Source organism: Chryseobacterium aquifrigidense (assembly GCF_006716485.1).
In the GTDB taxonomy this organism is placed as follows: domain Bacteria; phylum Bacteroidota; class Bacteroidia; order Flavobacteriales; family Weeksellaceae; genus Chryseobacterium; species Chryseobacterium vietnamense.
The window spans coordinates 57,672-173,014 of sequence record NZ_VFPD01000002.1; the positions used below are offsets into that span (position 1 = coordinate 57,672).

Annotated in this window: 102 protein-coding genes and 5 tRNA genes (2 of these 107 cut by a window edge); 29 read left to right on the forward strand and 78 right to left on the reverse strand. The window is 35.9% G+C overall.

All coding sequences use genetic code 11. The features are described 5' to 3' along the window. From FB551_RS15345 to FB551_RS15355, 3 genes are all read left to right on the forward strand, one after another. Window positions 1-354, forward strand: the final stretch of a protein-coding gene (locus FB551_RS15345; protein WP_142018147.1) for a TIGR03364 family FAD-dependent oxidoreductase. It extends 801 nt beyond the left edge of the window; only the last 354 of its 1,155 coding nucleotides appear in the window; its start codon lies beyond the left edge, outside the window; its stop codon occupies window positions 352-354. Between the two features lie 7 nt (window positions 355-361). Next, complete coding sequence (locus tag FB551_RS15350; protein WP_142018148.1) at window positions 362-1,030, forward strand: HAD-IA family hydrolase; 669 nt, start codon at window positions 362-364, stop codon at window positions 1,028-1,030. 398 nt (window positions 1,031-1,428) lie between these two features. Continuing rightward, the gene (locus tag FB551_RS15355) at window positions 1,429-3,282 is read left to right on the forward strand and encodes an alkaline phosphatase family protein (RefSeq protein WP_142018149.1); all 1,854 of its coding nucleotides are present in this window, start codon (window positions 1,429-1,431) and stop codon (window positions 3,280-3,282) included. 74 nt (window positions 3,283-3,356) lie between these two features. Here FB551_RS15355 and FB551_RS15360 read toward each other — a convergent pair whose 3' ends face one another. The 8 genes from FB551_RS15360 to FB551_RS15395 form a co-directional block, all read right to left on the reverse strand. After that, complete coding sequence (locus tag FB551_RS15360; RefSeq protein WP_142018150.1) at window positions 3,357-3,842, reverse strand: GNAT family N-acetyltransferase; 486 nt, start codon at window positions 3,840-3,842, stop codon at window positions 3,357-3,359. Window positions 3,843-3,856: 14 nt separating this feature from the next. Further along, a complete protein-coding gene (locus tag FB551_RS15365; RefSeq protein WP_142018151.1) occupies window positions 3,857-5,272 on the reverse strand; it encodes an aminotransferase-like domain-containing protein in 1,416 nt (471 codons plus the stop codon). A 41-nt stretch (window positions 5,273-5,313) separates the two neighbouring features. Beyond that, entirely contained in the window at window positions 5,314-5,682 is a 369-nt protein-coding gene (locus tag FB551_RS15370; RefSeq protein WP_142018152.1) for a hypothetical protein, read from the reverse strand. 239 nt (window positions 5,683-5,921) lie between these two features. Next, entirely contained in the window at window positions 5,922-10,724 is a 4,803-nt protein-coding gene (locus tag FB551_RS15375) for a DNA repair ATPase (RefSeq protein ID WP_142018153.1), read from the reverse strand. Window positions 10,725-10,879: 155 nt separating this feature from the next. Then, window positions 10,880-12,901 carry a flotillin family protein gene (locus tag FB551_RS15380; RefSeq protein WP_142018154.1) on the reverse strand — a complete coding sequence of 674 codons (2,022 nt, stop codon included), beginning with the start codon at window positions 12,899-12,901 and terminating at the stop codon, window positions 10,880-10,882. 127 nt (window positions 12,902-13,028) lie between these two features. Beyond that, window positions 13,029-13,685: a hypothetical protein gene (locus FB551_RS15385; RefSeq protein ID WP_142018155.1), complete on the reverse strand. Its 657-nt coding sequence runs from the start codon at window positions 13,683-13,685 to the stop codon at window positions 13,029-13,031. A gap of 3 nt (window positions 13,686-13,688) precedes the next feature. Next, complete coding sequence (locus FB551_RS15390; protein WP_142018156.1) at window positions 13,689-14,390, reverse strand: PspA/IM30 family protein; 702 nt, start codon at window positions 14,388-14,390, stop codon at window positions 13,689-13,691. A gap of 19 nt (window positions 14,391-14,409) precedes the next feature. Beyond that, the gene (locus FB551_RS15395; RefSeq protein ID WP_002981943.1) at window positions 14,410-14,805 is read right to left on the reverse strand and encodes a type III secretion system chaperone family protein; all 396 of its coding nucleotides are present in this window, start codon (window positions 14,803-14,805) and stop codon (window positions 14,410-14,412) included. Between the two features lie 122 nt (window positions 14,806-14,927). On the opposite strand from FB551_RS15395, the gene FB551_RS15400 reads away from it, so the two are divergent. Beyond that, the gene (locus tag FB551_RS15400; protein WP_052186711.1) at window positions 14,928-15,563 is read left to right on the forward strand and encodes a helix-turn-helix domain-containing protein; all 636 of its coding nucleotides are present in this window, start codon (window positions 14,928-14,930) and stop codon (window positions 15,561-15,563) included. 136 nt (window positions 15,564-15,699) lie between these two features. Then, on the forward strand, window positions 15,700-16,446 hold the full coding sequence (locus FB551_RS15405) for a ThiF family adenylyltransferase (protein WP_047426344.1): 747 nt from the start codon (window positions 15,700-15,702) through the stop codon (window positions 16,444-16,446). Window positions 16,447-16,450: 4 nt separating this feature from the next. Here the strand turns inward: FB551_RS15405 and FB551_RS15410 are convergent, their stop codons facing one another. From FB551_RS15410 to FB551_RS15450, 9 genes are all read right to left on the reverse strand, one after another. Continuing rightward, window positions 16,451-17,545 (reverse strand): DUF7005 family protein, encoded by a 1,095-nt coding sequence (locus FB551_RS15410; RefSeq protein WP_142018157.1) that lies wholly within the window; start codon window positions 17,543-17,545, stop codon window positions 16,451-16,453. A gap of 16 nt (window positions 17,546-17,561) precedes the next feature. Continuing rightward, entirely contained in the window at window positions 17,562-20,474 is a 2,913-nt protein-coding gene (locus tag FB551_RS15415; protein WP_142018158.1) for an NHLP bacteriocin export ABC transporter permease/ATPase subunit, read from the reverse strand. 11 nt (window positions 20,475-20,485) lie between these two features. Beyond that, entirely contained in the window at window positions 20,486-22,678 is a 2,193-nt protein-coding gene (locus FB551_RS15420; protein ID WP_082001886.1) for an NHLP family bacteriocin export ABC transporter peptidase/permease/ATPase subunit, read from the reverse strand. Window positions 22,679-22,694: 16 nt separating this feature from the next. Beyond that, a complete protein-coding gene (locus FB551_RS15425) occupies window positions 22,695-23,957 on the reverse strand; it encodes an NHLP bacteriocin system secretion protein (RefSeq protein WP_142018159.1) in 1,263 nt (420 codons plus the stop codon). An 11-nt stretch (window positions 23,958-23,968) separates the two neighbouring features. Next, window positions 23,969-25,543 carry a TolC family protein gene (locus FB551_RS15430; RefSeq protein ID WP_142018160.1) on the reverse strand — a complete coding sequence of 525 codons (1,575 nt, stop codon included), beginning with the start codon at window positions 25,541-25,543 and terminating at the stop codon, window positions 23,969-23,971. Between the two features lie 24 nt (window positions 25,544-25,567). Continuing rightward, on the reverse strand, window positions 25,568-26,089 hold the full coding sequence (locus FB551_RS15435; RefSeq protein ID WP_047426351.1) for a cyclic nucleotide-binding domain-containing protein: 522 nt from the start codon (window positions 26,087-26,089) through the stop codon (window positions 25,568-25,570). A gap of 68 nt (window positions 26,090-26,157) precedes the next feature. After that, entirely contained in the window at window positions 26,158-26,490 is a 333-nt protein-coding gene (locus FB551_RS15440; protein WP_142018161.1) for a hypothetical protein, read from the reverse strand. Between the two features lie 18 nt (window positions 26,491-26,508). Continuing rightward, window positions 26,509-27,156 carry a helix-turn-helix transcriptional regulator gene (locus FB551_RS15445; protein ID WP_047426355.1) on the reverse strand — a complete coding sequence of 216 codons (648 nt, stop codon included), beginning with the start codon at window positions 27,154-27,156 and terminating at the stop codon, window positions 26,509-26,511. A gap of 42 nt (window positions 27,157-27,198) precedes the next feature. Further along, complete coding sequence (locus FB551_RS15450) at window positions 27,199-27,801, reverse strand: hypothetical protein (RefSeq protein WP_047426357.1); 603 nt, start codon at window positions 27,799-27,801, stop codon at window positions 27,199-27,201. A gap of 251 nt (window positions 27,802-28,052) precedes the next feature. Here FB551_RS15450 and FB551_RS15455 point away from each other — a divergent pair, with 251 nt between their 5' ends. Next, a complete protein-coding gene (locus FB551_RS15455) occupies window positions 28,053-28,811 on the forward strand; it encodes a response regulator transcription factor (protein WP_047426359.1) in 759 nt (252 codons plus the stop codon). A 233-nt stretch (window positions 28,812-29,044) separates the two neighbouring features. Here the strand turns inward: FB551_RS15455 and FB551_RS15460 are convergent, their stop codons facing one another. The 13 genes from FB551_RS15460 to FB551_RS15520 form a co-directional block, all read right to left on the reverse strand. Beyond that, entirely contained in the window at window positions 29,045-29,842 is a 798-nt protein-coding gene (locus FB551_RS15460) for a DUF5694 domain-containing protein (protein ID WP_185150218.1), read from the reverse strand. Between the two features lie 29 nt (window positions 29,843-29,871). After that, complete coding sequence (gene lanM, locus FB551_RS15465; protein WP_142018162.1) at window positions 29,872-31,359, reverse strand: type 2 lanthipeptide synthetase LanM; 1,488 nt, start codon at window positions 31,357-31,359, stop codon at window positions 29,872-29,874. 180 nt (window positions 31,360-31,539) lie between these two features. Then, on the reverse strand, window positions 31,540-31,914 hold the full coding sequence (locus FB551_RS15470; RefSeq protein ID WP_047426363.1) for a hypothetical protein: 375 nt from the start codon (window positions 31,912-31,914) through the stop codon (window positions 31,540-31,542). A gap of 61 nt (window positions 31,915-31,975) precedes the next feature. Next, entirely contained in the window at window positions 31,976-32,347 is a 372-nt protein-coding gene (locus FB551_RS15475) for a hypothetical protein (protein ID WP_047426365.1), read from the reverse strand. Window positions 32,348-32,481: 134 nt separating this feature from the next. Continuing rightward, window positions 32,482-33,348 carry a hypothetical protein gene (locus FB551_RS15480; RefSeq protein ID WP_142018163.1) on the reverse strand — a complete coding sequence of 289 codons (867 nt, stop codon included), beginning with the start codon at window positions 33,346-33,348 and terminating at the stop codon, window positions 32,482-32,484. A gap of 215 nt (window positions 33,349-33,563) precedes the next feature. Further along, window positions 33,564-33,893: an NHLP leader peptide family RiPP precursor gene (locus FB551_RS15485; protein WP_047426369.1), complete on the reverse strand. Its 330-nt coding sequence runs from the start codon at window positions 33,891-33,893 to the stop codon at window positions 33,564-33,566. Window positions 33,894-34,480: 587 nt separating this feature from the next. Continuing rightward, window positions 34,481-36,439, reverse strand: coding sequence for an adenylate/guanylate cyclase domain-containing protein (locus FB551_RS15490; RefSeq protein WP_142018164.1), 1,959 nt, complete (start codon window positions 36,437-36,439; stop codon window positions 34,481-34,483). A gap of 147 nt (window positions 36,440-36,586) precedes the next feature. Then, window positions 36,587-36,922 (reverse strand): hypothetical protein, encoded by a 336-nt coding sequence (locus FB551_RS15495; protein WP_052186717.1) that lies wholly within the window; start codon window positions 36,920-36,922, stop codon window positions 36,587-36,589. Between the two features lie 192 nt (window positions 36,923-37,114). After that, window positions 37,115-37,198, reverse strand: a tRNA-Leu gene (locus FB551_RS15500). A gap of 75 nt (window positions 37,199-37,273) precedes the next feature. Further along, window positions 37,274-37,355 (reverse strand) — tRNA-Leu (locus FB551_RS15505). Window positions 37,356-37,475: 120 nt separating this feature from the next. Then, window positions 37,476-37,559, reverse strand: a tRNA-Leu gene (locus FB551_RS15510). A gap of 6 nt (window positions 37,560-37,565) precedes the next feature. Next, window positions 37,566-37,641, reverse strand: a tRNA-Gly gene (locus FB551_RS15515). A gap of 4 nt (window positions 37,642-37,645) precedes the next feature. Further along, a tRNA-Leu gene (locus FB551_RS15520) sits at window positions 37,646-37,727 on the reverse strand. Window positions 37,728-37,905: 178 nt separating this feature from the next. On the opposite strand from FB551_RS15520, the gene FB551_RS15525 reads away from it, so the two are divergent. From FB551_RS15525 to FB551_RS15540, 4 genes are read left to right on the forward strand one after another with little or no spacing between them, the layout of a single operon-like run. Continuing rightward, a complete protein-coding gene (locus tag FB551_RS15525) occupies window positions 37,906-38,283 on the forward strand; it encodes a DUF3127 domain-containing protein (RefSeq protein WP_041461994.1) in 378 nt (125 codons plus the stop codon). A gap of 60 nt (window positions 38,284-38,343) precedes the next feature. After that, window positions 38,344-38,997 (forward strand): leucyl/phenylalanyl-tRNA--protein transferase, encoded by a 654-nt coding sequence (gene aat, locus FB551_RS15530; RefSeq protein WP_142018165.1) that lies wholly within the window; start codon window positions 38,344-38,346, stop codon window positions 38,995-38,997. Then, complete coding sequence (locus FB551_RS15535; RefSeq protein ID WP_142018166.1) at window positions 38,984-39,862, forward strand: DMT family transporter; 879 nt, start codon at window positions 38,984-38,986, stop codon at window positions 39,860-39,862. The genes aat and FB551_RS15535 overlap by 14 nt, the downstream gene beginning before the upstream one ends. A gap of 47 nt (window positions 39,863-39,909) precedes the next feature. Continuing rightward, a complete protein-coding gene (locus FB551_RS15540; protein ID WP_142018167.1) occupies window positions 39,910-40,776 on the forward strand; it encodes a hypothetical protein in 867 nt (288 codons plus the stop codon). A 43-nt stretch (window positions 40,777-40,819) separates the two neighbouring features. Here the strand turns inward: FB551_RS15540 and FB551_RS15545 are convergent, their stop codons facing one another. From FB551_RS15545 to FB551_RS15580, 8 genes are all read right to left on the reverse strand, one after another. Then, window positions 40,820-42,202 (reverse strand): tetratricopeptide repeat protein, encoded by a 1,383-nt coding sequence (locus FB551_RS15545; protein WP_047426381.1) that lies wholly within the window; start codon window positions 42,200-42,202, stop codon window positions 40,820-40,822. Window positions 42,203-42,409: 207 nt separating this feature from the next. Beyond that, the gene (locus FB551_RS15550; protein ID WP_142018168.1) at window positions 42,410-43,378 is read right to left on the reverse strand and encodes a quinone oxidoreductase family protein; all 969 of its coding nucleotides are present in this window, start codon (window positions 43,376-43,378) and stop codon (window positions 42,410-42,412) included. Between the two features lie 505 nt (window positions 43,379-43,883). Continuing rightward, window positions 43,884-44,462: a Crp/Fnr family transcriptional regulator gene (locus FB551_RS15555; RefSeq protein ID WP_047426385.1), complete on the reverse strand. Its 579-nt coding sequence runs from the start codon at window positions 44,460-44,462 to the stop codon at window positions 43,884-43,886. Window positions 44,463-44,507: 45 nt separating this feature from the next. After that, complete coding sequence (gene glmM, locus FB551_RS15560) at window positions 44,508-45,890, reverse strand: phosphoglucosamine mutase (protein ID WP_142018169.1); 1,383 nt, start codon at window positions 45,888-45,890, stop codon at window positions 44,508-44,510. 68 nt (window positions 45,891-45,958) lie between these two features. Then, window positions 45,959-46,975 carry a DUF4421 family protein gene (locus tag FB551_RS15565; RefSeq protein ID WP_142018170.1) on the reverse strand — a complete coding sequence of 339 codons (1,017 nt, stop codon included), beginning with the start codon at window positions 46,973-46,975 and terminating at the stop codon, window positions 45,959-45,961. A gap of 218 nt (window positions 46,976-47,193) precedes the next feature. Beyond that, complete coding sequence (feoB, locus tag FB551_RS15570) at window positions 47,194-49,227, reverse strand: ferrous iron transport protein B (RefSeq protein WP_047426391.1); 2,034 nt, start codon at window positions 49,225-49,227, stop codon at window positions 47,194-47,196. After that, the gene (locus FB551_RS15575; protein WP_047426393.1) at window positions 49,227-49,481 is read right to left on the reverse strand and encodes a FeoA family protein; all 255 of its coding nucleotides are present in this window, start codon (window positions 49,479-49,481) and stop codon (window positions 49,227-49,229) included. The genes feoB and FB551_RS15575 overlap by 1 nt, the downstream gene beginning before the upstream one ends. Before the next feature lie 133 nt (window positions 49,482-49,614). After that, window positions 49,615-50,514 carry a GLPGLI family protein gene (locus FB551_RS15580; protein ID WP_142018171.1) on the reverse strand — a complete coding sequence of 300 codons (900 nt, stop codon included), beginning with the start codon at window positions 50,512-50,514 and terminating at the stop codon, window positions 49,615-49,617. A gap of 181 nt (window positions 50,515-50,695) precedes the next feature. On the opposite strand from FB551_RS15580, the gene FB551_RS15585 reads away from it, so the two are divergent. Beyond that, window positions 50,696-51,193 (forward strand): DinB family protein, encoded by a 498-nt coding sequence (locus tag FB551_RS15585; protein ID WP_047426398.1) that lies wholly within the window; start codon window positions 50,696-50,698, stop codon window positions 51,191-51,193. Window positions 51,194-51,243: 50 nt separating this feature from the next. Here the strand turns inward: FB551_RS15585 and FB551_RS15590 are convergent, their stop codons facing one another. Beyond that, entirely contained in the window at window positions 51,244-53,955 is a 2,712-nt protein-coding gene (locus FB551_RS15590) for a TonB-dependent receptor (RefSeq protein WP_142018172.1), read from the reverse strand. A gap of 449 nt (window positions 53,956-54,404) precedes the next feature. On the opposite strand from FB551_RS15590, the gene FB551_RS15595 reads away from it, so the two are divergent. Further along, entirely contained in the window at window positions 54,405-55,286 is an 882-nt protein-coding gene (locus FB551_RS15595; protein ID WP_142018173.1) for a cupin-like domain-containing protein, read from the forward strand. A 57-nt stretch (window positions 55,287-55,343) separates the two neighbouring features. On the opposite strand, the gene FB551_RS15600 is transcribed toward FB551_RS15595, so the two are convergent. From FB551_RS15600 to FB551_RS15670, 15 genes are all read right to left on the reverse strand, one after another. After that, window positions 55,344-57,068, reverse strand: coding sequence for a M14 family metallopeptidase (locus FB551_RS15600; protein WP_142018174.1), 1,725 nt, complete (start codon window positions 57,066-57,068; stop codon window positions 55,344-55,346). Between the two features lie 142 nt (window positions 57,069-57,210). Next, complete coding sequence (locus FB551_RS15605; RefSeq protein ID WP_142018175.1) at window positions 57,211-57,939, reverse strand: metallophosphoesterase family protein; 729 nt, start codon at window positions 57,937-57,939, stop codon at window positions 57,211-57,213. Beyond that, window positions 57,940-58,482, reverse strand: a complete 543-nt coding sequence (locus tag FB551_RS15610) for an RNA 2'-phosphotransferase (RefSeq protein ID WP_142018176.1) — start codon at window positions 58,480-58,482, stop codon at window positions 57,940-57,942. Next, window positions 58,479-59,561: a hypothetical protein gene (locus FB551_RS15615; RefSeq protein WP_142018177.1), complete on the reverse strand. Its 1,083-nt coding sequence runs from the start codon at window positions 59,559-59,561 to the stop codon at window positions 58,479-58,481. Before FB551_RS15615 ends, FB551_RS15610 begins: the two co-directional genes overlap by 4 nt. Beyond that, window positions 59,558-60,526 carry an ADP-ribosylglycohydrolase family protein gene (locus FB551_RS15620; protein WP_142018178.1) on the reverse strand — a complete coding sequence of 323 codons (969 nt, stop codon included), beginning with the start codon at window positions 60,524-60,526 and terminating at the stop codon, window positions 59,558-59,560. The genes FB551_RS15615 and FB551_RS15620 overlap by 4 nt, the downstream gene beginning before the upstream one ends. Then, entirely contained in the window at window positions 60,526-61,212 is a 687-nt protein-coding gene (locus tag FB551_RS15625) for an SIR2 family NAD-dependent protein deacylase (protein ID WP_142018179.1), read from the reverse strand. The genes FB551_RS15620 and FB551_RS15625 overlap by 1 nt, the downstream gene beginning before the upstream one ends. Then, window positions 61,209-61,793 (reverse strand): hypothetical protein, encoded by a 585-nt coding sequence (locus FB551_RS15630; protein WP_142018180.1) that lies wholly within the window; start codon window positions 61,791-61,793, stop codon window positions 61,209-61,211. Before FB551_RS15630 ends, FB551_RS15625 begins: the two co-directional genes overlap by 4 nt. Then, window positions 61,790-62,299: an O-acetyl-ADP-ribose deacetylase gene (locus tag FB551_RS15635; RefSeq protein ID WP_142018181.1), complete on the reverse strand. Its 510-nt coding sequence runs from the start codon at window positions 62,297-62,299 to the stop codon at window positions 61,790-61,792. Before FB551_RS15635 ends, FB551_RS15630 begins: the two co-directional genes overlap by 4 nt. Beyond that, on the reverse strand, window positions 62,296-62,928 hold the full coding sequence (locus FB551_RS15640) for a DUF4291 domain-containing protein (protein ID WP_142018182.1): 633 nt from the start codon (window positions 62,926-62,928) through the stop codon (window positions 62,296-62,298). Before FB551_RS15640 ends, FB551_RS15635 begins: the two co-directional genes overlap by 4 nt. Before the next feature lie 65 nt (window positions 62,929-62,993). After that, the gene (locus FB551_RS15645; protein WP_142018183.1) at window positions 62,994-63,590 is read right to left on the reverse strand and encodes a DUF4291 domain-containing protein; all 597 of its coding nucleotides are present in this window, start codon (window positions 63,588-63,590) and stop codon (window positions 62,994-62,996) included. Between the two features lie 145 nt (window positions 63,591-63,735). Next, entirely contained in the window at window positions 63,736-64,806 is a 1,071-nt protein-coding gene (locus FB551_RS15650) for an adenylosuccinate synthetase (protein WP_142018184.1), read from the reverse strand. Between the two features lie 69 nt (window positions 64,807-64,875). Beyond that, window positions 64,876-65,730, reverse strand: coding sequence for a hypothetical protein (locus FB551_RS15655; protein ID WP_142018185.1), 855 nt, complete (start codon window positions 65,728-65,730; stop codon window positions 64,876-64,878). A gap of 2 nt (window positions 65,731-65,732) precedes the next feature. Further along, the gene (locus FB551_RS15660; RefSeq protein WP_142018186.1) at window positions 65,733-66,068 is read right to left on the reverse strand and encodes a hypothetical protein; all 336 of its coding nucleotides are present in this window, start codon (window positions 66,066-66,068) and stop codon (window positions 65,733-65,735) included. A gap of 159 nt (window positions 66,069-66,227) precedes the next feature. Continuing rightward, the gene (locus FB551_RS15665; RefSeq protein WP_142018187.1) at window positions 66,228-66,770 is read right to left on the reverse strand and encodes an NADAR family protein; all 543 of its coding nucleotides are present in this window, start codon (window positions 66,768-66,770) and stop codon (window positions 66,228-66,230) included. 402 nt (window positions 66,771-67,172) lie between these two features. After that, entirely contained in the window at window positions 67,173-67,868 is a 696-nt protein-coding gene (locus tag FB551_RS15670) for an NUDIX hydrolase (RefSeq protein WP_142018188.1), read from the reverse strand. Window positions 67,869-67,990: 122 nt separating this feature from the next. Between FB551_RS15670 and FB551_RS15675 the strand changes: the two genes are divergently transcribed. Beyond that, window positions 67,991-68,635 carry a DUF1579 domain-containing protein gene (locus tag FB551_RS15675; protein WP_142018189.1) on the forward strand — a complete coding sequence of 215 codons (645 nt, stop codon included), beginning with the start codon at window positions 67,991-67,993 and terminating at the stop codon, window positions 68,633-68,635. Between the two features lie 41 nt (window positions 68,636-68,676). On the opposite strand, the gene dinD is transcribed toward FB551_RS15675, so the two are convergent. From dinD to FB551_RS15705, 6 genes are all read right to left on the reverse strand, one after another. Next, the gene (gene dinD / locus FB551_RS15680; protein WP_142018190.1) at window positions 68,677-69,519 is read right to left on the reverse strand and encodes a DNA damage-inducible protein D; all 843 of its coding nucleotides are present in this window, start codon (window positions 69,517-69,519) and stop codon (window positions 68,677-68,679) included. A 76-nt stretch (window positions 69,520-69,595) separates the two neighbouring features. Continuing rightward, complete coding sequence (lepA, locus tag FB551_RS15685; RefSeq protein WP_142018191.1) at window positions 69,596-71,392, reverse strand: translation elongation factor 4; 1,797 nt, start codon at window positions 71,390-71,392, stop codon at window positions 69,596-69,598. Window positions 71,393-71,515: 123 nt separating this feature from the next. Further along, window positions 71,516-72,535: a hypothetical protein gene (locus FB551_RS15690; protein WP_142018192.1), complete on the reverse strand. Its 1,020-nt coding sequence runs from the start codon at window positions 72,533-72,535 to the stop codon at window positions 71,516-71,518. A 101-nt stretch (window positions 72,536-72,636) separates the two neighbouring features. Continuing rightward, window positions 72,637-73,149, reverse strand: a complete 513-nt coding sequence (locus FB551_RS15695) for a hypothetical protein (protein ID WP_047426437.1) — start codon at window positions 73,147-73,149, stop codon at window positions 72,637-72,639. 6 nt (window positions 73,150-73,155) lie between these two features. Further along, the gene (locus FB551_RS15700) at window positions 73,156-73,698 is read right to left on the reverse strand and encodes a hypothetical protein (protein ID WP_047426438.1); all 543 of its coding nucleotides are present in this window, start codon (window positions 73,696-73,698) and stop codon (window positions 73,156-73,158) included. Window positions 73,699-73,715: 17 nt separating this feature from the next. Then, window positions 73,716-74,267: an RNA polymerase sigma factor gene (locus tag FB551_RS15705; protein WP_034694015.1), complete on the reverse strand. Its 552-nt coding sequence runs from the start codon at window positions 74,265-74,267 to the stop codon at window positions 73,716-73,718. Between the two features lie 181 nt (window positions 74,268-74,448). On the opposite strand from FB551_RS15705, the gene FB551_RS15710 reads away from it, so the two are divergent. From FB551_RS15710 to porW, 4 genes are all read left to right on the forward strand, one after another. Beyond that, on the forward strand, window positions 74,449-75,198 hold the full coding sequence (locus FB551_RS15710) for a Rossmann-like and DUF2520 domain-containing protein (protein WP_142018193.1): 750 nt from the start codon (window positions 74,449-74,451) through the stop codon (window positions 75,196-75,198). Next, on the forward strand, window positions 75,188-75,706 hold the full coding sequence (locus FB551_RS15715) for a KdsC family phosphatase (RefSeq protein ID WP_047380044.1): 519 nt from the start codon (window positions 75,188-75,190) through the stop codon (window positions 75,704-75,706). Before FB551_RS15710 ends, FB551_RS15715 begins: the two co-directional genes overlap by 11 nt. A gap of 7 nt (window positions 75,707-75,713) precedes the next feature. Beyond that, window positions 75,714-76,277 (forward strand): Maf family protein, encoded by a 564-nt coding sequence (locus FB551_RS15720; protein ID WP_142018194.1) that lies wholly within the window; start codon window positions 75,714-75,716, stop codon window positions 76,275-76,277. Between the two features lie 148 nt (window positions 76,278-76,425). After that, a complete protein-coding gene (gene porW / locus FB551_RS15725) occupies window positions 76,426-78,981 on the forward strand; it encodes a type IX secretion system periplasmic lipoprotein PorW/SprE (protein WP_142018195.1) in 2,556 nt (851 codons plus the stop codon). Window positions 78,982-78,997: 16 nt separating this feature from the next. On the opposite strand, the gene tsaB is transcribed toward porW, so the two are convergent. From tsaB to FB551_RS15740, 3 genes are all read right to left on the reverse strand, one after another. After that, window positions 78,998-79,678: a tRNA (adenosine(37)-N6)-threonylcarbamoyltransferase complex dimerization subunit type 1 TsaB gene (gene tsaB, locus FB551_RS15730; RefSeq protein WP_142018196.1), complete on the reverse strand. Its 681-nt coding sequence runs from the start codon at window positions 79,676-79,678 to the stop codon at window positions 78,998-79,000. A gap of 67 nt (window positions 79,679-79,745) precedes the next feature. Beyond that, complete coding sequence (locus FB551_RS15735) at window positions 79,746-80,495, reverse strand: SDR family NAD(P)-dependent oxidoreductase (RefSeq protein WP_047426449.1); 750 nt, start codon at window positions 80,493-80,495, stop codon at window positions 79,746-79,748. Window positions 80,496-80,577: 82 nt separating this feature from the next. Continuing rightward, window positions 80,578-80,949 (reverse strand): YraN family protein, encoded by a 372-nt coding sequence (locus FB551_RS15740; RefSeq protein WP_142018197.1) that lies wholly within the window; start codon window positions 80,947-80,949, stop codon window positions 80,578-80,580. A 38-nt stretch (window positions 80,950-80,987) separates the two neighbouring features. Here FB551_RS15740 and FB551_RS15745 point away from each other — a divergent pair, with 38 nt between their 5' ends. Then, window positions 80,988-82,103 carry an outer membrane protein assembly factor BamB family protein gene (locus tag FB551_RS15745; RefSeq protein ID WP_142018198.1) on the forward strand — a complete coding sequence of 372 codons (1,116 nt, stop codon included), beginning with the start codon at window positions 80,988-80,990 and terminating at the stop codon, window positions 82,101-82,103. On the opposite strand, the gene FB551_RS15750 is transcribed toward FB551_RS15745, so the two are convergent. The 5 genes from FB551_RS15750 to rpiB all read right to left on the reverse strand — a co-directional run bounded on the left by FB551_RS15750 (window position 82,100) and on the right by rpiB (window position 87,401). Continuing rightward, window positions 82,100-83,029 (reverse strand): S66 peptidase family protein, encoded by a 930-nt coding sequence (locus FB551_RS15750; protein WP_142018199.1) that lies wholly within the window; start codon window positions 83,027-83,029, stop codon window positions 82,100-82,102. The genes FB551_RS15745 and FB551_RS15750 overlap by 4 nt on opposite strands. Then, window positions 83,026-83,712, reverse strand: a complete 687-nt coding sequence (locus tag FB551_RS15755; protein ID WP_047426457.1) for a LysE family translocator — start codon at window positions 83,710-83,712, stop codon at window positions 83,026-83,028. Before FB551_RS15755 ends, FB551_RS15750 begins: the two co-directional genes overlap by 4 nt. A 249-nt stretch (window positions 83,713-83,961) precedes the next feature. Next, window positions 83,962-84,474, reverse strand: a complete 513-nt coding sequence (locus FB551_RS15760; protein ID WP_142018200.1) for a hypothetical protein — start codon at window positions 84,472-84,474, stop codon at window positions 83,962-83,964. Next, entirely contained in the window at window positions 84,474-86,627 is a 2,154-nt protein-coding gene (gene rnr, locus FB551_RS15765) for a ribonuclease R (RefSeq protein WP_047426460.1), read from the reverse strand. Before rnr ends, FB551_RS15760 begins: the two co-directional genes overlap by 1 nt. A 339-nt stretch (window positions 86,628-86,966) precedes the next feature. Then, window positions 86,967-87,401 carry a ribose 5-phosphate isomerase B gene (gene rpiB / locus FB551_RS15770; protein WP_047426463.1) on the reverse strand — a complete coding sequence of 145 codons (435 nt, stop codon included), beginning with the start codon at window positions 87,399-87,401 and terminating at the stop codon, window positions 86,967-86,969. A gap of 643 nt (window positions 87,402-88,044) precedes the next feature. On the opposite strand from rpiB, the gene FB551_RS15775 reads away from it, so the two are divergent. Further along, window positions 88,045-89,235, forward strand: a complete 1,191-nt coding sequence (locus tag FB551_RS15775) for a phosphoglycerate kinase (RefSeq protein ID WP_047426464.1) — start codon at window positions 88,045-88,047, stop codon at window positions 89,233-89,235. A gap of 1,514 nt (window positions 89,236-90,749) precedes the next feature. On the opposite strand, the gene FB551_RS15780 is transcribed toward FB551_RS15775, so the two are convergent. The 6 genes from FB551_RS15780 to FB551_RS15805 all read right to left on the reverse strand — a co-directional run bounded on the left by FB551_RS15780 (window position 90,750) and on the right by FB551_RS15805 (window position 99,512). Further along, complete coding sequence (locus FB551_RS15780) at window positions 90,750-91,571, reverse strand: class I SAM-dependent methyltransferase (RefSeq protein WP_142018201.1); 822 nt, start codon at window positions 91,569-91,571, stop codon at window positions 90,750-90,752. 114 nt (window positions 91,572-91,685) lie between these two features. After that, entirely contained in the window at window positions 91,686-93,548 is a 1,863-nt protein-coding gene (gene mnmG / locus FB551_RS15785) for a tRNA uridine-5-carboxymethylaminomethyl(34) synthesis enzyme MnmG (protein WP_142018202.1), read from the reverse strand. Window positions 93,549-93,694: 146 nt separating this feature from the next. Next, window positions 93,695-94,114 (reverse strand): rRNA maturation RNase YbeY, encoded by a 420-nt coding sequence (gene ybeY, locus FB551_RS15790; RefSeq protein WP_142018203.1) that lies wholly within the window; start codon window positions 94,112-94,114, stop codon window positions 93,695-93,697. 5 nt (window positions 94,115-94,119) lie between these two features. After that, complete coding sequence (locus tag FB551_RS15795; RefSeq protein ID WP_142018204.1) at window positions 94,120-96,279, reverse strand: patatin-like phospholipase family protein; 2,160 nt, start codon at window positions 96,277-96,279, stop codon at window positions 94,120-94,122. 2 nt (window positions 96,280-96,281) lie between these two features. Then, a complete protein-coding gene (locus FB551_RS15800; protein WP_142018205.1) occupies window positions 96,282-98,729 on the reverse strand; it encodes a bifunctional UDP-N-acetylmuramoyl-tripeptide:D-alanyl-D-alanine ligase/alanine racemase in 2,448 nt (815 codons plus the stop codon). Between the two features lie 195 nt (window positions 98,730-98,924). Beyond that, window positions 98,925-99,512, reverse strand: a complete 588-nt coding sequence (locus FB551_RS15805; RefSeq protein WP_034694049.1) for a thymidine kinase — start codon at window positions 99,510-99,512, stop codon at window positions 98,925-98,927. A 61-nt stretch (window positions 99,513-99,573) separates the two neighbouring features. Here FB551_RS15805 and FB551_RS15810 point away from each other — a divergent pair, with 61 nt between their 5' ends. The 4 genes from FB551_RS15810 (at window position 99,574) to fabG (ending at window position 104,168) form a co-directional block, all read left to right on the forward strand. Next, a complete protein-coding gene (locus tag FB551_RS15810) occupies window positions 99,574-101,055 on the forward strand; it encodes a hypothetical protein (protein WP_142018206.1) in 1,482 nt (493 codons plus the stop codon). 2 nt (window positions 101,056-101,057) lie between these two features. Further along, window positions 101,058-101,732, forward strand: coding sequence for a 16S rRNA (cytidine(1402)-2'-O)-methyltransferase (gene rsmI, locus FB551_RS15815; protein ID WP_047426478.1), 675 nt, complete (start codon window positions 101,058-101,060; stop codon window positions 101,730-101,732). Between the two features lie 6 nt (window positions 101,733-101,738). After that, the gene (locus FB551_RS15820; protein WP_142018207.1) at window positions 101,739-103,250 is read left to right on the forward strand and encodes a WG repeat-containing protein; all 1,512 of its coding nucleotides are present in this window, start codon (window positions 101,739-101,741) and stop codon (window positions 103,248-103,250) included. 174 nt (window positions 103,251-103,424) lie between these two features. Continuing rightward, a complete protein-coding gene (gene fabG / locus FB551_RS15825; protein WP_047426483.1) occupies window positions 103,425-104,168 on the forward strand; it encodes a 3-oxoacyl-[acyl-carrier-protein] reductase in 744 nt (247 codons plus the stop codon). A gap of 48 nt (window positions 104,169-104,216) precedes the next feature. Here fabG and FB551_RS15830 read toward each other — a convergent pair whose 3' ends face one another. The 3 genes from FB551_RS15830 to FB551_RS15840 form a co-directional block, all read right to left on the reverse strand. Further along, window positions 104,217-105,254: a GMP reductase gene (locus tag FB551_RS15830; RefSeq protein ID WP_142018208.1), complete on the reverse strand. Its 1,038-nt coding sequence runs from the start codon at window positions 105,252-105,254 to the stop codon at window positions 104,217-104,219. 177 nt (window positions 105,255-105,431) lie between these two features. Next, on the reverse strand, window positions 105,432-106,220 hold the full coding sequence (gene surE, locus FB551_RS15835; protein ID WP_142018209.1) for a 5'/3'-nucleotidase SurE: 789 nt from the start codon (window positions 106,218-106,220) through the stop codon (window positions 105,432-105,434). Between the two features lie 286 nt (window positions 106,221-106,506). Further along, window positions 106,507-106,677 carry a lmo0937 family membrane protein gene (locus tag FB551_RS15840; RefSeq protein WP_047426491.1) on the reverse strand — a complete coding sequence of 57 codons (171 nt, stop codon included), beginning with the start codon at window positions 106,675-106,677 and terminating at the stop codon, window positions 106,507-106,509. Between the two features lie 343 nt (window positions 106,678-107,020). On the opposite strand from FB551_RS15840, the gene FB551_RS15845 reads away from it, so the two are divergent. Next, window positions 107,021-109,150, forward strand: a complete 2,130-nt coding sequence (locus FB551_RS15845; RefSeq protein ID WP_047426494.1) for a carboxy terminal-processing peptidase — start codon at window positions 107,021-107,023, stop codon at window positions 109,148-109,150. Window positions 109,151-109,203: 53 nt separating this feature from the next. Here the strand turns inward: FB551_RS15845 and FB551_RS15850 are convergent, their stop codons facing one another. After that, window positions 109,204-109,707: a superoxide dismutase family protein gene (locus FB551_RS15850; RefSeq protein WP_142018210.1), complete on the reverse strand. Its 504-nt coding sequence runs from the start codon at window positions 109,705-109,707 to the stop codon at window positions 109,204-109,206. Window positions 109,708-109,950: 243 nt separating this feature from the next. Here FB551_RS15850 and FB551_RS15855 point away from each other — a divergent pair, with 243 nt between their 5' ends. The 5 genes from FB551_RS15855 to FB551_RS15875 form a co-directional block, all read left to right on the forward strand. Next, entirely contained in the window at window positions 109,951-110,595 is a 645-nt protein-coding gene (locus FB551_RS15855; RefSeq protein ID WP_142018211.1) for a 4'-phosphopantetheinyl transferase family protein, read from the forward strand. A gap of 90 nt (window positions 110,596-110,685) precedes the next feature. Further along, a complete protein-coding gene (locus FB551_RS15860) occupies window positions 110,686-111,588 on the forward strand; it encodes an AraC family transcriptional regulator (RefSeq protein ID WP_047426501.1) in 903 nt (300 codons plus the stop codon). Window positions 111,589-111,681: 93 nt separating this feature from the next. Further along, window positions 111,682-113,928 (forward strand): TonB-dependent receptor, encoded by a 2,247-nt coding sequence (locus FB551_RS15865; protein WP_142018212.1) that lies wholly within the window; start codon window positions 111,682-111,684, stop codon window positions 113,926-113,928. Between the two features lie 49 nt (window positions 113,929-113,977). After that, complete coding sequence (locus tag FB551_RS15870) at window positions 113,978-114,637, forward strand: hypothetical protein (protein ID WP_142018213.1); 660 nt, start codon at window positions 113,978-113,980, stop codon at window positions 114,635-114,637. A gap of 138 nt (window positions 114,638-114,775) precedes the next feature. Continuing rightward, on the forward strand, window positions 114,776-115,343 hold the 5' portion of the coding sequence (locus FB551_RS15875) for a 2TM domain-containing protein (protein WP_047426508.1). It continues 746 nt past the right edge of the window; the window shows 568 of its 1,314 coding nt (coding positions 1-568); its start codon is at window positions 114,776-114,778; the stop codon falls past the right edge of the window.

A 115,343-nucleotide genomic window follows, 5' to 3' on the forward strand; every position in this document is an offset into this window, starting at 1 on the left:
AATTCTTTTGAAAAGAAATACGGAGTTCATATTTTATTCAAACAAGCACTTGACGGTTCTGTCATCATCGGAGATTCTCATGAATATGCAGACGCTAAAAATGCGGATGATCTTGGATATGATCTTAATATGGAGATTGATGAATTCATGATCCATGAGGCTAAAAAAATCATTGATCTTCCCACATATGAAATCCAGAGAAGATGGTTTGGAATTTATTCCCAATGCAAAACCAAAGATATTTTCGAGCACAGCCCATCTGCGAATATTCATATTGTAACGGGTATCGGAGGAAAAGGAATGACGGGAAGCGGTGGCTTCTCCAAATTTAATATTGAAAAAATTTACGCATAAAATTTAAATGAAAAATATAGAATTATTAGTTCTGGATATGGCCGGAACAACGATTGATGAGGACAATGTAGTATACAAAACACTTACCAGCGCTGTGAATGATTACGGCTATGTTGTAAGCCTTGAAAAAGTATTATCCAGCTGTGCCGGAATGGAAAAACTGGAAGCTATTACAAGTCTTTTAAAAGAAATGAACGGAAATGAAGATGATGCTGCCGCTATTTTTGAAAATTTCTCAGATCAGCTTAAAGAATCTTATAAAAACCTTAACGTAAAACCCATCAACGGAACGGAAGATTTCCTGCTCAGCATGAAGTCTCAAAATAAAAAGATCGTTTTAAATACCGGATATACTTCTGAAATCGCTCATCAGCTTTTGAATAAACTCAACTGGAAGGAAAGTATTCATTTTGATGCTTTGATTACTGCGGACGATGTTTCGCAAAGCCGTCCAAGCCCTGAAATGATTCATCTTGCCATGAAGAAATTCAATATCACTGAAGCTCACAAAGTTTTAAAGGCAGGAGATTCTGTCATTGATGTTGAAGAGGGTAAAAATGCAGGCTGTGGATTAACAATAGCCGTTCTTTCAGGAGCTCAAAACAGAAAAGAACTTGAGAAGGCCTCTCCGGATTATATTCTGAATACGATTTCTGAGGCTGAGGGTATTCTTTAAATACCTCTTTTCAAAATACTTTTAGTACTTCTTGGCACAAATGTTTTCATGATAATTCATTGGAAATGTTTGTGTTTTTACCACCCCGTCAAATTTCCAATTTGACACCCCTCCGGAGGAGGGGAATGTAGTACGGATTATTAGGTATTTGTTATAACCGACATTTCCAGCAATCTTTTTTGATCTTCCATTCAAAAAGCCTGAAACTTAAAATAAACAGAATCACTTTCTTTTGTGACTTTTGTGGTCATTTTCTAAGTTTTCCCTACGAACTTTTTAATTATCAATTAATTAACTTTCAGTTTATAAATATTTACAAATAGTAAACTAATTTTACAATAGTTAAAAATAAATTACTATTTGTAAACTTTTATACTTTTAAAAAACTCTTTTTCCCTATGAAAACAAAACTATTCTCAATGGCTGTTGTAATGAGCTGCTTTCTTGGAGCTCAGACAAAAAAAGTACTTTTTATCGGAATTGACGGTTGTCGTGCAGACGTCATGATGTCTACGCCTACTCCAAACATTCAAAACCTTATCAGTCAGTCAATCTATTCTGTTGACGGTCTTTGTGCTGCCACTACCTGGAGCGGAAACGGCTGGAGTACTATGCTTACCGGAGTATGGCACACCAAACACAATGTTCAGGACAATAATTTCACCAGTCCGAACTATGTCAATTATCCTGATTTTATTACGAGAGCAGAGAATTACAACTCTAATTTAAGAACAATTTCTTTGGCTCACTGGTCACCCATCAACGATAAAATTATCCAAAACGCTGATGTGAAAACCAATCTTTCTACAGATCTTGCCGTAAAAAATGCAGCCGTTACAGCTTTGCAAAATGATAATCCGGATATTCTCTTTGTAGATTTTGACGATGTAGACCACGCAGGACATTCTTACGGATTCTCATCAGGTATTCCTCAATATGTCTCTTCTATTAAAACTACAGACACTTATGTAGGAGAGATTGTTGCCGCTATGAAAAGCAGACCTTCTTATAACAATGAAGATTGGTTGGTCGTTTTGACTACAGATCATGGAGCGGTAGACAGTTCTCATGGCGGCGGAAACCTTTCTGAAAGAAATATTTTTACGGTGTATTCCAATCCGGGATTTACTCCACAGCAGATCAGTAAAACGGTACTGGAATCCAATAAAACATTTAATCAGTTGAATTTTCCGGCAGGAACGTATGCAAAACCGACAAACCAGACTCCTTTTAATTTTGGAGCAAATCAGGATTTTACGATTGAATTTTGGGTAAAGCCCAATGCATCTTATTCCAGTGATCCGGTAATGATCAGCAATAAAAACTGGGCTAACGGGAAAAATAAAGGATTCGTTTTCTCAGGATATTCCGGGCAGACTTTCAAGATGAATATTGGTGACGGAACGAACAGAATTGATCTTGTTGGCGGAAAAGTAGAAACCAATAAATGGAAACATATTGCTGCGAGCTTTGACAGAGATGGCCTTGTAACTTTATATGAAGATGGTGTTCCGGTAACTTTTGCTAAAATGAATACCATTGGAAATATTGATTCCGGGCTTCCTTTAACTTTAAATCAGGATGGTACGAATGCTTATGGAATTAATCTCGCGGCTTCTTATAAAGATATAAGAATATGGAAGTCTGCTCTTCCAAATGATGTGATTGTGAATTGGGCTAATCAGGATATTACCTCTTCACATCCTTATTATTCTCAACTAATAGCCAATTGGAAATGTAACGGAACTTCAGGAAATACATTGACGGATTCAGGTCCAAATACTAATAATATGACTGTAACTGGTTCGCCAACGTATAATGCCAATACAGTGAACAATTTTAAGGTATATGATTACACCTCAACGACAAGAGAAACAGATCATTTCCCAACGGTATTGAACTGGCTTTGTATTCCGGTGCAGTCTTCGTGGGGAATTGACGGAGTGAACAGAATTCCGGTATGTTCCAAAGAAATATTATCAGCAAAAGAAACGAAAGTAATCGCTGAAGATTTTAAAATGTATCCCAATCCTGTTTCAACATTCATTGGAATCCAGTATCAATCTGAAGATAAGGAAATTAAAGCAGCAATCATTGACAGTAAAGGAGTGCATATTTCAACCTCAAATTTTCAGTCATCAAGAGGTTTTTATGATGAAAAAATTAATATCGGGAATCTTCCGGCTGGAGTATATTTCCTTACAATTACCGGAAGCAGAAATTCACTGACAAGGACTTTTATCAAGAAATAAAACAGTAAAACAATTAGATTTACATTTGATATTAGAACAAGGATATTCCTATCCGAGTTCTAATATTTTTTTGTTTATGTATTGAAAATCAACTCCATTCTGACATCTGCACGGTCGTACTCAGCATGACCGACAGGGGTATGGATAAAGCCTAATTTTTCATAAAGTTTTATGGCGGGAACCAGAATAGAGTTGGTGACTAAAAAGACTTTTTCTGCATTGAGTTCTCTTGCTTTTTCTACTAAAGTTTTTCCCAGCAGATAGCCTAATTTTTTCCCTTGCGCCTTAGGGCTTACCGCCATCTTTGAAAGCTCAAAAGTAAGAGGATGATCTTCCGTTTTTACTAATGCACAAGTTCCTACCGCTTCTCCATCCAGCAAAGCAAAGACAATGTGTCCTTCTTTATTTAAAATCTCCTCTTCCGGATGATCCAGCAGCTTATAATCACCTGCTTCCATTACAAAAAACGTTTTGATCCATTCTTCATTCAAAGCTTTGAAAGCTTCTTTATACTGAGGTTCATAGGATATAATTTTTACTTCATTTTTACTATCATTCATCGCTATATGGTTTATTAAATTCTGTTTTTGATCATTTTTCCAAGTTTCTCCAGGTCACTTTCCACTCTGTCTGTCCACTCCAATGCGTAATTCAGACGCATACAGTTCTGGTACTGATTATATTGTGAAAACATCCTTCCCGGAGCGAAATTAACTTTCTGACTGACCGCTTCATCATACAGGTCTTCTGTACAAATCCTCTTATCCAGTTCCAGCCAGAGCATAAATCCTCCTTTGGGTTCTGAGATTTTTGTGTTATCCGGAAAATACTCAATCACCGATTTTTGGATCTGAAGGTAGTTGGCGTACAATTTCTTTCTGAACATTCTCAAATGATGATCATATCTTCCGTGGGCAAGGAAATCTGCAATCACATCAGAAAACAAAGAAGGTCCGCTCACCGTCTGGACCAGTTTCTGACGGATAATTTTTTCTTTGAACTTTCCGGGAGCGACCCATCCAATCCTAAAACCGGGCGCCAGTGTTTTTGAAACTGAACCTACCCACATCACAATTCCAGCTTCATCATAAAATTTACATGGTTTCGGTCTTCCGGCTCCGAAATAGATGTTTCCATAGACATCGTCCTCCACCAAAGGAACATTATATTCCGTAAGCATCCTTACCAGCTCTTTCTTGTTTTCATCGGGCATCTGAAATCCCAGCGGATTATTATAATTCACCACAAAACAACATGCAGAAAGCTTCGGCAGCACCTTTTTTAACTCATCCAGATCTACTCCGGTAATCGGATGGGTAGGAATTTCCACAGCTTTCAGTCCTAATAACTGAATAGCCTGAAGAATTCCGAAGTATACAGGGCTTTCCACCGCTACTGAATCTCCCGGTTGCGTCACGGCCATTAAGCAATTGTAAACGGCATTCATCGCTCCGGAAGTAATCACAAGATCATCTTCTGTGATTTTCCCTTCCATGACCATTGACCATTTGGCAATTTCCCGGCGAAGGACTTCGCTTCCCTGTACAGGTTCATAGTTTGTTCCACTGTCGCTTTTCCTTTTGATCACATCAATCATACATTTCTTCATCTTGGCTACCGGAAGAAGACTTTTGCCCGGAATTCCCAATCCAAACTGTGTTATATCTGTTCCTGCAATCACTCCAAATACCTTATCAATAAGATCCTGTGGAGTGTTCTTCCCTTCTGAAACCTTCATTTGAGCCACGGAGGGCAGCGCAAGCTTTCGCTGGGAAGTCTGGCTTACATAATATCCATATTTGGGACGTGATTCTACCAGAGAACGGCTTTCCAGTTCCATATAGGCTTGTTTCACGGTATTCAGGCTTACATTGTATAATTTCTGGGCACTTCTCAGTGAAGGCAGCCTGTCTCCAAACTGCAGGGTTTCGCTTTTAATCTGCTCTGTGACAGAATTGGCTATTTTAAGGTACAGAACATCTTTAGACATAGAATCCGGGTTTTACGTAAATGTACAATTTTATCCTGTTTTTATTGAGGATTCAACCAGCTGATCATACTGTTGATACTACTTTTTAACTGTTCCGGATCCTTGAAATTGGGCGTATTATTATTTTTGCAATATCTTTCAGCCTGGGAAGAAAAGTTTCTTTTTTCTGCTTCTGTCAGTCTGCTTTTATCATAGATTTTAAACGATATATTTTCCTTTTCATCGATGATGAGACTGGCAAAAGCAATGACTTCCCTACCATTTTTAGCCAAAAGAAAAGGAAGTCCGAAATTCTGATCTGCTTTCTCCACATGCTGTGTTTCCAGAAAGATGTTTTTCAGCACCAACATGTCTGATACATAAGCCTCAGCATATTGAACCTGCTTCTGATGTTGAGTGATTGTTTCCATATTTTCTTCTTTAGCTAAACAAAATTATGGAGTATTTAATTTTGGATACAGATACAGAACTATAGAATATTATGGGTACAGATTTTTATCTAACCATTCGTCCTTCCCGCAGATTAAACAGATTATGCAGATTTTATCCTGAATAGTTTCTCATTCACACCATGAATAATAACATAGGAATAAAAAAACAGACTGCTCCTTCTGAAACAGCCTGTTTGCAACTATTTAAAGTTTCATGGTTATTGTTCTGCTTTTTTCAGAGCTTCTCTGATTCCTTCTAATCCGTCTCCAAATTGGGCAAGCAGTGCTACAATCTGGGACATTTTATCATTTTCACCCAATCCTTTCAGGGTTTTATTTTTGACAAAGGTTTTTTTGATTTCATTCCAGCGTTCAGTTTCTTCTTCTGAAAGAATTTCTATCAGCTCTTTCAGTTTCAGCATATTGGCTTCAGCTCCTGTTGTCAGCGTCTGAGATTCATTCTGATAGTGATTCAGGACAAGCTGGGTAACTTCATTATCTTTCAGAATAGGCTGTATCTGTGTGATCAGTTTATTCATATTACGGTAAGACCCCTGCAGTTTGAATGGGGGTTCATTTCTGTAATCGTCTGACATGGCTGCTGAGGCAATATATTCTTTGTTTACCTTCAGCACCATATTTCGCACCCTGATCGTATTTTTCAGTACTGCTCTGAAATCCGATATTTCACTGGAGCTGAAATTTCCTTTCAGGTTATCGGAAGGATTATCTGTTATCACACAATCATAGAGTTCATATAGGTTTTCCATTCCCGGATTCGTTAATCTGGTCAGGTATTCATTAGACATCAGCGCATTTTCAATAAGACTCAGGTCAAAGAGATCTGTTTTCGATCCTGATATTTCTCCCAGATTATAGGTATCTGAACGGTTGGCCAGCATGTCCGGAATTTTAAACTTTTCACCACTCTCCGTATAAGGGTTTCCTGCCATGACGAGGCAGAATCTTTTGGATCGGAGGTCATAAGTTTTACTTTCTCCGTTGTAGATCCCTTCAATCTTTCTCTGTCCGTCTGCAAGAGAGATGAATTTCTGTAAAAACTCTGGATTACAGTGCTGAATATCATCAAGATAAAGCATAACATTGTCTCCCATTTCCAGGGCAAGATTCAGTTTTTCAAGTTCTTGTCTGGCACCGGCATTTTTGGCTTCAGAAGGATCTGTTGATACGATATCATATCCTAATGACGGTCCGTTGATCTTCATAAAAACCAATCCCATCCGCTCTGCCATATACTCCATCAGGGTCGTTTTTCCATATCCTGGTGGAGATACGAGAAGGAGCATTCCCATTCTGTCTGTTCTCTTGTCAGATCCCGCTGTTCCCAGTTGCTTGGCAAGATTCGCTCCGATGAGAGGGAAATAGACATCATTGATCAGTTTGTTTCTCACAAATGAGCTTAATACCTGAGGCTTGAAAGTATCAAGCTTCAATGCTTTTTTCTTTTCATCCACCCAGTTGTATTTCAATTCCTGAAGACGTTTGTATTTAGGAACGGTAACCGTATTAAAATGACTAAGGCGGGATACAAACTCAAAGTAGTTAAGATGATATTCTGTCTCTTTTTCAAGGGACTTCAGCTCTTTTATGGCTACTTCATAAGCAATATGTCTGATATTTTTCGGATCAAACTTTTGAGTCATGATAAATGCTGCCACCTCCTGTACAATATCCTGGTTAGCCTCTGAATCAAAGGCCTTTACTGCGCTTTCCGCAATATAGTAACATGCCTGAGGGTATTGACACATCGCTTGTAACTGGCTTATAAACTCCAGGTCTTTGCCTTTTTCCTTCAGTTCTTTCAGGAACAATTCATACAATGCTGCTGCTTTTTCTGAAATCAGGAAGTTTTCTTTGTCTTCCTGTTTCAGGTAGGTGGCAGCATTGATACAATCCGTTTCTTTAAAAATACCATGGGCTGATGCAAAAGATTTCATTTCTTCTGAAAGTTCTCTGCTTAAATACTCAAATCCCTGCTTTACAGTGAATGATTCAGCAATAATAGCGGCTGCTTCAAACTGTTTGGTATAATACTCTTTTTTCTCACTTTCCAGGAAAAACCAGAAAAGCTGTGCTAATGATCTTTCCTCTGCTGTGAACCTCATCAGTCCCAGTTCATTGTGCATCTGCTGAAGTTTCAATACAATTGTCTCAGCATCTTTATCATGAATTCCTTTTACCAGTCCTTCTCCGAAATGCTCTGCTGTAAACTGCTGTACAGCCCTTTCGTTTTCAGTCTCTGGGGTTATTTCCCTGTGAGCGGAAAACACATTCCAGGCAAGATATTCAAATCTTTTTACCTTGTTATTTTCTGATACAAATTCCTGGTTCCATACTTCTTTGAATTCATCAGCTGTGAAGTTTAAAGATTCATAAAAGCTGGTTCCGGTAAGGTGATAGTAATATTGAGCATTTCTAAGCACCAAAGTAAGGTCCAGCTTCTGCTGATTGACTGCAAATTTATAATCTCCCAATGCAATAACGCTTTCCCCGTCTGCATAGATCTCTTTTTTATCTTTCAGTTTCCTTACTGCTTCCTGCTGCTGGGTTTTTAACAATGTCTGAATTTCTTCCGACTTTGCTGAATCTTCCAGTTCTGCAAGCTGTCTGGAGAGATCTCTCACTTTCTCCACCATCAGATCGGCGGCAAAATAGCCATTGATCTCATTTTCAGAGTTAAAAGATTCTGCTTTGGTCTGCACAGATTTCAGAATTCTCCGGGCAGCATCAAAAAGGTTCTGAGTCCTTTTATTTCTTGCTTCCGTAAGCTGTACCCTTTTATTCTGAAAATGTCCGTAAACTTCTTCTCTTTTATTTCCTATCTGCTGGATAAATTCTTCGAAATCAATAAATTTCGTTTCCATTTCTTCCAGTTGAATGGAAAGTTTCGTGAGATATTCATCACATTTTTCAGGGGTTTGTGAAAGTTCCAGAAAATTGATCACAGATTGGTCAAATAGTGTAATCTGCGCCTGGAAATCTGAAGCCAGTTCTTTCCCTGAAATTTCTCTTTTTCTTTTGCTGAGTTCCAGTCTTTCCTGATTCAGTCTGGCAAAAATCAGCGAGATATTTTCAATAATCTGGGTAGACTGGGATGTATCTTCAATTTTAAGATTATTAACGATATCCACCAATAGTTCCAGCTGGCCGGAAAGGGTATTGATATTTTCTTCAATTACTCTGGCATCAATTGCTTTCTGCAGGCCACTAATATCTTCGGAAATCTGCTGTGCTCTTTCTTCGTATGGCAATAATGCTCCTTCCTGAAGCAAAAATTCCACACAGGCATTTGACAGTTCCGTATAACGGTCTGCAAGGGATTTTTCTAATCTATCCAGCAAAGCTGTGTCTGCATATTTAAGCTCTCTTGCACCTGTCACTTCTCCTCTTAAAGCCCTGATCTGAGAAAGAGCATCAATATATTCTGTAAGCTGAGAATAATGTAGCCTTTTAGTATCATCCAGAATTTTATCACAGGACAACTTTATTTTTTCTAAAGTTTCCTCTGTATTCTTCCTTTGTTCTACTACTTTTTCATATTCATTGATGGCAGAATGGGCAATTGCCCTGATCTCCTTCAATGGCTGATCCAGCTTTTGAACTTCTTCTTCACCAAGGAAATAATAAGTATCCAGAATAAAAGTAGAGAGTTTTACGATATCATCATACAGGCCACTGTAAGAGTCTTTTTTGTTCAGAAGCGTAATCAGCTCCTGACTCTCTGCCATTACTCTTACAATATCTTTATTCCCTATTTTGTAAAGTAAGCTGTCTGCTTTTTCCAGATTGGGCAAAAGTTCCCTGGAAAAGGGAGTCTGCCAGATCTGGGCCAGGTGGTGTTTGGTTGTTTCGATACTTTCTCTCAGATAAATCAGCTTTCCATCATTGAGAAACGTAAATCCACTGCATCGGATGGGTGTTTCAATGGTTTGGGTGATGATATTATACGAGATCAGCTGATAATTGTTGGTCTTATCATCGTAGAAAACATATAAAAAATTTTCTCCGTTGGGCTCTGCAACAGTTTTCAGGTAGTAAAGCCTGTTCTGATCCTGAGAAATGACTTTTAATCCTCCTGTCTGAAGGGCATATCCGTTTGAAAATAATACGCCTTGATTTTCCGGAAGCAAAAGCCCTGAATATTTAAGGGCATCTGCTCTGGAAACAGTCTTTTCCTTATGATTATAAATAAAGTAACGTTCTGTTTCCTGATAAGGCTTTATTTTAAACAAAACAAGATTATCCAGATCACAGAAATGAATCTCGGCATCATCCAGATTCTGATCTTTGTGAATTACATCTTCGGAGTAGATTCCTTTTCCGGTATCTGTATTGTCTTCTACTTTGATGGTAATATCTCCACCGATGCTTTCTACAAAAACTTTATCTGCTAAAGAAATATGAGGATGTTTTCCCGACCGCTGCATATCTCTCGTTGCTTTTGTCCATATAAAGCCATGCTGCTGAGGATATGAAGTCTCGGAAGCACTTCTTGAGTCTACATAAACCAGTTGATTCTCTTTGATCAGCCATTTAAAGGCTTTGATATCTGTAGTACTTTCTGACAGCTGGAAGACCATATAAAGATAGTTTTCCGTGAAGGTAAATCTGGCAAAGAAAGTATTTCTGTAATATTTGTAAAGGTTTTTAAACTCATCAATGAAAACCTCATCATTGATCAGGGTGTGATCCTGAGGCTCAAACCGTTCATTATTAATTTTATATATTGAAAAAACGTCCGAAATATTGATTTCCGTCTGAAGTCCCAGATGTGCATTAGACCCAAATATCAGGAGATCACCCAATGAATAGATATCTTTGGCAATACAGCTGTGATCCGTTGAAATTCTTTCATTGGCAACGAGTGAAAAATCCACTCCCCCAAATATATTTTTACGGCTTTCATTAAGCTGCTGAAGTCTCTGAACCAGATCATTCTTCTGCTCATTTAAACGGTTCTGAATAATTTCGTAAGTTCCGGAATTAAGTTGTTCTGACATCGTTTTTGTTTAGGTTGTCATGACTGCTGAATTACAGCAGTTCTTTGTATAACTTGTGGTACTTTGAAAATTTTTTTGATATAGACCTTATAGGTTTTGAAAACCTATAAGGTTTGAGGTTTAGAATCTCTTATAGTATCTAAAGCACTCTTGCATTACATATGGTTATTGTTCACAGGTTTGTGTTCCACTCCCAGATGTTTTGCCATGTCCATCGCTCTTTCCAGAATTCCTTTTTCCTGTTGATTGGCAACGCCATTCAGTTTAAAGATCAAAGAAGCAATACTCATATTTTTGATGTCATCAGAGGAGATTTTGTATTTATCTACCATTCCCATCACTTTTCCAATGATGTTTTCCCCATCGCCCAGAAGATTTTCTTTTACAATCTGTGCATTTTCGCTGTGGCTGATGAATTTGTCCAGTCCTTTTCCTGCCGAAACCTGTCTGATAACGTTGTCAAAGAAAGTATTATCTCCTCCTACGATATCAATTTTTGCAGATTTGAAGGCTTCTGCCAATACCATAGACTGAGCTTCTGCGATATCTTTCTGAATAGCGATCTGAGCCAGTTCCACATCTTTTTCTTTGGCTAGCTGAAGACGGAATTCTTCGTGGTCTTTTCCGGCATCGTTCAGTTTCTTCATGGCTTCTGCCTTCTCTGTAATTCCTGCTGCTTCTGCCAGTGCTTTTTCTTTGATTACTTCTGCCTGAGCGATTCCTTCTTTTTTGTTGGCATCTGCTTTTTTCTCAATCACTGTAGCTTCTGCGACTCCTTGTCTTTCTGCCGCGTCTGCTTTTGCATGCATCACCTGAGCTTCTGATAGTCCTACAGTTGCTTCTTCTTTTGCTTTGGCATCTGCAATAATCTTGCGTGCTTCAGCTTCTTTTTCAGCAGCATCTCTTTTTGCCTGTGCTTCAATGACATATTTCTGAGCATCTTTTTCTGCGGCCAATCTGCGGGATTCTGCGGCTCTTGTTTCTTCGATCAGTTTTTTCTCTGCCTCCTGAGTGGCTACGGTAATTTCTACCTGTTTGTTCCTTTCTGCCGTTTTAAAGGCTTCCAGGTCCTTGATTCCCTGTTGTTCTTCCACCACGGTTTTCTCCATGGTCAAACGCTCGCGGATCGCATCCTGAATACTTTTCTTCTCCAGTTCTATTGCTTTCTCTTTTTCAATCTGAGCAAGAGAGACAATTCTTTCTCTTTCTGTAGCTTCAAGTGCTTTATCTTTTAATACTCTTTCTGTTTCCACCAGATCAGCACGTTCTTTATTTTTAGCAGCAATTACGACCTGACGCAGTTTATTTTCTTCTGCAATCTGAAGTTTTTCTTCTGTAGCAATACGCACTGTTTCATATCTCAGACGTTCTTCTTCTTCTACTTTCAGAATTTCTGCATTTTCACGGGCTTTGATATTGGCTACTTCTCTTTTTTGAGATTCTTCTTTTTCTGCCAGCTGCTTTTCAAGCTCCAGAATGGCTTCCCTGGCTTCTACATTTTGTTTGGTAATGGTTTTTTCTTCATCACGGCGAACCTGATTGGCTTTAATATTTTGGGTAGCTGTAAGTTCGGTAATTTTCTTAATTCCTTCTGAATCAAGGATATTGTCTTTATCCAGTTTATCAATAGAAGTCTGCTCAAGGTAGTCTATAGCACAGTCATCCAGCACATATCCGTTAAGATCTGTTCCGATGATATCAAGGATTTCCTGACGGAACTCGCTTCTTGCTTCATATAATTCTGTAAAATCAAATTTCTTTCCTACCGTTTTTAGAGCTTCTGAAAATTTAGCTTCAAACAATTCTCTTAATGTCTGGGCATCTGAAGCACGCTGACAACCAATCGTTTGCCCTACATTCACAATATCATCTACTGATTTGTTGACACGGATAAAAAATGCCACCTGAATATCTGCTCTCATATTGTCTTTGCAGATTAATCCTGCTCTTCCCTCTCTTGAAATCTCCAGTTTTTTTACGGAGATATCCATAGATTCCATACGGTGGATAATAGGAATGACAATACCGGCATTAAAGAAGACTTTTGTACCTCCATAACCAGTTCTTAAAATAACGATTCCCTGAACAGTTTTTTTATACATCGATAAAATCCAGAAAATCAATCCGATTGTTGCTACGACGGCAACAATAATTCCAGCAATTAAAGGTAAGTTCATAGTTTTATAAGTTTATAGTTTATATAGATGTGTTTTTTTGTTTTTTTTATAAGAACCGGAAGATGATATCCAGGATATAATTCAGCAAGATCAAAAAGACAGTTAGCATGGTTATTGGTTTTTTATTTTAATATCTCATTGAGCGTTGTACGTAGTAAATCCTTTTTTCCGGCTCTTCATCTACAATCATGACACGCGCTCCGTGTTCAAGCTTACCTCCGTCTTTACTTCTCACCATCAGCGTCATAGGATCGCTTCCGATAAAGAGTTCCATCATTCCTATTTTATCATCCTGAATACTGGATTTTAAGCGTCCTTCTCTTCCTAAAAAGGCATATGACAGCTCACCTTTGTGATTAATTTCTTTAAAAAAGGGATTCAGGGGTTTTAAAATTATTTTTGTTAACAGCATTCCTCCAATCATTAATGGAAAGAGAATCAGTACTCCTGCCCAGGTAGGAAGGGGAATAAAATAATTCAGATAAAATGAGCCCAGCCATGTAATCAGCAATGATAGTGTAAGAAAATACGTCACCGGAACGATATCCAGATTCAGAAATTTCAGGAAATGCATCCATGCTGAAGGATCATGATCAGGTGCGTGAAGATGACCATCCGGAACGTCTATATCAGCATCGGTATCCAGATCGGAATGAATCCCGACATCGATATCCAGCCCGGTAAGAATGGTGAATAACCAGTAGACCACCGAAAGCGCCAGAAGGACTGACAGCACCGTATTTACCGGAGAAAATGCTACATTTAAAAATTCCTGAAAGGTCATATATTAGCCTTTTTTAAGTGTTTCTTTTAATCTGTTTAAAGCCTCTTCAGCTTTTGTATCGCTATTGTTGACGATGGCATCAATCTCTTCATCATTACTTTTTCCTGATTTTGAAAGATCAGAATAAGCTTCTGCAAGGGCTTCCTGCTGTACAACACGATCTTTCAGCTTTTCCAGCATACTAACTGTACTTCCGGTATCCATCTGGGTCATCTTCTGATTGATATCTTTGGTGGCTTCACTTACCTGAACTCTTGCCTTCAGGGTTTTCAGTTCATTTTCCCACTTGGCAATACTTGATTTCAGATGATTGATATTTCCCTGCATTTTTTCACATTCATCATACAGCTTTTCGTGTTCTTTCTGAAGGTCTTTTGCATTTTCCAGTGAAGATGTCTGTCTTTTCAGGGCTTCTTTAGCAAGACGGTCTGCTTCTGCAGCTTCCACTTCACCATTTTCTGCTTTCTGAACAATCACTATGGCTTTGTTATAATAATCATTGGCAGTCTGCTGCTCTGTTTCTGCTTCATTCTTTTTGCGTATGGCAAGCGCTTTCAACTGGGCAAGTGCTTCTATACTTTTCGCCAGCTGTTCTTTCATTTCACGGATTCCCTGCTCCGTTAGGTTAATTGGGTCTTCAAAGCTATCAATCACAGAATGGATCTCTGCTTTTCCTATTGTTAACAATCTTTTAAAAATGTTCATTTTAAATATCTTTTGTGAATTACTTACTCATTTCAAGCATTTCTGTTGTAAATTCCCCCACAAGGATTCCTAAAGAATTGATGGAAGCCATCACTTCGTTTTGTGCCATATTATCGGTTGGTAATGTATCTCTGAAAATCACTCTTCTACCTGTTCCGTCCAGTACAAATGCTCCGTGAACAATGTCTCTGTTTTTCTGAAGGAGTCTCAGGAATATTTTCTCGGATGGGTTTTTGATTTCAAAAAGAAACTGTTCCATAATCAGAATAGAGTCTGATATTATAAGGATCATGTTTTTTATCCCGTTGGATTCTTTTTCAATGATTAAGATTCTCTGAGCTTCATCTTCCAACGTGATGTTAAACTCATAATCTAACAACCACTCTTTGACCGTTCTGAATATTTGATTTCTCATGATGGCTGGTTTAGTGTTTTATTTTTCGTCCACACAAATATAAAATAAAAATCTCAAAATGCAAATATTATTAGCAATTATTTATTTCAGATTCTCTATCTTTGCAAAAAAGATTAGACAAGATGAGCTTCTTTGGAACTAATATTAAAAAAATAAGACAGGTTAAAGGACTGAGCCAAAAGGCTTTTGCCGATTTATTTGATTTAAACAGAGGAGTAATAAGCTCTTACGAAGAAGGGCGTGCTGAGCCTAAAATAGAAACTATATTAAAGGTCGCTAATCATTTTAATCTTAATCTTGATAAATTACTCACCGAAACCTTACAGGTAAACCAGTTAGTAAGTGTTTCAGACATTGATCAGCTGATGCTTTTCCCGGAATTAGCCATTCAAAATAGTAAAGAAGCACAGCTCAACACAGAAAAAATCAGTCTCAACGAATCTGTTTTGCAAAAAATATTAGCATCCGTTGATCTGGTTTATGAATTTACCGCCGAAAAAGCTTTGCTTGCCCAGTATCAATATGGTGATATTTTATTTCTTAATAAAGCGGATCTGAAAACAGAATCCAGCAACAGTCTTCTTATTTATCAAGACGAAACCCTTTCATATCTAACTGATAACAAAGAAACAAACAAACAAAACTCTGATTATTATAAAATTGTTGGATACGTTTCTATGCGTGAGAAAAATATTTTTGCCAGCATTTTCGAAAGACTGGAAAATCTTGAAAAGAAAGCCGGGAGCAAAATAAAATAAAGAGGTGCATGGCCGCATTATTACAATAAAAAATCAAAATTATTCCTTTTTCTTTTCATTGCAAAAATGCAAAAACTAAACTTTTGTGTAGTAGGAGTTCTCCCCCATACCTATATTTTTGTCTAAAATATAAATAATGGAAGAGCAATACTCCCGAAACAGGCTATATGTAAAAGAAGAGGAGCAGAAGATTATCAAAGATTTTTCTATATTACTTGCCGGATGCGGTATTGGAAGTAATATAGCAGAATGTGCCTTACGTTTTGGTTTTGAAAACATTACACTCGTGGATGGCGACACCATTGAATTATCTAATCTGAACAGGCAGAATTATACCTACCAGGATATTTCTTCTTATAAAGCAGAAACTTTGTATCACCGATTGAAAAGCATTAATCCGAATGCCAATATCCGTTTTCACAGTGAGTTTATTACTAAAGACAATGCAGAAGAAATCATCGGAGACCATCATATTGCTATCAATGCGCTGGATTTTTCCACGGAAATTCCAATTATTTTCGACAAGATGTGTCAGGAAAAAAATATCCCTGTTCTACATCCTTATAATCTGGGCTGGGGAGCATTGGTGATGGTCATCAGCGAAAGTATGGGATTAGAATCTTTGCAGAAAGATGAAGAAGTCTTTAATGAATTAAATGTTGTTCAGTACGTATCCAGCCATATGAGATACTGGGGAAATCCTCAGCAGTGGCTTGAAGATATTGTAGAAAGCTATATTAAAGAAAACAAACAGCTTCCTCCTCCGCAATTATCAATCGCTTCATTTCTTGCAGCAGCAAGTTGTGTAAAAATTGCTTTCAATATTGCAACAAATCAACCTGTAAAAAAGTTCCCGGAATTTTATTTAACAACTGTCAATTAACCAATTAGCAGCTATACGCAACCTTTTCATTATACTTTATCATTAGCATGTAGCCTCCTCTTTTGGAGGCTATATCGCTAAGGTCGGTTTCGCAAAGGGTTTCGACCCTTGCTATCTGATCTTGTACTGATTTTATACTACCGAGTTCATCATCAAACCATGCAATCGTTTCAATAGCATTTCTGATAATTGCAGTTAGATCCTGAAAACTATTTCCGGAAATATCAATATGATCAATGTAGTTTTGCAGTCTTCCTCCTTGCCTGTATTGAGGATAATTTTCCAGTCCCATAAATGCAAGCATCCATTCTCTGTGATACTTTCCTAATGTTTTGGTTATCCCGATATAATCTGCAATAAGCTCATCATGAAGGTTATTGGAAGCACAGCCATATCTCTTTAAGGTATACAGATGAGTACATTCATGCTCAAGTCTTATAGAGCAGGAATATGCTTTCCATTCATTTTCAGAAAGCCCAAGATCTGCTGCCTGGATATTACTGTAAGGTTTTGTGCTTACAACTATTATCTTGTCTTTGTAAAGCTCCGGATTGGGTAAAATATTTCTGGAAAACTCATTATTCCAGCTGTTTGAAGGGCAATTTTCCATCCATTCTTTTTTTAAAGAATGAATTCTTGCCCAGTTATTGATCCCATTGGCAAGAAATGCTCCCATAGACGCAGGAACCGGCGTTGGATTATTTTTATAGAGAAGGCTTTGTGCTATAACAACAAAATCCTGGCTGTCGTTTATTGAAATTACCGGAATAGTTCCTGAAATGTCTCTGTGCAGCTCAATTGATATCCCATCAGGATTATTCAAGAGCAAATGTGACTGCAAATTTTTAAAAGCATCTTTTCCTTTCAAAACAGCATTGATATAATCTTCTGTTTTATTTATTTCCGTCTCTATCGGAAAGTATAGTTGAGGATAAAAGTCTTTTAAGATCTGAAAATGGGACGCTTCTGTTTTTTGAAGATAATATTTCCAGAATTCCACACATGAACTTTCTTCAGAATCTACTGTTCTCAATCTCTCTGAAGAAAATTTATTTTGCAGATAGGTTTCAAGTTTTTCTATATTTTTAAGTACAGACATATATTCTATTTGAGCTTTAAGCGATCTGCCTTTTTGCCAATTGAGAGAAAAGTCCTTCAAGCTCCATCAGCTCATCATAGGTTCCGGTTTCAACAATCGTTCCTTTATCCATTACATAAATACGGTCTGCATTTTTAATCGTACTTAATCTGTGGGCGATGATAATACGGGTTGCCTGAAGTTTATCAAGACTTTCTGAGACAATATTCTGGGTTCTGTTATCCAGTGCACTGGTAGCTTCATCCATAAATAACAATCTTGGCTTATGAACAATTGCTCTCGCAATCATAAGACGTTGTCTTTGTCCTCCTGAGAATGTTCCTGCTCCTTCACTTACAACGGTATGCATTTCCATAGGCATTTTTTTGATGTCTTCTTCCATGCCAGCCATTCGTGCTGCTTCCCAGGCATCATCTAACGTTAATTCTGAATTTCCTACAATGTTTTGATAGATACTTCCGGACATTAAAGATCCATTTTGTAATACGACACCGATCTGCCTTCTAACCAATTCTTTATTCATTGAATCAAAAGAATCGCCATCAAAATAAATAGATCCCAGTTCAGGATACTCAAAGCCTAAAAGCAATCTCATAATGGTAGATTTACCTGAGCCTGAAGCGCCTACAAAGGCAACCATTTCACCTGGTTTAATTTTAAAAGTAACATTATTCAGGACCAGTGGCTGATCTTGATTATATCTGAAGGAAACGGAATTCATTTCTATATCTCCGGCCAGTTCTCCCGGATCCACACTTTGTTCTGCAGATTCTGTTTCTTCTTCCAAAATAGGTTTTACTCTTTCATACAGAGTAACAACATTGAGAGAGGTTATTAAGGCCATGCTCAGCTTCAGGCTGTCATTCAGGAACTGATTAAATGCTGTAATGAATGCCATAAACGCTCCTACTGTTAACATCGCAGTTGCGGTATCAGAATTAAGCACTGTATAATACAAGAAAGAGAAAAAGAAAATGCTGGTAAGAAGCGGATAAGAGGCGTTAAATGTTTCCACAAAGTTCTGATAGCTTCCTGAAACAAAACCTAATTTTTTAAGCTTGGAAAACTTATCTGCCCAAAGAGCGAAAACTCTTTTTTCTCCTCCTGTTATTCTAATTTTAGAGATACCAGATAAAAACTCAAACAGAAAGCCTTGTATTTCTCCCTGATATTTGGAAACTTCTCTATCATATTTCAATTTCAAGCAGCCAATAGTAATCATAAAAACAACAGCAATAAGGCCTAATATTACACCTATCACCGCTAGTTTTGAATCATAATAAAAGAGAAGCGCAAGGTTCACAAAAGAAAATGCCCCACTCAATACTGCTGTCATCAATGTGCTTGAAACAATCTGACGGATTGCATTGATGCTTAAAACTCTGTTGGTAAGATCTCCTGCACTAAACTTTTTGTAAAATGTAACAGGCAACCTCAGCATGTGGTCCATAACACCTGCTTGTAAATTAATACTGGATTTGGTTTCCAGTCTTTGCTGCAGAACTCCTTTAGCCAGATTTAATCCAGCTGTTATCATGGCCATCATAATCATAATGGAAAAGATTTCGACATGAAGAGATCTGTCTGCTGTAGGAATGACATCATCATACATCATTCCAGATAAGATGGGTACTAATAAACCCATCATACTTCCCGCTAAGGCAGCAAAAATTAATAATTTGGCATCTTTTCTGACTCCTTTTGTAGCGAAACGGGCTACTTTCTTTATAGAATTCATTTTTCCGTCAAATCCAGAGAAGAACATATAGCCAATTGGCTCTAATGTTTCGGCAATCTCATTATTAACGGTGGATTCTATACCTGTAGATAAGTTTTTTATAATATAGCTGTTGGATGTTGCCTGCAATAAAGCTACCGGTGTTTTATCTTTTTTAGTAAATGCTAACAGATGTCCGTTTTCATCTTTCCACCAGGTTCCCCTCAGGATAATTTTCCTTATTCTTATTTTAGAACTTTTGGCTATGGCATATAATTGATTCGTAACACTATTTTCGTAAGATTCTATATGTTTGGGCTCATCCATTTTAAATCCGGACTGCTCTCCGATTAACCGACAGGTAGAAAAAAGAATATTTTTTTTATTAAATAGGGTTGAATTCTGGATGTGAACCTGTTCATCATTACCTGCTACTATAGACCTTATTTTCTGCAATGTAGCCCTGATTCCCTCTTCTTCTATTAAAAGTTTTTCATGAAAATGTTTACTTTCTTCCTGTTTCTGAGTCTCTATAATGGTATTAAGCTGGTTGTAAAAATGTTCTTCCAGTTTTGTTAATGAAAGCAAAAAATAAATTTCATCCTGAAGGACTTCTCTTGTACTTAATACCTTTACTTCAGCATCATCACTTAGCGCTTTGACCCACAGTTTATTAGACACCGGAGTAAGAAATCCCGGAAGTTTATCATAACTGATATTTGTACTTTCTGCATATATGTTTACTTCGCCTTTCAAAATATGGATCCAATTAATTCCACTTGACGGGAAGGCAACACTATTTTTTTCTAATGGAGTTATTTTATAATCATCCAATGCCTTGTAAACTCTGGGGCTATTGCTGTTGCATACGATAGAAGTTGTTTTTGAGATCCACCTGTTCATCATATTCTTTAAAAAGAAATGATCCATCTCCAGTAGGTTGCTTTTATCAATAGGCAGCAGCCTGGCATCATTTGAAAAGGCAATAAGCCTTGTGTTATTTTCAATATTGCTTTCTGTTAACAAGCTGAATATTATTTCTCCTTTCTGCACTGTGTAAAAGTGCTTTAACGGGATAAGATAATTCCCCTCTTCATCAACTTTAGTATAGAATACATTTACCTCACCGGAAAGTACCATCCAAAATTTGTTGATATCATTCAGGGTAAAAGGGTTTTCAACATTTATATATATCTTTTCTTTTACGGGCATGGTATTAGATTTTATTTCGTTTCAATTAATTTGGAGTAAGCACCATTTCGTTTCATCAGTTCATGGTGTGTTCCTCTTTCTACTATTTTTCCATATTCCATTACGATAATCTCATCACAATCAATAATTGTACTCAGCCTGTGAGCCACAATCAGACAGGTACACCCTCTTTTTTTAATATTATCCATAACGACTTTTTCTGCTGTAGGATCTAAAGCGCTGGTGGCTTCATCCATTATCAGAATTGAGGGATTGGTAGCCAGGGCTCTTGCAATTTCCAAACGTTGTCTCTGTCCGCCACTAAAGTTGGATCCTCCTTCTAAAACAGAGCTGTCATAAGCATCACTTCTGGATGCAATTACATCATGAATAGCGGCATCTCTGGCAGATTGAATAATACTTTTATCAGATATTGTGGTATCCCAAAAAGAAATATTTTCTTTGATTGTCCCATTGAAAATGAGGACGTCCTGATCTATTACCGCTAATGATTCTGTAATAATATTTCTTGGTATTTCTTCTTTATTTTTTCCATCAAGCAAAATTTCGCCTGTCCAGGGTTTATGTAATCCGGATGCTATTTTAGCAACTGTTGATTTTCCGCTTCCTGATCCTCCCACCAGGGCAACTCTGTTTCCGGGCTTTAACTTTAAGTTGAAATTCTCTATAAGAGCGGGTAATGTTGTATTATAACCAAAGGTGACATTTTTCATTTCAAAATATCCCACCAGCTTATTGTCCATTTCAGTTTTAACTACAGGTGTTCCACCATGAACTTCTTTAAACTGATCATCCACTTCATAATTGATAACATCATCTATTCTGTTCATATCACTTTCTGTTTCGTGCAGCATTGCTCCTACAGAAATCAACTGATTAACCGGTGAGATAAAATTGCTCATCAGGTAGGTGAAAGCTACCAATGCACCAAGAGTCATCTCTCCGTCCATAATCCTTAATGCTCCTACTCCTAAAATTAATGTAGTGGTAAGGGAGGTAACAAGCGGAGGAATTGCATTAAGCCTGATAGTCAGCCATCCAAGTTCTTGCTGTGCATTCATTACTTTTGCAAGATATCCTACCCAATTGGTAAAAAAATCATTTTCTCTTCCGGATGCTTTCAGGGTTTCGATCATACTGATTCCAGATGTTGTAGTTCCCAGCAGCTTACCATTTTCATTACTCAGACGTCTGTTACCATCTTTTCTTGCGGTAGAAACATATCTTAACACCAATACATTGATTCCTGCCATAAAAATCCCTATCAGAGTTAAGGGAATATCATAGGAAAACATCAAAAAGGCATAAAAAATAACTACAATTACATTCAGTGCGGCATTGGCAAGATCTCCACTTAATAATTTGGCAACTTTATCATTAAGAGAAACTCTATTCCCAATTTCTCCGCTATAACGTTGGGTAAAAAAGACGATTGGTAAATGAAATACATGCCACAAAAATTTGCTGGAAGTGGTAAGGGCGAGCTTTGTTTCCAACTTCAAAAGATAATATTGCTGGATATATACCAATACAGAGTTCACTATTAAAACACCTCCCATAATAAGAAGTAATGGCATCACAAATCCTGAATATCCATTAATCAAATATTTATCTATAAATATTTTGATAAAAGATGGGATAACCAACCCTGGAATCACCAGGAATAGGCTGGCTAGTATAAGATAGATAATACTCAGCTTAGAATTGGATATTCTGGCTGCTAAAGAAGACATTAATCCTCTTTTTTCGTTTCCTTTTTCAAATTTTTCACCTGGATTAAAGGTAAGTACTACCCCTGTATAAGCTTCATCAAACTCATCATGCGTGACCTGATATCTTCCTTGTGCCGGATCACTTAAATATACTTTTTTCTTTGTAAACCCTTCTAAAACCAAAAAGTGGTTGAAATTCCAAAAGATAATAGAAGGGGTCTGAATTTGCATTAATTTCTCAATGGATTTTGAATATCCTTTTGCTTCAAGCCCGAATTCTTTGGCTGCTTTGATAATATTGGTTGCTTTTAATCCGTCTCGGGATACTCCGCAGGCAATTCTTAATTTTTCCAGTGGAACAAATTTACCATGATGTCCTAAAATAATACTTAATGCCGCAGCTCCGCACTCTACACTTTCCATCTGCAAAACTGTAGGAACTTTTACGGGCTTTGCCAGTTTTCCTATCACAAAATTTGTATTCTTTTCCATCCGTAAAACTCGATTATTAGTATAGATCAAAAAACTTCTTAAATGCTGGAACTACAATAGTAGCGGGGGGTTCCTGTTTTATTGTAATTTTCCCATTACATGATGTTCCTTCTTTTATTGAAATATTGGGTCCTTTGGCAGAAGTCCATTTGAAACCGCTATAGGATTTAGGATCCTTCTCAAATTCTACATGCACTTCAAACAGAGGTCCTGAGGATAATAACCCTTTAGCCAGCTGATCATTTTTTACTGAAGTCATCATCCCTCGTTCAGTAATAGGGAAGTCAGAAACATAGGTTACTTTTCCTTCCATAAATCCATACTCCTGAGGTTGTACAGTAGAAGGAACAACAAGGGCTTCCATTCCTTTCTTAATTTTTTTTCCATCCTGAGAAGGGATGTATAATACTCCTTTGAGTACGGCAAAGTTTTCCGTCCCTTTATTTTTCAATTTAAATAATGGTGTTCCTGCGCCTACAACTCCTCCTGCATCTGTTAAAACTTCCACAACTTCTCCGTCATAAGGGCTTTTAATTTTATTCTGAGTTTCATATCTTTCCGATAAAAACTGAAGATTCCTTTCTGCTTCTGAAATACGTTGATTTTGCAATGTAATTTTTTGTTGCAAATCAAAACCCAGATTATGCTGCTGGCTTGACGCTTCGGCCATTTGTCCTTTTAATCTTTCTATTGTGTTTTTTGAGGCATCGATCTGTTGTTTCGTACCAGCTACCTGAGATTTAATAATAAGTCCTTTATTCAGTAGGTTATTCTCAGACTCTAGTTGGCTGTAAAGGAAAGCAAGCTTTTTCTTTTCAGCTTCTATTTCTCCCTGAATACTAACTCTGTTCTGGTTAATTAACTTTCCTTCAAGCTGATTTCCCTGACTACCATATGCCATTAGTTTTCCCATCTCAAATTTTCTATCTGAGAGTACGGCCTTGGCATCTTCGATTTGCTGATAAAGCTCGGGCTGCTGAATAGTAGCAATAATATCTCCTTTTTTCACATCATCCCCGATAGAGACATGAAGCTTAACAAGCTGACCCTGAGAGGTAGCAACTACTTCATGTACTTCTCCTCCAAGGACCACTCCGGTAGCATCCAATTTTGTTTTTACGGTACCCATTACTGCCCAGCAAATTCCTGTTACTAATGCAACAAAAACCGTAAAAAGGGCAATCCAAGCTTTTGGTCCCGTAACTTTTATGAGCTGATCTAATTTCTCCGGAGTAGATAGTTTTTCTAATGCCGACTTTCTAAAAAACCCTGCTGACATAATTTTAATATTTAATAATTAGCTATGTTTGGTATCGTGTAAAAAACATTCTGACTCAAAGTAAATCCTTTATCTCCCTGAGATATCAACGTTCCTGTTTCATGTCTCAGATTAATAATGGCATTGGCAAATTGCTGATACGCCTGGAGATATTCCAATTCTGAGGATGTAAGCCTTTCCTGAAATAAAATGACGTTGAGAATTGTTGTGAGCCCTGCCTGCAACTTTACCTGTTCGTTATTAAAAGCATCTTTGTAAGAATTAAGCGCTTCTTTTGCTCTTTCTAACACAACAACACTGTTATCAAGTGTATTGATAGCATTACTGATGTTCAGCTCAATGTTCCTTTGCAGATTATCATTTGAAATTTTCTGATCATTCAAGGCCACGAGACTTTTAGCATAATTTCCTTTTGCCAGGTTATTATTGACAGGAAAAGTAAATGTGAGCTTAGCACCAGCGCCTAAATTCCTTCCTTCATTATTAGTGAATGAAGAAAATGTTTTGTCGATTCCATTTCCGGCAATGGCACTCCCATAGAAAACAAAACCGGTAAGATCCAATTGGGGCTTTGTATTGTTTTCTGCGAGTTTATACTGCATTTCCAAAGCATCAGAAATTTTTTCGACAGCTTTGAGATCACCTCTTTTTTCTTTAGCTATTTTTATCAGACTACTTCTGTCAAGTCCTTCTCTGTATTGGGATTCAGCAATAGCAGGAAATTCATTGGAAGGAGCATCCAGCTGGAGACTTTCTTCATTACTTAATCCAATTACCCGTCCCAGATTTATCCTTGCTGCATACAAATTTTGTTCAGCAAGAGCGGTCAGTTTTTCCTGATTAGAAAGGTCTGCATTTACCTGGGCTAAATCTCCGGCAGGTTTTTTATCTGCTTTTATAAGCTCTCTTGTAACGTCCATTACATTTCTTACCCGGCTTTCATTTTCCTTATAAATTTCTAAACTTTTATAAGCCAGATAGTAATTCCAGTACGCTTTACCTATTTGCAGAATGGTATATGAATTATTAAATTCATTATTGCTTTTAGTATTTTCTATATACAGCTGCGAAACTCTTTCTGACAGAGTAGTAACTTCTTTACCTCTTCCTCTTAATAAAGGTTGTGTCAATGAAAAATTGACAGACCCCAGGTGATTTCCCCAGAAAGGCCCAACAAGTTGGTTAAAGCTGTCATAAGGAAAGTTATTATTATTAAAACCATATTTAAGACTTATGTCTGTTATTTGCCCTGTTCTTAATTTTTTACGTACTCCGGCTGAAAAATCCAGGGTGTTTGTCTTTAAAAATTTATCTACGTACTGATTTCTTGTATCAGCATCGAAAAGCGTGTATCGGTTATGTTTAACAGAAAGTTCAGAAAACAGATTGATATCAAATACGCTTCTCTGGATCTGAAAATCACCTTCTGCATCCTGGATCGTATAACCACTTCTGATGATGTCCGGGTTTTTTTCAAACGCAATATTCGAAATGGTTACCAAATCGCTGCTTATCTTTGACTGTCCATAGAAATTAGTGATCCCGATCCCTGTAAATAATAAACAGATAAATTTATAAAGTCTCATTTTAACAATGAATTAATTCTAGAATTAAACTTCTGAAAATCTGTGAAGTATCTGTCCAAAACGAGCTCCTGCATTGGCAACACCATCCAATACATTCATGTCTATAAGGTCTTCCTCCTCAGGATTCCCATACCCTAACTGGTCTGTTGTTTTACGTAATCTGTTCGAAAGAAATAATGCCAGTGCGTAATAGAAATTGGATCTGAATTCAGGATTTTCTGCCATTCTGGAACTTATTGTATCACGAGAAATCTGATATATTACCGATGGCCTCGTTACCACCACAGAAACGGATGGCGGCCTTGATTCCAGAAAAGACATTTCTCCGACAATTTCTCCTGCTTCCAGGGTCGCAATACTGTCTCCATTGCTGTTATCAGCATATATGGATAACTGCCCTGATAAAACAATAAATAAACTATCTATTGATTCACCTTTATTAATCAGTGTATAGCCAATGGGTAGTTCTAATTTACTTCCATTATGAATCATCCATTCCACATCTCTGTCATTTAATTGACCTAAGAAAAAAAGTACTCTTTTCATAATTATATTTCTTTTACGGTTATGCTAAATTATTTTGTTTTACGCTGATAGTTTCGCCAAAAAAACTGCTATTCCTGACGTTTATTTATTTTTTGCAAAGAATTATACAATCCTTTATAATCTGTTATCACACGATTGTTACTCTCCTCTGTCGATTTAATCTCTTCCTCCTTATTCATCCTCTGGGGTTTTACCGGGATGTTGATGTACAAATAATCCGGATCTGATTGATCGGTTACTTTAATTTTCTTACCCATAGGAGTTTTTTTTCCAAAGAATTTCTCTAAAGCTTCTTCCGGATTTTCTATTAAATACTTTTTGAAATCTTCATTTTCCCAAGCTTCAGAAATAATTCTAAAAAATGCTTCCTGTCCTTTCTTTTGTTCTTCTGTTAAGTTCATATTTTTGTTTTATACCTGTTATTCTAAAGAGTTTATGAGTTCTTTAGGGGTAATATTATATTGATCTGCAAATAATCTGGAAAAGTAATGCACATCATTATACCCTACTGCATATGCAATTTGAGAGATAGATTTTTGTATATAGTCATCTATCATCTGTTTAGCTTTATGAAGTCGCAAGACTCTTATATATTTATTGGGAGTCAGATACACCAGATTCGCAACCTTTCGGTGTAACTGCCTTTCACTCACGGCCATTTTATAGGAAAGTTCATAAAGGTTCAATTCATTCTGGTTCAAAGAGCCAAAAATTTCTTTTTCTAAGTTGACAAGCCAATCTTGATCTACTTTTGCTATTTTCTGGGGATTAATCTCGTCTGTGCACAACCCGCGAACATTTTCATTGGATTCGTAGATATCAAAAATTTCCGGCCGGCCACGAAATGTCAGATTCAATGTTTTTGCCTTTGTTTTCAGCATCATTTCTTCAATGATGTCACTTATTTCCTTGCTGCTTGAAAATATGATTTCATCCTTTTTTTCTTTATGATGTAAAGCTGTGCTCTTGCTTACTGTAATGATATTCTCTAGCGGGTTTTTAATGTTCAGGATAATCTGTTCCAAGACATCAGGAGAATTCCAGTCTATCGTTTTTGTTGTATTCATTTTAAAAGGGGGATTTTATTTAAACAGTTTTGTAATTTCATTTTAGCTAACCAGATATCTGTTAGCATCATAAAAACCTTTTAGCCCTTCATAATTCATGGATACAGGAATGGTTTCGGATCCAAGATAATTAATAGAATCACCTATCACATCTGCTTTTATACCCATCAGGTTCATTACTCTTAAAAGCTTGCTGTCGCATTCTGCAAATGCAATACTATTTTTGTCATTACAAATTGGGGTAATGGCAGAGACCATTAATCTTTTAAACAATGTACGGTCCTGATTGGTTTTGTTCGTTGCAAATCTTCCAATATGCCATACTGAAGAAGCATTTTGGGAACAACCAATATCTAAAGGATTGATATTGAATAGTTTTTGAATAGGAAGTGTTGTTTTGTAATCCCACTTAATTACTCTTATAGAGCCCTGAATGCTTCCCATTGTATCTTTTACAATAAAAATTTCAGAATTTTTGAAATAGCTTAATTCTTCATTATATACATCTTTCACGTCATTTTGAATTTCCATTTCTGGTATGACATTATCAGAATGATGATTGAAGTTTTCTTCTACTACAAATTGAGCGAGCTCTGCGAGCTGCTCCAGCTCTAACTGATTTAAGTAATTTTGTGTAATTCTCATGGCTTAGTTGTTTTTAACAAATCTAGTTGGCAGGGATGTCAATTCCACTACACCATATTGTAGTATTCAACTGATAACCAAACAACTACACTTTGGTGTAGTAATCCGGTTTTTCTTTATAAAAACTTAATCCCCATTTAGGGATTTAAATAAATAACCATGATTTAATGTGAAAAAGAAAAATTTTACACCATAATACCACTTATTATGTTCATTTTATATTATTTTTGTATAAAACTGACAAAATAAGCATGGATGAAAAGGATTCTTTCTTTAATCATAGGAATACAATAAGCAGCGTAACGGAAGAGGAGAAGGAACAACAATTCAGTTATCTGGAATCGATTAAGGCATTTTCAAGAGCCACCTACACAAGTATTTATGTAATTGACTATATGAAGCAGGGGTTTGAGTATGTTTCGGACAACCCGCTTTTTCTTTGTGGCAATACTCCAGAACAAGTATTGGAGATGGGATATGCTTTTTATTTTAAATATGTTCCTCAAAAGGACCTGGAACTCTTGTTAAAGATCAATTCTGTAGGATTTGATTTTTATGATAAGATTCCTCTTGAAAAAAGGCTGGATTATACCATTTCTTATGATTTTCATATTATAAACAAGGAAAATAAAAAGATCTTGGTTAATCAAAAATTAACGCCTTTATTTCTTAATAAGGATGGAAAAATATGGAAGGCAGTATGTCTTATTTCCATATCTTCAGAGAGAGACTCCGGGAATATTAAAATATATCAAAACGGAGAAAATAAAGTCTATCATTACAGGTTGGATCAAGATATATGGGAAGCTGAAAAAAAAGCTGTTTTATCCAAAAGAGAACTGGAAATCTTACAGCTTTGTGCAAGAGGCTTCACAATCAATGATATAGCAAAAGCTATATTTATTTCTCCGGATACGGTAAAGTTCCATCGAAGAAAATTATTTGAAAGACTGGAGGTAAGCAGTATTACGGAAGCTATTGCCTATGCTACCAACAATAAATTGATTTAGTGTAAGAAGATCTCCCGTATAATTTGATAAACAGGGCAATAAAAATAATATCGTAAGAATAAGCTCTTTTTTCCCGGATGTATTTTCTGATACAAAGATTATGTCTGGTGAAAAATTCTTTCTGCGAAAAACAAAAACCTCTTATCTAAAATGAATACTCCATGGTTTAAAGAAAACCGGTGGATAGAAGTGTTTTGGCTATTAACGGCACAATAATGATCTTGCGTTACAACTTATAAAGAGCTATTTTTTTTCAAATATTGTGAAGTTTCAACAAGTTCATACTTAGGACTTCTTTTTAAGAACTCATTAAGAAACGCCGTGTGAGTAGCGCCCATAATGATCAGAACCCGATCATCTTTTGTAACAGGAAGCTGGTTTAAGTTTGAAAATATTCTTAAATTTCTTTTATAAAATTTACTTGCTTCATCTGCTCCTTCAAAATTTCCTTTAGTGCTGTTATAAGTTAAAATATCAGCATTAATGTTAATCAAACCTTCTAAAGTCTCTTTTGAATTGAAAAAAATTAATTTTTCTAACGTCGATAAACTTTCAACTTTAGCAAATTTTTTAAAAAGGTTAAGCTTATAGTTCCTGGAGGTCAAACTGTCTACTTGATTTTTCAATTCTTCTCCAATATTATAATTGTACATTGCCGTTTCCTTATCATCAATTCCATAGATTGTTTTTACCCCTGAAATTTTTGCCACTTTATAGGCTAATGCTTCTATTTCACCCTTATACTTGGTCTTATATTTTCCGTCATTTAAAAAATTAGAATAATCTTTATTGAGATCTTCATTATTATTCGGAATGATTTCTACACAAATCATTGTCGGTTTAAAATCTGCCAACATATTAATTATAGCATCAATCTCAACATTGCTCTTGTCTGAGTCGTATTTTACCTTGTTGGCATCACTAGTATTTCCCATATGGAATACCCCTAAGTTCAAAACTTTAGATTTTTGTCCAAACAGATTAAAACAACCCAATACTATGATTAATAATATAATTTTTCTTATTTTCATAACTTTAAATGGTGTTTAGCTATAAATATCTACCTAAGCTGTTCAAGTATTACTTTCTTCTGGAACTCCAGATCCTCCTGAGAAAGCTTGTTTAATTTTCTTCCGATGTTTTCTACCGCACTAAGCTCAAAAAAATCTTTTACAACCCCGTATTCTGTGTGTAAATCTCTGGATGATGTATTCACCTCAAAATAAGGAATATCTCCTCTTAACATTTGAGCGATTTCATGTTGTAGAATAAAACGTAAATCAGAGTCTTCAGGAATATCTTTAAAAGCAATGGAAAGATAATCTTCAATTCTTTGTGTGTATTTTTTCCTGTCCTTTTGATTGTTTGGTAAATTCATGACGTTTAAAATTTTACCATATACATTGGTCGAACGCCATATATACCTCACAGGAAGGTTATTGAATTTTTGAATGGGTGAACGATCAGATAGTAAAAATGCTTTTTCACTTAGAAACAGGTTATAACATTTTTCAAAACCTGATATAAATTGATCGGAATATTCATCCACGAACACATTCTTACCGTTCAATGTGGGAATATTATTCTGAATATAATCTACTTTGACTGATTTATATTCCATTTTCCAGTCTTTTGTAAATTTATTGACCCCTTCTTTTTTGGTAACAAAGGCATGTGTGTTTTTTGAATATCCCAAACCACACATCCCTGCCGGAATAAATTTCGCGTCATTCCCAAAAGGTAAAAGTGCACAAGTAATGACAGTATCCTGTTTATCTATATTTTCTAAATTAAGGGTATCAAAGGATTTGAAATTATCTCTCAGATGTTCCGAAATCTGTGGCTGTATTGAAGTTTCATGATCAATAACTACAGGTGTATCGCCATTGGCGATAAGATTTTCAGCATGAAAATCAGTAGAATTTAAAAGATAAAGAATACACAATAAGTATCCGGCTCTTTCATAATAACTCTTTATTTCATTTTCCGAATTGCATGGTTTTCCCAATACAAATTCCTGCCAGTGATACTCTTTTTTATTGAGTATCTGATATTTGTAATCACCCAGAGATAGGTGACTATTAATCCAGTCCAGGAATTGAAAAAGAGAATTGGAAATTGCCGCATTAGTAGGCTTGAAAACCAATTTATTTCCGTTTTCTAAAAAAACCATAGAGGTTGAAAAACCATTATGAAAATCACCTTCCCCTATTTTAATGTCCTGAACTGCAATAGATTCATTTTCAATTAACAGATGGTCAAATAATTCTGCAGAACAATCCTTATATGATTCAATGATCTTGGTGTATTGATTGTGAATTTTATTTTTCTGCAGAGGTAAGTACTCGTCCAAAACAGGAAATTGACGACGAATGTTTTGCCAGTTATCTTTTATTAAATATTCAAAGAAATCTTCAAAAGTTGATTCATTATTATTTCTAATAAATTCAGGCAGCATCCTTGTGATATTTCTCTCATAAACAGAGCATAGATAAGAAGTCATTCTATCTTCAACAAAGGTGGGCTCTTTTAAAGTGGAATTGGTCATTTTCTATTAGTTTTTTACTATTTATACCGTTCTTAAAGACTTTTCTTTTCTAAATGGATTCAATGCGCTTCAGATCATTTGTACCACAAGAAATTTTAAATAACAGAAATGATTTTAAATAAATAAAAAGAGAATGTGCATTCTCTTTTTATTTATTTGTTCAGTTTTACATGAAAAATACTATCCGATTGTAGTTCCAGTATCTTCAGTCAAACCGTTTCCAAAGCAGCTTAAGAACTGGCAGCTTCCGATTGGAACTGTTTTACCACCTGCAACCATTCCTAATTCTTCTTCTGATAATTCAAATTCTTCAATATCACCTCCAAATAGAGCATATGAAAGATATGATAGGTTGATGTAGTAAGTATCATTGTCTACTTGATCTACAACTACGATTTTTTTGTTCCCTCCAAGAGTAAAATCTGAATGAAGTTCTTTAATTGCCTCAACAGGGTTGTTTACTAATCTTGCTTTGTAATCTGCATCGTTTAAAGCTTTAAACATTACTTCTCTAACTAGTTCTTTTTTCTCTTCTGAGATTGCTTGATAACTCATAATTTTTGATTTTTTAAATGTTAATATTAATTTTTTTGATTATTTATTTATTGTGTCTAGATTATACTATTTCTGCGGATGGTTCAGTGATACTACCTCCAAAACAGCTTAAGAACTGGCAACTTCCGATTGGAACTGTTTTACCACCTGCAACCATTCCTAATTCTTCTTCTGATAATTCAAACTCTTCAATGTCTCCTCCAAATAAAGCAAATGAAAGATATGATAGGTTGATGTAGTAGGTATCATTATCTACCTGGTCTACAACAGCGATTTTTTTGTTTCCTCCAAGAGTAAAGTCCGGGTGCAATTCTTTGATTGCCTCAATAGGGTTACTTACTAATCTTGCTTTATAAGCTGCATCATTTAAAGCTTTGAACATAACGTCTCTAACTAGTTCTTTTTTCTCTTCCGAGATGGCTTGATAACTCATAATTTAAATTTTTAAGTTTTAATGTTTATTTTATTTTTATAATCTTTATTTTAGGTGCATACTGCTCCGGAGAAAGCTTTTCCAAGCGCCTTCCAGACAACAATTATGACTTATATGATAGGTGATTCTTTTAGTTAAAAACTAAAGAGATATCTTTTAATAATCCCCCGGGAGTTTGTTTCCATGGATAGGAATAAACTAGAGAAAAGGGGCTTAAGGATGGAGAGATATTTTGATTCTATGGCTTTATCTTTCCATTTATTAATTTGTACTTCATCAAACTTTTGGAATGAGTAAAGGGAAAATTTCATATCAAAGAATTGTAATATCAGTTGTATCTCCGGATCTTTTATTTTGTTTCCTTTAATTCCGGCAAATGCTAATGAAAAAAGCCTTTGTTCGTCTTCATTATTTTTCGTCAAGGTGATAATCGCTTTTATAACGATAGCTACCGTTTGACAGACATTAATCACCTCACTTTCTTTTTCAATGTTAAAATTATTTGTCCAATGACCTACAGTGTAGTCAAATTTGTCTCCATCAATTAAATATTTTAACATATCATTACACAGGCTGCATGCGCGATCTACTTCATTAAATAAGAGATGGGTCTTGATTATATTTTGTATCTGCAGGGTTTTATGTGTAAATAATTCAGGGTACTTTCCCAAAAGATAATCATCATTTTGAATAGCTAAATGAGAGTAGTGAACTGATTTTTCATAATTATTCAATTTATAATGATAGAGTGCCATTATTGGATAATACCCCATTTGTAAAATGGCCTTTTCATTCTCATTAAGGTCTAAGGTCGTTATACATTGATTTATCTTCGTACACGTCTCTTCGGATCTTATATCTTTTTTTTGTAATTCGATGGCTAGGTTGGAGAACAATAAAAATAATTCATTGGTTATCTCAACATTCTGTGTTCTTACCTCCTGGTCAATAAGTTCAGTTAATTTTTCTCTGGTTAATTTTTCCAATTTTAACAGTGGCATGTCTTCCTTTTGAAACATAATCTCGAGAAAACTATTTATTGTTTGCATAGAATACTTTGAATGTAATGGTCTTTCCAAAGTGTTTTCTAAATTCCGACTAACCATCATACTATTAAAATTACATGTTAAAATTATTTTTAAGTTCTCACTGTTATTTATTCTGAGCAGTCATGGACTAACAATTTTCTTGTTCCCTACTCCATGACATTGCTTTTTTATATTTTAATACAATTTTTAAAAGCCGGGAATAAAGAATCTGTTAAATCTTTCCAAATCATTTGTCCTCCTCCCGCAATTATTTCCAGCTGTTCTTCTGTCAGTTCCGTATTTTCCAGCTCAGGCTCTGCCGGTATATTCAGATACACTTTAGATTTATCCGTCTGATCAACAACAACCAGCTCTTTTCCCTCAGGCAAAACCACTACTACACCTGTCAGTTTTTCTATTGCTTCTATCGGGCTTGAAAGTAGTTCTTTTCTAAATCCCGCATCTTCCCAAGCTTTAGATATGACTGCCTGTATAATTTGTTCTTTTTTGTCTTCCATAACATTGCCATTTTGTTGATGTAAAGGTAAAACGCTTTCTTTGTATAGATTTGCCAAGTTTTACTTCAAAACTGTCAGCTTTATTTCTTTTTGTCAATTATCTTTTTTAACGTCTGCTCCTGACAACTTTCATTTTAATAAGGTAAAAGTAGAAAGTATTTTTTCTATAAATTTGCCAAGTTTTGCTTTAAAACTGTCAGCTTTATTTCTTTTCCCTCAGTTATCATTTTTCAGCATCTGCTCCTGATAACTTTCATTTTAATAAGGTAAAAGTAGAAAGTATTTTTTCTATAAATTTGCCAAGTTTTGCTTTAAAACTGTCAGCTTTATTTCTTTTCCTTCAGTTATCATTTTTCAGCATCTGCTCCTGATAACTTTCATTTTCAATAAGGTAAAAGTAGAAAATATTTTTTCTATAAATTGGCCAGCTTTTGCTTCAAAACTGTCAGCTTTATTTCTTTTCCTTCAGCTATCATTTTTCAGCATCTGTTCCTGATAACTTTCATTTTCAATAAGGTAAAAGTAGAAAGTATTTTTTCTATAAATTGGCCAGCTTTTGCTTCAAAACTGTCAATAATTAATGTTTACTACATTCTTTCTGAATTGGCTTCTACAAAGTACATCTTAAGCTCTCCCTTTCCCTTTGCCTGGATATTTCCACGGTATTCAAAAACGAAGCAGTCTTCATTTTTAATAAGATGATAAAGGGATTCACTTATATTTACTTTTCCCACCATCCCATTACTTTCTATTCTGCTTGCTGTATTTACAGTATCTCCCCACACATCGTATTGAAATTTTTTCACGCCGACAATTCCTGCGACAATAGGTCCTGCATGAATTCCCAATCGCATTTCAAAAGCAGGCTTATTGGTTTGTACATTTACATTTTTTCGCTCTGCCATAAACCCCTGCATTTCAAGCCCGGCTAAAACAATATTCTTTAATGAATTCTGATCGGGTTTCGGAATTCCTCCCGCAGCCATATAGGAATCCCCTATCGTTTTTATTTTTTCAATTTGATATTTTTCAGAAATAAGATCAAAGGCTTTGAAGCACACATTAATTTCTTCTACCAGACTCTGCGGAGACATTCTTTCTGCAGTTTGTGTAAAGGATTTGAAATCTGTAAACAGAATGGACACCAAATTAAAATCTCTGGCATTTACACTTCCTTTTTGCTTGAGCTCTTCAGCAATTTCTTCCGGAAGAATATTCAGCAGAAGCTCTTCTGAACGATCTTTCTCTACCCTTAGTGCTTCCCTGGATTTTCTTACAAAATTGAGTCTGCTCCATAAGCCTCCGGCTACAACAAGGATAAAGCACAAAGAGACGATTACAATATTCCTTTGTTTTTCCTGCTCCTGTACCTCTTCCTTATGTTTTATCTGAATGGTATGTTCTCTCTTTACATAGGCAATACTATCCGTTAACTGCTGTTTCTGAAACTCCATATTCATCATTCGGTTGGAAGTTTCCTTAGAATTTAAACTATCTTCAAAAATATTTGATTTTTCATAATAGCTAAGAGCTCTCTTATCATCGTTCAGTTTTTTATAAGATTGATACAGACAGTCACACGCATCTTTTTTTAAGCTAAGAGATCCAATTTTTTGTGCAATTGCAAATCCCTTATTACACAATTTTACCGCTTCATTATTTTTTCCCTGTTCTATATAAATATTACCGATGGCAATTTGAGAATCTCCTATATATTGCTGACTGTTCATCTCTTTTGCCAACTGCAATGTATTGTTGAAGTAGGCCAGAGCATTAGAATAGTCCAGCTTTTTATAAAATAAAGTGCCAAGATTATTCAGAACTTCTATTTTGATCTGTTTATCATTTTGTTCGTTCGCAATGCTCAGGGCTTTGCTTAGATTTTTATATGCGAGATCAAAATCTTTCATCCTGACCTGAATAGATCCGGTTGAATTTAAGTTCTGAGCAATAGCCTTTACATCATTCACTTTTTTATATACATCATATGCTCTTTTATAGTATTTCAAAGCGCTCGTATAATCTTCAAGCTTAGAATAAATACCCCCGATATTTTGTGTGGTGATGGCTATTGTCTTCGGATCTTTAATTTCCCTCTGTATTTCCAGTACTTTCTGATAGCAGCTAAGAGCCTGAGGCAGTTTACCTAAGTAATAATAAGTTCCGCCCATGTTATTGGTTACCGAAGATATTCCTAATTTATATCCGGATTTTTTATATTCAGCAATGCTTTTTTCAAAATAAGAAAGAGACTGAACATAATTTCCCTGAAGAGAGTAGGAAATCGCCAGATAACTGTAACAATCTCCTGCTTTTTTAAAATCTTTATTTTCGTAATAACTCTCAAGGCTTTTATTAAAGTATATAACAGATTCCGCAAAATTGCCCGATTCCTGTTTCTTTATACCAATATTTAAAAGACTGTCTGCTTTGTTTTTACTAATTGTAGATTGATTCTCTTTTTTTATATGGGTCTGAGAAAAAGCCCTAGGGTGATTTCCGATAAATAAAAAACAAAAAAACAATATGTATTTATAATTTATCATAACGAAAAGGGTTTATAATATTGGGTATAAATTTAGAATAGCGTATATCAAATGAATCTCAGACAACGTTTTCTGATCCATTTAAAAAAAAATCGTATATAATTCTTGAGAACAGGAATTATACACGATTTACAGAACTTTTACAATCTACCCTCCACCAAAAATGCTGCCATCAGAATTAACTGGTTTAATGTAGATAGGCGGGTCTCCCTCATTTGCTCCACCGGATATGATATCCAACTGTTCCTCATCTAATTCCATATCGTCCATATCCAGCTCTGCCGGAATATTTACAAAAATGGTAGAAGAGTCTGTTTGATCCACAAATGCAAGATTCTTTCCTGCAGGCAAATTAATAGGACTTCCCAAAAAATTCTCCATAGTAGCTACCGGATTCTGGATTAAACTGTTTTTAAAAACAGGATCTTTCCATGCTTTTTTTACAACAGACTGTAAAATTTCCTCGTCTTTGGTTAAATTCATAATTTTTTTTTTATTGTTAAACGGTATCTGTTCTAATATGGCATGGTAAATTTATTTTGTTTTCAATTGACAGAACTGACAAAAATGCCGACAAAAAAAAAGAGAATATGAGAAAATATTTTTTGAAAATGTTGAAATAGAAATTTAACGGAAATAAAAAAGCCCTCCGTAATACATTACAGAGGGCTTTTGTACCCCAGACGGGACTTGAACCCGTACGTCCTTGCGGACACAGGATTTTAAGTCCTGCGTGTCTACCAGTTCCACCACCAGGGCATGGTGTGGGCAAAAAAAAAGATTCGAACCAGGGGTTCCAACCTTCTTAATGATTCTAAAAAGAATTTAGAATAGTGCGGATGAAGGGACTCGAACCCCCACGCCTCACGGCACCAGATCCTAAGTCTGGCGTGGCTACCAATTACACCACATCCGCTGGTTTTGCTGATCTGAATACTCAGATTCAACCTGATTTCTTACAAATATAAGATTTTTATTTAAAGAACACTCTCTATTAAAACAAAAAACCCTCCGTAAGATATTACAGAGGGTCTTGTACCCCAGACGGGACTTGAACCCGTACGTCCTTGCGGACACAGGATTTTAAGTCCTGCGTGTCTACCAGTTCCACCACCAGGGCATGGTGTGGAGCGAAAAACGGGATTCGAACCCGCGACCCCAACCTTGGCAAGGTTGTGCTCTACCAGCTGAGCTATTTTCGCATAGTGCGGATGAAGGGACTCGAACCCCCACGCCTCACGGCACCAGATCCTAAGTCTGGCGTGGCTACCAATTACACCACATCCGCTGGTTTTTTATATTGTAAGTTTTAAAGAGCTTGCTTCGTTTTTGTGAGTGCAAATATAGGACAATTTCCTTTACCACCAAACTTTTCAGGAAAAAAAAATAAAATTTCCATATTTTTTTTTCATGCCTTCTTTTATTACATTTCATTTTCATACTTTTACATCGTTAATATTTACGATATGGAATTACAAGGAACGGTAAAGAAACTTTTTGATGCTCAAACATTTGCGAGCGGGTTTCAAAAAAGAGAAATGGTTATTTTGACCCAGGAACAGTATCCACAGCCGATAAACATAGAATTTTTGTCTGATAAAATCAGTTTATTAGATAACCTTAAAGAAGGAGAAAACGTAAAAGTAGGAATCAACATCAGAGGTAGAGAATGGGTTTCTCCTCAGGGTGAAACTAAATACTTCAACTCTATTACCGGGTGGAGAGTAGAGAAAGTTTTTGATAATGCTTCAGAACCTACTCAGGCTATGCCTCAGCAATCTGCATCTCCGGTTTCTAATGAGAATCCGTTTGCTGGAGATGACGATGATGATTTACCTTTTTAATTAGAGAATAAAGATCAAATATAAATCCTGCTTTTTGAAGTAGGATTTTTTTTCTAAAAAATGGTCAGATTAGACGAAAACGAGATTTCATTTCCCGACCCCGAGCTATATGATGGCCATGAGGGAGTGGTTGCTTTTGGGGGTGACCTGTCCGTAGAACGTATTTGGTTTGCTTATCAGCTAGGCATTTTTCCATGGTACAATCCCGGAGAGGAAATCCTTTGGTGGTGTCCTGATCCAAGGTTTGTTCTTATTCCTGAAGAACTAAAGGTTTCAAAATCCATGAGGAAGATACTCAACAGAAATGTTTTTACTTTCTCTGAGAATAAGAACTTCAGAGAGGTGATCAGGAATTGCCAGCAGGCTACCCGAAAAGGACAGCTTGGCACGTGGCTTTCTGATGAACTGATGGAGTCTTTTATCCAGCTTCATCAATATGGTTTGGCTAAAAGCATTGAAGTATGGCAGGATGAAGAACTTGTAGGCGGTTTTTACGGGCTGCAGATTGGAAATGTATTCTGCGGAGAAAGTATGTTTGCTAAGGTAAGTAATGCTTCAAAAGCAGGATTTATCAACTTTGTAGAAAGCAACAAAGACCATCTTGAATTAATTGACTGCCAATCACATACTGAACATTTGGAGAGCTTGGGGGCAAAAATGATCCCCAAAAAAGAATTTCTAAAAATCTTACACGAAAATAATGAACGCAGATAAAGAAAAATGGGTTCTTCTGGTTGTCCTGAGTATTATCTGGGGATCATCCTTTATTTTAATCAAAAAATCGCTGGAGCATTTCAATCCGTTTCAGGTTGGGTCTTTAAGAGTTCTTATTGCCGGAATTATTCTTCTTCCGGTTGCTATTTCCAATTATAAACTTTTCCCTAAAAAACATTTAAAATGGTTAATTCTGGCTGCTTTTACCGGAAATTTCATTCCTATGTTTCTGTTTCCGATTGCTGAAACTGAAATAAGCAGCAGTATTGCAGGGATTATCAACTCTATGATGCCTATTTTCGTGATTATTGTAGGTGCCTTGGTCTGGAAGTTTGAAACAACGAAAAAACAGATCATAGGAACCCTTTTAAGCTTTACCGGAGTCTGTATTCTGGCATTTGGAGGTGGTGACAGCGGAGATTTGAAAATGATCCCGATCCTTCTGTTACTGCTGGCAACTTTATGCTATGCCCTAAGCACCACAACCGTAAAATCAAAGCTAATGGAAGTATCTTCTACGGTTTTATCTGCTTTTGTGTTTTCTTTTGTTTTGTTACTGCCATCCATTATTGCACTCACAGGTACAGGATTCTTTTCAGAATTCAGTTTTTCGAAGGATAACCTGACGGGGCTTATGTTTGTCAGTCTGCTATCTGTTTTCGGAACAGGCCTGGCGATGATGATGAATTACCGTTTACTTAAAGTTTCCTCTCCCCTGTTTGCTTCTACAGTTACTTTAGTGATGCCTATTGTTGCTATTATCTGGGGAATTATTGATGGTGAGAAACTGACCTATTTACAATTTGCAGGAGCTGGAATTATTATTGCCGGGCTCATCTTTTTAAGAACAAATCCAAAAAAATAAAATCGTATTATAAATTAAATTATATTTGGATGATTTAACTTATAACTATGAAAAAACTTCTACTTTTTGGGGCTATAGCCTTATCTACACTTTCCTGTTCCAGCTCTGATGACAACCCTTTCGACAACAGCGATCCTTCAAATCAAAGTGTAATTCTTCCTACGAAGATGACTATGGATGGTATTGTAATGAAAATCAATTACAACGGAACTAAAATCATCAGTATGATCAACAACATTAATCACGGACAGAGAGTAGAGTTCTCTTATACAGATGATTATGTTTCGGGGATTAAGAATTACGAAAATAATGTTCTTGAAAGCGCAGTTGAATATGGATATTCCAACGGGCGTATGTCCACAGCGGTAATTAAGGAATATTCTACTGCTGGAGTCATACAGAACACTGTTTCATTTAACTATATGTATACAAGTAATACGGAAATTAGCGTACAAAAACAGACCAATTCAGGAACTGCCGGGTCTTCGACCATTAACAGTGTATTTACTTACAGCAACGGGAACATGGTGAGCAGTATTGGCTCAGGAACCGGAACAGTAAATGGAAATACCATTAATTATACTGAAAAAGAAACTTATACATACACGGACAAAAACTATCCTTTTAAAAATGTAAAAGGTTTTGATAAAATTATATTCAACGGAAATGAGAGCAGTGATGGGATAAGCCTATTGTTTTCAAATATTAAGAACAGTTTAAGTACTTATAAAGGAGAGTTTACCAATACCACAGCCGGAGGAGGAACAGCTACAGGTACGACGTCTCATAAGTATACCACAACGTTTAATACTGCAGGGTATCCATCTGAAGAAAGCAGACAGTCTCTTGATATGAATGGAAATGCAAACACCAGCGCTCCGGATAAATTTTTCTACGAATACAATTATCAATAAAAAACCTGCATTTCTGCAGGTTTTTCTCTTATTTTAGATTATTCTAGTTCTTTTTCTTCACTTTGCTGGCTTTTACCTTTTTCACTTCGTCTTTAATGAAAGGATATTTTTTCTGCATATCCTTGGCTAAAGAAGGATCAAGTTCCAGTGCTTTCTGAAGAGATTCCATTCCTTTATCCTGGTCTTTCAGATTGTAGAAGCAATTACTCAGCTGATAAAACAACTCTGCTCTGTAATGTTTCTTTATGGCTCTGTTCAATACTGTCACCGCATCTTCATACTCTCCTACCAACATCAAAACTTCAGAATAGGCATACCAGTTATAGAACCTTGAAGGCTCTGCATCCACCAGTTTTTTAAGACATGAAAGACTTTCTTCAAACTTCCCTGAATCGATGAATAAAAATGCCAGTCTTTTCTGATAGTCGAGATTGTTTTCATTCAGCTGGGTAGCTTCTTTGGCATAATGCAATGCTTCAGACATTCCGCCCATTTCTTCATAAAGATAAGACTGTTCCATCATTGCAAGATAAAACTGAGGGTCTTCTCTTAATGATTTCTGAAATGCATTTAAAGCTAAGATAGGCTGTTTCAGGGCTTTATTGCATAATCCGATCTTATAAAAAGTAAATGCTTTTGTGTATTCCAGCTCCAGCATTTCTTCATATGTTTCGATTGCCTTCTGGTATTGTCCCAAAGCTTCATAACAGGCTGCTTTATTGGCATATACTCCCACAGAGTTGGAGTTGATTGCCAGTAAATAGTCATAACCTCTTATGGCTTCATCATAATTTTTTCTGTTGAAATAGAATTGTCCGTATTCAAACCAGGCGGTTTCAGAATAAGGGAATTCATCTAAATATTCATTAAGAAAGGCAATAGCCTCCTCACTCTTATTAAGGTCACTGAAACACACCATACAGTTTTCCAGCGAATATTCATCCGTAGGATCTTCCTTCAGTGCTTTTCTGTAATGTTTAAGAGCGTTAAAAGGATCTCCGAGATTCACATATTCATCCGCAATAAAGTTGTGGAGAAAGTTTTCTTCTTCCTCTAATGTTAAAGCTTTCTTGCAGATTTCAATGGATTTTCTAGGATTTCCTAAGTTCGAATAATACTTGGCGTAACAAACCAAAAAGTCTGTATTCTCCATAGAAGCACCTTTCAGTTCGTCAATAAGTTCTTTCGCAGCATTATACTCTTCCCACTCCAGAAGGATCTCAAGTCTTTTGATCTTAATATCCAACGAATTAGGGTGAAGCTTTAGTCCATAATTAACAGCCATGTCTGCGTAATTAAAATCACCAAGCTCCAAATAATAAACAATAATGTCTTCTAACTCTTCGGTATCGAAGTAGAATTCGTCATTGTTTTCCATCATTTCCTCGAACTTTTTTACAAGTTCATTTCCAAAATACTCTTCCAATAGTGTCCTCTTTGTCGGCCCAACGCTTGAATTTGCTTACAAACCTCGGCAAACGTTTAATTAATAATATATCTGAAACTGATATTCAAATATTTATGCAAAGTTGCAACTTTTTTTTGAATATTCCATTTCATAAATTTCTATTATAAAAATAGTAAAAAAAGAAAACCAATAAAAGGATTGTGGATAAAAAAACGGAAATTGGGGTTAAATTCTTACAACAAGGCGTTTTCCGCTTTGTACCTCAGCATTCCATACCGCTTCGATATCTTTTATATCAATGTCCTGGGTTTCCATTTTAATTTTTCCTGCTACGGCTGCCTGAAACATTTCTGGGATAATTTCTGAAAACAGAAGCCCTGACTCTTCTTTCGTCCAGCTTCCCAATCCGGATCCTGAAATCTGAATATCGGTTCCTCTGAGAATCTGCGAAGACAGCTGAATGATATCACCGCTCATTCCTCCTATCGTTACCAGTTTTGTTTTATGAGAAAAGGTTCCGTCTCCTTTAAGAGCGGATAATATCATTTCTACAGAATGCCCCCAGATATAATCTATGATGATATCTACCGGAGTTTCCAGATGATTTTCTTTTATTCTTTGCTTAAAATCATGATCGTCCAGCTTAAGTGAAATTGCCACATCAGCGCCCAACTCAAGTAAAGACTGCAGAGATGCTTCATTTCTACCGGTAACAATCACTTTGCCTGCTCCATATAACCTGGCCATCTGAACGGCAATCTTTCCTGTAATTCCTGTTGCTCCGTTAATCAGGACTGTGTTTCCTGGCTGTAATCCAGCCTTGAATTTTAAGGCCATTGCAGATCCCATTACTGCATTGGGTAATGCTGCTGCTATAGAAAAATCCAGTTCTTCAGGAATCGGAATGATCATCTTTTTATCTGCGGCGGCTTTTTCGGATACAGTTCCTTTTTTGCTGAAAAAATACACTTTATCTCCATTTTCAAGATATCCTGCTCCATCTGTGCCGATCACTGTTGGCTGGTGTTCCTTATTTTCTGTTGAATAGTGATTTCCGCCTGCTCTGGCCCTATCAAGATTTTTAATTGATGCTGCTTTTACTGAAATCAAAACTTCATTTTCCTGTACTTCAGGCTCTGGGAAATCTGCATATTGGGGGATACTTCCTTTTTCAAATACTACTGCTGCTTTCATTCTTTTAATTTTTATACAAAATTAGGAGGGATGAATGCTGTGGAGCGATAACATTTGTTATGAGTTTTGGATTTTGGGAACGGAGATTAGAAAAAGGAAGCTGGGAGTTTATAAAGTCGGTAACAGAGTTAACAAACGCAGCGATCGCTAGGGAACATAATATTGTGATTAATATTTGTTCGCAAGGGCACTTCGTTTAGCAATGAACAATCATCGCTGAGTGAAACGCCTTTACGAACATTTTCAACAATACATATTATTCTTTGCGAGCTTACCGTTAAAAAGTATATGAAATTTAAAGATGGAAACGCAGAGGACGCTAGGGAACATAATATTGTGTTTAATATTTGTTCGCAAGGGTACTTCGTTCAGCAATGAACAATCACCGCTGAGTGGAACGTCTTTGCGAACATTTTCAACAATACATGTTATTCTTTGCGAACGTTACGTTTAATATGAGTCAAAATTTATGCAGTTTCTTTTTAAACTTCCATCTTCCATCCTCTTAAAGTCCTTCTTTCAATATTTTGCTCTTGATTCTGCTGAGATGTACCGTTGTAATTCCCAGATAGGAAGCGATATAATGCTGGGGAACTCTTTTGATGATCTCTGGTTTTTGCTTGACCAGATCCAGGTATCGCTGCTGTGGGGTGTCTTTAATAAATGAAAAGAAGTGTTTCATATAATCGAATACCCTTTCAAAAAGAGCATCCATAAAGAGATTTCTGAGCTCAGGATTTTCGTAGACTTCTTCCAGAAAAGCGTCCACATCCGGTTTGTTGATTTTGTATAAGATACAGGGTTCTATGGTCTCAAATGAAACCATGCTTGGCAAACCTTTTTTGAAGCTTTCAAGGGAAGAAAACATGGTGTTTTCAAGAAAAAACTGGAAGGTAACATCTTTTCCGTCATTATTATACCAGGCTCTGACGAGTCCTTTTTCAATATAGTAGGCATTGCAGGAAATTTCCCCTTCTTTTAAAAGCAAAGTTTTGGCAGGGATTTCCATACGTTGGAAAGCGCCCAGAAATTTTCTCCACTTTTCTTTAGGGAAAGGAAACCTGTTTTTGATATGTTCAAACATGCTGATATAAAAAAGAACGGACCACTTGTCCGTTCTTTATATATTTTAGATTAAACTTTTAATTTTAGCAATGATATCATCTCCCAACTGATCTGCTTCTTCCTGAGATTTGGCTTCAGTATAAATTCTGATAATCGGCTCTGTATTGGATTTTCTAAGGTGAACCCAGTTGTTTTCAAAGTCTATTTTAACACCATCTACTGTAGACACTTCTTCATTCTGATATTCCTGCTCCATTTTACTTAAAATAGCATCTACATCAATCTCCGGTGTCAGCTCTATTTTCTTTTTCCCCATGAAGTAACTTGGATATCCTGCTCTTAATTCAGAAACGGTCTTGTTTTCTTTAGCTAAATGCGTTAAGAATAATGCAACGCCTACTAAAGAGTCTCTTCCGTAGTGTAATTCAGGGTAGATAATTCCTCCGTTTCCTTCTCCTCCGATGACAGCATTTTTTTCTTTCATCAAAGTAACAACGTTTACTTCTCCTACAGCGCTTGCAAAGTATTCTGAATTATGTGTTTTTGCCACATCCCTCAATGCACGGCTTGAAGAAAGGTTGGAAATTGCAGCTCCGTTTTTATTTTTCAAAAGATAATCTGCAACGGCTACCAGGGTGTATTCTTCTCCGAACATTTCTCCTTTTTCATCTATAAGAGCCAATCTGTCTACATCCGGATCTACAACTACTCCTAAGTCTGCATTTTCTTTTTTCACCAACTCACAGATATCTCCCAAATGTTCTTTTAAAGGCTCAGGATTGTGTGGGAAGTGGCCTGTAGGTTCACAATATAATTTGATGGTTTCACAGCCTAATTTGTCTAAAAGCATAGGAATAGCAATCCCTCCTGTAGAGTTTACAGCATCAAGAACTACTTTAAAGTTTTTTGCTTTGATTGCCTCCACGTCTACCATGGGTAAATCCAGGATCTGCTGAATATGGATATCGAAAGCATCATCTCTTGTTTCATATTTTCCAAGATCGTCCACCTCTGCATAGTTGAAGTCTTCACTTTCTGCTAAAGCCAGTACTTCTGCACCGTTTTCTCCGGTGATGAATTCTCCTTTTTCGTTTAATAACTTAAGAGCATTCCATTGTTTTGGGTTGTGAGAAGCGGTAAGGATAATTCCTCCGTCTGCATTGAGCTCAGGAACCATTACTTCTACTGTAGGTGTTGTAGAAAGGCCCAGGTCTACTACATTAATACCTAATCCCTGCAATGTAGCAGTTACCAAAGAAGAAACCATCTGACCAGAAATTCTGGCATCTCTTCCGATGATAAGAGTAAGATCTTTTTTATTTTTATTATTCTGAAGCCAGGTTCCGAATGCAGATGCAAATTTTACAACATCCAGCGGTGTTAAGTTATCATTTACTTTACCACCAATGGTTCCGCGAATCCCGGAAATAGATTTTATTAATGACATGATGTTTTTAATTTATTTTGTTTTTTCTAAATTTTCCAACGCAAAGATACTTAAAAGACCCCTTCACCTTACAGAACAGGAATCTTTTTTTGGACTTTATCATAGGTATTTTTCACAACTTTCGGTGGTGCAAAACGATACCCTATATATAACAAACCATACAGGTTATTATTCTCTACCGTTTGGTTATTTTTCTGATCGTAGGCATAGTTTTTAAAATTCATTTTACCTCCGAATAGAAACCGGTCTGTATTATAGCCCACATGAAGGCCACCCTGCATTCTTATGGTAGCATATTGGGCATTTTGTTTTGTTGATCCATTATCAAGATCTCTGTAGCTGGAGAATTTACCCCCAATCCCCACAGCCAGATAAGGCGAGATATTTACTTTTTTTCCAATGACCCAATTATAAAAATATCCAATGTTTCCTCCTATATTGTATTGTGTGTCTTTGCTTCTTACTCCATCAATCGTATTTCTGAAAATGGTAAGATCATAATCTACAAACGGAACCCAGCTTCCGCTGCTTTTATACTGCCATTCACCCTGCGTGTAGATACTTCTTGCCGAAAAGTTTTTATTGAGAATATAGGATGTAGATCCGCCAAAGGTTTGTACTCTTAAATTCGGAAACTGGTAGTATTGATCTCTTCCTTCCTGCCATTCCGGAGATAAGTCTTTCATGTTTTCCACATAAAAGCCTTTTACATTTTTATAATAAACATTCTGAATAAATCTTCCCGGAAAAAATCTGAAACTTAAATCGGTATAGGAACTTTTCCCTTTCATTTCGTCATCATTTTTTCCCTGTAAAAATTGGGGTGTAAATGATACTGTTGCACTTATTATTCTATAATCAATTGAAAATGAAGTTTTCGTCTTATTGTTGATGGACAGGTCCATATTGAATGCGTTCTTGCCTTCTCCCATTGAAAAAACATAGCGTTCAATATTGGTATCAAGATTCACACGGATCATTACCTGATCTGCATAAGATTTGGTATTCGTGGTATCGGATTGTGCTTTTCCCTGAGTGGTTATTAAAGAAAATACAATTAATAATCCTGCTTTTAAGAAATTCAAATCGAACAGTTTTAATTAGAAAAATGAATGTACTGCTTTTTTTCCAATTATCCGATGAACATAATATTAAGAACAGCCACAGTCTTTATCACAGTGGGTTCTTTTTGAGCTGAATTTCTTTGGTGCGAAATTCTTTTTGAGTACTTTGAATAAAGAGTAGCAGGCGAATGCTACAATAAGTATAATAAGTACGTACTGAATAATTAATGATGAGTCCATTACTTTAAAATCTGATATACTATCATCGACACAAAATATGCCAAACCTGTCATCATGACCACCTGAAAGCCGGTCCATTTCCAGCTTTTGGTTTCTCTGTAGACTACTGCAAGTGTAGAAACACACTGCATTGCAAATGCATAGAAAAGGAGCACCGAAATTCCGGTTGCAAAACTGAAGACTTTTTCTCCGTTCGGTTTTACGTCTCTTCTCATTTTATCAATAACTTTCACTTCCGGGGCATCATCTTCCAGACTGTAAAGCGTAGACATCGTTCCCACAAAAACCTCTCTCGCTACAAAACTGGTAAGAATTCCCACTCCCATTTTCCAGTCGTAGCCAAGCGGAGCAATTACAGGTTCTATTCCTTTACCCATTTTAGCCAGGTAAGAATGATCCAGGTGAACGTCTGCAGCTACAAATTCATTTGTTTTCCGGCTAGGCCCGAAATAGCTTAAAAACCAGATAATGATACTTACGATGAAAATTATTTTTCCGGCTCCGGTAATGAAGTCCCATACTTTTCCTAAAACCATTTTAAAGTCATATCCGAAAAGTGGTTTTTTATAGGCTGGAAGGTCCATTACGAGATACGTTTTTCCTTTACTTTTTATAAATCTTTTTAGGATTGCTGCGGAGAACAAAGCTACTAAGAATCCAAGGAGATACATTCCCATCAAGACCAATGCTTTGTATTTGATTCCTAAAAATGTTCCTTCTGAGATAATCAGTCCGATAATGATACTGTACACTGGAAGTCTCGCGGAACATGTCATAAATGGTGTTACCAATATTGTAAGGAGTCTTTCTTTTACATTCTCAATATTTCTTGTAGAAATGACTGCTGGAATTGCACAAGCTGTTCCTGAAACCAAAGGAACAATACTTTTCCCGTTAAGCCCGAAGGGACGCAGCAATCTATCCATCAGAAATACCACTCTTGCCATATATCCTGAATCTTCCAGTAAGTAAAGGAAGTACAGCAGAATTCCGATCTGTGGTGCAAAAACCACAATTCCTCCTATTCCCGGAACAATTCCGTTTGAAATCAGGGAATTAATTGGTCCTTCCGGAAGATGTTCGCTGGTGAACGCAGCCAACCATGAAAAGGTTTCTTCGATCCAGTTCATCGGGTATTCTGCAAGGAAGAAAACACTTTGGAATATAATTAATAAGATCGCTAAAAAGACTACGTATCCCCAGAATTTATGAACTAAAACCTTGTCCAGTTTTTCCGTTAATAATTCTTTGAACTGAGCCTTTTTAAAAATTACATCAGCCAGTATTTTGTCTACCTTCTGATATCTCCTCACGGTTTCCTGAACCTGCAATCTTTTCGGAACCAGGCTTTTAGAATCAGCCTCATTAAGCTGTTCCATTACTGAGCCAATTCTTCCAAGATCTGTTCCCAGTGAAAGGCTCATCCATGCTTTATATTCATTATCGAAACCTTTATGTGCTGCCAGTTTCTGAATAAAATCTCTGTGCTCGTTAGGGGTTTCAAAAGAAAGGGTATCTGTTTTTACAAATTCATTGTTGTAAACAGCCTCTCTTACTGCATCAATCCCGATTTGCTCTTTGGCATTGGTCTGAATAATTTTAATGCCTAATGCTTGGGAAAATTTTTGAATATCTATAGTGATCCCTCTTCTTTCTGCCTGGTCAATCTGATTGACAATCAGAATCATTGGGATTCCGAGGTCCTGAATCTGCTGGAACAACAGTAATCCTCTTTTTAAACTTAATGCTTCAAGAATATAAACAACTCCTGCGTAGTTTTTCTGCTCGTCAATAAGGTATTTGGAAAAAATTGCCTCATCTTCTGAGCTGGGATACACGCTGTAAGAACCTGGAAGGTCAATAACCTCAACATCCTGATCTTTATACGTATAGTTTCCCGAATGACTTGCTACGGTAACGCCGGCATAGTTTCCAGTTTTCTGCTTTTTGTTGCAAAGTGTATTAAAAACTGTTGACTTTCCTACATTAGGATTTCCGACTAAAAGTATCTGTTTTTTCTTGTTTTCCTGCATTAATTCAATTCTTCAACAATGATATAATCTCCTTCTTCCTCACGAAGAGCAATCCGGCTTTTTTCTGCTCCAAACTCCACATACATAGGCCCGTTGAATGGCGCCTGATACAAAATTCTGAAAGTGGTTTCAGGAAGAAGCCCCATTTCAATAATTTTATTGGGCATTTTAAGATGGTCATTATCATACCCCAATATCTTTCCTATTTTATTTTTAGGAAATCCACTTAATTTATGTAATCCTTTCTCTTTCAAAGCCTAATTTTTAGTCCTGCAAATATACGCTATTTAAATTTAATCTAAATAACGTTTTGGGATAAAAGAAATCAACCCAAACACATTGCTGTATCTGGGTTGATTCAAAATATAATTTAGTTGATATGAATGCTTATTTTTTCTTCTTGTCAGAAGTCTGCTCTTTTTCTATGGGATTATCATTAGATCCGAAGAAATCTTTTACCTGCTTTTCCAGTCTTTTCATGAAGTCTCCAACTGTTCCGTCTGTTCCCGGCATAGGTCTGCTCATATTTTCTGCTGTCATATAAGGTCTTGATTCTGCAAACGGATCTGCTTTGTACCCCTCATAAGACTTCAGGAATTTTTCTTTGGATGTAGGTGTTATTGTATTGCTCATCATTCCCATCTTAGCATTGATCTTATCTGCATATGATAATTCTTCATAGTTTTCGATCTTTTTATTTCCGCTCAACTGCCAAGAATAGTTTTTATCAGCGTCTTCAATTTTTACAATCAGACCGGGAAGTCCTTTAAATTTATAAGGGCCATCCTGAAAAGGAATATCTGAACTGAACCATGCCGTCCATTTTCTTCCTCCAAATTCAGTAGTTGCTTTCTGAGCATTATATGCACCTACCTTTTCTTTATCAGGTAAAATGCTCCATTGCAGTTTCGGTTCGTCATCGTATGAAAAAAGATTTCTACTGATTCTGTCTACATACTGAACTTTCATGTCTGGATAAGTCTTGATGATCTTATAAGAAAATTTCGGCCACTTAATCAGCTTAGTCATATCCTTAAAAGATTTGGTTTTCTCCATTTCTTCTATCTGTACTTTAATGATAGAATCCTGAGCAGGCATAGTATAATCCTGATAGATTGATTTCTTTGGGGTAATATCAAGAATGGTAATGATCTTATCGATTCTTGCCGAATCTTTCTTAGGCTTAAAACTCAGTTCATAAAAGAAACGGTTGGCTGTTTCCTTTGACTCCTGAGCTCCTGCAAAAGCAAAAAGAGCAATAAGAAATATGGAGAATAACTTTTTCATTGTAGCAAGTTTATATAATTAGTAATAAGTTCACTTCTTTTGTTACATTTTTTCTGAAATTTTATTTTGTAATAAAAAATTTTCAGCTGCCCCGGATGACCGATTACTAAAAATTATGATTCTCTTAAAACAGTTTCATTTTTAAAACGCTTACCTTTAAGTTTCTAAAAAACAAAATATTATGGATACCTTATCTCAACTAAAATCCGAACTGGAGGGAGAGTTCCAAACCACCAAAAAATTTATTGAACTATTCCCTGAAGGAAAGAACGATTATGCTCCGCATGAAAAAAGTATGAAAATGATGCCTCTTGCCACTCATCTGGTAGAAGTTTTTGAATGGCCGAACACTATTTTGAAAACTTCTGAACTGGATTTTGCCAAAGGAGACTATAAACCTACCATTCTTTCTACAAGAGATGATCTCATGAAAAAACTGGAGGACGATTATCAGTCTGCAAAAACAGCATTGGAAAACAGTACAGAAGACGATCTGAACCCAAGCTGGACTATTAAAAATGATGGGCACGAATTGGCAAGCTGGAGCAAGTACGGAGCAATCCGGCATGCTTTAAACCAGATCACCCATCACAGGGCTCAACTGGGAGTGTATTACAGACTCAATAATATTCCTTTGCCGGGAAGCTATGGGCCTTCAGCAGACCAGCAAAGCTTTTAATTTCAGTATATCTCAATAAAAAACCAATCCGGATGGATTGGTTTTTTGTTTTATTTAAAGTTGAATTTTACACTTAGCATGACCTGGCTTGGGCGGAGCTGCATTGTCGTCTGAGTGATAGTTGTATTATCAATATCTATTCTTTCAAACACCTTCTTGTTTGCGATATTCATCCATTTCACTTCAAAATCGACTTTCTTTTTAGTCCATGAAAACTGATAGGAAAGATCAAAGAATCCATTATTATATTTTATGTCTGCAGATTTTGAATTGATCTGATCCCAGTAAAATCCTAGAGTATGGTTTTCTAACGGATAAAAGAAAACGTTTAGGTTATGGCTATACCCTTCCGTTTTTCCTTGATTTCCTGTAAGGAAGATATTAGATGTTTTATTCCACGTTTTAGAAGCATTAAAATCTACACTCATCCATGAGAAATAGGTATTATTAAATTTGACACCCAAAGTATTTCCGTTGGTTTTATTATCAATATCATCCGTGTTTCTAATGGATTGAGACTTAGAAATAGTATTGTTATAACTTAATGAAGCATTGGTTTTAAACTTAGGAAAATATTTTCCTATTTCCGCATAATAAGTATTGCTGGTTCTTTTATTTTCTCTTTCCAAGTATTCTGTTACTCTGAAACCTGATTCATTAACAGTACTTGAAGCAATAAGGTTATTTTTTGCGTCGCTTATTCTATATCCTACATTGAAGAAAAGATTATTGAGCGGATTTCTATACTCCAATCTTACCCCTGCATTTTTTGTATTGGTTTCAGGAATCGGGTTTTTTGGATTCATTACATTAAATCCTCCGGGATTCGTAAGAATGTATCCTGCATACGCTGTCTGAATGTCTCCGAAATTATTACTGATCCCTCCATTCACACTGGCTTTGAAGAATGAGGCAAATGAATATTGGGCAAAAAGATTAGGGGTAAATGTTACTTTACTTAATGATTTAGAAACATTTCTAAATGCATCTTCAGCCTTGATATTATTAAAATTTACAGGGAAACTTGAAAACAAACTCCATGACTCAGATTTATAATTAATTCCAACAGAAGCCGTTGGATTAATTCTAGTGAATTCCAGATCATTTTCATAATTTAAACTTGTAAAGTCCGGAGAATTATTCGTTGTGCTACCATCAAAGTTTGTTGTCAGTTTATCTGTAGAAAGATCAAATCCTACCTGTGGAGTGAATGTCCATCCCTTAGAAGAGAAACTGATATTTGCAGAATGTGATGTATCTAAAGATTTAATTCTGAAATATTGTAAAGCAGTACTGCCTGGCGTAAATTTTATGGTTGTAAAATCATTACTTCCAGTTTCTTTATATGGGAACTGTAAGTAATCGGCTGGAGAAATTTCTAAAATCTGCTTATCATTCTGATAGCTGATATAGGACTTGAAATTCACCATTTTTTCTTTCCAGGGAATAATCGTACTTAAAGAGTTCTGGAAAGATGTTGTAGGTGATTCTAAAGCTTCGTTTCCTATTCTGTAACCTTGCTTATCATTTCTTTCGGCAAAAGCCCTATCTGCATTCCAGAATTGAGAGAATGTTGTTGTGTTTTTGAAAAATCCTTTTTTAGCATTTTTTGTAAAGATCAATTCTCCTTTCAGCTTGTCTATATAAAAATTGTTTAAGAATCTGGTCGTGTATTGCGTTCCTTGCTGAATATCTCTGGTAACACTATTTGATTCTCTTTCAACTGCATTATTAGTATAGTTTGCATTGGCTTTAAGCTCCCATTCTTTCTTCTTATCAATATTGGTAAGATAATTTGCTGACAAATAATGAACGCTGTTCATTAAATACCTTTTTACCGGAAGATCAGGCACGGATGCATTTTCTACACTCAACCAGTTATTTTGAGAGATATTACTTCTTCTCCCTTCCCATGAACTTCCGAAAGCAAGAATATTTCCTTCATTTTCCACCTGCTCGCCCATGTTATTGGTTTTATAATTGACGACCCATTGGCTTTTCTGTCCGAAAAACATGGGAGTCAGTTTTACATTCCAAAGCCATGGATCTCCGAAACCGGTTCCTACTTCTCCCCTACCTGTCATGGTAACAGAATTTTTAAGCTTGATATTGATGGCAGCCTGATCTGAAGGTACTTTATCCTGAAGGATTTTTACCGGCTGGTGGTTTTCAAGAACCTCTACTTTCTGTACGGCATCTTTCGGAAGGGAGTTGTTGATGGTTCCATACCCACCTTCCATCAGGTCTTTTCCGTTTACATAGAATTTATTGATGGCATTTCCCTGGTAGAGAATCGTTCCGTCTTTGTTGACCTCAATTCCCGGAATCTTTTTCATTACATCCGCAAGCGTTCTGTCGTTTTTACTGTTGAATGCTTTAAGATCGTAAGAAATGGTATCACCTCTTGCGGTAATCATTTTGGTTTTCAGCTGTACTTCTTTAATTTCTGTGGCTTCAGACTGCATTTTAAAGTTCAGCGTCTGATCGCCGTTATTGATTTGCTTTGTAAGAGGTTTCTGATTGAAAGCTTTCACTTTTAGATCTACGTTGGATTCAGCAGAAGTAAAAGTTACTTTATATTCACCTTTGGAATTTGTAATGGCATAAGCAAGAATAGCATCTTTCCCAGGTTCCTCTATGGTTACACTGGCACTTGGTATTGCAACCCCGTCATCATCAGTAATTTTTCCTGAAACCGTTTTCTGTGCGAAAGTAAGCACAGTAAAGAAAAGCATCAGAAATAAAGGAATATTTTTTTTCATACTTATTATTTGCTCAATTAGTTAATCATTGTGGTTTTTTGTTACACTTTTTATAAAGATGAATTTTATCACCAAAGGTTAAATCACTATCACTACAAACATAGTTATAATTTTCAAATTTTTTATCCTTTTAAAAAAAGAAGTTTTTCTTAAACAAAATGATAAACAATTTACCCATTTGTTTTCAAATATTTATTATATCATAAGAACCTATTTGGTATAAAAATTTGCAAAAGGTGAAAGCGATTTATTTTTTGATTAATGTAACATTATCGGGATAGATTTTGTCTTTTTGTAGTATATGAAGAACAATTTTACGAGGAAGCAAAGAAATTAATATTCTTACTGATTCTAAATAGGAAAATCTGATTTGAATCATAGATTAAAAAAAAATTAAACACTATTACATAAATATATATTTAATAATTTTGTAACATAAAATTTATAAAATGGGAATTATTTTAAAGCCTATAGATATTGTAGATGACATTTCAAAAGAAGAATTCTACGAAAAATATCTGAAGCCAAGAAGGCCCGTTGTCATCAGGAATATGGCAAAAAAATGGCCTGCTTATCAAAAATGGACGATGGAATATATGAAGGAAGTTGTAGGAGATGTGGAGGTCCCGCTATATGACAGCTCAAAGGCAGATCCATCTGCTCCCATTAATGCATCAGCAGCAAAAATGAAGTTTGGAGATTATATAGATCTTATTCAGCGAGAGCCTACTGATCTTAGAATTTTTCTCTTCGACCCGATAAAATATGCCCCGAAACTTTTAGAAGATTATATTTCTCCCAAAGAATTAATGGGCGGCTTCCTTGATAAGTACCCGAATATGTTTTTTGGCGGAAAAGGATCGGTAACGTTCCTTCACTTTGATATTGATATGGCTCATATTTTCCATACTCACTTTAATGGAAGAAAGCATATTCTTCTTTTTGATTATAAATGGAGAGAAAGACTTTATCAGATTCCTTATGCAACCTATGCACTGGAAGATTATGATATTGAAAATCCTGATTTCACAAAATTCCCGGCACTGGATGGTGTAGAAGGAATTGAATGTTATCTTGAACACGGAGATACATTGTTCATGCCTACCGGATGGTGGCACTGGATGAAATACCTGGACGGAAGTTTCTCAATTTCTTTAAGAGCATGGGACAAATCATGGGCAGTAAAGGCACATTCTCTGTGGAATCTTACTGTACAGCGCAAGTTTGATGATATTATGAAGTCCAATTTCAAAAAGAGCTACATGGACTGGAAAGAGAAAATGGCAGTTAAAAGAGCAGAAATAGCGTTGAAAAGAGGCTTACCAAGATAATAAAAAGGCGTTTCGATGGAAACGCCTTTTTTAGTTTAATTATTTAGTATCAACAACTTACAACACCCTATAAACCGGATACTGCCTGAAAGTTTTTTCCTCAAAATAAGGAGAATGTCTGTAGATCCAATCCAGTTGTGCAGTTCCATCCTCAGATAATTTTTTATCAGATGCCTTCGCTGCTTCAAATGCTTCTTTCAGTTTTTTATCCTTTTTAAGGAGTTCAGCAGCTGTATCTTCAAAAATATAAGCGGAATAGTATTCTTTCTGAGCCAGAATTCCATCAAAGAAATTCCAATTGAAGAATGAATCTAATGCTTCAGGTTCAAGCGTTTCAATAATATATTTTACTCCAAGCTGATGGGTAGAAACCAGATAATCTCCGGCAGCAAATGTTATATTCTTCTGAGAATTGTCAACCACTGTTTCAAAATGCATGTAATGTCCTTCATAAGGGTTTTTAACGGTTTTAAAATCTTTAATTTTATAGGACTCAACAGACAAAGTACTGTCTTTCTGTATCTGACTCATCTGAATATTGTTTCTTTTCAATTCTTCAATCACGCGGTACTGCGATTGTGGAATGACATAATACTTCGGAATGGTAATGTATCCCGTTGGAACAGCTGTTGTAAAGAGTTTTATATTCTTAGTAAAAGGCTTGCTTCTGTCATAATACAGCCTTGGTTTTCCTGAAACTTCACTGGGTTTATATTTTCCTTCGTAGCCTTTAAAATCCATCGTAGAGAATTTTGTGGAGTCTATTTTCCAACGGATTCCGTACTGTTTTCCGGCTTGATATTGTTTTAAATTTTCAATGCGGAGCTGCTTTATTTTATGATAATCTTTATCTAAATTCTGAAGGTTAACCAGCATATATTTGTAGGTAGCATCTACTCTTTTGTCGTAAGGTTTCAGCATATGGGTTTCTGGAACCGTTCCTAAGGTGTTGAAGAGAGAAGTGTATCCCGTAGAGTATCTGGGAGAGTCTTCAAAGGAGGCAAATCCTACTTCCGGAACGTCTCCGTGAATGTTCACATAAGGCGTACTTTCATAGCCTAATTTCTTCATATCTTCAAGATTTTTCGCCTGATAATCATTGTAGAAATAGTTTCCCAGGGTATTTCCCAGGCGTTCTTTAAAGGTAGAAATATAGGTAAATGTATATTGATAATCTGCTCCGTTGCTGACATGATTATCAATAAAAACATCAGGTTTCAGCCAGTGATAGATTTCCTGGAAACTTCTTGCATTTTTGGAATCTGCCTTGATAAAATCCCTGTTCAGGTCGTAATTCCTTGCATTTCCTCTGAAACCATACTGTTCAGGTCCATTTTGATTGGCTCTGGAATAAGATCCTCTGTTCAGCATTCCGCTCACATTATAGGCTGAAATGGCCGCGATAATAAAGTTTTGAGGAGTTTTAATTTTTTTGGCGGCAAGATCTCTCATCAGCATCATGGTAGCATCTATTCCATCCGGTTCTCCCGGGTGAATTCCGTTGTTCACAAAGATAATGGCTTTGTCCTTTCTTAATTTTTCAAGATCTTTTTCAGGGAAAGGATTATAAACGACCACATAGATAGGTTTTCCGTTGTCATCTTCTCCTTTTTTAAGGTATTGAATGGTATTGAAATTTTTAGCCAGATTCTCGTAATAGCTGTTCATTTCACTGTAGGTAACGGTTTGGTTTCCATTCCCTTTTTCAAAAGGGGTCTGAAATGATTTTTGAGCCAGGACCAAGGTAGAACTAAGGGTGAATAAAAGATATTTAAGTTTCATTAAAGTCATATTTTCAGACTTTAAAATTAATCATCTTTTGTGAAACGGGGATGTGATGGCAGTTAAATTGTAAAAGGTGAAATTATTTTAAAAGAGAAACCTAACAGGTTTTAAAAACCTGTTAGGTTTGTTCTCGGTAGTATTAATTTCTTCCATTTTCTTCAGGATATAAGGAGGGAAGCGGATCGCTTTGCCAGAATTCTTTAGTATCAATATCCATGATGGATAAGGCTCCGGTATAAGCTGCTCCGGTATCCATATTCCAGATATTGGCTTTGTTCGCCGGAATTGTAATTCCAATATCAAGAGTTGGCGTATGTCCGATGAATATTTCTTTATATAAAAGCAGCCTTTTTGGATAAAGCGCTGAGTTTCTCTGCAATTTTTTATCCATTGCTACAGCTGTTTCCCAGAGAGTTCTGTCCCAACGGTAATTACTGGAATACACTTCTTTTTCAGGGCCGTGCATGGAAGCATATCCGGCATGAATAAACAGTCGGTTCTGATCGTCGATATGATAGTTTTTCATCCTTTGAAAAAATTCAAGGTGAAGATCCAGATCTTCAGGAAGATATTTTTTGTAGCTCTCTACAGTACTTTTTCCTCCGTTGAAAAGCCAAACATCGGGACTTTTGCCTGATGTTAACCAGTCTTCACACCATGCATCGTGGTTTCCCTTGATGAAAATACATTCCTGCTTTTCGGAGAGTTCGATTAAGAATTGTATAATTTCGGAAGATTCACTCCATCCATCTACGTAATCTCCCAGGAAGATCAGTTCATCGTCGGCTGTCACTGCTGCTCTTTCAAGAACCTGCTGTAAGGCTTTAAATCCTCCGTGAATGTCTCCTATTACTAATGTTCTTTTCATTTACTTAGAAATATATTTTGCGTCCACAAAATCTGTTAGCCAAACCCCGTTTGCCGACTGGTAGAAAGATAATCCATCCTGATGCATGGTTCCGGTTCTGATGGTCAGAATCAAAGGTTTGCCGTGTCTCATCCCGACCTTTGCAGCAGTCTCTTTATCAGCACTTAAGTGTACATGCTGACGGGTTCTTTTTTCAATTCCTTTTTCCAAAATGGATGAGATATTGGCTTCTGCAGTTCCGTGATAAAGAAATTCAGGAGGCTGTTTGGCTTCCAACGCCAGGTCGATATCAACAGAATGTCCCTGGTTTGCTCTGATCATGGTTTTATCTTCATTAAAAGCAAAACGCTTTTTATTATTGGTTTCTACTACCTCATCTAATTCTTCGGGAGTAAAATATATTCTTTTCCTGGCTGACTTTTCCCTCAGCTCTTCCACATCTGCCCACCCGTTTTCATCCAGCTTCAGCCCTATGCTTTCCGGCTGGTGGCGCAAGATCAGGCTTAAAAATTTACTTATTTTTTTCTTTTCTATTTCGTTCATGGTTTGTGTCTTAATTTTTCAATAAGATTTCTAATGGTAAAATAATCCTGAGCTATTTGATCATAAACTGATCTTTCATTTTCGGATATTCCTGCAAGAATTCTTTTCTGCTCATAATAACTGTGTTCAAAATCTTCATCGATGGCATCTTTTTTATCTTCCAATTCTAAATACAATCTGATAACCTCATCGTCAAGACTATACGAAAGCAATTGCTCTTTTATATAGTTATTCCAAAAAGAATCCTCTTCATATTGTTCCTTTTTCAATTCAGCAATTTTATTTTTACTTTCGTCCGTTATCAGCTTATCGTTCAGTTTTCTCCATAACAGATCTTCAATAATTCCTTCTCCAAATTCTCCACGGTTTACCAAATATTGCGGATCATAAGTCTTTAGATGCTGTAGGAAATTTTCATTTTTATTCGGATAAATAAATATGTTCCGAAGATACATTCCTAAGCCGAAAAGCCCTCCCAGCTCATCAAACTTTAAAGCGAGTGATTGATTCCTGATTCCATTGATATTATCTTCATTCAGTTCTTCATTTATTAAAAAATCAACGGCTTCTTCAACTGTATTTATTTTTGATCGCTTTTCATCATAGTACTGGATTGAAATTTCTTCTTCAGTTGATTCGGATGTACCATTTTCATAATCAATCTGCTTTTCAAAATAATCATAAGGAATAATTTCTCTGTTGTTGGTATGCAGATATGTCTTTAGTCTGAATTCAAAGAACCTTTTTTCTTTCTCCAATATTCTTACACTCTCCTGGCTGATATTCAAGTTCTTTCCTGCAATTCCAATGATCTTAATCTTATCTTCAATCAAAGAATTCATCTTATCCAGATCCTCAGTATTTTCAATCACTAATTGTTCCTCATCAGATGCCGTAAGATGAGATATTTTTTCCTTCTCTGTGTCAAACTGTACAAGAAATTGCAAATGTTTTCCGGTACTTTCCGGGATCTTTTTAATATAAAAATGCAGTGGAAAGCAGGCCAGAAATTTTTTAAACTTTCCCTTCTCAATTTCCAACAGTTCTTGTTCTGAAATAAATGTATACAGTTTGATCAATGTTGTCCAGTTTTTTTAGCGAGTTTCTCACACAATGCTTCAATATCATCCTTTCGCACCAACTCAGCAATCCATTCTTCAGGAATATTTTCATATCCATAATAAATTCCGGCAATTCCTCCGGTGATAGCTCCTGTGGTATCTGTATCTTCTCCGAGATTAACCGCTTTTAGAACGGCTTCAGAATAGCTTTCTGAGTTGAGAAAACACCATATAGAAGCTTCCAGGCTGTGAAGGACATAGCCAGAAGAACTTATTTCCTCCTCCTGCAATGTATGCAAAGAAGCCAAATCATATTCTCCTATTTTTAATTCTAAAATCCGATGAAATTTATCCATTTCATTTTGTGAACAAATAGGATTACAATCCAAAAATTCCCGAACTGTTTTCTGCATTATCCTATATGCTTCCCATTTATCTTTTCCTTTTAGAATTTCTGAAGCAAATTCCAAATAAATAAAACAGGCTAAAATTGCACGGATATGTCCATGTGTAATAGAAGAAACTTCTTTTATAATATCAAAGCGCTTCTCAATAGGAAAATCTTTGATGTAAAATAATAATGGCATGATTCGCATTAAAGAGCCATTTCCATTATCGAATTCCGAATTGCCACCGCACAAAGTAGGAGAAACACCTTTTCCTATTTTATAAATTGCTTGTGAAGTTGCAATACCCATATCAAAAACCTTTCCATGAGGGGTCCAAATTTCTGCATTGTACCATTGCAAAAACTTCAGAGCCATATTTTCGAGGTTATACCCGTTACACAAACTATCTGCAAGACATAATGTCAAAGACCCGTCATCACTCCATGTTCCTGCAGGCTGATGATGAGTTCCTAAAGCACGCATTTTAGTAACAGGCGAACGCTTAAGTTGTTCTCTACTTCTAAATTCTACAGGAACACCAAGGGCGTCTCCTATGCAAACGCCCATGATTCCTGCTTTTACTTTATTTTTCATCAGGCAAGATTCACCAATTTATCAAATAATAATTTCATTCCCTGAGTTGCAGTTTCTTTCATTACTACGGCTCTTTGTCCATAGCCAAACCCAGTTTCATTAGGATTAATGACAATTAAAAGACAGTCGTCTTTGATATCATGAATCAGTCCTGCTGCCGGATAAACCTGCAGAGAAGTTCCGATAACCAACAGAATATCTGATTCTTTCACAATTTCTCTTGCCGTCTGATATAAAGGGACATCTTCTCCGAACCAAACGATAAAAGGTCTTAATTGCGCCCCATCTTCTGCTTTGTCACCGATATTGATGTCCTCTTTTTGGTCATAAATCAGATTTTTATTATTGCATGAGCATGATTTGAACAGTTCTCCGTGAATATGAAGGATATTGGTAGATCCAGCTCTTTCGTGAAGATCGTCAATATTCTGGGTAATGATCTGAACATCAAAATATTTTTCCAGTTCTGCCAATAAGTGATGCGCCTCGTTGGGCTGTACTTCATGCAGCTGACGTCTTCTCTGGTTGTAAAATTCCAGCACCAGAGCTCTGTCTTTTTTCCAGCCTTCCGGACTTGCCACATCCGTTACATTATGATTTTCCCAAAGACCGTCCCCGTCTCTGAAGGTTTTTATTCCGCTTTCGGCACTGATTCCTGCGCCGCTTAATATGGTTAGTTTTTTCATGGGTTTTTAATTTTTTCTCTTAACATTTGGAAGGCAACAATAATCAACAATATTATTACAATAGGAGAAAACAGAACTCCTAAAAGGATATTTCTTACTATTATAAATTGCTTTGCTCCAAATTTCTCTTCTGTTTTATAGTTGATAAAATCTACGAAATTTTCTTTATTCGTAAGCTCTTTATTATATCCCTGCCAGTCATAATTTGTGATGAAGTCTCCAAAAATATAAAGATCAGGAGATTTTGGATCAGATAAATTGAAAAAGTAAAAGGTTTCAAAATCCTGTCCAACCAGAGGTTGATAATCAATATTATACTGGAAACAAAACAGATCTTCGTCATCCAATATGTTTCTTCTCTGCAGCGCTTCTTTTAGTTGTATTTGATATTGTTTCAGCTTTACAATATCATATTCTACGGGGAAGACATTTGACCTTTTACCTGCATATTGAATATAGTAAATATAATTTTCAGGAAACTGCAGATTCAATTCTTTCTGAAGAAAAGCAACCTCTTCATTTGTTAGTCCAATATTAGGATCTTCAGGTTGATCTACGAATCTGAAATTATATTTTTTCACAACTGTAAAAGACCTTTATAAATCATTTCATTTTCATCATCAAAGCAAACAAATATAACTTTCTCAATGATATCTGACTTAAAATTTCTTACCTCATCTACAGCAATTTTTCCTGCCAGTTCTTTTGGAAATCTATAAACTCCCGTACTGATATTAGGAAAAGCAATGGTTTTCATACCAAGGTTTTCAGCTAACTTCAAAGAATTATGATAACAGTCTGCAAGAAGTCTTGATTCTTTCTCTTCATGACCATTCCAAACCGGGCCTACCGTATGAATAACATACTTTGCCGGAAGATTTCCAGCAGTAGTTACGACAGCTTCACCAGTATTGCACTTTCCCTGTCTGTTTCTAATTGCTCTGCATTCTTCCAATATCTCAGAACCTCCTGCACGATGAATGGCTCCATCAACTCCACCTCCACCAAGTAAAGATGAGTTGGCAGCATTGACAATAGCATCTGCCTGGATCTTTGTGATGTCTCCTTTTATTAGTTCAATTTTCATTGTAGATTCAATTTTTTATTTAAAACTTCATCAAATAATAAAGGTCTTTCTTCAGGAACAATCAGATTATTCAAATTATCGTTTAAAACGACTTGGTATTGCTCTTTCACAAAATCTGAAATATTTTCAATTAAAATAATATCATCTTTGGCAAAAGAACGGATGAATTCATTTCGTAGACCTATTTGTATTGCTCTCCGTTCCAGTTTATTCCCAAATGGGTCATGATCAGGATCCCACTGCAATCTCACCGACGATTCTTTCACCTGATCCTGCCATTCTTCTCTTGAGATTCCAAGCTTTTTATTGTAAGAAGAATATACTGCATTTTCCAGATATTTTCTGAATGCATCTTTTTTCAAATGAATTCCCAAAACGCATTCCTGACCTTCTTTTCTTCCCCAACCATTACGATACATCATCCAAAGGAAATTAGGTTTTATCCAGGTCATTCTTTCGAGACTGAAACCTCCGCCAAAGAATTGATTTTTAATTGCAAAATCTCCTATTTCTTTTCTATAGGATTGATAGACAACAATTTTTTCATCATCATATTGAGCCATAATATGATGATCTTGTTCAGGCCACTCTTGAAGTTGTTCTTTATATTTTTTTAATTTGATTTCCACCTTTATATTTTATAATTATTTATTCCTGAAGATCATTTCTTTTTCTCCATGACATTTCTTTTATTTTATGATACTGTGGCTCCTATTCTGTAAGCCAATTCCTTTGACAAAGGATAGTTTTTTTCTACAGGCAGCAGTTTCTTCGCCTTGTCGAATTCTCCCGATTTGGTAAGATTCAGGATTTTCTTAACCAAAGGAGAATAATCCTCTATTTTTACAATCCACTCTTCATTGAATTCCTCAATCAGGGATCGGCTGATTCCAACCTGAATGGAACGGTAATTCAGTTTTGTTCCTTTAATATTCCTTTCAGGATCCCACTGCACATATATTTCGGCATTTTCAAAATCTGTCTCCCAATTTCGGGGATCGGGATATACTCTTTTTTCAGGTGAAGTAAGAATCGCTTTACCTAAGGCCTTCTCCCATGCTTCTCTTTTAATATGAATGGCCAGGGTACATTCCTGATTGGATTTCTGCCCATAGTTGCTGCGTTCCATCATCCAGAGAAAAGAAGGCTTTATCCAGGTCATTCTGTTGAATGAAAAAGGAGCTGTAAATTTCTGATTCTCTATGGCTGATTTTGCGATTGCTTTATTATAAGCCTGGTATACTATCAGCGTATCAGTTTTATAGTCTGCTCTTATTTCAAATTCTTTCATTGCTTGTTCATTTTATTTCTTTAAGCATTAGGGCAAGTAGCATATCCCTTTATATACTGTATAGTTTTCATGGTTATTTACTTTTATTCATCATCAATATCATCGTCTCCACTCCAAATAAAATTAACATTTTTAAGTACAGGATTTAAAGAATCCGCTTAAAATCTTTTGAATAAGGAGAATACGATCCATATACAGCATCAAATTCCACATCAAGAATTTCTACTTTAAATTTCACGTCAATCTGATCCAGGCAGGTGATAATAAGATTCTTTTTAGCCGGAAATACATAAGCTCCGTCCACTTTCAAGGCATAGTTAAGCAGTTTATAATCTATATCTCCTGTTCTGAGTTCCTTCTGATATTCATTAAATGTACAGGTTTCTTCTTCATTATTTTTCAGATACATTGCTTTTTCATTGCTCATCCAGCCGTTTCCATGACGGGTTGAATAGCTTCTGGTGACATAATACATCTCAATATCTTCAATTTTTAAAAGCTTACAGATTTCGCAGGCATTTTTTGAAGTGGTATGCGCATAGGTCACATTGGGAAAAACGCCATGATCCATATCAAGTAAAACTCCCTGACTTCCTTCAAAAATAAGGTGATCAAACGAAGCCAGGTAGTTATAATCATTTATTTTCCAATCAATTCTATCAATAGCTTCTAAAAACGGCTGTAAAAGTTCACTGACCACATTTTCATCTCCAAAACCATAGTAATAAGCAATTCCTTTCAGCTTTTCTATCAGCATTTCTCTGGGCGCCATCAGGTCTGCAGCAAATAGTTTATAAGGACTTTCGTGTCTTTTCATGGTGGCTCCAATTCCTTTTCCACAGGTTCCATGTTCCAGATTTCTCGCATTATTCCTGTTCTGCCATACATCAAAAGGCGTGGTAACCTTCGCCAGTGGATGAATATGCAGCTCTACATTTCCGTTCTTTGCTTTTAATTCTTCTCTTTCATTAAGCAGAAAAACAGGATGAATAGTACAATGCTCAGTAAAATAAGAAGGCAGACCGCGAAGAGCTCCACTCGCAAAACTTGAATGTACGTGCTTCCTTTCATCAATCATCACCGTGTGGGCAGCCTGCTGTCCACCTGAAAATCTGATCACAACAGCCTCCGGATTCTGAGAAGCCAGAAAATCTGTGGTAATTCCTTTTCCTTCATCACCAAAACCTAGTCCTATTACTATCTGCGCCTTTTTCATGACTTTTTATTTTAAAAATTTGCTGTCATCATTTGCGTTTTTAATTTTCCTGATGATACCTGCTCTGTTTTAAAGCATTTTAAATTGATCCAATCCTTCTGTTCCTGTTGTCCCAAAGGTTTGATTTTTAAACTTATCACAGATAATTCTTTTGATAACGTTGGGAATTTCTCTGTGATCTTCTATCGAGATACAGTTTTGTCCTAATAATTCTTTCCATCCTCTGTCTGCTCTCAATGCCTGATCTGAGTGCAGAACACTGATATGGTATACTTCGTATTTTTTCTTTGCTTCTTCCAGCAATTCAAAATGAGTATACGTTTGCTGTCCCTTTCCCATAATTTCTCTGATTGCAGATGCGGAAAGTGTTTTTAAACAAGGCTCATCGCCTACAGTAAACAGTAATCCTTTCTGTCCTCTTTTTTCAAAAGCATCGGTTCTGGTGTGGAATGCGGCAAAATACCATGCTAAAAGATAGCTTTCACCAGCATTTCCGCCGCCTCCGGATTCAATATAGGTTCGGGTAAGCCACATATCCAGTTCTGCATCTCCTGATTCGAACTGTCCCACCTGAAGCGGATAGCCATCACATTCATGATCTCCGATTCCAAGGAATAATAAGGCCGGATCGGGGACGCCTCCCTGGATAATTCCTCCCATCAGTTTAGGCAATCCATCTCTGATCAGTTCGTGCGGAATATGTCCCATACTTCCTGTAACATCCAATCCTAAAATAATTGGTACTGAATGAGGATGAACTTCTGAATCTCTGGATTCTCTGAAAGAAATTCCGTGAGGATTCATAGATTCATGAGCCATTCTTTTGGCGTTCTGGATGAAAATTTCCCCTGCAGATTTTGTTCCATAACCTGCTTTTCTTGCTCTGTCATACCGAGCGTCTAAATCGTATCTTGTACTTCCCATGACTATAGTGTTTTTCCAAATAAATATTCAAATCTCTTTCGGGTTACTTCGAGCTGAATATTCAGATTTCTGATTGTTAATGATAATTCCATGTCTTTCTGAACAAATGCTTCAGGATTAAAATCCGCAAAAGTCAGGCTGTTTCTATCTAAAGGACTGATATCAATAAGCCCTTCCTGCTCGCGCTCAAGTCTTTTGATTTTTAATTCGATATCTTCGACTCTGCGTCTGTAAATCAGTTCGGAATCGGCTCCGATGATTCTTGCACGGTCTTCTCTGATCTGATCATTATTTCTTTGTAATGATTTGATAAATCTGGGTTTTAATTCATCTTCCATGATCAATATTTATTTGTGTTGATATTACGCTAATTAAACAGGACATAGCAATGCCATTCTTTTTTATGATTAACTTATTTCTCAGTATACATTACATCCGTTCTCAATACCTATTTCTGTCCGCTAATCAGGGACTTGTCTTTGTGTCTCAGAGGTGCTTTAATTTCTTAATTGATCTCTTACTTCCATCAAAGCAAATCCTAAAAGATTTTCTCCGTTCCATAATAAAGGATTTTCTGCTCTGCTGTCCGTTTCCAGCATTCCGATACCCCAGATTCTGTCATAAGGGCTTGCTTCTACCAGTACTTTATCTCCGGTTGACAAGAGAAATTCTTTAAATTTCTGATTTTGAGAGAATTTTAAAAGGTTCCCCTGGGTTACCAATTCATATTTATGCTCATTCCAAAGTTTAGGATCAAAGTTTTTTACTTTTCGTCCTAAAGCTTTTGCCTGGTTAGGAGTAGCAGCCTTTAAGATCTCTTCTTCGGTTTCAAGATCATTAAATAATCGTGCTTTTCCGGCCATCATATAATGTTCTGCAGTTTTATACATAATCCCGTTTTCTTCAAATTTTCCGGGAAACCATTGACTGAAACATGATTTGGTTACAATATCCTTTGCTGTGTGCCCCCAGAAAAAGAGAAATTTTATCCTTTCTTTCTTTTGAAATCTTTCTGTAATATTCTGTATGGTGTATTTCATGATTGCGTTATTTTGACACAAATTTAAATGAATATGATTTTATTAACCAAATTTATTTGCGTTAATTTTACACTAATAAATATAATTAATTGATTTACAGAGATAAAAATTTATTTTTATAAAACACGAATAGAACAAATTTTAATCATAAATGACACAAATCTGATAGGTTTCAGCTAAAGCTAATGGAATTCGATTACAAAAATGAATACAACGACAATGTCATTCTAAACACCAACTCAAAGTCTACGAACACATTTATAAGGTTAATAATATGACCTTTGATACAAGCATTCTTTATTGAACAAATCTTTATAGATATTTATTAGAACCAAGAATTGTGCTCTAATTATTTGTGCACATTAGTGACACATTATTCGTGAAATTTGTGTTTAGATATAACTATTTAATTTCAAAATAAAAACCCTGCTCTTCAAGTTCTTTATATTTTTCTTTATTGAAAGTAAAAAGTTTTCCTGGCCTTCCGCTGCCTTCTTTTTTAACATTGTTGGTTTCGTTAAGCAAGCCATAGCTCATGATTTTCTTACGGAAATTTCTTCTGTCTATCTCCTGGCCGACAATGGTTTTATATAGGTTTTCAAGGTCTGAAAAAGGGAATTCTTCATTGAGAAGATTGAAACCGATCGGCTGATACTGAATTTTGGTACGGAGTCTTTTTAACGCAGTCTCAATAATGGTTTTGTGATCAAATGCCAACGAAGGGAGTTTATTAATACTGAACCATTGTGCATCTTCAGCATCAGAGTCTGCAAACAGTTCATGATAGGAAGGGTTAACAAGTCCTAAATAAGCGACAGAAATCACTCTGTTTCTCGGATCACGACCGAGATTACCAAAAGTATAGAGTTGTTCTAAAAAATCGGGCTTTATGCCGGCTTCCTCGTAAAGTTCTCTTTTTACCGCATCATCTACGCTTTCATCATCGAGAACCAGTCCTCCCGGTAGTGCCCAGCCACCTTTAAAAGGCTCAATATTTCTTTTAATCAGAAGGATCTGCAGATCTCTTTTATCAAAATATCCGAAGATAACGGCATCAACAGCCACTTTAATATCCTGTAGTTTTTTTGGAGACTCCATAAATTGATTTGCGTTACGAATACACAAAGTTACAATTTATGACTGTATTAAAAAAAAATTTAGTTATTATAAAAGTTCTTATCTTTAATTTATCATTCTAACCATCTTAAAACTAAATTATTATGAAAAATTTATTAACAATTCTTTCTGCAGCATTTTTATTAATTGCTTGTGAGAAAGGAAAAACAACTGCAGCCAATGGCACCGATAAAGCAGATTCCACGGTTGCAAATTCTGAATGGAAACCCGTGGATTCAGCAACAGCTATGAAAGCCTGGACGGCGTATTCCACTCCGGGAGAAATGCAGAAAATGCTTGCAAAATCTGACGGAACCTGGACAGGAGAAACGACAATGTGGATGGAAAACGGAGCCAAACCTATGATGAGTAAATCCGAGGCTACCAATAAAATGATGTTTGGCGGACGTTACCAGATTACTAATCACAAAGGCGACTTTATGGGAATGCCTTTTGAAGGGATGAGCATCGTAGGATATGACAACACAAAGAAGAAGTTTGTCAGTACATGGATAGACAATATGGGAACCGGAATCATGCATTCAGAAGGTGACTGGAATCCTTCCACCAAGTCAGTTGAATTCAAAGGAAAAATGACAGATCCTTCAAGGCCTGGAAAGGATTGTGATTTCAGAGAAGTATTCACCTTTATAGATGACAACACTCAAAAACTGGAAATGTACGGTCCTGATTCTAAGACGGGAAAAGAATACAAAACAATGGAAATAAATTATACCCGTAAAAAATAAATCCATAAAAAAACGCTTCTAATGAAGCGTTTTTTTATAAATTATTTCTTAAACGGTTTTTTAGTCTGTTTTAAAACTTTCTTCTCATCACCATCTAATTTCCTTTGTAACTTTTTGACATCCTCTGCTGGAGGTAAATCCTCCGGGATTATTCCTCTGTTTGTCAGCATATCTCTAACCGCAAAATTATTATCTATATGTTCTTCCTCTATATTTACTTGTCCTTTTAAATTTTTATTTTGAACATTTAAACCTGTCATTTCAGCGGCAAGATCTTTAGCTTTAATACTAATTGTAGGTAAAAAGTCTGCTATAGGTCTGCTTTCAGGAACTCCCATTTTTTTCTTTAACATTTGTGTATTTAAGCGGAAAAGTGCCTGATTTCCTTTACTACTTATAACAGCAAATCCTTGGCTATCAACTCCTCTTTCATATAAAATTCCTGAAAGTTGTTTCTCAGTCTGACTTAATTTTTTGCGAGCTTTGATTCTTTCATATTCTAACAGTCTCTGTTCCACCAATTCAGCTCTTCTAGTTTGAACAGCAAAATAGTTTTGTGCAAAAGATATTTCCTGTTTTCTACTATCCCCGTTTTGTGCGATTAAGTAACAGCCATATCTTGTTAGCAAGATATCATCTATTTCTTTCTCTGCTCCTTTAGGCATTTGTATCGTTTTCCTGACATCAGGAAAATGATACTCAATTAACTCTCCAACGTTTTTGCAAGCATCTTTTGCTTTTATAATTACTTTTTCAAAGTTTTCCCACTTACTATATCCCAATAGTATTTGTAAATTTCTTGCACTCCAGCATTCTATTCCCTCTAGTTCAGATGCGGCTTCTTCAAATTTATAGAATAAATCTTTTATTTCTTCTGATTTCATTTAATAATGTGTTTTTATAAATGTACAAAAAAAACCGCTTCATCAGAAGCGGTTTCAATTTATAATAGATTAACAATTAATCATTTAACTTTAATACAGCCATGAATGCTGATTGTGGTACTTCTACTCTACCAATCTGCTTCATTTTCTTCTTACCTTCTTTCTGTTTTTCCAATAGCTTACGCTTTCTGGAGATATCCCCACCGTAACATTTTGCGGTAACGTCTTTTCTTAAGGCTTTAATCGTTTCTCTTGCGATTACTTTCGTCCCTAATGCAGCCTGAACAGCGATATCAAACTGTTGTCTAGGAATCAGCTCACGAAGCTTTTCACACATCCTTTTACCGATGTAATAAGCATTAGAATCGTGAATCAATGAAGATAAGGCATCTACCATATCACCATTGATCAGGATATCCATTTTTACAAGCTTAGAAGCTCTGAATCCTATTGGATGATAATCGAATGAAGCATATCCTTTAGAGATAGATTTTAATCTGTCATAGAAGTCGAATACAACTTCAGCAAGCGGCATATTGAAAATTAGCTCTACTCTTTCTGATGTCAGATAGCTCTGGTTAACGATCTCACCTCTCTTTTCGATACATAAAGTCATTACTGCTCCTACGAAATCGGATTTTGTAATGATTGAAGCCTTGATGAAAGGTTCTTCTACTCTGTCCATCGTCGAAGGATCCATCATTTCAGACGGGTTGTTGATCAGAATCGGAACTTCCGGTTCTTTTTTAGTATATCCAAAATAAGATACGTTCGGTACCGTGGTGATCACGTTCATATTGAACTCTCTGTCAAGACGTTCCTGAACAATTTCCATGTGAAGCATTCCTAAGAATCCGCAACGGAAACCAAAACCAAGAGCTGCAGAGCTTTCCGGTTCAAAAACCAGAGAAGCATCATTCAGTCTTAATTTTTCAAGAGAGAATCTTAATTCTTCAAAATCCTCAGAATCAATAGGATAAATCCCGGCAAATACCATTGGTTTTACTTCCTCAAATCCATCAATTGGTGCATCAGCAGGCTTCTCAAAAGAAGTGATGGTATCACCTACTTTTACTTCACGGGCATCTTTAATCCCTGAAACCAGATATCCTACATCTCCGCAATGGATTGTTTTCTTTGGGACCTGCTTCAGTTTTAAGGTACCTACCTCATCAGCTCCATATTCTTTTCCTGTAGCGAAGAATTTGATTTTTTCATTTTTAGTGATACTTCCGTTCACTACTTTAAAATAAGCTTCAATACCTCTGAACGGGTTGTAAACAGAATCAAAGATCAAAGCTTGTAGTGGGCCGTCCGGGTTTCCTACCGGTGCAGGAATTCTTTCAACAATCTGTTCTAAAAGATGGTGAACTCCTTCTCCTGTTTTTCCGGAAACTCTCAATACATCTTCATATTCGCACCCGATAAGGTTCATGATCTCATCGGTTACTTCCTCAGGATTTGCAGACGGGAGGTCAATTTTATTCAGAATCGGAATGATTGTTAAATCATTTTCCAATGCTAAATAAAGGTTACTGATGGTTTGTGCCTGAATACTCTGTGCGGCATCTACGATAAGAAGTGCTCCTTCACAGGCAGCAATGGAACGGGAAACTTCATAAGAGAAGTCAACGTGTCCCGGGGTATCAATAAGGTTTAAAATATATTTTTCTCCTTTATACTCATAATCCATCTGGATCGCGTGCGATTTGATCGTAATCCCACGTTCTTTCTCCAAATCCATATCATCAAGCGTCTGAGACTGTAGTTCTCTTTGGGTAACGGTATTGGTGTACTCCAATAGACGGTCTGCCAGGGTACTTTTACCATGGTCGATATGAGCGATTATGCAAAAATTTCGTATGTTTTTCATTTAAGAATCTTGTAGTTTGCAAAGATAAGAAAATGCAGGAGAATTTTTCATTCTTAATTCTTTCTTTTAACTGAAACACAGATAACAATAAGAAGAGAGGCAAACTTTCTCCCTTTTCAAATATTATTTTGTTTTGCCAAAGTTTTCCGGTAACACATAATTTCCGGTAAAAGGATCAAGATAAACTTTAGGTCCTACAGTATTCTTTTTTTTACCTGATAAACTGACATCTATCACTGCACCAATAACGCCACCAATCAGACCTCCTGCAGCTGCACCAATTGTAACCCCCGTTGTTGCCGTTTCAGGAAATAATTCTGCTCTTGTTACCTCAATAAAAACACCTTTGTCATCTTTGAAAATCTCAGTGTAACCCACTGGGATATTTTTGTAGGCAATGCCTTTATACACAAAACCATAAAAATGCCTTATTGCCGTTTTTTCTTCTCCTTTTACTGCCTTTGTAACGATTCCTTTATCATTAGTCTGCAAAGTAAATCCGGGCTCAGGATTGTGAGTAAAAAAGCTGTAATAGTCTTTATAAACTCCTTCTTTTAATTCTTCTGCTTTTAGAATACCAAGTTTTTCTTTCAATACAGAGGTATAATCAGGAAAATCATTTTCTGAAATACTAAGTTCCCAAGGTGTTGCTTTATAGGATTCTTTAAAAAGATCAGTAAGAATTAAAGTTACTTTTCTTGCCAGGCTTTGTGCCAGATAAGGAGTGGTTCGTGATGAGACTGTTGCTACAGTATCTATTCTATCAATAAAATGATATCCGTCTTCTTTCTTAATAAATGTACTTGCCTTTAATTCAAGCTTTCCGATAGAGTACTTTTCCTTTTTGTCTTCTGAAACATTCAAGTTTTCAAGCAAAAAAACCATCTCATTATTTCCCCTTACCTGATTGTATTTATAAAACCAATCCTGTATGTCTTTGCTGGCATTATTTTCGAAAATAACTTTTACCTCATCTTTATGGTACATCACCATTCCGATTTCCTGATTGCCTCTTTGATCTATCACTGTAAGACTTTTGACAGAGTTTTTGCTGTCTTTAATAGATTTTGAAAGATCAATGGTTTCTGTTTTCTGACCGAATAATACTATCGAAAATAATAAAAAGAAAAGTGCTTTTTTCATAGATAAAGTTTGTGGTAAAAATAATTTTTTTATTGTAAAAATTAAACGGCTCTCACAGAAAAAGATCTGGAAGAGCCGTCCAACATTAAAAAAATAAACTATTATGGGTTCTGTTTAGGTCCGGAAGCGTTGTTATTATTTCCGTGGGGGTTTCTTTCATCCATTTTATCCTTCATCATCTTTTCGGATTGAAACAGCTTCAGAACTTTTTGGCAGGGAATTACCTGCTGCATTTTATCTGCATATTTTTTTCTGTTATCCAATAGCTTCTGCCCTACTTCAAAACTTTGCTGCAACTTAGCTTTGGCTTCGTCATCTGATAAAGTTTCGGGATCAAAGTTGGAATTAAACTGACTTTTTATCTGCTTCTGGCTATCCAGATATTCGTTGTATAATTGTGTAAATTCAGCTTTATCATCAGGATCAACATTCAGATTATCCATGATCATATTGTTCCTGAATTTCTTCAGGAGTTCTTTTCTTTCTTCCGGAGAAAGATTATTGATGACTTCTTTCCTTTGCTTAGGATCCATCTTCTTCCAATCATAATCTGTTCTTTGGGCATTTAATCCAAAGCCATAAATAATCAAAAACGTCAATAATATCTTTTTCATTTTCTTTTAATTATAAATATCCAAATAAACGTCCTGAGTCGAATTACTTGCTAACTCTGCAATTTCAGAATTAGAAAACGAGTCCAGATATTCATTCATTCGTGTTTCTTCTTTTTTCTTCACAGTTTTCACCGGTTTAGGGCTTTCTGTTGTTGTTTTAGTTTCGCTTACACTTTTAGAAGCATAAACATTGTTATTTTTTTGATTGTCAACTGTTTGATTATTATTTTCCACAGAAGTTAAATCAGATTTTAAAGTCTCATAAGCCAGCTCGCTTTCTGTTTTGGGCTCTCCATTATTGGCCACATACGTTGTTTTAGAGTTCAGTATTTGTTCCGTAGAATCGTTATCTGAATTAAAAACATAAGTTGCTCCAAAAATCAAAGCCAGCGATGCAGCTGCTGCATACATCCAGTTCAGCTTAAAGACAGGTGCTTTTTTACTTGTCTTTATATCATTCATGACGTTCTCCTGAATATTTTCAAACATATTATCAGGAACTGTGTAAATGTTTTTACGCTCTAATTTTTCTATGTCGAACTCTTTCATCTTTGTTGGGTCAAAAATTATTTTTCGTAATTTTCTTTAATATAATCTTCTATCTTCTGTTTGGCATAATGATAATTTGTTTTTAAAGTCCCTACCGACATATCTACAATTTTTGATATTTCTTCGTAGGGCAAATCATCATAATACCGCATCATAAATACCAGTTTTTGCTTTTCGGGCAAACTCTGTATAGCGTTCTGCAGTAAAATCTGTATTTCTTCAGCATCTCCTTCTGTATTATCTGCAACAAGATTCTGCATATGATATTCGGGATCTTCGTCAGTTTTCTGCATTTTCTTCATTTTGTTAACCTGCTGTAGTGCTTCGTTGGTAGCAATTCTGTACAACCAGGTATACAACTGGCTATCATTTTTGAACTGATGAAAATTCTGATATGCTTTAATAAAAGTTTCCTGCAAAGTATCCTGTGCAAGATCTCCGTCCACAATAATTCTTCTTATGTGCCAGTACAATCTGCTTTGATAGGCATCCATCAAGGCACGAACCCCTTTATCCTGGGTTCGTGGATTCTGCATCAACGAAATAATTTCCGCGTCCTTAATCTTCATAAGATGCCTTCATTGTTTTGGATTACAAAAATAGCTGAAAGTTAAATTAAAAATTCAATTTTCATTTTAAATATTAAAAATAATATGAGACACTTACGCAATAAACGTGCCTATATTGAAGTACAGGATTTCTGAGGCCATCTTCCTTTCCCGGCTCAGCTTAAAATCTTATATTTGTTATATGCAAATTGTAATCATCGGTTCCGGGAATGTTGCCTATCATATGGCAAAAGCTTTCACTTTGAAAGGTATTCCTCTGGCTCAGTTATTTGGGAGGAACGAAAAAGAATTAAGTCAGATTTCTCACGAATTGAATATTCCTTACTCTACAGATCATCTGGAAGAAGCAGATCTTTATATCATCTGTGTAAGCGATCATTCAGTGGAAGAAGTTTCGAAGGTGATAACCGGAAAAGACTGTCTGGTTGCCCACACCTCCGGATCTCTTTCTAAAGAAGTTCTTGCCGGAAACTATAGAAAGGCCAGCTTCTACCCTTTACAGACTTTTTCAAAATCAAAAGACCTTGAATATGAAAAAATTCCGTTTTTCATAGAAGCAGAAAATGAAGAAGATCAAAAAATATTGTTTGGTCTTGCTTCAAAGATTTCGGAAAGAGTGATGGAAAGTACTCATGAAAAAAGAAAATATATTCATCTGACAGCTGTTTTTGCCTGTAATTTTGTGAATCACCTTTTTGCAAGAGCTAAAGAAATTTCAGATTCCCAGGAAATTCCGTTTGATTATTTCTTACCACTGATTGATGAAACAGTTCAGAAAATTCATGAAATTGAACCCAAAATGGCACAAACCGGACCGGCAGTAAGAAAAGATGTAAGAATTTTACAGCTGCATGAACAGTTATTAAAGGACGAAAGTCTTGACATTTATAAAACAATGAATCATTCTATTCAGAAAATGTATGAGTTATAAAGAGAAATTAAAAGATATTAAAGCATTTGTATTTGATGTTGACGGAGTTTTCACAGATGGAAGCGTCTACTTACTTCCCGGAGGAAATATGTGCAGGGTAATGAATGTTCTGGACGGATATGCGGTAGTAAAAGCTTTAAAAAACAATTATTTAATTGGTGTTATTACCGGAGGAAATGATGAAATGGTAAAGCACAGAATCAATTATCTGGGTATACAGGATTACTATCCCAAGTCTCACAATAAAATAGATGATTTCGAAGACTTTAAAAAGAAACATAATCTTAAAAACGAAGAAATTCTGACCATGGGTGATGATCTTCCGGATATTCATATCATGGAAAGTTCAGCCATTGCAGCATGTCCTGAAAATGCTGTTCCTGAAGTAAAGGGAATCTCCGATTATATTTCCCCCAAAAAAGGAGGAACAGGTGCAGTTCGTGATGTCATTGAACAGGTAATGAAGGTTCAGGGGAACTGGCATGACGATAATACCCAATCTGTATAAAAACTCTATGAAATTACTTTTAGCATCACAATCTCCAAGAAGAAAAGAACTTCTTTCTAGCCTTGGTTTTGAATTTGAGGTTGTAAAAATAGACTGTGAAGAAATTATCCCGGAAAATATCAAAATAGAGGAAGCCGCCGCTTACCTTTCTGATTTAAAGGCTCAGGCTTTCAGAGATCTGGAAGTAGGTGAAGTGCTTCTGACTGCTGATACAGTAGTTGCTATTGATAATGAAATTCTGGGAAAACCTAAAGATGAAGAAGATGCCTTTAAAATGCTTCAACATCTTTCAGGAAAAACGCATCAGGTCTACACGGGCATTACTATCAAAACATCCAGTACATCCATTACCGAAACAGATGTAGCCGATGTTACTCTGGATAATCTTTCTGATGAAGAAATAAACTATTATATTCAGAATTACAAGCCTTTTGATAAAGCAGGAAGCTATGGTGTCCAGGAATGGCTGGGTATGGCAAAGATCACAAGCCTTACAGGAAGCTATTATACCATTATGGGACTTCCTACCCATCTTGTTTATAAAATCCTGAAAGAATCTTCTCTGATTTAAAAGATTATCAGGTTTAAAACACCCATTGAAGAAGAAATAAAATACTTCCTTGAGAAATATAAATATTATTCATTATAAAATTTTATTATTTTTACAAAATCATCAAACTGCTGATAATAAAAAGCAGATTAGCGAGTTATATTGAATAATGAAAAAGAATATATTATTCCTTTTAGTCATATGTCTTGTTGCTTCCTGTGCTACCAAAACAAAAAAGCCGGAGCAGCGTTCAAGAGTATTGAAAGGATTTTCCACATATTACAACACCCTTTTTAATGCGAAAGATGCATTAAACAGTGAGTTCACAACCAGAGATAAGGGGCATAAGGATAACTTCTATGCTCCCTACATTCCTATTCTGACTTATGAAGAACAACCTTTGGGAAGTGATCTTGGCCAGACTGAAGCTTTTGCAGAAAATTCTATGAAGATGGCTGAAGTAGCCAACAGACCTTCGGGAAGAGGTAATTCCGGAATTCCGAATATCCCAGGAGGACCTCCGGGAAATGGACCTTCAAGACCTGACGGAGAACAGACTAAAGGCGCTACTACTCTGGAAATAGCAGAAGCAAAAGCTTTAAAAGCAATCAATAAATATTCTGTAACCAGAAATGGTGAAGAGAAAAATAAGCAGATTTTTGATGCCTACATGATCCTTGCACAGGCAAGAATTTATAGAGGTAAATCTCTGGAAGCCCTGGATGCACTCAATTATGTTTTCACCCGTATGAAAGATGATAAAAGGATTGCACTTGCAAGAATTTATCAGGGACTTGCTTATGATCAGATCAAAGATTATCATAGGGCACATGAAACATTTGCCAAACTTAAAAGTGAAGATATCAGTAAAAGCTATGCAAAACTGCTGAGCATTTACTACTCAGAATCTCTGCTTGATGCCGGAAAAAAAGAAGAAGCTGCTAAAGAACTTGATAATGCTTTTGAACTGAATTCTAACAGAAAACTGAAAAGCAGAATCGCTTATCTGAGAGGCCAGGTTCTGGAAAATCTTAACCAGAACGATAAGGCAAGAGAAAGCTATGCTGCAGCATATAAATATGCCAGTGATTTCGAATTTGAAGTAAAATCTCAGGTGGCTATTGCCAAAACGTTTAATGGTAAAGGTGATTATGCAGGAGCCAAAAATTATCTGGAAGGAATCAGTAAGAAAGGAATGTATGGCTCCAGAAAGAATGAATTTTATTATGCTTTAGGATTAATGGCCAATAAAGCAGGAAAGAAAGACGAAGCCCAGCAATTCTTCAGAAAATCATTATTTGAAAAAGTTTCTGACCCGCAGATCCGTGGGCTGGCTTATTATGAAATAGGAAAAAGTTATCTTGATAAGAATGATTATATCGGAGCCGGAAGTTATTATGACTCTGCTCTTGCTGTAATGACTTATGAGCCTTCAAAAATCCTGTTAAAGGATCAATCCGAGTATATTAAGAAGATATCAAAAAACTATTATCTGATTAAAAAGAATGACAGTATTCTTTCTCTGGCAAAGATGAATGATGGTCAGAAAACAGATTATTTTACAAAATATATCGCAAAATTAAAGATTAAAGAAGAGAAAGAGGAACAGGAACGAAGACGTGCGGAAAGAAGTAAAGGTTTTGATACTGGTGATTACAGTGCCAATTCTATTTTTGCCAATAGCGGCAATTCTTTTGAGGATTTTGGAGTCACTACAAAAGGGTTTTATTTCAGCAATTCAGGAACGGTAAGCAAAGGAACCTCTTCGTTTAAGCAAATCTGGGGAGACCGTGCCCTGGCTGATAACTGGCGTTCATCCAAGAAAATGGCCTCTATTGAAGATATGAAGAATGAAGCGTTAGGAGTTACCTCAGCGCCTAATCCAAGACGTTTTGAGCCTGCATACTATATTGAGCAGATTCCTACGGATCAGGGAAAATTATCACAGCTAAAAAAGGACAGAGATACTGCTTCATTGGGTCTGGGAATAATGTATCAGAATTATTTTACCAATACTCCACTGGCCACGAAAACGCTTTATGATCTTGTAGAGGTAAAACCGGAAGAAAAAGTGATGTTACAGGCGCTGTATGAGATTTTTGCCATGAATTATGAGAAAAATCCACAGGCTTCAGAAAGAGCAAAACAAATTCTCCTGGCAGATTATCCTTATACCTCTTACGCTGAATTTGCCAGAAACCCAAAGAATAAATCATTTGTAAAATCAACCGAAGAAGTTGAAAACGAATACAAAAAGGCATACGCACTATTTGAATCCGAAAAATTTGCAGAAAGTAAAGATGTGATCGATCAGGCGATTCAGAAGTATCCGAAAGATGCATTGGTTCCTAAGCTATATCTTTTAAATGCATTCAATGCAGGAAAATCAAGTGGAAAGGAAGTTATGATTCTGCAGCTTGAGCAGATTGCCCTGAATTATTCTAAAACACCTGAAGGCATAAGAGCTAAAGAAATGCTGAATTACCTGAAAAGTGACTTAAGCTTCCAGGCAACGGATAATAAAGGAAATTCTGTTCCTCAGCAGCCATCAGGAGCGCCTGTACAGCCTAACACTCAAAATACGGGACTTCCGCAAATGAACAACGGAAAAGTACAGAAGCTGGACAATATGCAGAACATTAATACAAATGCTGCTCCACAGCAAAGTCCTAAGCAGCCGAATGATACAAAGTCGGGTTCAAAGATCCCGCCAAGACCTCAATAAAATAAAAAGCGAAGATTTACTCTTCGCTTTTCTTTTTCTTTACTCCGTGGAAGTCTTTCAGATAAAAAGGCTCAAAATAGGCCATATCTTCAAATTCTTTGTTTTCTATCTTCTCCAGGGTCTTCCTGATAAGGTATTGTGCGGAAGGATAGACATCTTCTTTAAAAACAGCATCCGGAAGATTCAGAATTTCTTTTGCCTTCTTAGCACCATCCCCTACAAACAGAACTTTTTTATCTTTATATTCTTCAAAAGAATTTTCATCTAAAATCTTAGCTTCTGTCTCAGATAATTCTTTTCCTGTATTACCGTTGTAAACTGCCGTATAAACCTCCATTCTCCTTGCATCGATCAAAGGTATTACAAAGTCATAGTTAGCGCCTAAAAAAGGCTCTATCATGCTTTCAAGAGAATTTACTGCTACCAAAGGAATTCTGAGTCCATAGCAAAAGCCTTTTGCAGAGGCAGCACCAATTCTCAGACCTGTATAAGATCCGGGACCTTTACCTAAAGAAACGGCCTCAATATCTTTAAGGGAAATCCCCGCTCCTTCCAATGCCCATTCTACATAGGTGTGAAGACTTTCAGACTGTTTATAGTTTTCAGAAACTTCTTCACAAAGGCATAACAGCTTTTCATTGTCTGATACTGCTACTGAACAGTTCTTGGATGATGTTTCCAGATATAGAATTTTCATTTTTTTGTTTTAAGCTAAACAGCAAAATTGCTTTTAATATTCTGCAAATTTACTCCATTATTTTGGACTATTTTCTATAAATTGTTCTTGGCTCAGCCTGAGCGCTTGGATAGATGGTCATATCAGAAACAGTAACATGTTTCGGTGCATTTACACAGTAAGCAATAGCATCAGCAATATCTTCGGCTTTCAGAGCATCATAGCCCGCATACACCGTTGAAGCTTTTTCACTGTCTCCCTTGAATCTTACCAGAGAGAAATCTGTTTCTACAGCTCCCGGCTGAATGTTGGTTACTTTGATTCCAAATTCGGTAAGCTCCAGCCTCATTCCTTCCGAAATAACGTCTACTGCTTTCTTCGTTGCACAGTACACTACTCCATTTGCGTAAGTTTGTCTTGCTGCTACAGAACTGATATTTACAATGTGACCTAAATTTTTAGTTTTCATCATTGGAATGATCATTTTAGAAACATAGAGCAATCCTTTGACATTGCCGTCAATCATAGAATCCCAGTCATCAGTCTTACCCTCAGAAAGAGGATCTAACCCATGAGCATTCCCTGCATTATTAATCAGTACATCAATCTCTTTCCAGTTTTCCGGGAGAGCATTAATGGCTGTTTCAACTTCCTCAAGATTCCTTACATCAAACATTAAACTAAATATTTCGGTAAATTCAGATAGCTCTGTTTTCACAGATTCCAGCACCTCATTTCTCCTTCCACAAATAATAATTCTGTTTCCTTGTTTTGCAAGAAGCTCTGCAGTGGCTTTACCTATACCGGAAGTTGCTCCGGTGATCAATATTGTCTTCATAAAATTGGGTATTAAATGTCTGAATGCACTACTCTGTCAATGTCATGATCCTGATACATTCAAACATTGTTGTATTGATTTATTAATTTGCATCAAAGGCCTGAAAAGCATCTTTGATATGGTCAATCATTAAGTTTTTATTATCATCGGGAAGAACAGAAATAATATCAAATCTGGCTTCCTGGTCTTTATTAAATTCCTCCAGATAATGATTGGCTGCAGAAACAATGGATTTTATTTTTGTTTTGGTTACAGCTTCCTGAGGGAGCATAAAGGCATCGGTGGATCTCGCTTTCACTTCTACGATAATAATCAGATTATCATTTTCAGCAATAATATCAATTTCGTTATGCTTAAAACGAAAATTTCTGATAAGGATTTTGTAGCCGTTTCTTTCCAAATATTCAACTGCTAAATCTTCTGCTAAGATACCGAAGTCATTGTGATTTGCCATAATAAATTTTGTATTATTGCTGTACTTTTTCCAAACCTATGAAATTTAATTTATTTATTTGTACTATTCTGATTATAAGTTCAATTGGCTGTTCTTCATCTGATGAAAACAATGAAACCCCAACAGATAATAACCCGAAAAACATAATGTTTATTGGCGGCACCAATGAATATTATGCTATTAATTCTCAAAACGGCCAATTAAAATGGGTGTTTTCGGTTCTTAATGGCCGCTTTCAATATAGTACTGCTTTTTATAGTAATAACGTATTGTATGTGGGCTGTACAGACAGTTACCTTTATGCTATAGATGCATCAAAAGGAACTTTATTATGGAAATTCAAGACAAATGAAGCAATAGAATCCAGCGTTTACGTTTATAATAATACCGTTTTCTTTGGAAGCGATGATGACAATTTTTATGCATTAAATACAGCCACCGGAGAATTAAAATGGAAATATACTGCTGGATTTAATGTAAGCTCGAGCCCTGTGGTATCTGGAGATATTGTGTATTTTGCCAGTGATGATGGTTATGTTTATGCTTTGGAACAGGGTAGTGGAGCTTTAAAATGGAAATATTATACCGGCAGCATTTTTAATTCTTCATCCTCATCCATAGTTGGGAATAATCTTTATATTGGAAACAGGAATGGCAATATTTACAATATCAATAAAAACACAGGTCAACTCAATTGGGAAAAGCAACTTGGCAGCTCTGTTGAGTATTCTTCTCCTACAATTTTAGACGGATATTTATATGTTACTGATAAAAACGCATTGTACAAAATGGATGCTGTAACCGGAAATATTATCTGGCAGTCCTATAATTCGGGTAATTACTCAAGCAGCCCTTTTGTTAATGAAAACTACATTACGGTAAATTCCAGCTCGGGAAATCTTACTGTTATTGATAAACAGACCGGAAACACAAGGTGGCAAAAAACAATTTATTCCAATAGTGCAGAAGCGGTTTCTACAGACGGTACTGTTTTTATTGGAGGCGGTGGTTCAAATTATGTGTATGCCTTTTCTGAAAACGATGGTACAGAAAAATGGAGATTTCCAATGAAGGCAGTCACCACTTCAGCGCCTGTCATAATCAATAAAGATGGTAAGGTCGTTTACCCAAGCAAATCGGGAGGTAGAGATTAAAACTCTACCTTTACTTTATCATCAGCTTTTATGTTAATTTCAGCTCCAATAATCAATGGCCTGTTGTCTTTAATATGTCCATTCGGGAAGGCAAATACTACCGGGAAATTATACTTTGAAATTCTGTCAGAGATCAGTTTATAAACAAACTCATCAAAACTTTCTTCATAGCTGTTGTTTTCCTTTTCATCTCCCATATTGGTCATTCCGCCAACAATCAATCCTTTGATTTTATTGAAGACACCTGCCAGCTCCAGACTCATGATCATACGGTCCAGTGCATAGAAGTTTTCTCCGATATCTTCGATAAACAGAATCTTGTCTTTAAAATCGAATGAATATTTTGTTCCCAGAAGGGCATAGATAAGGGCTAAATTCCCTCCGACCAGTTCTCCCTGAATACTCCCTTTTTTATTCAATTGGTGAGATTCAAGGGTGTATTTTGGCTTTTTCCCTTTCAGGATATCGAAAATAAGATCATAACTTTCATCTGTAACTCCAAAGCTGGATGTTTTAATGGTTTGTCCATGGATGGAAGCAAATCCTTTTTTCATCAGATAACTCTGGATAACTGTATTATCGGAATATCCAATGTACCATTTCGGGTTTTCCTTAAAATTTTTCAGTGTCAGGTGCTGGATAAGGTGCTGGCAGCCATATCCACCTCGGGAAGCCCATACCGCTCTTATTTCTTTATCGTTTAAGGCCCAGTTGATATCTTTTGTTCTTTCCTTTTCTGTTCCGGCATAATTGTATCCGTTTGAAAATTTAGTATAGAGATGTTCTCCGAGAACGGGTTCAAAACCTCTGCTTTTAATCATTTCTATTCCTTTTTCCAGTTGAGAGGTATCTACCGCTCCTGCAGGGGAAATAACAGCTATTTTGTCTCCTTTTTTAAGGGACTTGGGAAAGATCATTTTTTTCATTTTGTTTTTTGATATTTTACTTCTTTCTTTTCTGCTTCCTCCAGCTGTTTTTCAAACTGATTGAACTTTTTAAAACTCTGCAGGAAAATAAAGAAACTGAAGACAATAAGAATACAGCCAACAACTCTTCTGATTTGGTTGGCCAGTTTTTGTGTTAATTTATCGTGAAATTGCTTGGCAAGAAATATCTTGGCAAGATCTATAGACAGGTAGGTAGCCAGGACTATGCTTATGTATAAAACAAAACTGCTGGTGTCCGGATATTGATTCCTTACGGAAATTACCGTTACGAGCCAGAAAAGGATGACTCCGACATTGAGAAGATTAAAGAAAAAACCATTGAAAAATGTCTTGATATAGTTCTGCCCGATAATCCTTTCTTCACCAGGCAAATGCATTTTGGTTTTGGTAACCAGCATCACAATTCCATAGACGAAAATAAGAATAGAGGTGATCCTGTAAAACCCCGGATGTTTATCAATTAAAGAAACAATATCCGTACTGGCATAATAAGCTGCTACAATGCATAATAAATCTGCGGTAATCACACCAAGATCCAGTGACAGGGCATGTCTGGGTCCTCTGGAGAAGCTGGTTTCAATTAACAGGAAAAAAATAGGTCCTATGAAAACCAGGCTCAGCATAAATCCTAATATGATGGCAGATAGTACAAGTTCTAGCATTAAGTGGTGTTTTAAAATGAATAAAAATTCATTTCGTTTAATACAAAGTTAGACTTTATGATTTAATTATTCAATAAAGTTGTGATATATCAAGTGGATTTTAATCAGAGTTTAATGTATTTTTTTTTTAGAAATAGGAGAGGAGCATTTATTATACGTTTTTTGCAAAAAAAATAAAGAGGTCATTCCGTTTAGAAACAACCTCTTTTGTATTATTATTTTACTGCATACGTTCAGCAATCTGATTTTTTATTTTTCCAGACAGTTTTCATTAAAAACAAATTCGAAATCTTTTCTAATTTTAAGACCAAAAATACCTCTTTCGAAGGTATAAATAACTTGATTTTTAAACAGCATTCTTTTATAATCAATCCAAAAACTTCTGGTCATATAAGAATATTCGTAGGCGTTTCCGCTCAAATAAACGTAAGTTGTTTTACCTTTCTGATGGCTGCGCACACTTCCAACCTCTGAAACCATAGATCTGAAACAGTATGTTTCCTGGGTAGGATTCATTCCTGTGACATAATTGATCAAAAAAAATGCATTGACTATCTGTGGAAATGTCACTCCAAAAAAGTATTTTTTTCCTTGTTTATCAATATTAATAATCTTCTTTTTGATTAAAATATTACATATGACTACAAGAATGATTATTGCCAGTACAAACAGATAAAAATTGATAACAGTATTAAAAATTACTGTTACCAATAATATTGCGTTTAAAATACTAAATACAATGTATTTATCTATTCTCGTCATTACTTCACAATCTGGAAATCAAGCTGCTTCTGAATCAGATTGGCTTTTACCACTTTGATCTGAACTTCATCTCCTAACTGGTATTTATTTCCGTGTCTTATTCCGTATACTGCATGTGTTTTTGCATCATACATATAGGAATCATCTACAAGATCTCTAAGCTTGATAAGTCCTTCAGCTCCGTTTTCTGGGATTTCGACCCAGAAACCAAACTCAGCCACTCCGGAAATCACTCCTCTGAATGTTTCTCCCAGATGTTTTTCCATGAATTTCACCTGCATAAACTTGATGGAGTCTCTTTCTGCATCTGCAGCCAGTCTTTCCATAGCACTACAGTGTTTTGCTTTTTCTTCAAGCTCACCTCTGTTTGGAGATTTTCCTCCGTCCAGATAATGCTGAAGAAGACGGTGTGCCAACAAATCCGGGTAACGACGGATAGGAGAGGTAAAGTGACTGTAATATTCAAAACCAAGACCATAGTGGCCAATAGGTTCTGTAGAATATACTGCTTTGCTCATACTTCTCATCGCAAGAGTTTCAATCATATTCTCTTCGCCCTTTCCTTTCACATCATGAAGAAGTTTATTCAAAGATGCGGCTACCTTTTTGGTATTGGCCAGATCCATTTTATATCCGAAAGTAGCAACAAAGTCTCTCAATGACTCTAATTTCGCAGGATCCGGATCATCGTGAACCCTGTAAATAAATGTATTATTTGTGATCTCACCTTTTCTTGAAAGTGATACATATTCTGATACTTTCTTATTGGCTAAAAGCATGAATTCTTCGATCAGGTGATTCGAGTCTTTACTTATTTTAAAGTAAACACCAATCGGTTCACTATTTTCATCAAGATTGAATCTTACCTCACTTCTATCAAAAGTAATGGCTCCTTTTCTGATACGTTCATGACGCATTATTTTCGCCAGCTTATCCAGTGTGTTGATCTCTTCCGCAAGATCTCCCTCTCCGGTCTCGATACGTTCCTGAGCCTCCTCATAGGTAAATCTTCTGTCTGAATGAATAACCGTTCTTCCAAACCACTGTTTCTGAATTTCAGCATTGTCATTCAATTCAAAAACGGCTGAAAAAGTATATTTGTCTTCGTGTGGACGAAGGGAACAAACATCATTACTCAATACTTCCGGCAACATCGGCACAACCCTGTCAACAAGATATACCGAAGTAGCTCTCTGATACGCCTCATCATCCAGAATAGTTCCCGGCACCACATAATGAGATACGTCAGCAATATGGACCCCGATTTCCCAGTTTCCATTTTCCATTTTTCTTATGGATAAAGCATCATCAAAATCTTTCGCATCCTTAGGGTCAATGGTAAACGTACAGATATTACGCATATCCCAACGTTTTGCTACCTCTTCATCTGTTATCCTTCTGTCGATTTTATCTGCATCAGCTTCTACTTCCGATGGAAACTCATAAGGAAGACCATATTCTGCAAGAATAGAGTGGATTTCCGTTTCATGTTCTCCAGGAGCACCCAGCACCTGAATGATTTCACCTTCCGGATTTTTATCACCCGGTCTCCATTCTGTCATTTTTACAATGACCTTATCGCCATCTTCAGCGCTGTTGAATTTTCCTTTCGGAATGAAGATATCTGTGTTGATGGTCTTTTTATCACAAACCACAAACCCGAATTCCTTATGAGCAACCTTCTGAAAGGTACCCACAAATTCTGTTCTGCTACGTTCTAAAACTTCCAGAACAGAACCTTCAAGCTTCTTTCCTTTATAATGATAAGTTATAATAAGAACCTTATCTCCCTGCAGTGCATCCTTCACATTTTTGGCATGGACGAAGACATCATCTTCCAGGCCTTCCACACTTACATAAGCATTTCCGCTTTGGTTGAAGTCTATAGTTCCGGTAAGCGTTCCTGCTATTTTCAGGTTCACAATATACTTTCCTTTTTCTACTTCCTTAATCTTTTCAGATCCCTGAAGTTTATGCAGTGCCTGGATAACAAGTTCTCTTTGTCTTGGATTTTTATAATCTATTCCATCGGCGATCTGCTTATAATTATAAATTTTGGATGAATTTGCATTCATAAAACGGAGGATCAGTCTGCCGATCTCCATCATTTTTAAATCATTTTTATGACTTATATATTTTCTTTTTTTTGGCATTTTAATTTTCTTTTAATTGTTTTGGTCTTATCTCAACTAAGACCTTTTTCTAAATCTTCCTTATTCATTCCTTTGTATAAGGTCATTCAATTTCATCATTAGAATCTTTCCGTAAATCATCAGAAATTATCTTTCAGTTTGCTTACAACGGGAGCTTTAGTTTTGTATAAATTTAATACAATTCTGGAGAAGAAAAGAGAAAAACCTTCTATTAAATATATTTCAAATATAAGAAAGGCTTTGGAGAATAATAGAGTGTAATTTCTATTGGACACTGCAAATGTACGAATAAAAAATAAATAAGGCTTGCAAAGTAATTTACAAGCCTTATTATAGTATTTAGCAAACTGCAATTTTGTCAACTCTATTCTGGTGTCTTCCACCTTCGAAGTCTGTTGAAAGAAACTGATCTACAATTTCCAGCGCCAGTTCCTTAGCTATAAATCTTGCCGGCAGTGAAATCATGTTGGCATCATTATGCTGTCTTGCCAGTGTTGCAATCTCCGGCATCCAGCATAAAGCGCATCTTATCTTCTGATGTTTGTTAGCAGTGATCTGAACTCCGTTTCCGCTTCCACAGATCAGAATTCCCAGCTCATTTTCTCCGTTTTCCACAGAGGTTGCGGCAGGGTGTACAAAGTCCGGATAATCCACACTGTTTGTGGAAAACGTTCCAAAATCCTGAACTTCAAAACGTTCTGAAAGGTAGTTCTTAACAATCTCCTTATATTCATAGCCTGCATGGTCCGCTGCGATAGCAATTTTTCTTTTCATAGTACTCTTATTAAGCTTTATTAGATTCTATTTCCTTACAAAGGTAATAATAATAACAATTCGTGTTAGTAAACCCTGAGTTAATTGTGAAAAGGTATGTGAATAACTGTGGAAAACTTTTATCAACTTTCTATTTTTAAAGATGAATTTATTTCGTAATAGAAATTCTTTCTGAAGATTTTCACCACAACTTTCCAGATGTTTTCTTCAGCTATCCCCAGATTTTTCCATAATAAAATAACTAATAATGGCTTCATCTCAAAGTTATCAACATTTGTTAATAAGTGTGTGAAATAGCAGGTTTACAGAGATTTATATTGTGAATTAAATATGAGTTGAATAAAAGTTGAATGTTATCAATTTTTAGCCTAAAACTTATCCCCGAAACTAACAACACTCAACAACAACTACATTATTTTTTTTTTTAAAAGAGAAAAAATTGTTGATTAATGGGTGATTGGGTTCGGGGAAAGTTTTTGAAAACTTTTATTTTAATCAAACTGTTGAAAAAGTTTAAAACCTTACATTTGTGAAACAAAAATTCAATGAGATTTATGAAATTGTTCTTGCGAGATTTTATCAAAAGCTAAAACGGATTTCTCGCGGCAGTCTCATAAAGGCTTAGCAAAAAATAAATCTATTTATGAAAACAATCAATGATCTTAATTTTAAAGATAAGAAGGCTCTGGTAAGAGTGGACTTCAATGTTCCACAGGATGATCAACTGAAGGTGACAGACAACACAAGAATTGTTGCTGTAAAACCAACAGTGGAGAAGATCCTTAATGATGGTGGTTCTGTCATCTTAATTACCCACCTTGGAAGACCAAAGGGAGAGGTTAAAGATGAATTTTCCCTTAAACATATTGTAGATGAAGTTTCTTCTGTTTTAGGACAGGATGTAAAGTTTGTTGATGAATGTATTGGTGAGAAAGCAGAGCAGGCAGCTGCAGATTTAAAACCAGGTGAGATCTTACTATTGGAAAATGTACGTTTTCATAATGAAGAGGAAAAAGGGGATGCTGCATTCGCTGAGAAACTTGCAAAGTTAGGGGATGCTTATGTAAATGATGCATTTGGTACAGCACACAGAGCTCATGCTTCTACAGCAGTAATTGCTCAGTATTTTCCGTCAACTAAATATTTCGGTTTACTGATGGCTAAAGAGCTTCAGGCTATCGATAAAGTTTTGAAGAGTGGTGAAAGACCAGTTACAGCTATTCTGGGAGGCTCTAAAGTTTCAACTAAAATTACCATTATAGAAAATATCCTTCCTGCAGTAGATAATCTGATCATTGGTGGAGGTATGGCATTCACTTTTATTAAGGCTCTTGGAGGAAAAGTTGGAAATTCTCTTGTAGAAGAAGATAAGCTTCCTCTGGCACTTGAGATTTTAGGAAAAGCAAAAGAACACAAAGTAAAAGTATATCTTCCTTCAGATGCTATCATTGCTGAAAGTTTTAGTAATGATGTAGAAAGAAAAGAAGCTGATATCTATGCAATCCCTGAAGGATGGATGGGGCTTGATGCTGGTCACAAGTCCAGAGATCAGTTTAATGATGTTTTGCTAAATTCAAGAACTATTCTTTGGAACGGACCAATCGGAGTTTTTGAAATGTCTCATTTTGCCGGTGGAACAGTTGCATTAGGGGAAAGTATTGCTGAAGCGACGAGACTTGGTGCCTTCTCTTTAGTAGGTGGAGGAGACAGTGTTGCTTTTGTTAAGCAATTCGGATATGCTGATCAGGTAAGTTATGTTTCTACCGGAGGTGGAGCAATGCTTGAAAGTCTTGAAGGACTTGAGTTACCAGGTGTAGCTGCAATCAATAATTAATAGAAAATAACAGATATTTTGAAGCCTGCTAATTATATTAGCAGGTTTTTCCATGTCTAAAAATTATAGAAAATCCTTTAGTCATGGTGGTTTTGATACTATTTTAGATATAACTTATAGTTATATAGTGAATGGTTGAATTCTTTTTCAATGACTTATGGTTTTCAGGAAATTTTGGCTCAGAATATTCATGTAAAATTGATAAGTGCAGGAAGCTTTTTTCTTGATTTTATTCTCATTTTAATTTGATCTATGACTATGATTTTTGCAATACTAAGGATAACAGAAAAGCTGTTTTTATCTCTGCATTTATACTCTGTATTTTGAAGGATACTTGGAGTTAAATTTAAGCTTCACGAAAATAATTTGATGATCACAGAAGGTAAATTAATTTTTTCTTCCAATAGAACGGATGATCATTATTTTTCAAAAAAGATTTAGAGAGGTGATCTTAAATTATCCGGTGAGGAAATTATACTTCATATTGATATGATTTTTAATCTCCGTATTTAGTTAAGAATGTAGCATACATAAAATTTGGTTTGTTTAAAATCTTAAATTTAACCGAATTATTATGTCACATTAAAGTGAAGGCTATGTATTTTATTGGTTATCAGTTATTAAACTGTTTTTCATGTTATTTTATTACGTATAATATTCTCCAAAAATTTTATAATAACAGTTGGAATTAGTAGGTAAGTGCCACAAAGTGAATAAGATAAAAAAAAATTTAATTTCTAAAACTTTTCCAGGATAGATTTAGTAACATTTATTTTCATCTTTTATGGTGTTAGGATTTTGCTTTGCGCCTTTAAATTCTTTTAATGATTCTGTTTTTAAATTTTGCTGGATTATTAATTTCATAGTTTTCTTTTTTGTCCTGTATTTGAAAAGATTGGCTAATTCAATTTTTTGAAGCTGGGAAAATTTAAAATGATAAAGTGGAGTAGGGGAGGTCTTCTTTTGTTTTTAATTGTGGAAGAATTTATTTTTGATAAAATCGGTTTTTCATTTTTTTTCTGTGCAGAAGCACTTTCCTCTTTTTTCTCATTTTTCTTATTAGAGCATTAAAAATCGACCTTTATAAATAGCTTAAATATCGATTTTCTATCTTTTTCCGATAATTTATATCTAATTATAATTTGAGGCTAAATTAAAGTCTAATTTGTAAGAATTTATCTTGCTGAGATTTTTTTTCTGTTTTTAAGCGTTAATTTTTTGTTTTTAGTGAAGAATGGAATAAAAGCTCAGAGAGAGCTGTAGCTGGATAAATTTTCAGTTAAGGTTTTTGAATTTCTTCTCTATTATCGAAATGGGGTAGGGGATGTTTTCGATGTGTAAGAAATAATTGTGTGTTGGATCTTATTTTGAAGTTTTGATAAAACTGAAGAAGAAATCGAAGTGTGGATTTGATCCTGAAAAAAGAAAAACCCAGGAGAAATATCCTGAGTTTTTATTTTTTAAGCTGGAAATGCTGAAAATTGACCTTCATAAATGGGTCAAAAATCGATTTTCTATCTTTTTTCGATAATGTATATTAAACTTGAAAATTCGTTCGAAAATAAGGCTTTTACGTTCGAAATTGTTCCGTAAACAATTGCTTTTAGCCAAAATAGAGGAGATTTTTTATATTTTTCGCTTAACATGGAGATGTAGTAGGAGTCAAGAACCAAAGGTTTAATTTTCCTCATTTTCCAATCCGGATTTTTGGAAATTAGATTTTCCATTCCATTTTTAGAAAAATGGTAAATATGTCTTGGCACATCATAAGCTGCCCAATATTCTTTGTAATGTTTCGCATCATAAGAAGTAGGATTGGGAACAGCGATAATAAGAATTCCTTTTTCTTTTAATTTTTCATGAAAGACTGTAAGCATCTCATCCTGGTTCTCGATATGTTCAAATACATGCCAGAGTGTAATAGCATCTAAGGTGTTTTCCTCAATTTTATTAATATCATCTGAGATGGTAGCCTTAGTTACTTTTCCTTGTGCTGCTTTTCTTGCATCCGAATCTGGTTCAAAACCGAACGTTTCAAAATCATTTTCTATATATTTTACAAACTCTCCGGCACCGCACCCGTAGTCCAAAACTTTTGATCCTTTTTTTATTCTGTCTACCAGAATATTTTTTTTATACTGCAGATTGAATGATTGAAGAAATTTGTAAAGCTTTTCTTTGAGGCTTCCAGAATCCTGATGGTGAGAAATATAATCTTCACTTTCGTAGTATCTGGAAATATTGGATGGGATAGGAGTGGTTTTAAAAACTCCTTTTGTTTCAGTTTCTTTAATCTCAAATATTTCCTGTGAAAGAAAATGATCTTTTATTTTCATTGAAGTAAATAGCTTTTATATGATAAAAAAATTAAAATATTCAGAAGTGTTTTACGCTTTTAAATACCTTAATTTTGTTTTTATTTTCAAATGTTTCACGTGAAACATTTTTTTTTATCGTCCTAAGTAAACTAATAAAACGTTAATGTCTGCTGGGGAAACACCACTTATTCTTCCTGCCTGTGCAATAGTCTTCGGACGTACGTTAGACATCTTCTGTTTTGCTTCTGCAGAAAGGCTGGAAAGCTTTGTGTAATCAAAATCTTCAGGAATTTTAATGTTTTCCAGACGATTTAATTTAGCAACATTTTCTTTTTCTTTCTCAATATAACCTTTATATTTAATATTGATCTCTGCCTGCTCTCTTACTTCATCATTATATTGAGTAGAAACTTCTTTAATAAAGTCGATTTCATCCAGTTTTTCTAATGTCATATTAGGTCTGGTAAGAATTTGAGCTGCTCTGTAAGCCTGATCTACTGGGCTGCTTTCAATAGATTCAAGAACCGGATTGATAATACCTGGTTTTAAAGAAGTTTCACGAAGAAACTCTTCAAGTGACTGACTTTCAGATATTTTAGTTTCAACTCGTCTTAATCTGTCTTCTTTTGCTAATCCTAGCTGGTATGCTTTTTCTGTTAATCTGATATCGGCATTATCCTGTCTTAATAGAAGTCTGTATTCGGCACGTGAAGTAAACATTCTGTAAGGTTCTTCAGTTCCTTTTGTAATCAGGTCATCAATTAATACTCCAATATAAGCTTCATCTCTGTTTAGAATAAAATCTCCTTTTTCGTGTACTTTATTATGTGCATTGATTCCGGCAATTAATCCCTGGCCGGCTGCTTCTTCATATCCTGTTGTTCCATTGATCTGGCCTGCGAAATATAAATTGTCGATTAATTTTGTTTCCAGCGTATGTTTCAATTGGGTAGGAGGGAAGTAGTCATATTCAATAGCATAACCCGGACGGAATACTTTTACGTTTTCAAATCCTGGTATATGTTTCATTGCCTTGATCTGTACATCCTCAGGAAGAGAAGAACTGAATCCGTTTACATAGATTTCTACAGTTTTCCATCCTTCCGGTTCTACGAAAAGCTGATGTCTGTTTCTTTCTGCAAAACGATTAATTTTATCTTCAATACTTGGGCAGTATCTTGGGCCTAAACTTTGAATGGTTCCATTAAACATTGGACTTCTGTCAAAACCTTCTCTCAAAATATCATGTACCGTTTCGTTGGTATATACAATATGACAGCTTAATTGTTTTGTCAGTTTCGGTGTATCAAGATAGCTGAACTTTTGAGGATTTTCATCACCTTTCTGTTCTTCCATTTTTGAATAATCCAAACTTCTTCCGTCTACTCTCGGTGGAGTACCTGTTTTCATTCTTCCTGCTTCGAAACCTAAAGTGACCAATTGTTCTGTAATTCCAAAAGCTCTTGGTTCACCCATTCTTCCTCCGCCTAATTGTTTATCTCCAACGTGGATTAATCCGTTAAGGAAAGTTCCGTTGGTAAGAACTACAGATTTTGCTTTAATCTCAATTCCTAAAGAAGTAACAACTCCTGCTACTTTATTATTTTCAACAATCAGTTGTTTTACCATATCCTGAAAGAAATCAAGATTGGGAGTATTCTCTAATGCTAAGCGCCATTCTTCGGCAAAAAGCATTCTATCATTTTGGGTTCTCGGAGACCACATCGCAGGACCTTTTGAAAGATTCAGCATTTTGAATTGGATGGCAGATTTGTCTGCCACAATTCCGGAATATCCTCCCATTGCATCAATCTCTCTTACGATCTGTCCTTTTGCGATTCCGCCCATTGCCGGGTTGCAACTCATCTGTCCGATGGTCTGCATATTCATTGTAATAAGTAAAGTTTTTGAACCGAGGTTTGCTGCTGCTGCTGCTGCTTCACAACCTGCATGTCCGGCACCTACTACTATTACATCATATATTTCTGAAATCATTTTTATCTCGCTTGTTTAAGCTTTAAACCTTATCTTTATAACCAATGTTTCACGTGAAACATTTTTGGAGAATGCACTCTAGGTAAACTTACATTGTTGCTAGAATAGAGTACTTTAGATATGGGATCTTAAGTGATTGTTCAATTCTAAAACTTTAAATCCCTATATTTGTCCAGGTACAAATCTTCCATTCTCCGCATCTCTTTTTCTTCCTCTTCCGTCTTGTCTTTATAGCCTACAAGGTGTAAAATACCATGGGCTAAAACCCTTCTTAATTCTTCTTCATAATCTCGGGAAAGGGTAGAGGCGTTATCAGAAATGCGCTGCAAAGATACGAAAATCTCAGCGCTTATTGTCTTGCCTTTTACATAATCAAAAGTGATGATATCTGTATAATAATCATGCTGCAAATAATCCTGATTGATCTTAAGAAGATATTCATCATCACAGAAAATATAATTGATTTCTCCTGTTTTTTTTCCTTCTGAAAGAATAAGATCTTCCAGCCATTTTTTGTAATCTGTACTTACTGACTCTGGTAAGTTTTCGTAAAAGAACTGTATCATTTTTTTTAAAACCAGTGTCCTAAAATAACACTGAATATACCTTTTTGGTTGTTTTTAAGTGAGTGGCTGAAGTTTACTTTTATCTGCCCGAAAGGAGATTTGTAACCTGCCGTTATTCCTAATGAGCTATAATTTACTTTAACTGCATCTTCAAATTTAATATCGTTTGATAAATTAGCAAAGGTAAAGTTTCCACTGATAAAATAGTTTTTATTAAACTTAAACTGGATATCATTGGATGCCAGTATTACATTGTTTGTATAAAGCTGGGCAAAATAGAACCCTCCAAAACTTTTAAAATTCATGAGATTCTGCTCAAAAATTCCTCCTAATCGATATTGATAATAGGCTGGAAGATTGTCACCAAGTGTAACCCCTCCAAATAAATTAAGACGATAACTGAATTGCTTGCCAAGTGGAATATTAAGCTTAAGATCTGCTTTAATCTGAATGATTCTTTTATCAACTTCAGACTTCAATAGGTCTACAACCTTTCCTTCTGCCGCAAAATAAACCCCTTTTGTCGGGAATTCCTTGTCATCCTGGGTATCAGTTTTTATAAAGACGTAAGGGTTCAGAAAACGGCTGTACCGCCTGTTATCTCCATTGCTGTTTTCTGCTTTAAAATAGTCATGGCTTATACCACCCCCAATGGCAAATTTGTCCTTCCATATGGATTGTATATAGGCTTCATTTCTGATCCATTCCCAGCGGTCTACTACATAGTTGTCTATATTTTTTATATCAAAGCTCATTCCTGACGAATAAAGACCAACTCCCGGAATGTATCCGTTATCTACAAAATAATTCAGATAATATCTCAGACGATCTCCTACAACGACGTCCAGAGAGAGGTTTGAATTTTTAAATAACAGTCTCTTCGCCGAATAATTCAAAAGAAGTCCTGTTTTAAAAACTTCATCATAATGAAGTCCGAATTTCAAGAAATGACGGGCATCATCTTCAGTTATGTAAAGCTTCAGATAGTTGGCATCATTCTCCTGAACAATATCATAATTGATAAATTTGTAGTTGTTGGTAGCAACCAGTTTATCAATCATTTTATTAATACTTCCATAAGTCTGCAAAGAGGGAAGGCGTAACCCCATTTTCCCAAGGGTATAGTTTTTACCATAAATTTTACTGCCTTCAATAGAAATACTATCTATCTTATAAACGTTGGAATATATAGGATTTACACGCTGTCTGAGGCGGTCAAATGGTTTCTTGGGAAGCTGGTCCAGAATCTGGGAATATTTCAATCCTTCCACATATCCGCTGTCCAGAATTTTCTTTTTATCATCATAGCTTGTAGCAGACATTCCTTTCAGGTTGGGTTTGATATTGATGTCCGTATATTTATATTGTCTTCGGGTATCTTTTTTGATTCCAAAATCAATGACCTGGTTCAGAATGGATATAATATTGTTTAAATCCTCTCTTTTGGATAGATCCTGATTAAGGTCTACGCCGATAACAATATCAATTCCTTTGTCCTTTAAAGGCTTTGATGGATAGTTTACCGTCATCGCTCCGTCAATATAAATACTGTCGCCAATTTTTACTGGATCCATTAAAGATGGAAAAGCCGAGCTTGCCATGATAGACTGCACCAGATCTCCTTTTTCAAAGATCTGCATATTTCCGCTTTCAAGATTGGTGGCGACGCATAGGAATGGAATAGGCATCTTAGAAAAGTCTTCAATATTGGAAACGTTTTTGAAAAGTTCTTTCAGAAGATAAACGTTTCTCTGGCCGGTGCTGATAGAAGAGGGAAGTGTGATTTTTCCGTTTTTAAGCGGAATGGATAAAAGGTATTTATCTACAGATTTATTGAAAAAGCTGGCTTCCTGCCGGGACTTCGGATCCATAATGAGAGAATAGAAATCCGTATCCATGACTATTTTTTCTATTTCTTTTCCGGAATACCCGGCGGCATACAATCCGCCTACAATCGCTCCCATACTGGTTCCCGAAATATAGTCCACTTTCACCCCCAGGGAATCTAATACTTTAAGAACTCCGACATGTGAAAATCCTTTAGCTCCACCACCGGCAAGCGATAATCCGATCTTTGGGTTTTTCGGGATTACCAAATCTTTTTTTACCTGAGAATGGATCAATAACAATTGGAATATGGAAAGCAGAATCAGGAGTTTTCTCATAGTTAATCTTTTATATAAATCCGTTTCACCCGGGGCGAAATGGAGGTTAATACTTCATAGGTTATCGTTTTGCAGTATCCTGCGAATTCTTTTAAACTTGGTTTGGCGTTGAAAACAGTTACCGTATCACCTTCTTTTACATTCGGAATATGGTCTACATTGATCATCATCATATCCATACAGATATTTCCAACGATAGGCGCTAATGTTTTATTCACACCAACATTTCCTACCTGGTTTCCGATCAGTCTTGGAATTCCATCTGCATATCCCACAGGAATCGTTGCAATTCTTGTAGGATGATCAGCTTTATATCTTCTGCTGTATCCTACGGATTCCCCGTTTTCAACGGTTGATATCTGTGAAATTACGGTTTTAAAGCTTACAACAGAACGTAATTGTTTCTGAATTTCAGGATCTGCTGATTCTCCCAGCATACCGATTCCGATTCTTACCATGTCATACTGGTGATCTTTATAGCTCGTAATTCCTGCTGAATTCAGGATATGGCGGATAGGAGTGTACCCTAATTTTTCAATAAGGTAACTGGAATTTTTATCAAAAACCTCGAGTTGTTTTAATGTGAATTCTTTTTCTTCAGGCATATCAGAAGATGATAAATGGCTGAACATGCTCTGTACCTTTACATTTTTCCGGCTTAAAGTCTCGCTTAACTGATCCAGCTCAAAATCTTTAAAACCAAGACGGTGCATTCCGGTTTCCAGCTTTATATGAATAGGATATTTCTTGTCGTATCCGGATTTTTGAACGGCTTCATAGAATAATTCCAACACTCTGAAACTATAAATTTCAGGTTCAAGATTATATTCAATAATTGTCTGATAGCTGTGCTGCTCAGGATTCATCACAATAATAGGAGTCGTGATCCCTTTTTTACGAAGTTCTACACCTTCATCAGCATAAGCTACTCCGAGGTAATCTATATGATGGTGCTGAAGAAATTCTGATACTTCATAGCTTCCCAATCCATAAGCATTGGCTTTTACCATGGCCATCATTTTAGTTCCTGGCTTCAGAAGAGATTTATGATAGTTGATATTGTGAAGGATTGCATTAAGGTTTACTTCCAATACCGTATCATGTTTTCTGAGCTCAAGAATATCTTTTAGTTTTTCGATCTCAAATTTTCTGGCTCCTTTCAGTAGAATGATCTGATTTTCTATTTCAGTAAGATGTTTACTTTCAATGAGCTCTTTGGTATCAATAAAAGTATAGGTTTTAGCTTTAAATAATTCACTAAAGTTTGATATTTCATCACCAATTAAGAATACAGAATCAAAATGCTGCTCATTCACAAGTTCAGAAACTTCTTCATATAATTCTTTAGCATTGGAATTCACTCCAACGATATCTGTTAAAACCAGCGATTTTTTAGATTTATTATATTCATTTAAAAACTGAAGGGCAGTCATCAAAGAATCGAGGTCAAGATTAAAAGAATCATTGATGACAATATTGCCTTTAATACCTTCAATTGCTTCAAGCCTCATTTCAACGGCTTTTAAAAGGTTGATTTTTTCAACGATCTTTTTATTTTCGATATTCAGTTCCTTAAGTACGGAGATAAGCGCCATAGCATTGGTTAATGTTGCTTCGTCTCTCTGGTGAACCGGAAAACTGATTTCTTCACCAAAATATTCAACAATGATGTTTTCATCTTTGGAAATATTGTTTTTGATGAATACCTGGTTCTCTTTTTTAAAACCGTAAGAAATTAATTTTTTATCCGAATATGAATTTTTAATTTTTTGATCAACCAGAGCATTGTCACCATTATAAATGATCACTTCGGAATTTTTGAAAAGAATGATCTTTTCATCAATCAGTTTTTCCTCGGAAGAAAAGTTGGCGGCATGTGCAGTTCCAATATGAGTTAACAATCCGATCTGAGGGTGGAAAATATTTTCAAGTTTTTCCATTTCATCCGGTTTTGAAATTCCCACCTCAAAAATTCCCAGCTGATGTGAGCTGTTGATTTGGAGAAGAGAGAGGGGAAGGCCGATCTGAGAATTAAAACTCTTGGGGCTTTTTACCGTAGGAAATTCATTCCATACACATTGATACAACCATTCTTTTAAAATAGTTTTACCATTACTTCCCGTAATTCCGATAGATTGTAAGTGAGAATGTTCGAAATGATACTTTGCTAATTTTTGAAGAAACTCTACGGAATTTTCAACAATAATCCAGGTTATATTTTCAAATTCCGGATAATGATGTTCAGAAATAATGACATTGATACCTCTGTCCATTGCAGATTCAATAAATTTTTCACCGGAATTTTTCTGAGTATTGATGGCAATAAAGGCTGTATGTTTGGTAGAATAAATAATTCTGCTGTCGTACGCTATATTTTTGATCAATAAATTTCCGTCTCCAATGATCTGTGCATTGGTGATCTCTGCAATGTGTTGTATTGTATAATTCATTGGTACCCTTTCTGCTTTATTTTGAGCGAAACTGCAAAAAGGTAAAAACTGAAAAAGAATAAAGACCGTTCTGTAATCTATTTCTTTTTTACTATTTTACAATAAAGCATTTCGCTTTTCATTTTATATTAAGTGAATATATTGTATGTTTTGTGGCAAACAGCTGTTTTTCTCTGTTTTGCCTTTATTCATTTATTATTTTCTTTTTGAAAGTACTTCGTCAATAAAAACACGGCGGCTTACTGCTTCATAGCTTTCAGTTTCTCCCAATTCTACCAGATTATCTCCCTGAGAAGTTCTCATGGAATAGTTGGCCAGATTACCTGTTCTCTTACAAATAGCATGCACTTTTGTAACATATTCGGCAGTCGCCATCAAATTAGGCATGGGTCCAAACGGACGGCCCAGAAAGTCCATATCCAATCCTGCAATCACTACTCTGATACCGCTATTGGCAAGCTGGTTGGCCACATCAACAATGCTTTCATCAAAAAACTGAGCTTCATCAATGGCTACTACATCACAATTGGAAGCCAGCAGAAGAATTTCATTAGGGTTTTCTACTGCGGTACTGCGGATTTTATTCTGATTATGAGATACTACATCCTCCTCAGAATATCGGATATCCATTTTAGGTTTAAAAATTTCCACATTCTGTCCTGCCATTTCCGCTCTTCGCAATCTGCGGATAAGTTCCTCGGTTTTACCGGAAAACATAGAGCCACAAATCACTTCCATCCAACCACTTTGTTTGGAATGATTAATTGTATTTTCTAAAAACATTTGTTAAATTAGCCGTATATTTTTAACATCAAAAGTAAGCAATTTTAATAAGAATCTTATTATGCAGAATATCCAAGATTTAAAGGAAAAGATTTTTTTTGAATCCATGAATATCATTGATAATCTGGACAAAATAAGCAATATAGACGAATTACTTTCCAAGCAAGATCTTGTAGATGAGCTTGCTAACAGGATTTCTTTTTTGAAACTGCTGGAAAAAAATATTGAATACTTCGTAGCAGATAATACGGCGCAAAATCCGGATCATCAGTATGTCTCGTTTGTTTCAGGTGAAACAGAACATCATGATACAGGAAATGAAGTGATGGAAGAAGAAGCTATTTTCAATAATGAACTGAACGAAATTGATGAAAATGAAGTTTTTTCAGATGAATCTGAAGAAGAAGTTGTTTTCAATAATCAGTTGAATGAAATTGTTGAGAATAAATTCCATGAAAATATCGTAAGTTTTGTAGAAGAAAACAACGAAGAAAAACTAGCTGAAAATATTCAGGAACAGACTTCCGAATATGAAACCCTGGAAGAAGAAGCTGCTTTCAATAATGAACTGAATGAAATTGATGAAAATGAAATTTCTGAGGAACAGAGAGCTGTTTTGAGTTTTGTAGATGAGGATAAAATTCTGGCAGATTCTACACCGGATTCGGATGAAGATCTTAATGAAGATCTGTTTCATAATGAAGTAACCGAGGAAGAAGCTGTTTTCAATAATCAGCTTAATGAAATAGAAGAACAGGAAGAAGAAAGTATTGAGCCGGAATCTGAAAAAGAAAAGTATTCTGCAGTAGTAAATGATGTAAAATCTTCTGTAACGGAAACAATTCCGAGCATTTTTGATACAGAAACTCTGGATGATGAAATACTGATTGAAGAAAACGAAGAGCAGTTTGTAGCTTCGAACATTTCCATAGAGCAGGGAGAAATGGCAACAGAAACTTCCAATGTAGAAAATATTCTGAGTGAGATTAAAAATGACCATTCAGAAGAACCTGTAAAAGAAGAAAGCATCCTTGCCGAAGTGTATGACCGAAGAAAAATTGTTGAAATCGACAAACCTGTTCGTGAAGAAACAGATAAACATCCTTCTGATGAGAGCTTCGAAAATTTAGAAGAATACCATCGGGAGAAAAAAATAAAATTAGCCAATATCAAAGGAATGAAGGCTGTTCAGTCACTTTTTGATGACGATCATCTGGAGCTTTCCAAGGAAGAAAAAACAACGCCGGTTGTAAAAGAAGATAGCGGAAGTATTCTGAAATCCAATATTCCAACACAATTCATGGAGGCCGACAAGCTGAAACCTGAATTTAAGCTGGATCTGAATGACAGACTTGCCTTCACGAAGATGCTTTTTGAAGGAAGCCAGGCTGATCTGAACGATACCGTTTACCAGCTGAACCAATTCAGAACCCTGGAAGAAGCCAAAGAATATCTGAGCGATCTTTATTACGACAGAAAATGGAATAAGGTGGATGAATATGCACAGAGACTTTGGATATTGGTGGAAAATAAATTCTTATAATTTTGAGCGGAATCCTATATTTTGTTCCCACACCAGTCGGGAACCTGGAAGATATGACATTCAGGGCGGTAAATGTCCTGAAAGAAGTTGATTATATTTTATGTGAAGACACCAGAACGTCCGGAGTACTTTTAAAACATTTTGAGATCTCCAAGCCTTTGAAATCCTATCATTTACATAATGAGCATCAGGCTACGGAGAAAGTGATTGCAGACCTTAAAAACGGCCAGAATATCGCTATTATTACCGATGCGGGAACACCTGGTATTTCAGATCCGGGATATTTGCTGGCAAAAGCAGGAGCTGATAATAATATTGATATGATTTGTCTTCCCGGAGCAACCGCTCTGATTCCGGCCCTTGTGGTTTCAGGACTTCCTAATAATGAATTTCTATTCGCAGGATTTCTGCCTCAGAAAAAAGGACGACAAACCAAACTGAAACAACTTGCCGAAGAGAAAAAGACTATTGTTCTTTATGAAAGTCCCCATAAAATCAATACTACGCTGGAGCAGATTAAAGAATTCTTTGGAGAAGAAACCAAAGTAAGCTTAAGCCGGGAGATTTCTAAAAAATTTGAAGAAACTAAACGTGGAACAATCAATGAATTAATTGAATTCTCCAAGAGTAAAACTTTAAAAGGGGAGATCGTTCTTATTGTCAATAATTCTATTTAATTTTCTTTGAAAAAATTAGTTTTTGTATTGTGTTCTGTAGTCTGTACAGCACAGACTAACCAATATATGAAGGTGATCCTGTCGAAAAAAACAGGAAAAGAGATCAGTTCTTATTCGGAGGGATATGGAACATTCTATGATACTGGTTACAAGAAACAGGGAATTGTAGATTCTTTAGGAACCATAACATTTGAATCTTCTTACAAAGGAGGTATTCTGCATGTTTTCAAAAACCGTTTTATCCTTTATTCTGATGAAGGAAATAGTAGAAAATCAGCCGTTATTGACGAAAAAGGGAATGAACTTATCCCTTTGAATGATCAGGAGTTTAATACACCTTGGTGGAGTGAAGAATGCATCATTTCATCAAAAAAAAATGCAGAAGCAGTCTATGATTTTAACGGAAAGGAAATCATTCCTTATTCAGAAAAGATTCGTTTTTCAGGGAAGAACAGACTTTTGGTTTTAAAGGATAAAAGATGGTTTCTGTATGACTTTAAAGGAAAACAGCTCAGCACCCGGGAATTTAAAGAAGATTATAGCTTTGAAGAGGGCAGAGCACTGATCATCAATGAAGACAATGAAAAAGAAATCATTGGAACTAATGGGCAGACCCTTCACAAATTTTCTAAACTGGTTGTCAACATTAATGCTTATCCTTATCTGATTAGTCAAAATAAAGCTACAGGAAAATATGGTTTAATTGATACTGATGGAAATACAATTGCTGAAGAAATCTATAACGATATCACTCCGGAATATTTTGGCAGAAAGGAGTATATCTACCTTACAAAAAACGGAAAGACAACAGTTTTCAATAAAAAAGACAGAAAGCTGTATGCGCAGACTTTTAAATATGTAAATCCTTTACTGAATAATTATTTCGGTGTCTATAATGATAAGGTAAAGAAATATGGAATTATAGACCTGGAAGGGAATGTGATTGTTCCACAGGAATATGATTTTATAAGAAGCTTCACCATTTCCGGGAAAGATTTTATTTACCTTAAAAAAGGAAATGAAGAGAAATTTCTTGATAAAGATCTTAAAAATATTGTAGGAGATGGGGTTCAGATTTTGGGTTTTTACCCTGATAATTTAATTATTGGAAAAGAGGATCGTTACTACAGGTTTTCTGTGAAAGATCAGTCATTATCTGAATTGAAAAATATCAGCCAGATAAAAAATGAAGATGTTGAATATTTTAATCCCCTTAATCAGTATTCAAAACCTTTGGTATGTAAAAATAAAGACAACTTATATGGAATTCTGGATGCGGAAGGAAAAGAAATTGTACCGTTTGTTTACGAAGATATTATAACATTCGGGAATGCTGAAAACGAAATTGTCGTTAAAAAAGAAGGGAAATTCGGGGTTTCCAATTTTCAGCATGAGCCTCTGAAAGAGATTATTTATGATAAATATTTCTGGCAAAAAGAGGTATTAAAACTAGACAAAAGTAAAAAAACAGACTTTATTTATTTCACCAGATTTAAAAATAATTCCCTTCAACTTTAATGAAAATCCTGATAATCATCAAAAAAATAGTAGTATTTTGACAATTTAAATGGGTTGAATAACATTTTATAATATCTTTGCAAACCGTTTAATTCCAGAAAGGAATTGTAGAAACATGAAGAGGCAGCTGTCACTAGCTGAACGAGTTATAAAAGAAAATAATTGTCAATAGATATGAAAATATTAGAAGGAAAAGTAGCACTAATTACCGGAGCTACAAGAGGAATCGGTAAAGGTATCGCTGAAATGTTTGCTCAACAAGGGGCAAAAGTAGCATTTACCTATGCTGGCTCTGTAGACAAAGCAAAAGAATTAGAAGCCGCTTTAAGTTCTGTAACCCAGGTTAAGGGATATCAGTCTGACGCATCAGATTATGATGCTGCTCAGAAATTGGTGGAAGAAGTAATGGCGGAGTTTGGGCAGATTGATATTTTGATAAACAATGCAGGGATTACAAAAGATAACCTGCTATTGAGAATGTCCAAAGAAGATTGGGATAAAGTAATCAAAGTAAATTTAGATTCAGTTTTCAACCTTACAAAAGCGGTAATCAAGCCGATGATGAAGGCAAGATCAGGATCTATTATCAATATGACTTCTGTAGTAGGTGTAAAAGGAAATGCCGGACAGGCAAACTATGCAGCTTCTAAAGCGGGGGTAATAGGATTTACAAAATCTGTAGCATTGGAACTAGGATCAAGAAATATCAGATGTAATGCTATTGCACCTGGATTTATTGAAACAGAAATGACTGCTGTTCTGGACGAAAAAACAGTTCAGGGATGGAGAGAAGAAATTCCAATGAAGAGAGGAGGACAGCCTGCAGATATTGCCAATGCTTGTGTATTCTTAGGCAGCGAAATGTCAGCATACATTACCGGACAGACGTTAAATGTTGACGGCGGAATGTTAACGTAACAATATAAAAAGGCTGCATATGCAGCCTTTTATTTTCTTTTCAGATCCTTAGTTAAAAACCTGGTTTTCCTGTTCCTGAACCCTGATAAAAGTGGTTCTTTTAGAAAGTTCCTTAAGCTTTGATGCCCCTACATAAGTACATGTAGATCGTACACCGCCCAATATATCTTTTACAGTATCTGCTACAGGTCCTTTATAGGGCACCTTCACGGTTTTCCCTTCAGAAGCACGATATTCTGCAACACCTCCTGAATGCTTATCCATGGCTGTTTTGGAACTCATTCCATAGAAAGAACGATATTTTTTACCGTTTTCTTCAATCATTTCTCCGCCGCTTTCGTCATGTCCTGCAAACATTCCGCCCAGCATGACAAAATCTGCACCACCACCAAAAGCTTTTGCCACATCTCCGGGTACTTTACATCCTCCGTCAGCAATGATATGTCCTCCCAGACCGTGAGCGGCATCTGAACATTCAATAATCGCTGAAAGCTGAGGATATCCTACGCCGGTTTTTACTCTTGTAGTACACACTGATCCGGGACCAATACCTACTTTGATGATATCTGCCCCAACCAAAAGAAGCTCTTCTACCATTTCTCCGGTAACCACATTTCCTGCCATAATTATTTTATCCGGAAAATTAGCCCTTGCTTTCTTCACAAATTCAACGAAATGCTCAGAGTACCCATTGGCTACATCTATGCAGAGAAACTCTATTTTTGGGTGTTTTTCGAGGATGAATTTTATTTTTTCTTCATCAGCTTTCCCAGTTCCTGTACTTAAGGCAATGTATTGGTGAATACTTTCGGGCTGGCTGTTGAGAAACTCGCTCCATTCCTCAGGAGTATAATGTTTATGAACCGCTGTAATAATTTTTTCTTTGGCCAGCTCTACGGCCATTTCAAAAGTTCCTACCGTATCCATATTTGCTGCAATTACCGGTACTCCTGTCCATTTTTTCTTAGTATGTTTAAAGGTAAATTCTCTTTGTAAATCAACTTCTGAACGGGATTTTAAAGTAGAACGCTTAGGGCGGAACATTACGTCCTTAAACCCCAGTTTTATGTCATATTCTATACGCATTTTGTAATTATTTGTCAGAATAAAGGTAGTAAATAATCCTGAACAGACAGTTTCTTAGATCATGGATTTTCCTGTTTATGGAACAAAAAATACGGTTTGAAATAAGTTTTCAAACCGTATTTTAATTATTTGAAAACTTCGCTCTGTTCTGAATCGAAGCTTCTTATGTTTCCAGAATTATTTCTCCTCTTTTACATCTGCAAAAGTCATCACTTCTTCCAGGGTTTTCATGTATTCGTATGCCGTAAGGTCAAACTTTACCGGAACAATAGAAATATATCCGTTAGCCAATGCTGTTTCATCAGCATCTTCAGAATCATCCATATTGTTGAAATAACCTGTTAGCCAGTAATATTTTTTACCGTGCGGATTGATTCTTTCATCAAAACTTTCTTCCCATTTGGCATGAGCTTGTTTACAAACTTTTACCCCTTTTATTTCATCGGCAGGAAGTTTTGGAATATTAACATTCAGTACAATTCCTTTTGGCATTGGGTTTTCCAATGTTCTTCTTACGATATTCTGAATAAATTCCTTAGCCTGGGTGAAATCTGCTTCCCAGCTGAAATCCAGTAATGAGAATCCAATCGCAGGAATTCCTTCCACACCAGCTTCTACGGCAGCGGACATTGTCCCTGAATAGATTACATTGATCGAAGAATTTGCTCCGTGATTGATTCCTGAAACCACAATGTCAGGTCTTCTTTTCAGAATTTTGTCAAGAGCCATTTTTACACAGTCAACGGGAGTTCCACTGCAGGAAAAATCAGTCTGCGGACCGTCCAGGGTAACTTCTTCGTAACTTAGGGTAGAATTGATGGTAATAGCGTGCCCTTTTCCACTTTGAGGAGAGTTGGGGGCTACAACCACTACTTCTCCGATTTCATTCATAAAACTGACAAGATTTCTGATACCAGGAGCTGTAATTCCATCATCATTAGTCACCAGAATAAGTGGTCTTTCCATAAATTATCTTTAATTTTTTATTTAAATAGAGTGAGTTTGCTCATTTAAGAATTGAACAAACAGATTTTCAACACATCAAATGTAGGTAAAAATCAGGAGCCATAAAATACCAGATTGGGATTGGCTATTGTGAAAAGAGAAATAAAATTCTCATACATTGACTTGTAAAATGAGAAACTAAGCGTAAATAGGAAAAGAACGAAGTACACAAAATAAAACTGAAATGAAGGGAATTTAATATAAATTTCATTTCAGTTTTAATTTAAACGGTTTACAAAATAATTCACTAGTCTAGAGGTTTTCTGCCAGAAATGATATTATAAAGAATAACGATAATGGCAATAACCAGTAAAACGTGAATTAAATAACCTGTGCTCATTCCGGGAACGATTCCTAACATTCCTAATAGCCAAACAACGATGCAGATGACTGCGACTAACCATAGTAAACTTTTCATGACTTAATATTTTGAATTTGTATGGTTAATTCTCTGCATATTTTGTGCCTTTATGGCTGAAAATTAATTTTTGTGGTATGTATTTTTTGTTTTTTTGATTAAAAAATGAAACTTCAGATATGTCCTAAAAAACACTTGTCTGTATGATTTTGTAATGAAACACCCTGACAATAGGAAATGACTAACACTGTTTTGATTATTTGCAAATCTCTTTAAATAAAAATGGCTAAAACTGTCGATATTTGTAAATAAGGTATTAAATTTGATCATTTGTAACAGTACCAAAATTACTGCTACTAATTATTATACTTATTTTAAAAAAATTAATAAATAAAGACAGTTTATGTGGAAAAATTTCAAACTGAATAAATTTTTACTCCTGATTCCATTAACCAGTCTAATGTTTTGTTTCAACTCGCCACAGAATGACGATGAAAAGATGCAGACGATAATGGTGAGCGTAAAAAATACACTTTCTTATCTGCATTATAGCCCGAAATCTATCAATGATGCCTATTCGAAGGACGTTTATAAGCATTACTTCGAATTGGTAGATCCAGCGAAAAGATATTTTCTGCAATCTGATATGGATGAATTCAACAAGCATGAAACCAAGCTTGATGATTATATCGGACAAGGTGATCTAACTTTCTATAAGCTTACGATTGACAGGCTATACCAAAGAGTGGATGAGATTGATAAAATCACACAGGATATTTTCAGTAAGCCAATCAATCTTCAGGAAGATGAAACGCTTACCCTTGAGCCCAAACTAAAAAAAGTACCTGCCAACAAACAGGAACAGTATAATGAGTGGAAAAAATTCATCAAATACAATATCCTTCAGGAAGTTGAGTCGATGAATAGCAAAGAAGAAGCTCAGAAAGAAAAGAAAGACTCTGTTCAGAAGTATAAGCTGAAAGATACTATCAAGTTTAAGCCTCTTACTCAGGACGAAAAGATCAAAAAAGCCACTGATGAAGTAAAAGACCTTGTAAAAGATACTTTCACAAGATTCAAAAAGAGAAAGAAAATGGATTGGTTTACCGTGTATATGAATGCATATACAGAAGTATTTGATCCACATACCAACTATTATTCTCCAAAAGATAAAGAAGATTTTGATACGCAGTTTACTGGAAAAGTAATCGGTATCGGAGCATTAATTCAGGAGAAAAAAGGAAACCTTTACTTAGGAGCTCTTACCATTGGTGCACCGGCATGGAAGTCGAAACAACTTTCTGAGGGTGATAAAATCCTGAAAGTAAGATCAAAACCGAAAGAAGATGCTGTAAATGTAGTAGGAATGCTTTCTGATGAAGCGGTAAGACTCATCAGAGGAGAAAAAGGTACACCGGTAACATTAACGGTTCAGAAAAAAGACGGAACAATTAAAGATGTAACCATGATCCGTGAAGAGGTTGCTATTGAAGATACTTTTGCAAGAAGTATTGTAGTGAATACTCCAAATGGTAAAAAATACGGTTTCATCAACCTTCCAAGTTTTAATGCTGATTTTGAAAATGCCAAAGGAAGAAACGCTTCTGATGACATCAAAAATGAGATCATTAAACTGAAAGAACAGAATATCCAGGGAATCATTCTTGACCTTAGAAATAATGGAGGAGGTTCTTTAACTGAAGTAGGAGATATTATGGGACTTTTCATGGAAGCTGGTCCTTACGTTCAGGTAAAAGACGGAAACGGAAAAATTCAGACGCTTAAGAATAAAAATGAAACTCCAATCTGGACAGGTCCGCTTGTTATTATGCAAAATGAACTTTCGGCTTCAGCTTCAGAAATCCTTGCAGGAGTAATGCAGGATTATGGCAGAGCTATGATCATTGGATCTCCACAGTCTTTCGGAAAAGGAACAGTTCAGACTTTTGTGGATCTGAACAGATTCCTGAACACGGAAGATGATTTCGGATCTTTAAAACTGACGATCCAGAAATTCTACAGAATTACAGGAGAATCTACGCAGAGAAAAGGAATTGTTTCTGATATTCAGATGAAAGATTTCTTTACGTATGCTGAAGTAGGAGAGCGATATGATGATTATGCATTGGCCTGGGATAAAATTCCACCTACAAAATTCCAGAAACTGAACTACTTCAATATTCAGGCGCTGGAAAAAGCAAGTGCAGACAGAATGGCTAAAAACAGCAATTATCAGTTGTTATTAGAATCCGCTCAGTGGAGAGAAAAACTGGATAAAGAAGAAAATATCACTTTAAATATTACGAAGTTCAATGAGTTGATGAAGAACAGAAAATCTCAGATTGAAAAGTTCAAAGCTTTGACTAAATTTGAGAACGGACTTCAGTTTATGATGTATCCAAGTGAAATTGAAAGAGAGAAAAAAGACGAAGCCTTCAAGAAAAAATCTGAAATGTGGATCAAGAATCTGAAAAAAGATCTTTACCTGCAGGAAGCAATGAATATTGTCTCAGATATGGGAGCTAAATCCTAAACATAAAAAAAACCGCTAATGAAAATTAGCGGTTTTTTTATTGAGTAACAGGATTACTTAATCTCTACACATCCCACTCTTCCTCCGGCATTCCCGGTAGGCTGGGTATGGAAATCATCTGCTGCTGCGTGTACAATAAGACCTTTCCCTATAATGTTCTTAGACTCATCCGTACATCCCAGACACCACTTGTCTGTCTTGAAAGTCAATGTTGCAGTTCCATTCTGATCAGCAACCAGGTTTCCTATATCTCCCATATGGAAATGTTCAGCGCCCCATTTACCATGATCATTCTTCGAAGGATTCCAGTGTCCACCTGTAGAAGTCCCGTCTGCCGCAGAGCAGTCTCCTTTTTCATGAATGTGTACTGCATGGATTCCAGGAGTAAGGTTAGTGATGTCAAGCTTCATTGTTACGTCATTTCCATTTTGAGTAAACTTCGCTGTTCCTCCTGTCTGTGTTCCGCTTTTGGCATTTACAGAGTACGTTTTTGTTGTTCCGCATGAAACGGCAAAAACAGCAAATCCCACCAATAATGCTAATGTTTGTACTTTCATTTGTTAAATGATTTATAGTGATTTTAGGATAAATTTAAAAAAGATTTTCCAAAATGCTTTATGATCTCAGTCTTTTTTAAAAAACCTGCCTTGAATGATCACTGCAATACAGCTTGATTTTATCCTAAATTCTGAAACTTTGTTCTGAAGACTTACTTCTTTAAAAAGAGCGGTAAAAAAGCTTATTTTAGTGGATAAAAAGCTAGTTATAAACCAGATCCTAAGGCAGCAAAGAAATAAAAGATGATTATTCTCTATACATTCATCAGTGAAGCAAAACACCAGTCTCTTCTGGACAGGCATCTGCCAGCTTTTCCTATAGAAATCAGGAAAGGTATTCTGAGATACAAAAGATGGCAGGATGTTCAGTTTTCTTTGCTGGGAAAAGTTCTTCTCCAATATGGTTTGAAGACCTATTATAATATCTCCGAAGCAGAAATAGTGATTTTTCCCAACAAAAAACCTCATTTAAAGGCACATGAAATTTATTTTAATATATCGCATTCCAAAGATCTTGTGGTCTGTGCGATCGCAGAATATCCTTTGGGAATTGATGTAGAATTTCGAGATCCGAAGATAAATTATCAGGATTTTATGGTTCAGATGACCGCCCAAGAGCTTCAGGAAATTCAGAATGGAGAAGATAAAATAAAAGAATTTTTTACTTATTGGGTGAGAAAAGAAGCTGTAATAAAAGCTCATGGAGCCGGAATGATGCTTTCGCTGGATTCTTTTGAAATAATAAATAACGAGTGCAATATTGAAGAGGAAAAATTCTTTACCAAAAAGATTTTTATTCACGAAGATTATCACACCTGTATTGCCTCTTCAGATCAAAAAATTAAAACTGTAATTCCACTTATCACCTATTTGAAGAGTAAGTTTTAATGTAAAAATGAAGCTGATTTCTGAAAATAGCAATAAAAGACAACTTAATTTCATGCTGGAGAAATATCTTTGTAAACTAACACTTTTGAATTGGAAGAGTATAAAAAGCGGATTGTAAAAACAATTCAATATATTGATAACCATATTGATGCAGACTTGTCTCTGGAAAAAGTTTCAGAGGTAAGTGCCTATTCTCCGTTTCATTTTCACAGAATATTTAAGCTGGTTACGGGAGAAACGCTTCAGAATTATATTATCAGAAAGAAAATAGAAAAGAGTGCACTTCACCTGGCTCTGCATAAGAATATGGAGATCAAGACAATTTACTGGGATCTTGGATTTTCCAATCATTCGGTTTTTTGCAAAACATTCAAAAAATATTACGGCCTTACCCCCACAGAATTCAGGAAATCGGCGCCGGAGAAATTTCACAAGATTTTACAAACACAAAGCAAGAACGGACAAGTTGATACGGTTTTCAGCCAATACATTTGCAATATAGAAAACCTGTTAAATTGGTCTAAAATGAATTTAAAAATCGAAGTAAAAGAATTGCCGGAAATGAATCTGGCAGCAGTAATGAGCCTTGGAATCGCTCACGTGGAACCCGCCTATAATGTATTGATAGACTGGGCAAAAAAGAAAAGTCTTTTTCCCCGTGAAAACCTTAAAATGATCTCTGTATACCATGACAGTTTTAAAGTGACGCCGGCAGATAAAGTAAGGATTCACGCATGTATGCTTCTGGATGAAAAACTTCAGCAGCAGGAGGGAGAAGTCTTTGCGGAAAAAATAGATGCCGGAAAGTTTATCGTAGGAAACGGAGAGGTTACACTGGATGACATTGAAAAATGCTGGGCCTACCTGTTTATCTGGATGAATGAGAATAACTATTCCATCAGAAGAGTATTCCCTTTTGAAGTCTACCATTCAAATTTTAAAGAGCATCCGGAAGGAAAAATGATCGTGGATTTTTGCATTCCGATACAGTAATTTCCCATTCGGGAGCAAAACAATGCCTTTCAGTAATAAATTTTTTACAGGAAGGCATTTCTCATGCTATTTTTGACCCAGAAAACAATAAAAATGAAAACACAAGAACAAAACATCCTGTTTCTGATTCTTCTTCTCACTTCAATTATGGGATATTCCCAGGTGAAAATCTCAGGAAAAGTATCCTTTAAAAACAAAGGTGTAGCAGAAGTAAATGTAACGCTGAAAGATACCTATGATGGTACTACAACAGATGCTCAGGGTAATTTTACGTTTGAAACTTCAGAAAAAGGAGCTCACAAAATAACTTTTAAACATCCGAAATATGAAGATGTCGAAAGATCGGTCTCTATTGAAAATCAGGAGATTTCTTTGAATGTAGATCTTAAGGAACAGATCAGTGAGATTGATGCAGTGGTCGTTTCTGCAGGATCTATTGAGGCCAGCGATAAGAAAAGAGCAACAGCATTACTTACCCCAATTGATATTTATACAACAGCAGGAGCGGACGGACAGATTTCTTCAGCTTTGACTTATCTTCCCGGAGTTCAGAAAGTAGGAGGAACAGAAGGACTGTTTATCCGTGGGGGTACGGGAACGGAATCTAAAATCTTTATGGACGGAAGTCTTATTAACAATTATTTTTCTAATTCTGTTCCCGGGATTGCAGGAAGAGATCAGTTCAATACTTCTCTTTTTAAAGGAAATATCTTCTCAAGTGGTGGTTATTCTGCTCTGTACGGGCAGGCTCTTTCCGGGGCATTGATGCTGGAAAGTGTTGATCTTCCGGATGAAACTTCCTATAATTTCGGTATTTCTCCTATTTTCCTGAGCGCAGGATTTCAGAAGTTGGGAGACAATAAAAACTATTCTTATGGAGCTACAGCAGGATATTCTCTTTTAAGCCTGATGCAGAAAGTCTTTCATTTTAACACTGATTTTGTAGAAGCGCCACAGGGCCTTAACGGAGATCTGAATTTCAGATTTAAAACAAAGTCAGGAGGCTTTTTCAAATATTATGGAATGTTCAATTCCAATAAGATGGGGGTAAGATCTGAAAGTCTTGAACCCGGTAACGATTTCAGTCTGGTAAAACTAAATGGTAAAAATACATTTCACAATCTCTCTTTTAAACAGAAATTTGGAAAATATCTGCTTAACGTAGGTGGTTCTTACTCTTATAACAGATCTGATCTTCATTTTTCTACAGAAACCAATGATGTTGAAGCCAACAGAAGCCAGCTTCTGACAGATGGAAATTATCTGAACTTCAAAGCAGTTCTTGAAAGAAAAATCAACAGAATCAGTGCTGTAAGAGGAGGAATTGAGTTGAATAATACGGATGAAAATCTGAATTTTGAAGCCGTAAATAAGCATTATAAAGATTTAATCTCCTCTGCTTTCGTGGAAACTGATCTTGGTTTCAGCAATGCCCTGTCAGCAAAAATAGGAGTAAGAGCAGAGCATTCTTCATTTTTAGGAAAGGATAATATTGCCCCTCGTTTTGCGATTGCCTACCGTCTTGCAAAAGATTGGACCACTTCGTTAGCTTATGGAATGTTTTATCAGAATCCGGAAAGTAAATATATCAATGGACCTGCCAATCTTGGTTTTCAGAAATCACAGCATTATATTTTCCAGGTTCAGAGAGCCTCAGAAGGCAGAACTTTACGTTTCGAGGCATTTTATAAAAAATATGACCAGTTGATTAAAACTTTCAATATTACCCAGGATAAAGAACAAAATCAGCAGATCCAAACCGCTTTAAACAATGATGGATACGGATATGGAAAAGGAGTTGAATTCTTCTGGAGAGACAATAAAAAGACATTTGAAAATATCGATTATTGGATCAGCTATTCTTATCTGGATTCAAAAAGGGATTTCCTGAATTATCCTGTAAGCCTGCAGCCGGGTTTTGCGGCTGAGCATACCCTTTCAGCGGTAGCAAAAAGATTTATTCCGGAATGGAAACTTGGAGTCAACTTATCATATACCTATGCTAAAGGACGTCCTTATTATGATATTGCCTCTACATTTAAAGATGGAAAAGCAATAAATTTCATCCGGGATGAAGGAAGATTACAAGATTATAATGCATTAAACTTCAGTATTAATTATCTTCCGAATATCGGTAAAAAAGATGCAAAAGCTTTTCCGGTATTTGTACTGAGCATCAGTAATATCTTGGGATCAAAGAATATATATGGCTATAATTTCTCCGCCAACGGTTCAAGAAGCTCTGCCATTGTTCCGCCAGTCAATACTTTCGTGTTCATAGGAGCATTTATAAGTTTCGGAGTAGATAAAACAGATGATGCCATCAATAATAATTTATAAAAAACATATCTTAGAACAAACAATAAACTAACTTTTAAAATTTGATATCATGAAAAAATACCTTTTAAGTTTTGCTTTAGCTTTTGTGAGCTTAACGGCTTTTGCACAAGCAGATTACGACAAAATAATGTCCGAAAAAATCGCAAGAATAGAAACGTGTAAAACCTCAGAAGATTTCCAGACCCTGGCGAATGATTTCCAGAGAATAGGAAGTAAAGAAAGCACAAAATGGCTTCCTGCCTACTATGCAGCATTTTCTTATATCCAAAAAGGAAGAACCCTGATGAGAGACGGAAAAATGCAGGAATTGGATGGTATTGCAGACCAGGCAGAGAAAAGTCTTTCAATGGCTCAGAATCTTGCAGGAACTGATAATGCAGAAATTCACCTGTTGAGAAAAATGTCTTATTCTCTGAGAATGATGGTGAATCCCGCACAGCGTTATATGACAGACGGTGCACGTGCTGCTGAGGAAATGAATATTGCTGAAAAATTAGACCCTGCAAATCCGAGAATTGCACTTATCAAAGCAGAAGATGTCTATTTTACTCCCGAGCAGTACGGAGGCAGCAAAACCAAAGGATTGGAGCTGTTTAAAGAGGCTCAGGCAAAATTTGCAACATATAAGCCCAAAACAGCGTTAGATCCTAACTGGGGAAAAGCAGAAGCCGATTATTTCTTAAGTTTACCAGTAGAAAAAGCAAAATAATTTTCTCTATATTTTAATCAATCAACCTTCATTCGTGAAGGTTTTTTTATACCGTTCAGAAAGAAAAATCAGCCCTTCGGTAACAATTAATTTTTGATACCTTTAATAAAAACTAATTTTGAATCAAGAAAACAGATCATGAAGCGTAAATATTTTACAACATTACTTTGGACATCATTAGGAACAACATTGTTTTTCTTTTTGTTTTTTAATGATGAAAAAACGTTGCAGACTTTTTTGATCACGCTGCTCCTTTCCACCATGTATTCTTTTGTTCTGGGATTTGGAAACGGATTTATCAATGAATTCCTCAACAGAAAATTTCCTTGGTCCGAAGCTACCCGAACGAGAGCTATTTTAAGTATCATTTCTATTATCATCGGGAACTTTATTCTGGTGTATTTCTGTAATTATATGAACTATGTGGTCATTCAGAAAACAGCAACCACAGAAGAATTTTTTTCCTCCAAATATGGGGTAACCAATTGGTTTATGATCAATATTGCCCTTCTGATTTCTGCTTTCCTTCATGCGAAAGGTTTTATGGAAGAACTTAAAAAGACTTCCAAAAAAGAAGTGGTGGAACAGAAACTTATCGCCAAGTCTGCCAATGCCCAGTTTGAAAGTTTAAAAAATCAGCTGGATCCGCATTTCCTTTTCAATTCTTTAAATGTTTTAAGCTCTCTGATTGATGAAAATCCCAAAC

Coding starts and splice junctions, on each gene's coding strand:
- FB551_RS15400 (WP_052186711.1), top strand. CDS start 14,928: ATGAGCTTCTTTGGAACTAATATTAAAAAAATAAGACAGGTTAAAGGA.
- mnmG (WP_142018202.1), bottom strand. CDS start 93,548: ATGATTTCAGAAATATATGATGTAATAGTAGTAGGTGCCGGACATGCA.
- rpiB (WP_047426463.1), bottom strand. CDS start 87,401: ATGAAAAGAAAAATTGCTATCGCAGCGGACCATGCAGGCTATGAATAT.
- FB551_RS15650 (WP_142018184.1), bottom strand. CDS start 64,806: ATGAAAAAGGCGCAGATAGTAATAGGACTAGGTTTTGGTGATGAAGGA.
- FB551_RS15715 (WP_047380044.1), top strand. CDS start 75,188: ATGAGTTATAAAGAGAAATTAAAAGATATTAAAGCATTTGTATTTGAT.
- FB551_RS15540 (WP_142018167.1), top strand. CDS start 39,910: ATGAAAAAACTTCTACTTTTTGGGGCTATAGCCTTATCTACACTTTCC.
- FB551_RS15475 (WP_047426365.1), bottom strand. CDS start 32,347: ATGAGTTATCAAGCCATCTCGGAAGAGAAAAAAGAACTAGTTAGAGAC.
- feoB (WP_047426391.1), bottom strand. CDS start 49,227: ATGCAGGAAAACAAGAAAAAACAGATACTTTTAGTCGGAAATCCTAAT.
- rnr (WP_047426460.1), bottom strand. CDS start 86,627: ATGCCAAAAAAAAGAAAATATATAAGTCATAAAAATGATTTAAAAATG.
- lanM (WP_142018162.1), bottom strand. CDS start 31,359: ATGACCAATTCCACTTTAAAAGAGCCCACCTTTGTTGAAGATAGAATG.
- FB551_RS15660 (WP_142018186.1), bottom strand. CDS start 66,068: ATGGAAGATGAATTAAAACCCAGATTTATCAAATCATTACAAAGAAAT.
- FB551_RS15690 (WP_142018192.1), bottom strand. CDS start 72,535: ATGAAAAAAGCACTTTTCTTTTTATTATTTTCGATAGTATTATTCGGT.
- FB551_RS15755 (WP_047426457.1), bottom strand. CDS start 83,712: ATGCTAGAACTTGTACTATCTGCCATCATATTAGGATTTATGCTGAGC.
- FB551_RS15495 (WP_052186717.1), bottom strand. CDS start 36,922: ATGAATTTAACCAAAGACGAGGAAATTTTACAGTCTGTTGTAAAAAAA.
- FB551_RS15675 (WP_142018189.1), top strand. CDS start 67,991: ATGAAAAATTTATTAACAATTCTTTCTGCAGCATTTTTATTAATTGCT.
- dinD (WP_142018190.1), bottom strand. CDS start 69,519: ATGAAATCAGAAGAAATAAAAGATTTATTCTATAAATTTGAAGAAGCC.
- FB551_RS15620 (WP_142018178.1), bottom strand. CDS start 60,526: ATGAAAAATAAAGTAAAAGCAGGAATCATGGGCGTTTGCATAGGAGAC.
- FB551_RS15775 (WP_047426464.1), top strand. CDS start 88,045: ATGAAAACAATCAATGATCTTAATTTTAAAGATAAGAAGGCTCTGGTA.
- FB551_RS15780 (WP_142018201.1), bottom strand. CDS start 91,571: ATGAAAATAAAAGATCATTTTCTTTCACAGGAAATATTTGAGATTAAA.
- lepA (WP_142018191.1), bottom strand. CDS start 71,392: ATGAAAAACATACGAAATTTTTGCATAATCGCTCATATCGACCATGGT.
- FB551_RS15845 (WP_047426494.1), top strand. CDS start 107,021: ATGTGGAAAAATTTCAAACTGAATAAATTTTTACTCCTGATTCCATTA.
- FB551_RS15395 (WP_002981943.1), bottom strand. CDS start 14,805: ATGAGAAATCAAATATTCAGAACGGTCAAAGAGTGGTTGTTAGATTAT.
- FB551_RS15445 (WP_047426355.1), bottom strand. CDS start 27,156: ATGAATACAACAAAAACGATAGACTGGAATTCTCCTGATGTCTTGGAA.
- FB551_RS15485 (WP_047426369.1), bottom strand. CDS start 33,893: ATGGAAGACAAAAAAGAACAAATTATACAGGCAGTCATATCTAAAGCT.
- FB551_RS15550 (WP_142018168.1), bottom strand. CDS start 43,378: ATGAAAGCAGCAGTAGTATTTGAAAAAGGAAGTATCCCCCAATATGCA.
- FB551_RS15735 (WP_047426449.1), bottom strand. CDS start 80,495: ATGAAGACAATATTGATCACCGGAGCAACTTCCGGTATAGGTAAAGCC.
- FB551_RS15535 (WP_142018166.1), top strand. CDS start 38,984: ATGAACGCAGATAAAGAAAAATGGGTTCTTCTGGTTGTCCTGAGTATT.
- FB551_RS15425 (WP_142018159.1), bottom strand. CDS start 23,957: ATGTCAGCAGGGTTTTTTAGAAAGTCGGCATTAGAAAAACTATCTACT.
- FB551_RS15350 (WP_142018148.1), top strand. CDS start 362: ATGAAAAATATAGAATTATTAGTTCTGGATATGGCCGGAACAACGATT.
- FB551_RS15440 (WP_142018161.1), bottom strand. CDS start 26,490: ATGAACTTAACAGAAGAACAAAAGAAAGGACAGGAAGCATTTTTTAGA.
- FB551_RS15380 (WP_142018154.1), bottom strand. CDS start 12,901: ATGAACTTACCTTTAATTGCTGGAATTATTGTTGCCGTCGTAGCAACA.
- FB551_RS15470 (WP_047426363.1), bottom strand. CDS start 31,914: ATGAGTTATCAAGCAATCTCAGAAGAGAAAAAAGAACTAGTTAGAGAA.
- aat (WP_142018165.1), top strand. CDS start 38,344: ATGGTCAGATTAGACGAAAACGAGATTTCATTTCCCGACCCCGAGCTA.
- FB551_RS15805 (WP_034694049.1), bottom strand. CDS start 99,512: ATGTTTTTAGAAAATACAATTAATCATTCCAAACAAAGTGGTTGGATG.
- FB551_RS15370 (WP_142018152.1), bottom strand. CDS start 5,682: ATGGAAACAATCACTCAACATCAGAAGCAGGTTCAATATGCTGAGGCT.
- FB551_RS15595 (WP_142018173.1), top strand. CDS start 54,405: ATGGGAATTATTTTAAAGCCTATAGATATTGTAGATGACATTTCAAAA.
- FB551_RS15450 (WP_047426357.1), bottom strand. CDS start 27,801: ATGAGAATTACACAAAATTACTTAAATCAGTTAGAGCTGGAGCAGCTC.
- FB551_RS15705 (WP_034694015.1), bottom strand. CDS start 74,267: ATGAAGATTAAGGACGCGGAAATTATTTCGTTGATGCAGAATCCACGA.
- FB551_RS15810 (WP_142018206.1), top strand. CDS start 99,574: ATGCAGAATATCCAAGATTTAAAGGAAAAGATTTTTTTTGAATCCATG.
- FB551_RS15665 (WP_142018187.1), bottom strand. CDS start 66,770: ATGAAATACACCATACAGAATATTACAGAAAGATTTCAAAAGAAAGAA.
- FB551_RS15600 (WP_142018174.1), bottom strand. CDS start 57,068: ATGAAACTTAAATATCTTTTATTCACCCTTAGTTCTACCTTGGTCCTG.
- FB551_RS15585 (WP_047426398.1), top strand. CDS start 50,696: ATGGATACCTTATCTCAACTAAAATCCGAACTGGAGGGAGAGTTCCAA.
- FB551_RS15490 (WP_142018164.1), bottom strand. CDS start 36,439: ATGATAAATTATAAATACATATTGTTTTTTTGTTTTTTATTTATCGGA.
- FB551_RS15405 (WP_047426344.1), top strand. CDS start 15,700: ATGGAAGAGCAATACTCCCGAAACAGGCTATATGTAAAAGAAGAGGAG.
- FB551_RS15610 (WP_142018176.1), bottom strand. CDS start 58,482: ATGAACGAAATAGAAAAGAAAAAAATAAGTAAATTTTTAAGCCTGATC.
- FB551_RS15625 (WP_142018179.1), bottom strand. CDS start 61,212: ATGAAAAAACTAACCATATTAAGCGGCGCAGGAATCAGTGCCGAAAGC.
- fabG (WP_047426483.1), top strand. CDS start 103,425: ATGAAAATATTAGAAGGAAAAGTAGCACTAATTACCGGAGCTACAAGA.
- porW (WP_142018195.1), top strand. CDS start 76,426: ATGAAAAAGAATATATTATTCCTTTTAGTCATATGTCTTGTTGCTTCC.
- FB551_RS15760 (WP_142018200.1), bottom strand. CDS start 84,474: ATGACGAGAATAGATAAATACATTGTATTTAGTATTTTAAACGCAATA.
- FB551_RS15410 (WP_142018157.1), bottom strand. CDS start 17,545: ATGTCTGTACTTAAAAATATAGAAAAACTTGAAACCTATCTGCAAAAT.
- FB551_RS15700 (WP_047426438.1), bottom strand. CDS start 73,698: ATGAAAGAGTTCGACATAGAAAAATTAGAGCGTAAAAACATTTACACA.
- FB551_RS15645 (WP_142018183.1), bottom strand. CDS start 63,590: ATGAAAGAATTTGAAATAAGAGCAGACTATAAAACTGATACGCTGATA.
- FB551_RS15635 (WP_142018181.1), bottom strand. CDS start 62,299: ATGAAAATTGAACTAATAAAAGGAGACATCACAAAGATCCAGGCAGAT.
- FB551_RS15420 (WP_082001886.1), bottom strand. CDS start 22,678: ATGGAAAAGAATACAAATTTTGTGATAGGAAAACTGGCAAAGCCCGTA.
- ybeY (WP_142018203.1), bottom strand. CDS start 94,114: ATGATACAGTTCTTTTACGAAAACTTACCAGAGTCAGTAAGTACAGAT.
- FB551_RS15415 (WP_142018158.1), bottom strand. CDS start 20,474: ATGCCCGTAAAAGAAAAGATATATATAAATGTTGAAAACCCTTTTACC.
- FB551_RS15745 (WP_142018198.1), top strand. CDS start 80,988: ATGAAATTTAATTTATTTATTTGTACTATTCTGATTATAAGTTCAATT.
- FB551_RS15865 (WP_142018212.1), top strand. CDS start 111,682: ATGAAAACACAAGAACAAAACATCCTGTTTCTGATTCTTCTTCTCACT.
- tsaB (WP_142018196.1), bottom strand. CDS start 79,678: ATGAAAATTCTATATCTGGAAACATCATCCAAGAACTGTTCAGTAGCA.
- FB551_RS15870 (WP_142018213.1), top strand. CDS start 113,978: ATGAAAAAATACCTTTTAAGTTTTGCTTTAGCTTTTGTGAGCTTAACG.
- FB551_RS15750 (WP_142018199.1), bottom strand. CDS start 83,029: ATGAAAAAAATGATCTTTCCCAAGTCCCTTAAAAAAGGAGACAAAATA.
- FB551_RS15695 (WP_047426437.1), bottom strand. CDS start 73,149: ATGAAAAAGATATTATTGACGTTTTTGATTATTTATGGCTTTGGATTA.
- FB551_RS15480 (WP_142018163.1), bottom strand. CDS start 33,348: ATGCCACTGTTAAAATTGGAAAAATTAACCAGAGAAAAATTAACTGAA.
- FB551_RS15655 (WP_142018185.1), bottom strand. CDS start 65,730: ATGGGAAGTACAAGATACGATTTAGACGCTCGGTATGACAGAGCAAGA.
- FB551_RS15800 (WP_142018205.1), bottom strand. CDS start 98,729: ATGAATTATACAATACAACACATTGCAGAGATCACCAATGCACAGATC.
- FB551_RS15360 (WP_142018150.1), bottom strand. CDS start 3,842: ATGAATGATAGTAAAAATGAAGTAAAAATTATATCCTATGAACCTCAG.
- FB551_RS15365 (WP_142018151.1), bottom strand. CDS start 5,272: ATGTCTAAAGATGTTCTGTACCTTAAAATAGCCAATTCTGTCACAGAG.
- FB551_RS15830 (WP_142018208.1), bottom strand. CDS start 105,254: ATGCGTATAGAATATGACATAAAACTGGGGTTTAAGGACGTAATGTTC.
- FB551_RS15670 (WP_142018188.1), bottom strand. CDS start 67,868: ATGGAGTCTCCAAAAAAACTACAGGATATTAAAGTGGCTGTTGATGCC.
- FB551_RS15855 (WP_142018211.1), top strand. CDS start 109,951: ATGATTATTCTCTATACATTCATCAGTGAAGCAAAACACCAGTCTCTT.
- FB551_RS15385 (WP_142018155.1), bottom strand. CDS start 13,685: ATGACCTTTCAGGAATTTTTAAATGTAGCATTTTCTCCGGTAAATACG.
- FB551_RS15435 (WP_047426351.1), bottom strand. CDS start 26,089: ATGAAAAGAGTACTTTTTTTCTTAGGTCAATTAAATGACAGAGATGTG.
- FB551_RS15355 (WP_142018149.1), top strand. CDS start 1,429: ATGAAAACAAAACTATTCTCAATGGCTGTTGTAATGAGCTGCTTTCTT.
- FB551_RS15390 (WP_142018156.1), bottom strand. CDS start 14,390: ATGAACATTTTTAAAAGATTGTTAACAATAGGAAAAGCAGAGATCCAT.
- FB551_RS15430 (WP_142018160.1), bottom strand. CDS start 25,543: ATGAGACTTTATAAATTTATCTGTTTATTATTTACAGGGATCGGGATC.
- FB551_RS15375 (WP_142018153.1), bottom strand. CDS start 10,724: ATGTCAGAACAACTTAATTCCGGAACTTACGAAATTATTCAGAACCGT.
- FB551_RS15710 (WP_142018193.1), top strand. CDS start 74,449: ATGCAAATTGTAATCATCGGTTCCGGGAATGTTGCCTATCATATGGCA.
- FB551_RS15590 (WP_142018172.1), bottom strand. CDS start 53,955: ATGAAAAAAAATATTCCTTTATTTCTGATGCTTTTCTTTACTGTGCTT.
- FB551_RS15460 (WP_185150218.1), bottom strand. CDS start 29,842: ATGAAAATAAGAAAAATTATATTATTAATCATAGTATTGGGTTGTTTT.
- FB551_RS15580 (WP_142018171.1), bottom strand. CDS start 50,514: ATGAAAAAGTTATTCTCCATATTTCTTATTGCTCTTTTTGCTTTTGCA.
- FB551_RS15740 (WP_142018197.1), bottom strand. CDS start 80,949: ATGGCAAATCACAATGACTTCGGTATCTTAGCAGAAGATTTAGCAGTT.
- FB551_RS15605 (WP_142018175.1), bottom strand. CDS start 57,939: ATGAAAAGAACATTAGTAATAGGAGACATTCACGGAGGATTTAAAGCC.
- FB551_RS15840 (WP_047426491.1), bottom strand. CDS start 106,677: ATGAAAAGTTTACTATGGTTAGTCGCAGTCATCTGCATCGTTGTTTGG.
- FB551_RS15455 (WP_047426359.1), top strand. CDS start 28,053: ATGGATGAAAAGGATTCTTTCTTTAATCATAGGAATACAATAAGCAGC.
- FB551_RS15795 (WP_142018204.1), bottom strand. CDS start 96,279: ATGAGAAAACTCCTGATTCTGCTTTCCATATTCCAATTGTTATTGATC.
- FB551_RS15720 (WP_142018194.1), top strand. CDS start 75,714: ATGAAATTACTTTTAGCATCACAATCTCCAAGAAGAAAAGAACTTCTT.
- surE (WP_142018209.1), bottom strand. CDS start 106,220: ATGGAAAGACCACTTATTCTGGTGACTAATGATGATGGAATTACAGCT.
- FB551_RS15555 (WP_047426385.1), bottom strand. CDS start 44,462: ATGTTTGAACATATCAAAAACAGGTTTCCTTTCCCTAAAGAAAAGTGG.
- FB551_RS15850 (WP_142018210.1), bottom strand. CDS start 109,707: ATGAAAGTACAAACATTAGCATTATTGGTGGGATTTGCTGTTTTTGCC.
- FB551_RS15525 (WP_041461994.1), top strand. CDS start 37,906: ATGGAATTACAAGGAACGGTAAAGAAACTTTTTGATGCTCAAACATTT.
- glmM (WP_142018169.1), bottom strand. CDS start 45,890: ATGTCATTAATAAAATCTATTTCCGGGATTCGCGGAACCATTGGTGGT.